The following is a 95,787-nucleotide window of genomic DNA, read 5'->3' as shown; positions in this document are numbered from 1 at the left end:
GGGGCGGCGTCCCCGGCCACGGCCGGGGACGCCGCCCCCTCTCGCGAGGCGTACCGGGAGCTGTACCAGACGCTCGCGCAGATGACCCAGGAGGAGCTGCGCGGCCGCACCGAATCGCTGGCGAGTTCGTACCTGGCGCAGGGCGTCACGTTCGACTTCGCGGGTGAGGAGCGGCCTTTCCCCCTGGATGCCGTGCCTCGGGTCATCGCGTACGACGAGTGGTCGCGCATCGAGGCCGGCGTGAAGCAGCGCGTCCGAGCGCTCGAGGCGTTCCTCGACGACGCGTACGGCAATCAGCACTGCGTGCGCGACGGCATCCTGCCCGCGGGTCTGATCTCGTCGTCGCAGTACTTCTATCGCCAGGCCGCCGGCATCCGCAGTGCCAACGGCGTGCGCATCCAGGTGTCGGGAATCGACCTCATCCGCGACGAGCACGGCGAGATGCGCGTGCTCGAAGACAATGTGCGCGTGCCCTCGGGCGTCTCGTACGTCATCTCGAACCGCCGCGTCATGGCGCAGACGCTGCCCGAGCTGTTCGTGTCGATGCGCGTGCGTCCCGTCGGCGATTACCCCAACAAGCTGCTCGCGGCGCTGCGCGCCTCGGCCCCGCCCGGGATCGACGATCCGAACATCGTCGTGCTGACGCCGGGCGTGTACAACTCGGCGTACTTCGAGCACACGCTGCTCGCGCGCCTCATGGGCGTCGAGCTCGTCGAGGGCCGCGACCTGCTGTGCATCGGCGGCAAGGTGTTCATGCGCACCACCCGCGGACCCCAGCGCGTCGACGTCATCTACCGCCGCGTCGACGACGACTTCCTCGACCCGCTGCAGTTCCGCGCCGACTCGATGCTCGGTGCGCCCGGGCTCATGCTCGCCGCGCGCCTGGGCAACGTCACGATCGCCAACGCGGTCGGCAACGGCGTCGCCGACGACAAGCTGCTCTACACGTACGTGCCCGACCTGATCCGGTACTACCTCGCCGAAGAGCCGATCCTGAAGAACGTCGACACCTGGCGCCTCGAAGACCCGGGCGCGCTCGAAGAGGTGCTGGACCGCCTGCCCGAGCTCGTGGTCAAGCCGGTCGACGGCTCCGGCGGAAAGGGCCTGGTCGTCGGCCCCGACGCCTCGCCCGCCGAGCTCGACGCGCTGCGCAAGCGTCTGAAGGCCGACCCGCGCGGCTGGATCGCCCAGCCGGTCGTCATGCTCTCGACCATCCCGACGCTCGTCGAGGACGGCATGCGCCCCCGTCACGCCGACCTGCGGCCCTTCGCGGTCAACGACGGCGACGACATCTGGGTGCTCCCCGGCGGTCTGACCCGCGTGGCGCTGCCCGAGGGGCAGCTCGTGGTCAACTCCAGCCAGGGCGGCGGGTCGAAGGACACCTGGGTCGTCGGCGGATCCGCGCCCTCTCACGTCGAGTACGGCCAGGGCAACGGCGTCTCGGGTCTGGTCGCCGACCAGGCGGCGGTGACCGAGGCCATCCCGATCATCTACGACGGGCAGCCCGCACCCGCCACCTCGCCGCGTGACCCTCGGCCGGGCACCGGCCCCTCGGGCAAGGAGCAGCAGGAGCAGCAGCAGCAGGACGCCACGGTGCAGCACGGACCGCAGGCCGAGCAGCAGCAGCAGGCGTCGCAGCAGGACGAAGGGGTGTCGGGATGCTGAGCCGGATCGCCGAGAGCCTGTTCTGGATCGGGCGGTACATCGAGCGCAGCGACGGCACCGCCCGCATCCTCGACGTGCACCTGCAGCTGCTGCTCGAGGACCCGTGGATCGACGAGGACACCGCCTGCCGGTCGCTGTTGAGCGTCATGGGTTCGGCCTGGCCCGAGAACGTCGACACGGTGCGCCGCGACGACGTCCTCGCGCGTCTGGCCGTCGACCGCATGAACCCGTCGAGCATCGCGTACTCGCTCACCGCGGCGCGCGAGAACGCCCGCCGCGCGCGCGAGATCGTCTCGACCGAGCTGTGGGAGATCCTCAACACCACGAATTCGCGAATGCCGCGGCGCCTGCAGACCGACAAGGTGCACGAGTTCTTCCAATGGGTGCGCGAGCGCGCGGCCCTCGCGATCGGGATCGTCGACTCCTCGACCAACCGCGACGAGGCCTGGCAGTTCTTCACCCTCGGCCGCAGCATCGAGCGCACCGACATGACCGCGCGTCTGCTCGCCACCCGCTCGCTGACCGAGGTGTCGGGGCCGTCGTGGACGACGATCCTGCGTTCGTGCGGCGCCTACGAGGCGTACCTGCGCACGTATCGCGGGATGCCGAGTGCTCGCAACGCCGCGGAGTTCCTGCTGCTGGACCGCCTGTTCCCGCGCTCGATCATCTACTCGATCCAGCGGGCCGAGGACTGCATGAGCGCGATCGACCCCCGGGCCGACCGCGTCGGCCACTCCAACACCGTGCTGCGTGCGCTCGGCCAGATCCGCAACGATCTCGAGTACCGCCCGGTCAGCGACATCCTCGCCGAGTTGCCCGAGCACATGCAGCGCGTGCAGACGGTCACGCGCGAGGCGTCGGAGGCGATCCGCTCGCGGTTCTTCCCGACGCAGGCCGAGCCGAGCTGGATCGGGGAGATCTCGTGAGCCCCCGACAGGTTCACGCACCCGCCGCCGAAAGGACGACGCGATGAAGCGACTGCGCATCGAACATCAGACCGGGTTCGTGTATCCGGGCGACGTGGTCGCGTCGTACAACGAGGCGCGCATGCTGCCGCACTCGACCGAGAGTCAGTTCGTGCTGAGCTCGTCGCTCGACATCGAGCCGTCGACGTCGGTGAACCAGTACGTCGACTACTTCGGCACCCGGGTGGCGGCTTTCGACGTGCTGTCGCCGCACTCGTCGCTGACGATCACGGCGCGCTCGCTCATCGAGGTGCGCCCGCGCCCCATCGAGCACGCCGACATCACGTGGGAGCAGCTCGCCGCCGAGGCGGGACGCTCGATCTCGACGGTCGAACAGCTGACGCAGACCCGCCGCACCGCGCCGCACGCCGAGGTGGCCGAGCTCGCACGCTCGATCGCCGCGCAGCACGACCGCCCCGGCCCCGCCGCGCACGCGATCGCCGAGGCGATCGGCGACGCGATCGAGTACATGCAGGGCGTGACGGGTGTGACCTCGACCGCCATCGACGCGTGGGAGGCCCGCAAGGGCGTCTGCCAGGACATCGCGCACATCGCGATCGGGGCGCTGCGCGAGGTCGGCATCCCCGCCCGTTACGTGTCGGGTTATCTGCACCCCAAACCGTCCGCCGAGGTCGGCGAGGCCGTGACGGGGGAGTCGCACGCGTGGGTGGAGTGGTTCGCCGGTGATTGGCAGGGCTTCGACCCGACCAACAACATCGAGATCGGCGACCGGCACGTGCTCGTCGGTCGCGGCCGCGACTATAACGACGTCCCGCCGTTGCGCGGCGTGTACGCCGGGCCCGGCAAGAGCAACCTGAAGGTCAAGGTGACGATCACGCGCGAGACGTGAGGCGCGGGCCGCCGACGGGCGGTGGTGAGCCGAGCGCGTCGGGGGTCGAGGGGGTTCCCGAGGCGTCGGGTGGGGCGTACGCTGTGGTCAGACCACATGAAAGCGAGATCCCCCATGGTTCAGCGTCAGCTGCCGAAGGTCGGTGAGCTCCTCGAGCTCATGCAGTTCAAGAAGCCCGAGCTCGACGCGCGCAAACGCCGCCTCGACGCCGCGCTCACGATCAACGACCTGCGGACGATCGCCAAGCGCCGCACGCCCAAGGCCGCGTTCGACTACACCGACGGCGCGGCCGAGGGCGAGCTGTCGCTCGACCGTGCGCGGCGGGCGTTCGAGGACGTCGAGTTCCACCCCGACATCCTGCGTCCCGCGGCCGACGTCGACACGTCGTGCCAGATCCTCGGCGGGCCGTCGGCGCTGCCGTTCGGTATCGCGCCCACCGGTTTCACGCGGCTGATGCAGACCGAGGGCGAGACCGCCGGGGCGTCCGCGGCGGCGGCCGCCGGTATCCCCTTCACCCTGTCGACGCTGGGTACCACCTCGATCGAGGGCGTCAAGGCGGCGAACCCGACCGGTCGCAACTGGTTCCAGCTGTACGTGATGAAGGACCGCTCGATCTCGTACGGTCTCGTGGAGCGCGCCGCTGCGGCCGGGTTCGACACCCTGCACTTCACCGTGGACACCCCCATCGCGGGTGCGCGTCTGCGCGACAAGCGCAACGGCTTCTCGATCCCCCCGCAGCTGACTGTCGGCACAATCGTCAACGCCATCCCGCGGCCGTGGTGGTGGATCGATTTCCTCACCACCCCCAAGCTGGAGTTCGCCTCGCTCAGCACCACCGGCGGGACGGTCGGCGAGCTGCTGAACGCCGCGATGGACCCCACGATCAGCTACGACGACCTCGACCTCATCCGCGGGATGTGGCCGGGCAGGATCGTCGTCAAGGGTGTGCAGAACGTTCAGGATGCCGCGCGCCTGGTCGACCGGGGTGTTGACGGCATCGTGCTCAGCAATCACGGCGGCCGCCAGCTCGACCGCGCCCCGATCCCCTTCCACCTGCTGCCGAAGGTCGTGCGCGAGGTCGGCAAGGATGCCACGGTGATGGTCGACACGGGCATCATGAACGGCGCCGACATCGTGGCATCCATCGCTTTGGGGGCGAAGTTCACCCTGATCGGCCGGGCCTACCTCTACGGCCTCATGGCGGGTGGGCGTCAGGGCGTGGACCGCACGATCGAGATCCTGCGCAGTGAGATCGAGCGCACGATGACCCTGCTGGGGGTGTCCTCGCTCGCCGAGCTCGAACCGCGCCACGTCACCCAGCTCACCCGGCTGGTTCCGGTGGGCGAGCAGGGCGCCGGAACGCGGGTCTGAGCGCCCGCGGTCCCGAGCACCGCACGCGGCGGCGGCTCAGCCGCACGAGGTGAAGCCGAGGAACGACGTCACGCGCGCCGACGTCGCGGAGTCCGCTGTCCAGGACTCGCCCATGCGGGCGCGCACGCTGACGTACGAGGCGCGCAGCAGGCCCGAGACGGCCGACGAGGGCACGCGGGCGCTGCGGGTCGTCGACGCGATGCCGCTCACCACCGTGCGCCCGTCGACGAGCATGTCGAAACGCACCGGGTCGGTGCCGTCGTACCTCCACGCGATCCAGACGCCGTCGAAGGGCGGCTCGAAGCACGATGTGACCGCGGGCGCGACGACCCGCGCGGCGGTGATCGACGCCGACGTCCCGGTGGGGCTCGACCACGCCGCCCACGCGGGCGTACTGCCGGCGGCGACGGCCACGACGGCGGCCACCGTCACGGTGAGGGCGCGTCGCCCGCGCGCGGTCGGGCGCTCCCTCCGATCCCGCTCGCGCAGGGCGCGACGGGTCGATGCGTCGCCGGCGGGTGCGTGGGCGCGGTCGCGCGCCGCCCGCCGGGTCGTGGGGGGCTGCGCCTCTCCGTGCGGCGGTGGGCCATCGGCATCCGGGTCCTCGTCGTCTCCGCGGCGCAGGGCGACGACCGCGCACGCGGCGAACACCGCGACGAAGAGCGCCAGGGGCACGACCGCGCCCGCGTGCAGCCACACCACCGGCAGGCCCACCCAGGGCACGCGCAGCATCCCCACGCCCTTCACGGCGTCGGGGTCGAGGGGGGAGCTGTCGGCCGAGGGGTTCGCGTCGCCCTTCGTGACGAGTCGACCGTCGGGGCGCAGCTCGGCGATGCGATGCAGGCGCAGGCGGTCGGCCCGGTCCGGATCATCGGCGAGCACGACCCGCCCCGGCACGAGATCCTCGTGCGGGACGGGCCGCGCCACCACGACGTCGCCCACCTCGATCGCCGGCGTCATCGACGCCGTCATCACCGTGGTCGGCGTCCATCCCAGGACGACGGGGGCCGCCGCCCAGAACAGCAACGCCAGGATCAACGCCACGACCGCGCGCGCCGTCGCCACCCCCGCGATCAGCAGGAAGCGACCGGAGCGCACGACTCAGCTGTTCTGTGCTTCCCAGACGAACGAGGTCGTCGCGGTCCCGCCCTGCGCGGTGTTGGGTGCGTCCTCGGCGAGCTTCCACGTGATGCGGAAGGTGCGCGACTCGGGCGCGGTCCCGGTCGGGCTCCAGGTCGCAGCGCCCGTGGCGAACGAGGAATGCGCCCCCGTGAAGCCCGACAGGCGACCGTCGAACACGGTGCTCTGCGCGGTGAACCCGGTGCAGGTCCCGTAGCCGCCGCCGGTGCCCTGCTCGACGGTCAGCGCGAGCTGGTCGGACAGGCCCGCGGTGGTGCGGGCGTCGGCGGCGTAGAGCCGCACGTCCGAGGCGAGCGAGCCGGTCGAGGTGACGGCGATGCAGGTGACGCCGCCGTCGCCGGGCTTGGCGTTGGGTACCGAGAACAGCGCGCGTCCCGCGTCGTCGTCCGTGAGCTGGACGCTACCCGCGGTCCACGAGTTGCCCTCGTTCGACGTGGTGCTCGAGAAGGCCGCGTACGAGCTCGTCGACACGATCAGGCCCGCCGCGACCACGGCCGCGGGCAGGGCGATCGCGGTGGCGATGCGCGAGGAACGGCGAGTGAATTTCGGCATGGTGAATCTCCCCAAAGATCAGTGCGAAATGGAACACTCGCACCGTAGGGAAAGCGGGCGCGCGGCGTGTGACACGCCCGAGGGTTGACATCGCGCGCGGGGCATGGCATCCATTCAGCGGAATGCATTACATCTCTTGCGAGCGCGCCGGTCGCTCCTCGCGTCGCCGCGCTCCGGCGCCCAGGGTGAGCGTCGACGCGAGCCCCAGCGTCAAGAACGCCGCGGCGGTGAACGCCGCCGCGCGCGTGCCGTCGCTGAACGCCGCGCGGGCATCGGTGGCGAGGTCCTGCGTCTGGGGCGAGGCGTCGAGGCCCGCGATCGCGGCCCCCGCGCTGTCGACCACCAGCGACACGACCTGGTCGCGCTGATCGGCCGGCACGCCGCGATCGTCGAGGGCGGATGCCAGCACCCCCGACGTCGTCGAGAACAGCACGGTCCCCAGCACCGCGACGCCCAACGCGGCTCCGAGTTGGCGCGAGGTCGACTGCGTGCCCGAGGCCTGTCCGCTCGCCGCGGGTGGCACGTCGGCCAGGACGACCCCCGTGAGTTGCGCGGTGGCCAGGCCCACGCCGACCCCGTAGACGAAGAGGAAGGGGATGAGCGGGCCCCACACGGCATCCGGTCCGATCGTGAACGCGACGCCCGCCACGCCGACGATCTCGGCGAGCAGGCCCCCGCGCACGATCCAGACCGGGGCGACCTTTCCGCTCAGGGCTCCCGCGATGCCGCTCGCGACGAACGATCCGATCGCGAGCGACAGCAGCAGCAGGCCGGTCTGCAGGGCGTCGAACCCGACCACGAACTGCAGCCACAGCGGCAGCGCGAGGATGATGCCGAACTCGCCGAGAGAGACCACCGCGGCGGCGATGTTGCCGTTGCGGAACGAGGTGATGCGGAACAGCCCGAACGCCAGCAGGGTCGAGCGCCCCGTGCGCTGGCGGTGCAGGCCCCACGCGACGAAGCCGATCAGGGCGACCAGGGCGACCGCGAAGGCGAGGGGAACGGGCGACAGCGCGAAGGGCCAGGTCCACTCGCCGACGGCGGGAGCGGTGGTCACGGTCCACCAGCCGTAGGTGCGCCCCTCGATCAGGCCGAACACGAGCGGGGCCATCGTCGCGACCGAGAGCAGTGCCCCGACGCCGTCGATGCGCTCGACCCGGTCGCTGCGCGACTCCGCGACCGTCAGCAGCACCCCGATCAGGATGATCACGCCGAGCGGGATGTTGATGCCGAACGCCCAGCGCCACGAGAACGCCGTCGTCAGCCAACCGCCGAGCAGCGGACCCACCGCCGCCATGCCGCCGATGGTCGATCCCCACACGGCGAAGGCGATGCCGCGCTCGCGACCGCGGAAGGTGGCGTTGATGATCGACAGCGTGGTCGGCAGGATCATCGATCCGCCCACGCCCTGGACGAGACGGGCGAGGATGAGCAGCCCGCCGGTGGGGGCCAGTGCGGCCGCGATCGAGGCGGCGGCGAAGACCACGACGCCCAGCAGCATGAGGCGTCGTCGGCCGAAGCGGTCGGCGAGGCTGCCGAACACCAGCAGCAGCGAGGCGAAGACGAGGGTGTAGGCCTCTTGGACCCACTGCACCTCGGTCGAGGAGATGCCGAGCTCCTCCACGATCGAGGGGACGGCGACGTTGACGATCGTCGAATCGACGATGATCAGCGACACGGCGATGCTGATGAAGACGAGGCCCGCCCAGCGGCGCCCGGCCAGTTTGTCGGTCATGTCGCTAGCTTATCTAGCGAGTTTCGATTCTGCGAGGGCTTGACCGCGAGGTTCAGAGGGCGCTGCCCCAGGCGCCGTCGGTCGTCCGCCCGGGCAGGACGAGGAAGGACGCGCTCGCCGTGACGGTCGCGTACGTCATGAGGTCGTCGACCTCGTCGAGGCGGTGCTGGGTGCGCACGAACGTCTCGAGCTCGCGCTGGAAGCAGACGAAGAGCAGGCCGTCGTCGGCATCCGTTCCCCCCGCCGTCGCATTGCTGTAGGCGTAGCCGCGCCGCAGCATGAGCGCGCTGTCGGTGAACGACGGATGGGCGGCGCGCGCGTGGGATCGGGCGGGGACGAGGTAGTCGCCCTCGGGCGTCTTGGCGCGCAGGTCGACCGCGTCGGTCGCGCCACCGCCCGAGAGGGGGACGCCGTCCGCCCGCCGCCGTCCGACGATCGCGTCCTGCCGCTCCGCGGACTCGCCGCGGAACCGTGCCACATCGAGGCGCAGCCGACGCACGACCGCGATGGTCCCCCCGGCGGCGGGGCCGTCCGTGATCCACACGTTCGCGTCGAGTTCCGCATCCGTGCGCGGCACCACGATCCCGTCGTGGTACCCCAGGGGGTTGCGCACGATCGTGCCCTCGCCGGCTCCGCGCACCCCGGTCTGCGACCAGCGTCGGACGGCGCCGGGGACCGCGTCGAGCAGCGCGGCGGCGATCGCGTGCAGGACGCCGGCGTCGCTGCCGCAGACCGAGAGCAGCAGATCGCCGCCCGACAGGCCGGGGTCCAGCGGCCCGTCCGAGGCGAACACGGGCAGCCCCGATGCGCCGGGCAGCTGCGGGTCGAGCATCGACACCCATCGCGGTCCGACGCCGACGGTGATGGTCAGGTCGCCGGGGCCGTCGGGAAGCACCGCCGCATCGGCGCCGTCGGTGAGCCGGTCGACGGCGGACCCGAGGGCGTCGAGGGCCCCGCGCACCTCGGGGGCCCCCATCGGCGACGGGACGTCGGCGACGACGACGACCGTGTTCTTCTGCGGGGTCGCCGGGCGTGCGATTCCCGCCTGATGGATGCCGCGGGCGACGACGCGGCCTTGCGGAGAGGGGGATGCCGCGGAGTCGGGGCTCGTCCGGGGGCGGGCGGAGGCCGCGGCCAGTGCGCCCCCGACGGCGCCGAGGCCCAGGCCGATGCCCCCGCCCCACAGCAGCCCCCGGCGCGTCACCCCGGGAGCGACGGCATCGGCGGAATCGGCCCCGCGCTCGGCGGTCATCCCGCCGCTCCCGTCGTCCGCGCGCCGCCGAGGTCGACGCCCGGGGCGTCGGCGAAGTCGATGTCGATCCACGACCCGCTGCCACCCAGGCGCACGGCGGCGCGGCGCATCACCCCCTGGTCGTCGAGCCAGAACCGCGTCGTCGCCGCCTCGGGGTCGACGGTCTGTCCCGCGGGGAGCGGGTTGTCCGACAGCGGACCGGCGAAGACCGTGACGGGTGCATCGTCCAGGGTCTCCTGACCGAGGGCGAGGGCGCCGCCCTGTCGGAGCAGCAGCGGGTTGTCGGGGCGATCGGAACCCAGCGAGGCGATCACCTGCAGGACGGTGTGCAGCCGGGAGTGCGTCGCCGACAGCGGCGAGCTCTGCCAGGAATCGCCCAGGGGCACGGCATCCGGGACCGGCAGCGGCGGGGGAGCGGCGGCGTCGGTCGCGACGGGCGCGTGTGCCGAGATCGCCGAGGCGTCCCACAGCAGCAGGGCGTTCGGGCGGTCGTCCGCCGACAGGGCGGCGTAGCCGGTGAGCGTGGCGTAGTCGAACCACCCCTCGAGGTGCAGCGTCGTCCCGCTGTCGTCGAGGTCGACCCGCACCGCGCGGGTGCCCGCGTCGAAGTTGCGGAACCGGGCAGCGGCGAGCAGCTCGGACTGCTCGGCGCTGACGGGCGTCGCCGTCGGCTCGACCACCGGGGCGGCGGGGGCGCACGCGGTGAGCAGTGCGAGCACCACGGCGAACCCGCCCGCCGCGACGAGCCGCCCGCGTGTCACGGGTCCGCGGGAGGCGAGCCGCCCGCGCGTCACGGCCGCGCCCGGTCGGCGAAGAGGTCGGCGGGAGGGACGGCGATCGCGGCCCGGTCGGGCAGGGCGACCGACGCGGGCAGCACCCGCGCGGGGGCGTCGACATGGCCGAGGTCGGGCTGTGCGGGAGGAGCGGCGACCTTGAGGAAGCTCATGCCGGGCGGCACGTCGAGGGCCGGCAGGGCGGCGCGGTCGGCGGCCGGCTGCACGCCGCCGGGACAGGTCGACAGCAGGTCGCTGGGCAGCGTCGACGGGGTACCGTCGCTCACGCAGTTGCCCGCGGCCTGGGCCCTCGCCATCGAGATGTTGGCGAGATCGACGCCGTTGCCCGACCAGACGGTGCCGGTGAAGACGTTCCCGATCGCGGCGAGGTCCTCGTTGCCGCTGAGCAGGACGCCCGCGCGGGGATTGTCCTGGATGCGGTTGTTCTCGATGGCGTTCTCGGTCCCGCCGCCGATGCCGATGCCGACGCCGAAGCCGCCGTCGGCCTGCGCGGGCGACTCGGCGCGGGCGTTGGCGCTGATCAGGTTGCCGGCCACGACGTTCGCGCGTTGCGGGGTGAACGCCTCCTGGTAGTTGGACAGCAGCGTCATCCCCACCCGGTTGCCGCTGAAGCGGTTGCCGACGACCCAGACGCTGTCGGAGGCGTTCGCGTTCTCGAATCCGACCGCGTTGTTCTCGGCGACGTTGCCGGTGACCAGGATGCCGCAGCCCTCGCACTGGCCCACGTAGATGCCGCTGTCGGCCGAGCCCGAGGCGTAGGAGTCGCGGATGACGCCGTCGTGGGCGTCGAAGGCGTACAGCCCGTAGAGGCCGTTGTCGTACGCGGTGACGTGGTCGATCGAGAAGCGGCGGACGGGTGGGAAGGCGGCCGGGTCGAGATGGGTGTAGCCGTCGACGCCGTGCGCGCTGGGTCCGTTCTCGTCGTGCAGCCCGGTGACGAGCACCCCGTAGAACGTCGCGCGGGTCACCGTGAGGTTCTCGATGCTGATGCCGTCGGCGATCGCGACCACGCCGTAAGAGCGGACTCCGCCGCCGTCGATCACGGTGGCGTTGCGATCGGTTCCGCGCAGGGTGATGTCGGGCCTGTCGATGAGCACCTGTTCGTCATAGGTCCCGGGCCCGACGAGGACGAGTCCCCCCTGAGCGACGCGCGAGACGGCCTCCCCGATCGTGGGCACGTCCTCGGGAACGCGCACGGTCTGCGGAGCCTCGGGGGTCGCCGCGGGCGCGCACGCCACCAGGGGAGCGGTGGCCGATGCGGCGACGAGCAGGATCGCGAGGGCGCGACGAAGACGGGTCGGGTTCGGCACGAGCCGGAGTTTAGTCCGCGCCGCGCGGGGGACTGTTTCGGGGGCGCCGAACCGCCCTCGACGGGGTGAAAAGCCGGGTGAAATGTCGGGTGACGACCTATGCGCGGGTATGCACTTCGCCATGCTGAACCCCGACGGGTCGTTCGCGCCCGCGCTCACCCGACGCCTCTGCTGATCCGAGACGGAGTCGCCCGCGTACGGACCGTCATTCACAGCCGCGGAGTCCGTTCGCGTCGCCGGAGCACCTCGTGCTCCCGAGCGAGCGCACGCGGCCCGGTTCCCAGGGGGAGAACACACAGCATGGATGCCACACGCCCGCAGGCGCGTCGCCTTTCGACGTCCACCCGTCCGCGCACCGCGCGCTGGCGCGCACCCCTCGCGATGCTCACCGCGGCGGCTCTCGCCCTCGGCGGCGCGGTCGCCGTCGTCGGCTCCGCAGCCCCCGCGAGCGCGGCCACCGGCCAGGTCAGCGGTACGGTCTTCCGCGACTTCAACGCCAACGGCGTCCGCGACACCGGCAACGGCGCGGGATCCGGCAAGGCGAACGACGTGGGGCTGGCCGGCGTGGCCGTCACCGTCACCGACGGCCACGGCGCCGTCCTCGCGCAGGGATCGACGTCGAGCCAGGGCACCTACGCCCTCGCGACCGGGGTCGCGGACGGCACCCCCGTGCGCGTGCAGTTCTCGGGATGGCCGAGCGGGTTCCAGCCCTCCGGCACCGGGGGCCAGAACGCCACCAACGGCACCAGCCTGCAGTTCGCGGCATCCGGAGCCTCCGGCGTCGACTTCGCCCTCAACAAGCCGGGCGACTACTCGCAGGACAACCCGCCGCTGCTGACGGCCGTGCAGCGCGCCGGCGACCCCGCCCGAGCGACCGACACGACCGAATGGTCGACCGGGCCCGCCGTCGCCGGCACGCCCTACAGCGCGAACGGCACGGGCACGCAGAACGGGTTCCCCGGGCGCGTGGCGCTGGCGACCTTCCACGAGGTCGGCGCGGTCAACGCGGTGGTGTTCCAGAAGTCCACGAACAGCGCCTGGGCGTTCGCCGTCTACAAGCGTCAGTCCGGACTCGGCCCCCAGGGCTTGGGCGGTCTGTACCGCATCTCGGACGTGGTCGATTCCACCGGAGCGCCCTCGGCGGCGGGCACGGTGACCGGCTTCGATGTGCGCACCCTCGGGGTCGACCTCGGCACCGTACCCACCAACTCCGCGCGCGGCCTGACCGGGCCGCAGGACGCGGCGCGCGACGCCGACGCCATGGCCAAGGCCGGCAAGGTCGGCTTCGGCGGCGCGGCCATCAGCCCGGACGGCTCGACCCTCTACTTCGTCAACCTCAACGACAAGCGCCTGTACGCCCTCGACGTCGCCGACCCCGCGAAGTCGCCCACCCTGAAGGGCTCGTGGTCGCTGGATCTCGGCGTCGGCCAGCGCCCCTGGGCGCTCACGATCGACGACGGCACCGTCTTCGTGGGCTACGCCGACACGGGCGAGACCGCGCAGGGCGCACAGCCCGGCACCTCCGCCGCGAGCGCCGGCCTGCACGCGGGCGTGCTCTCGGTCCCGCTGAGCGGCCTCGGCTCGGCGGCGTGGACCCGCGTGCTCGACGTGCCCCTGGGCTACACCAAGGGGCAGGTGGCCGACTGGGCGACCTCGACCAACAGCAACCGGTGGAACACCTGGACCGACACCTGGCGCTGGACCGGCGGCAGCGTCATCGCAGCGTCCACGTGGCAGATCTACCCCCAGGCGATCCTGAGCGGCATCTTCCGTGACGAGGACGGCTATCTGCACCTGTCGTTCGCCGATCGCACCGCGATCCAGGGCGGCAACCGCAACCTCTCGTCGGACACGGGCTCGCAGCTGTACGAGACGGGCTCGGGCGGCGACCTGCTGGTGGCCGCACCCCGCCAGGACGGCACCTACGCGCTCGAGAACGACGGTCGAGTCGGCACCCGGCAGACCCAGTTCGGCGCGAACGCCGAGGGCCCCGGCGGCCGCGAGTTCTACGCGGACTCCAACAACCTGGGCACGGGCGGGCACCACGAGAACTCCCTCGGCTCAGTGGTCGGTCAGCGCGGAACGCGCGAGATCGTCGACACCACCTTCGACCCCCTCGACCGCGTGCGCCTGAGCGGTCTGAACTGGTTCTCGATCGACAGCGGCCGCTCCGCGCGCGGCTACGAGCTGACCGCCGACGGCGGCTTCGGCGCCGACTCGGCCGGGACGTTCCAGAAGGGCGGCGGCCTTGGCGCCGTCGCGCTGCTCGCCAAGGCCGCACCCGTCGAGATCGGCAACCGCGTGTGGTTCGACGCCGATCAGAACGGCATCCAGGATGCCGACGAGCCCGCGATCCAGGGCGTCACGGTTCAGCTCTACGCCGCCGGCGGCACCACCCCCCTCGCGACGCAGACCACCGACGCCCGGGGCCTGTACTACTTCCGCTCCGACCGTGACGGCTTCGACCCCAACGGCTCGTACACGGTGACCTTCGTGCAGCCGACGCAGGGCTCGCTCGCCCTGCGCGGGGCGAACGCCTCGACGTTCGGCACGATCGACTGGTCGCAGGCGGCGTTCACCAAGGCCGGCGTCTCGAGCACGACCGGCTCGGTGGCCGATCCCCGCACCGGTTCGGCGGCGGTCGCCCTGCGCGGGCCCGGCATGAACGTGCACGATCTGGATGCCGGCTTCGTCGCGCAGCGAGCGATCGACGTGGGCAAGGTGGTCGACGCCGCGGGCGGTGCGGCCGCCGCGGGCCAGACCTTCACCATCGACGTCGCGGCGCGCACCTTCCGCGGCGACCCGATCACCCTCGCGCAGAGCACGTTCGAGCTCGCGGACGGTGCGCGCTCGCCCGAGATCACGGTGCCCGTGGGGGCCGCGGTACGCGTGAGCGAAAACGAGCCGTCGACCAAGTCGGTGGCCATCACCGACCCCTCGGGAGCGGCGCACACCGACTGGTACACCGTCACGGGGACCGGCAAGACGCTGGCGTTCCGCGTGTCGAACACGCTGTACAAGCCGGGTTCGATCGAGGTGTCCAAGGCCGTCACGGGCGCGTTCTCGCTGTCGTCCGCCGAGCTCGCGGACGCGGAGTTCACCGTGGCCTACGCCTACACGGGCGGGTCCGGCACGCTGACGCTGAACAAGGCGAACGGCTGGAAGAGCACCGCGGGCCCGCTCCCGTACGGCGCCGTGGTCACCCTGACCGAGACCGCGAAGACGGGTCAGTCGGCAGCGGTGGGCTTCGGCACTCCGACGTGGAGCACGGGTGCCCAGAACGACGGCTCGGCGAAGGTCACCGTCGGCGACGGCACCACCACCCGTGTGACCCTGACCAACCCGACGACGAAGCTCGTCGGCGGCTTCACCGTGAAGAAGGCCGTCACCGGCTCCGCCGCGGACCGCGTGCCCGGTGGCACCACCTTCACCGCCGAGTACTCGCTCGACGGGGGTTCCACCTGGACGGCTCTCACCCCGATCGCCGACGGCGAGACGGCGACCGGACCGACCGACATCGCGGCGGGGACGACCGTGCTCCTGCGCGAGGCCGCGCGTCCGACGCTGGCCGACGTCGCCTGGCAGACCCCGGTCTTCTCGGGCACGGGCGTGACCGCGAAGGGCGACGGTACGGCCGCGCTGGTCGTCGCCGACGGCGTCACCGCCGCCGTGGCGCTGCAGAACCCGACCGAACCCCGGAACGGTCAGTTCTCGATCACGAAGGACGTCACGGGTCCGGGCGAGACGCTCGTCGACACCGGGCGCGACTACAGCGTCAACTACTCCTCGGCGAAGGGCTCCGGCACGCTGACGGTGAAGAACGGCCAGACGACCTCGTCGCCCGCGCTTCCCACCGGGACCGTGGTCACCCTGACCGAGGTCGCCCCGACCGGCGGTCTGCCGGCGGGCGCGACCTGGGGCACCCCGGTGCTCCGTGTGAACGGTGCCGAGCAGGCCAACGGGACGACCATCACGATCGGCGACGCGACCGTCGTGGGCGTCACGGTCGAGAACCCGACCACCGTGACCCCGAGCGTCGACATCCGCAAGGGCGACGGCGCGGCCGACACGGCGACGATCGCCCATGAGGCGGACACCGTCGCCGAGGGGCAGACCTTCCGCCCCGGCGAGACGCGGGACGTCGTCATCCGCGTCACCAACACCGGCCCCGAGGCTCTGCGCGACGTCGTCGTGACCGACGAGACCCTGTCGGGTGCCGCGGTCACCGGCCTGGTGTGGACGGCGCCCGACGGCACGGTGCTCACGCCCGTGGCCGACGGCGCCACCACCTCGGCGCGCTGGGAGCAGACCTTCGGGTCCGGGACCGCGTCGTTCGCGCCCGGAGCCGTGATCGTCGGCCGCGCCACGCTCACCGTCGGCGCCGCGGGGGCCGCGGCCCACCAGGACCGCGCCACGGTCGCGGGCACGGGCGCCCTGTCGGGAACCCCCGTCACGGCCGAGAACGACTACAACGCCTTCGTCGGCGGCATCCAGGTGATCAAGTACGACGGGCAGAAGCCCGATCCGGCGATCGTCGACGCCGCGGGAGGGTGGGTGACCCCGGCCAAGCCGCTGCTGGATCCGGCCCAGGATGCCAACACCACCGCCACCGCGGTGAAGCTGCCGGTCGACTCCGCGCGTCCCGTGCGCTGGGTCGTCACCAACACCGGCGACACCTGGCTGACCGACGTCACGCTGACCGACACGACGCTGGCCGGCCCCGCGATCGGCGCGGACTGGACCGCCGACCTGTCCGGAGTGGGCGGACCGAAGGACTACTCGTTCGCGAAGAACGGACCGTGGACGGGCACGTTCGCCCCGGGCGCCTCGTTCTTCGCCACCGGAACGCTCGCCCTGCCGGCTGAGAGCAGCCACACCGACCGCGTCGACGTCGTCGGCACCGTCGTGGTGCCCGCGACGGACGACGACGGCGTTCCCACCGGTCGGCCCTCGGTCGTCGACGGTGCGCCCGTCGCCGCGAAGAAGGCGGACGGATCGCCCTACACGGTGGCCGACGACGATCCGTTCAACGCCGTCACCGGCGTCGGACCCCTCGTCGACATCCGCAAGGGCGACGGCGCGGGCGCGACGATCGCGCACGAGGCCGACACCGCCGCGTCGGCTGAGGCGTACCGGGGCGGCGAGACGCGGACGATCGTGTTCCGCGCCGCCAACACCGGAGACGAGCCCCTCGTCGACGTGACGCTCACCGACCTGACGGTCTCGGGGGGCGAGGCGAGCAACCTCGTCTGGACCCTGCCCGACGGCACGCCGCTCGCCGGCACGTGGAACGCGGACACGCGGACCTGGTCGGCGACCTGGGCGGGCCCGTGGGCTCCGGGAGCGGTCATCACCGGCTCGGCGCAGCTCACCCTCGGGGCGTCCTCGGCTCCGCACGTCGACCGCGCCACGGTCGATGCCCGCGGCGCGGCATCGGGCAAGCCCGTCACCGCGCGCAACGACTACCACGCCTTCACCGGCTCGACGCAGGTCATCAAGTACGACGGTCAGAAGGCCGACCCGGCCGTGAAGGACGCCGCGGGCGGGTGGATCACCCCCACCAAGCCCCTGGCGGATGCGGCCCAGGATGCCAACGACGCCGATCACGCGGTCGAGTACCCCGTGTCGACGGCCGAGAAGGTGCGCTGGGTGGTCACCAACACCGGCTCCACCTGGCTCACGAACCTGACGCTGACGGACACGACCCTGACCGGGCCCGCGATCGGCGATGACTGGACGGCTGATCTGTCGGCGTTCGGCGGCCCCCGGGCGTACTCGTTCGTGAAGAGCGGACCGTGGACCGGGGCCCTTCCCCCGGGCGCGTCGTTCTTCGCCGAGGGAACGCTGACCCTGCCCGCCGAGCAGCACCACACCGATCGGGTCGACCTCGTCGGCACCGTGGTGGTGCCCGCGGTCGCCGCCGACGGAGTGACGCCGACCGGCCAGCCGCTGCGCGACGACCAAGGATCCCTCGTGACGGCCACCGTGGCCGATCCCGCCGACCCGTCCGCGCGCGTGCCGTTCACCGTCGGCGACGACGACCCGTTCACCGCCCGCACCGGCGTCGGCCCCTACGTCGACATCGAGAAGGGCGACGGCACGGGCACGACCATCGCGCACGACGCCGACACGATGGGCGATGCCGCGCAGTACGCCGCGGGGGAGTCGCGCACGATCGTCTTCCGCATCGAGAACACCGGCGACGAAGACCTCGTCGACGTCGTGCTGCGCGATGCCACCCTGTCGGGAGCCTCGGTGCAGGCGCTCGTCTGGACCCTGCCCGACGGCAGCACGGTCGACGCGCAGCAGCACGACGGAGTCTGGACCGCTCGCTGGGACGCGACCTTCGAGGGCGGCGCGGTGTTCGCGCCCGGTCAGGTCGTCACCGGCGCGGCCACGCTGACGGTCGGCGCGGATGCCGTGCACACCGACCGTGCGTCGATCGATGCGCGCGGCGCAGCCTCCGGCATCCCGGTCGGCGACGACGACGAGTACAACGCCTTCACCTCGGGCATCCAGGTCATCAAGTACGACGGGGGCAAGAAGGACCCGGCCGTGAAGGACGCGTCCGGTCGGTGGATCACTCCCGTCAAGCCGCTCGTCGACGCGGTCCAGGATGCCGACACCCGCGACTCCGCGGTCACGTACACGGCCGACAAGGCCGGCGTCGTGCGCTGGGTGGTCACGAACACGGGATCGACGTGGCTGAGCGCGGTCGACCTGCGCGATCTGACCGACCGGGGACCCTCGGTGTCGTCGTGGACGGCGGACCTCAGCGCCTTCGGCGGCCCGGCGTCGTACGACTTCGTCGCGCAGGGCACCTGGCATGGGCTCATCCCGCCGGGAGCGTCGTTCTTCGCCCAGGGCACCCTGACCCTCGCCGCGGGCCAGACGCACGCGGACACCGTCACGGTCGAGGCGACCCCCGTGGTCCCCGCGGTCGACGCGGACGGTGTGCCGACCGGTGACCCCGCGATTGACGCCGGCGGGACGCCGGTGGCCGTGCGCGACGCGGCGGGAGCCGTGGTCCGCGTGTCCGACAGCGACCCGTTCTGGGCGCTGGTGCCGGTGCCGCTGGCGGTCACGGGCGTCACCGCCCCGCTGGTCCTCATGGGGGCGGGCGCCCTGCTGGCGCTGCTGGTCGGTATCGCCGTGCGGATGGTGCTCCGGCGGAGACGCGTTGAGCGAGAGGCGGTGCCGTTCCGCGTCGCGGAACGGCACCGCCGCCGACTCGGGTGCTCATGGGCGACTGCGCTATCTTGACGGCGATGCGTGATTCGTCCAGGGGGCCGGGCCAGGACCGGGGGCTGCGCTCCCTGTCCGAGCGCGTCGTCACCGGCGTCCTGCCGACCGACCCCCCGCCGTCGGTGCTCGACCTGGAGCTGCTGCTCTCGGTCGAGACGGGACCCACGCCGCGGCGGTGGGTCGAGGCGAGCGCGCGGACCCTCGAGGCGATCCTCATCGCCCGGTGCCACCTGGACGACGTCGAGAGTGCGCTGCAGCTGGTCGACACGCACTTCGCCGAGGGGCGGCTGCGCGTCCCCGGGTCGCTGCACCCGGCGACGCGGTCGACCCTGCTCGCGGCGGCGTCCGAGGTGTACTCGGCCGCCGGCCAGCCGCGGCGCGCGGGACTCTACGCCGCCTCGGCGGTCGCCCACGCCGCGACGGCGCCGACCCGGTACCGCGCGCACGCCGTGAGGGCACTGGCCTACGCGTTGAACGGCGAGTACGACGCCGCCGGACGGGCGATCGAGCGCTGTCACGAGCTGATGATTGAAGCGGGCTGGTCCCGCGTGTACCGCGACTACGCGCTCATTCTCGCCGAGGTCCTGTACGCGTCGGCGGTGCTGGACGCCCCCGCCCTCGCCCGGCTCTCAGAGGAGCTGCAGGCGACCGCCCCGGCCGACCCGTTCTGGCAGTACACCGCCCGCGCCGCCGACGCGATGCGCGCGCTCATCACCCGCGACTACATGAGCGGTCTGGCTCTGCTCACCACGCTGGTGGGAGGCGCGGACGCGCTCAAGAGCCACACGATGGTGCGCGGCTTCACCCTCGGGGTCCTCGCCGACACCCTGCTGGCGCGCGGCGAGGTGCGACGCGCGCTCGCAGTCATCGAGGGCGCGGAAACACCCCGGGAGCACGCCCTCTGCTACGGGATGCAGCGCGCGGCCGCCTACCTGGCGCTCGGCCGCGACCGCTCCGCCCTGAACGCCACGGACGAGTGCATCGCGACGGGGGCGGACCACTGCGTCCGGACGCTCGTGCCGGTGCTGGTGCGCCGGTCGATCGCGTTCCTGCGCCTGAGCAACCCGGCCGCCGCCTTCGCCTCGTTCGAAGAGGCCTTCGGTCTGCGGGTGGGGCTGGGGGAGTCCTTGGCGCCGTTCATCGCGCTGCCGTGCGAGCCGCTCGACCAGCTGCTCACGATGCTCGTGGAGCGCCGGCCCGACGTCGCCGATGCGGTGGCGGCGGTGCGCACGGGTCTGGCGGCCGTTCCCACCCGTGTCGTCGCGGCGACGCTGCCCGCCCTGTCGCCGCGCGAGGAGCGCCTCGCCCTGCGGCTGCGCGGATCGTCGAGCCTGCCGCAGATCGCCGCCGACCTCCAGGTGTCGCTGAACACCGTCAAGTCGCAGCTGCGCTCGATCTACGCGAAGCTGGAGGTCTCGGGCCGCGAGGATGCCGTCGCCGTCCTCGAATCGCAGGGCTTCTTCGTCTGAGGCCCGGTCGCGGCCGCTCAGGCCCCGTGCCGCGGGCGCGGGGTGGCGCGCGGTGAACGCTCGCCCGGCGGCAGGGGGATCGGGGTGGTCCCGGCGATCTCGTCGCTGAAATCCTCGGGTTCGGGCGCGATGGTCATGATGGGGCGCGTCTCGTCGACGGTCAGGCGGAACCGCTTCGTCTCGTGACGGTGCACCCGGCCCGACGCCAGCGTCCACGCGACGCCGATGCCGCACGCGATCAGCGCCACGACGGCGGCGAGGGCGATTGCGACACGGGGGCCGAATTGGGCCGCGACAGCGCCGACGATGGGGGCGCCCACCGGGGTGCCGCCCAGCAGGATCGCCATGTACAGCGCCAGCACGCGCCCGCGCAGCGCGGGGTCGGTCGTGGTCTGCACGTACCCGTTCGCCGTGGTGAGCGTCGTCACGACGCTGAAGCCGGTCAGCACGAGGGTCGCGGCGTACGCGGCGTAGCTGGGGGCGAAGACCGACAGGGTGGATGCCACGGCGAAACCGCCCGCGCCCAGGACGACCACGCGCATCCGGGCGCGCTCGCGCCGCGCGGCCAGCAGCGCACCGGCGAGCGAACCGATCGCGACGAACGAGCTCAGCAGGCCGAAGCCGTCGGCGCCGCGCCCGAACTCGAGGGCCATCGTCGAGGCGAAGATGGGGAAGTTCATGCCGAACGCGCCGAGCAGGAACACCATCGCGAAGATCACGACCAGGTCGGGGCGCCGGGCGACGTAGCGGAACCCGTCGGCCAGGCGGGCGGGCCCGCCGCGCTTGTGGTGCACGACCAGCTCGTGGGGGCGCATGAGCAGCAGGGCGCCGATCATCGCCGAGAAGGTGAGGGCGTTGACGAGGAACACCCACCCGGTGCCGACGGCCACGATCATCACCCCCGCGACGGCGGGGCCGATCAGGCGGGCGGTGTTGAAGGACGCGGCGTTCAGAGCGACGGCGTTCGAGGCGTTCTCCTGCGCGACGAGGTCGGAGACGAACGCCTGCCGCGCGGGGTTGTCGAACGCGGTGACCACGCCGAGCGCGAGCGCGAAGCCGAACATCAACGGCAACGTCATCGCGCCGGTCAGGATCAGGATGCCGAGCGTCACCGCGAGCAGCAGCAGGGCCGACTGGGTGCACATGATGAGCCGGCGCCGGTCGAAGCGGTCGGCGACCCAGCCCGTGACGCCCACGAGCAGCAGCGGGGGCGCGAACTGCAGGGCCATGGTCACGCCCATGGCGGCGGCGTCGTTGTCGGTGAGCTGCGTCAGGACCACCCAGTTCTGGGCGGTGGCCTGCATCCAGGCGCCGACGTTCGAGACGAGCGCTCCGACGAACCAGACGCGGTAGTTGAAGATCGACAGCGACCGGAACATCGAGGTGCTCATCTGTCGGCCACCTTCCTCATGATCACGGCGGCACGGGCCAGGGTGTCGCGCTCGTCGGGGGTGAGCTCGGCGAGGGCCTCCTCCACGAAGGCGTCACGGCGACGGACGGTCTCGTCCACGATCGTGCGCCCGAAGTCGGTGAGGTCGATCGTCACGCGCCGACGATCGACCTCGTCGGGGATGCGGGTGACGTACCCGGCATCCTCGAGGAGCGACACCGTGCGGTTCATCGACGGGGCGGTGACGCGTTCGCGGTCGGCCAGCTGGCCGAGCGTGTGCGCGCCGTGCACCGTGAGGGCCGCGAGGACGGCGAACTGCCCGTCGCTCATGGTGTCGACGGCCCGCTGCGCGCGAAGGCGGCGGGCCAGGCGGAACGTGGCCATGCGCAGCTCGGAAGCTGCGGCGCTGAGGTCATGACCCTGGTCGGGAAGGGGGGATTCGTCGACGCGATCGTTCATGTTCCTGATCGTGAGCCTAGCTCATTAGCCTTGCTAACGGAATAGTGCGGTCGCCCCCCGACGGCCGCGGCCGACCGCCTCCGCTTATGCTCGGCCCATGCCCCAGTTCGTCGACGCCTACGGCATCCCCATCGTCTACGACGTCTACGACGCGGCCGCCCCGCGCGCGGTCGTGCAACTGCTGCACGGGGTCGGCGAGCACGCGGGGCGCTACGGCGCCCTGATCGACGCCCTCGCCGCCGACGGGTACACCGTCTACGCCGACGACCACCGCGGCCACGGTCGCACCGGTCTCGCGCAGTGGGGTGGCGATCATCGCAAGCTCGGCCGCCTCGGACCCGGCGGCCTCGGCGCCGCGCGGGACGCGGTGTGGACCCTCACGCAGCGCATCCACGACGAGCACCCCGACCTTCCGCTGGTGCTGCTCGGGCACTCGTGGGGGTCGTTCCTCGCGCAGATGCTGCTGGATCGGCATCCGGATGCCTATGACGCGGTCGTGCTGAGCGGTTCCGCTCTGCGCTGGCCCGGGGCGCTGAACGCCGGCGATCTCAACGCGCCGTGGAAGCACCTGGGCGGGTCGGGCATGCAGTGGTTGTCGAGCGACGAGCAGGTCGGTCGCGATTTCGTCGCGGATCCGCTGACGACCTCGGAGCCGTTGATGAAGCTGTTCGGACCGATCGAGGCGGCCAAGCTGTTCGGCCGACCGCGCCGCGACCTCGGCCGCGACGTGCCGATGCTGCTCATGGTCGGCCGCGACGACACCGTCGGCGGCCCGCGCAGCGTGCACCTGCTCGCCGACGCCTACCGCTCGCGGTCGGGGCTGACCGACGTGACGACGCTGGTGTACCCGGGCGCCCGTCACGAGATCTTCGCCGAGCGGGCGCAGGCCGAGGTGCGCGCAGACCTGCTCGCCTGGCTGGACGCGCGGCTGCCGTCCCGGCGCTGAGGCGTCGCCGGGCGCCCCCACCCGCCCCCACCCCTCCCGCCCCGCCCCCGCCCCCGCCCGGGTCGGTCGCCGAGACTGCATCCGGCTGACAACTCGGCGACATCCTGCAACCGAGTCGTCGGTCGGATGCCGTCTCGCGCCGCCGCGGCGGTCTCGCCGCGCCCCACCCCGCCCGCCGCGCCCGCCCGCCGCGCCCGGCCCGCCGCCGTAGGCTGGACGCATGCACGGCGAGTACAAGGTCCCCGGCGGCAAGCTGGTCGTGGTCGACCTCGAGGAACGCGAGGGCCGCATCCACGGCTTCCACCTCGCGGGAGACTTCTTCCTCGAGCCCGACGACGCCCTCGACGACATCGACCAGGCCGTCAACGGGCTGCCGGTGGAGTCCGACGTCCCCACGATCGCCGCGGCGATCCGCACAGCACTGCCCGAGGGGGCGCAGCTGCTCGGCTTCACCCCGGAATCGGTCGCGACGGCGATCCGCCGCGCCCTGGTGGTCGCCCCCGGGTGGGCGGACTTCGAGTGGGAGGTCGTGCACGACGACCCCGTGTCGCCCCGCATGAACCTCGCCCTCGACGAGGTGCTCACCACCCGGGTGGGTGCCGGGCTGCGCAAGCCCACGCTGCGGCTGTGGGAGTGGAACGAGAGCGCCGTCGTCATCGGTTCGTTCCAGTCGCTCCGCAACGAGGTCGACCCCGAGGGGGCCGCGAAGCACGGCTTCGACGTCGTGCGCCGGATCTCGGGCGGCGGCGCGATGATGATGGCCGCCAACTCGATCGTCACCTACTCGCTCTACGTCCCCGCGTCGCTGGTCGCCGGGATGACGTTCGCCGACTCCTATGCCTTCCTCGACGACTGGGTGCTGCAGGCGCTGCGCTCGCTCGGCATCGACGCGGTCTACCAGCCGCTCAACGACATCGCCGGCCCCCACGGCAAGATCGGTGGGGCCGCGCAGAAGCGGCTCGCGAACGGCGGGGTGCTGCACCACGCGACCCTCAGCTACGACATGGACGGCCAGGTGCTCACCGAGGTGCTGCGCATCGGCCGCGAGAAGCTCAGCGACAAGGGGACCGTCTCTGCCGCCAAGCGCGTCGACCCGCTGCGCAGCCAGACCGGACTGCCGCGCGATCAGGTCATCGACCGCTTCATCCAGACGTTCACGACGCTCTACGGCGCGACCGAGGGGCACATCACCCCCGAGGAGTACGCCGAGGCCGAGGCCCTCGTCGCCTCGAAGTTCGCCACCGACGCGTGGCTGCAGCGGGTCCCGTGAGCGCGGCCGCCCCCGACGCCGTCCCCGCGCAGGGCGTCGTCGAGATCCACCACGCCGACAATCTGACGATCACCCCGGCGCTCGCCGACGGCTCGTTCTCGCTCGTGTACCTCGATCCGCCCTTCAACACGGGGCGCACGCGCTCCAAGGCGGTCGAGTCGGCGACGTGGACGCCTCCCGTGGAAGAAGAGGCGGATGCCGTCGCGCCCGAGCCCGTGGCATCCCCCGACGATCCGAACATGTTGACGTTCCCCGAGGACGAGCCGCCCCCGCCGCCGGTGGTGCAGCGCGGCTTCCACGGACGCGAGTACGCGCGGCTGCGCGGCGACCTGCGCACCTACGACGATCGCTTCGACGACTACTGGGGCTTCCTCGAGCCGCGGCTGATCGAAGCGTGGCGGCTGCTCGCCGACGACGGCACGCTGTACCTGCACCTGGACTATCGCGAGGTGCACTACGCCAAGGTGATGTGCGACGCCCTGTTCGGGCGCGACCACTTCCTCAACGAGCTGATCTGGGCCTATGACTACGGCGCGAAGACCAAGCGCCGTTGGCCCACCAAGCACGAGACGATCCTCGTCTACGTCAAGAACCCGGCCGCGTACTTCTTCGATTCGGATGCCGTCGACCGCGAGCCCTACATGGCCCCCGGCCTGGTGACGGCCGAGAAGGCCGCGCGCGGCAAGATGCCCACCGACGTGTGGTGGCACACCATCGTGCCGACGACCGGGCGCGAGAAGACGGGCTACCCGACGCAGAAGCCCGAGGGCGTGCTGCGTCGCATGGTGCAGGCGTCCAGCCGCCCCGGCGACCGGGTGCTCGACATGTTCGCCGGCAGCGGCACGCTGGGTGCCGTCGCCGCCCCGCTCGGCCGGCACGCGGTGCTGATCGACGACAACGCCGACGCGGTCGCGGTGATGCACAAGCGCCTCGAGGCCTTCGAGGCCTGAATCGAGGAGCCCGGCGCGGACTCCCCGGGAGGACCGGGGTTGCGCTCAGGCCCTCGACCGCACCAGCGCGGACACGAGAACTCGGATGTCGTCCTCGCTGTCCGCGTACGGCAGGACGGGACGCCCGTCCGCCGCGATCAGCACCCCCACGGGGCGATGGTCGCCGACGTCCAGGGCCGTCGCGAGTGCGCCGCCCAGATCGAGGGCGGCGGGCGTGCGCGGGCCGTCGTTCTCGCGGGCGGGGGCGTTCCAGTCGCGTCCGGCACCCACGGGGTAGACGATCCGGACGTCGAGCCAGGGCGCGAGCGCGTCGTGATGGTGGTCGAGTGCGTCGATCACCCGGAGGCACCGGTCGCAGTTCGCTTGCGCGAAGACCAGAAGCTGGCTCCGACCCCGCGCGGCCTCGGTGACCACGTCGACGACCACACCGTCTTCGCGGATCAGCGGCGGTCGCCACGACGCGACATCGGGCGATGGCATCCCGCCTCTCCGCCCTGCGCGCGCCATCGCGAATCCGCAGGTCGCCAGGGCCGCACTCACCGCCACGGCGAGGGCGGTGGGCAGGGGGTGCGAGGCCGCGATCGTCGGTGCTGACGGGGACGAGGTCGAGACGACCGCGCAGACGACCGCCAACAGCAGGGCCGCGACGCTCAGGACGGCGTTGCGGCGCACCAGCGCGGGGGACACTCGCGTAGTACTCCACCGGCCGAGGCACCCGCACTCGTCGGCCGAGCCGTGGCTGACGGCGCGGGCGGTGAGCGCAGTGAAACCCGCCAGCAGCAGGACGATCGCGGTCGCCGCTCCCACGCGCGTCTGACCGTCGGAAACGGCGAGTGCCACTGCCAGGGCCACCTCGACGACGGAGACGGCGGCCACCGCGAGTCGGGGAAGACGCCGGGGCAGGCGCAACGCGGATAGGACGTGGGGAGCGTCCTCGAGCGCGACCATTTTCGCGATCCCGCTGACCAGCAGCAGGGACGACGCGGGAACGATGAGGCAGAGGAGGAGAAGGCTCATGAGCGGCAGCCGTCGAGCACGGCAGATCCAGCATGGGCTGCGGTCGGGGGCCGTCGTGGCATCCGGGGGTGTAATTCATCTGCGTGCGGGGTCGTCCTCACCCGCGAACGGCGACGGATCGGGCGTCATCGGTATCGTCGGCCCCGGACGGGTGAGGACGCGCCTAGGGTGAGCCCCATGGAATTCGGCATCTTCGTCCCCCAGGGCTGGCGCTTCGACCTCGTCGGCATCGACCCCTCCGAGCACTGGCGGGTCATGAACTCCCTCGCCCAGAGCGCCGACGACGGCCCCTGGGCCTCGCTCTGGGTCTACGACCACTTCCACACCACTCCCGTGCCGAGCGCCGAGGCCACGCACGAGGCGTGGACCCTGATGGCGGCCTTCGCCGCCGCCACCGACCGGGTGCGCCTCGGCCAGATGTGCACGTGCATGGGGTACCGCAACCCGGCGTACCTCGCCAAGGTCGCCGCCACGGTCGACGCGATCTCGGGCGGACGCGCCGAGATGGGCATCGGCGGCGGCTGGTACGAGCACGAGTGGCGCGCGTACGGTTACGGCTTCCCACCCATCGCCGAGCGCCTCGGACGCCTGCGCGAGGGCGTCGAGATCATGCACCAGGCGTGGACCACGGGCGAGGCGACCCTGTCGGGGAAGTACTACGAGGTCGACGGCGCGATCGTCCAGCCGACGCCCCTGCAGGCCGGCGGCATCCCGCTCTGGATCGCCGGCGGAGGCGAGAAGGTCACGCTCAAGATCGCGGCGAAGTACGCCTCGTACACCAACTTCGGCGGATCGCTCGAGGAGTTCGACCACAAGTCCGAGGTGCTGCGCGGGCATTGCGAGGCCCTTGGTCGCGACGCGTCCGAGATCACCCGCTCGACGAACTTCAACACGATCGTGGCCGAGACCGAGGCCGAGGCATCCGACCGCCTGGCCGCCGTGGTGGCGCGCTTGCGTCCGCACGTGGGCGACGAGCGGGCGGATGCCATCGAGGTCGACTACCGCTCGTCCGACGGCTTCGGCACGCCCGAGCAGATCGTGGAGCGCCTGCGCGAGCGCGCCAACCACGGTCTGGGTTACGCGATCCAGTACTTCCCCGAGGCCGCGTACGACACCTCGGGCATCTCGCTGTTCGAGCGCGAGGTGATTCCGCACCTCTGAGCGGTGCGGTGGTGCGGTGCTCCGTGCCGCCTCCCGGCGCGCGCCGCCCTGCCGCCTGCCGCCCTAGCCCGCCGCATGCGCGCGTGGCGTCGCCGTAGCCCGCCGCCCTCGCTCCCCTCGATAAACGCTGTTCCTGCCGAAACACGCGGACGCATACCGTGTCTCGGCAGGAACGGCCTTTATCGCGGGGCCGCCCGGAGCTCCGCGCCGCCTCCCGACGCGCGCCGCCGCCGTCTCCCGCCGCGCGCCGCCGCCGTCTCCCGCCGCATGCGCGCGTGCCGCGGCCGTCTCTCGCCGCCCTCGCTCCCGGTGATAAACGCTGTTCCTGCCGAAACACGCGGACGCACCCCATGTCTCGGCAGAAACGGCGTTTATCGGGGCCCGGTCCGGGCCGGCCGGGGCGGGCGAGGCCCCGACCGCCCCGACCGCCCCGACCGGCCCGACCCCCCCCGGGGCGCCACGGCGTCACGCGTCGCGGCGCGCGCCCTCGGACGGGGTCACCGTGAAGACGTTGGGGCGGCGGAACCCGGATGCCGCGAACGCGGCCAGGACCGCCTCGGTCGCCGCTGGGACGAGCCCGGCGGGGATCAGCGCGATCGCCGCGCCGCCGAAGCCGCCGCCCGTCATGCGCGCACCCAGCGCGCCCGCGCCCAGCGCGGTCTCGACGGCGAGGTCGAGCTCGGGCACCGAGATCTCGAAATCGTCGCGCATCGACGCGTGCGATGCGACGAGCAGATCGCCGATCGCGGCGGGACCGTCGGCGTCGAGGGCCGCCACCGTGTCGAGCACCCGTTGGTTCTCGGTCACGACGTGACGCACGCGGCGGAAGGTCACGTCATCCAGGATCTCGGCGGCACGGGATAGGTCGTCGACCGTCAGGTCGCGCAGCGACGCGACGCCGAAGGCCGCCGCACCCCGCTCGCACGCCTCGCGGCGCTCGCGGTAGCCGCCGGTGGAGTGGGCGTGCTCGACGAGCGTGTCGACGACGAGGATCGCAAGTCCCGCCTCGGCGAAGCCCAGCGCGACGGGCCGGGTCTCGAGTGTGCGGCAGTCGAGGAAGGTCGCGGCGTCGGCGACCCCCAGCATGGACGCCATCTGGTCCATGATCCCGGTGGGGGCGCCGACGGCGTCGTTCTCGGCGATGCGGCCGACGCGGGCCAGGGCGACCTTGTCGAGGCCGGCGTTCCACACGTCGTTGAGAGCGGATGCCACGGCCCCCTCGATCGCGGCGGACGACGACAGTCCGGCGCCCACCGGCACCTCGGACGACACCGCGATGTCGACGCCGCGGGGTGTGGCATCCGGGGCCTCTCGGAGCAGCGCCCACGCCACACCCAGCGGGTAGCCCGCCCAGTCGAGGCCGCCGGCGGCGATGCGGGCGTCGAGCTCGGCGAGGGGAACTTCGACCGCGTCGTCGGCGAACGTCGACCGCACGCGGATCACGTCGTCGTCGCGCAGCGCGACGGCCGCGGCGGTGCGCTGCGCGATCGCGAACGGGAAGACGAAGCCCTCGTTGTAGTCGGTGTGCTCGCCGATGAGGTTGGCGCGGCCGGGAGCCGACCACACCCCCGCGGGGGTGGCGGCGAGAAGGGTGCGGGCGTCGTCGACGGCGGTCATGCCGTCACCTCCGGAACGGTGTCGAGGGCGGCGCGCAGGCGCTCGGCCTGCGACTCGGGGGTCACATCGCCGATCCAGGCGCCCATGGCGGCCTCGGACCCGGCGAGGTACTTCAACTTGTCGGCGGCGCGGCGCGGCGACGTGATCTGCAGGTTGAGGCGCACGGCATCCCGTCCCCGTCCGACCGGAGCCTGATGCCAGGCGGCGATGTAGGGGGTGGGGGTGTCGTACAGCGCGTCGATGCCGCGCAGCAGGCGCAGGTAGAAGGGTGCGAGCTCGTCGCGTTCGGCGTCGCTCGTCTCGGCCAGGTCGGCCACGTGGCGGTGGGGGAGTACGTGCACCTCGATGGGCCAGCGCGCGGCGAAGGGAACGAATGCCGTCCAGTGCTCGCCGCGCAGCACGACGCGCTCGCCGGCCTGCTCGAAGTCGAGGATGCGGGCGAACAGATCGTCGGAGGTGCGCGAGATCGTGTCGAGCAGGCGGTGCGTGCGGGGTGTGACGTAGGGGTAAGCGTAGATCTGTCCGTGCGGGTGGGGGAGCGTGACGCCGATCTCCTGCCCGCGGTTCTCGAAGGGGAACACCTGACGGATGCCGGGCAGGGCCGACAACGCCGCGGTCCGGTCGGCCCACGCCTCGATGACGGTGCGGGCGCGGGTGCGCGAGAGCGAGCCGAACGAGCCCTCGTGCGCGGGGCTGAAGCACACGACCTCGCACCGGCCGACCGAGGTGCGGGTGCGGCCGAGACCCAGGTGCTCGAGGTCGTCGGCGCCGCGCGGCGGGTCGACGGCGGCGGGGGCGTCGCCGGTCGCGTCGTCGAGGGCGGGACCGAACGAGGGGGACTTGTTCTCGAAGACGGCGACGTCGTAGAGCGAGGGGATCTCGGAGGGGTTCGTCGGCGTCTGCGGCGACAGCGGGTCGAGGTGTGCGGGCGGCAGAAAGGCACGGTTCTGGCGATTGGATGCCACGGTGATCCAGTCACCGGTCAGGACGTCCTGGCGCATGGTCGCCGTCATGGGCCGCGGGTCGAGGGTGCGCGCGTCGATCGCGCGCTCGGGTCCGAGCGTGGTGCCCGGATCGTCGAAATACATCAGTTCGCGGCCGTCGGCGAGACGGGTCGAGCGCTTGATGACGCCCGCGCCCAGCGGCGTGGCGGAGGGGGTGTCCGTGTTCACGATAACACGCTACAGAGCGTGCGTGATATCGTCAACATGCAGGGGGTGCGATGCGCGTATCGATGGCTGACGTGGCCGCGAGGGCCGGGGTCTCGGCGCAGACCGTGTCGCGCGTCGCGAACGCGAGTCCCCGGGTCGACCCGGCGACGCGCGTCCGCGTCGAGCAGGCCATGGCCGAACTCGGCTACCGCATGCACCGGGCCGCTCGCGCCCTGCGCACCGGGCAGACCTCGACCATCGGCCTGGTCGTGGCGACCCTCGCGTCCGTGGGCAACTCGCGCATGCTGCAGGCGATCTCCGAGGCGGCGGCGGCCCGCGACTACGCCCTGGCCGTCGTCACCGTGGGGGAGCGCGGCATCCACGAGGCCTTCGCGCGCCTGCGCGCCCAGGGCGTCGACGGCGCCGTCGTGCTCAATGAGGCCACCGACCTCGCGCGCGGCGTCGAACCGCCCGCGGACCTGCACATCGTGGTGGTCGACTCACCGCCCGACGACCGCTTCTCGATCGTCCAGACGGCCCACGCGGACGGCGCCCGCATCGCCACCGCGCATCTTCTCGCCGCCGGTCACGACACCGTGCACCACCTCGCCGGACCCGCCGGGTCGTTCGCCGCCGCCGAGCGCGAGCGTGGATGGCGCGAAGCGCTGGCCTCCGCTGGCGTCCACGTGCCCGAGCCGGCGCGGGGCGACTGGACCTCGGCATCCGGTCATTCCGCCGTGGCCCGGCTGGCCGCGGCCACCGCGATCTTCGTCGCGAACGACCAGATGGCCCTGGGCGCCCTGCGCGCCCTCGCCGACGCCGGCCGGCGCGTGCCCGACGACGTCGCGGTGGTCGGTTTCGACGACATCGTGGATGCCGCGGAGTTCCGCCCGCCGCTGACCACGATGCGTCAGGACTTCGACGCCCTCGGCCGTCAGGCGGTCGCGGCGCTGGTGGCCGCGATCGAGGGCGGGGAGCCCGTCGTCGAGACCGTCCCGGCGACGCTGGTCGTACGCGCGAGCAGCGCCGAGGCCTGACGCCCCCTCCCCCGCCCCCCGCGCCCCCCGCCCCCTCCGCCCCTCCCTCGCGCCCCGCGCCCTCGCCCGCCCCCGGGTGCGTTTGGGGCGTTATCGTGCGTTTGGGGCGGGGAGTACGCGCCCCAAACGGTAGAACCCGCCCCAAACCCGCCCGCCCGCCCGCCCGCCCGCCCGCCGGCCCGCGGCCGGCCCGCCAGCCCCCCGCCATCCGGGAACGGAGAACGCCCGCGGATGCCGGAGCATCCGCGGGCGCCTGTCACGGGGTGTGCGTTACTTCTTCACGGGGATGGACTGCGACTCCAGGGCGCCGATGGTGGCATCCTGGCCCTTCTGCAGTGCGTCGACCAGCGTGCCGTTCCCGCTGACCGCGGCCTTGAAGCCGTCCGAGACATCGGCGTAGGTCTTGGTCATGGTCGGGCCCCACACGAAGTCGGGGGTGACCTCGGTCGCTGCCTTGGCGAAGACGTCGTAGATCTTCTGGCCGCCGTAGAACTCCACGCCCTGCGCGAGCGAGGGGAGCTTCAGCCCCTCGGTCGTGGCGGGGTAGATGTTCGCCTCCTGGTTGAGGGCGGTCAGCGCCTCTTCCGAGGTGTTCAGCCAGAGCGCGAACTTCGTCGCCTCGTAGGGGTGCTCGCTGCCCTTGAGGACCGCGATGGACGATCCGCCCCAGTTGCCCGCGACCTTCTCGCCGGCCGCCCACTGCGGCAGGTCCGAGACGGCCCAGCCGCCCGCGGTGTCGGGAGCGCCGCTCGAGATCGAGTTGGCGCCCCAGACGGCCGAGTTCCACGTCCAGACCTGGCTGGAGTTGTAGGCGTTGTTCCACTCGTCGGTCCACGCCGGGTAGGTCGAGACGAGGTCCTGGTCGATCAGCGACTGCCAGTACTCGGCGACCTTCTCGGAGGCGGGGTCGGTCAGCGAGACCGTCCATCCGTCCGCGTCGTTGCCGAACCACTGTCCGCCGGCCTGCCACACGAAGCCCGCGAACTGGTTGATGTCGGACTGCGAGAAGTTGGTGATGTAGCCGCCGAGCGCGCGGATCTTCTTCGCGGCCTCGGTGTACTCGTCCCACGTGGTGGGGATCGCGATGCCGTTCTTCTCGAACAGGTCCTTGCGGTAGAACAGCGCCATCGGACCGATGTCCTGGGGGATGCCGTAGACCGCGCCGTCCTCGCCGAGGGCGACCTGGTTCCACGCCCACCCGACGAACTGGTCCTTGGCGGCGACGACGTCGGAGCAGCCGCCGATGTTCTCGAGCCCGTCCTGCACGAGGAAGTTCGGCAGTGCGTCGTACTCGATCTGACCGAGGTCGGGGGCGTTGCCGGCGGCGATCTGGTTGAAGAAGTTCTGGTACGTGCCGCTGTTGCCGTTCGGGCCGGTCTGCACCTTGACCTGGATGTCGGGGTTCTCCGAGTTCCACATCTCGACGACCTTCTCGATACCCGGGATCCACGAGGTGAACTCGAGGGTGACGGGACCGTCGGCGGGGGCGCAGTCGGCCGCCGAGGCGGCGTCGTCGCCGCTTCCGCCGCCGGCGCAGCCGGCCAGGAGCAGAGCCGACAGGGCGACGCCGGAGGTCGCCGCGAGGATTCTGTGCTTCATGCGAATGCCTTTCTCTGGTGACCCGGACGCGCCGTTTGCGTCCGGGGTGGGGGCGGCGGGAGCCGCCGAAGGGATCACTTCAGGGCACCGGTCCCGAGACCGTTGCGCCAGAAGCGCTGGAGGAGCAGGAAGATGACGATGAGGGGGATGACCGACAGCAGGGCGCCGATCAGGACGAGCCCGCGCAGCTCGGGGATCTGGTTGAGCTGGTTGTTCCAGCCGTAGAGCCCGAAGACGACGGGGAAGAGCTCTTCGCTGCGCAGCATGATCAGCGGCAGGAAGAAGTTGTTCCAGATCGCCACGAACTGGAACAGGAACATGGTCACCAGCGCCGGGCTCATCAGCCGCAGGCTCACGGTGAAGAAGGTGCGGATCTCGCCCGCGCCGTCCAGGCGGCTCGCCTCGAGCAGCTCGTCGGGCACCGACGACGCGGCGAAGATGCGCGCGAGGTACACGCCGAAGGGGCTGACCAGTGACGGAAGGAACACCGCCCAGAACGTGTTGGTGAGCTGCACCTGGCTGAAGATGAGGAACAGCGGCAGGGCGAGGGCCGTGGCCGGGACCAGAACGCCACCGAGCACGACGTCGAACACCAGCTCACGGCCCGGGAAGCGGTACTTCGCCAGCGCGTAACCCGCCATCGCCGCCAGCAGCGTCGCCACGGCGCCGCCGAGGCCCGCGTACAGCAGGGAGTTGCCGAGCCAGCGCAAGAAGATGCCGTCGCGGTAGGCGAACAGGTCGCCGATGTTCGAGAACAGGCGCATGTCGGCGAACCACAGCGGGTTCGTGGTCAGGATGTCGCCGGTGCTCTTGCTCGAGGCCACGAGCAGCCACCACAGCGGCAGCAGGAAGTACACCGTGAAGACGGCCATGACGAGCATCGCCGAGGTGCGCGAGACCAGCGGCTCGCGGACCGCACCGGAGCGGGGGCCGCGGGCGGGACGCGTGCCGCGCGCGGGGCGGAGGGTGGTGACGGCGCTCATGCGTTGCCCTTCTTCTGCATCCACTTCATGAAGCCGAACGACAGCACGAAGGTGGTCACGGCCAGCACCACGGAGAACGCCGCGGCGAGGTTCGCATTGGGGATGGATGCCGTGGCGTACACGGTCATGTTCGGGGTGAAGGTGCTGGTGACCGCCGAGCTGAACGAGCGGAACACCTGCGGTTCGGCCAGCAGCTGCAGCGTGCCGATGATCGAGAAGATCGCGGTCATGACGATCGCCGGACGCACGAGGGGGATCTTGATCGACCACGCGATGCGGAACTGTCCGGCGCCGTCGAGGCGGGCCGCCTCGTAGATCTCGCTGGGGATCGACAGCAGAGACGAGTAGATGATGAGCATGTTGTAGCCCACGTAGACCCAGGTGACGACGTTGGCGATCGACCACAGCACCAGGTCGGCGCCGAGGAAGTCGACGTTCTGCGTCAGGGCCGTGAACGGCGAGAGGTTGGGCGAGAAGAGCGAGCCCCACATGATCGCGGCGATGACACCGGGAACGGCGTAGGGCACGAAGAACGCCAGGCGGAAGAAGCGCTTGCCCTTGAGCAGCGGCGAATCCAGCAGCAGCGCGAAGACCAGGGCGAGGCCCAGCATGACCGGTACCTGCACCACGCCGAAGGCGAGCATGCGCAGCATCGACGACCAGAAGGCCTCGTTCTGGAACACCTGCGCGTACTGCGCGAAGCCGCCGAACACGAGCTCGGCCTTGCCGAAGGTGCCCTCGCGGCGGACGACGAGCAGCGACTGCACGACCGCGAACACGATGGGCAGCACGTAGAACAGCGCGAAGAGCACCGCGAAGGGGGCGAGCAGGATGACGATCGCGCTCTTGAACGGCACGCGCGGGCGCCGGGGCTTCGGCTCGCTCGCGCGCGCGGCCCGCGTCGGGGCCGGGACGGTGGTGGTCACAGGGTCTCCTCGATGATGCGGACGGCTCCGCCGGCGACGGCGACGACGCCCTCGACGGGCTCGCCGGTGATCGCGTCGCGGCCGTGCGCCGCGATCTCGACCGCCTCGGTGGTGTGGTTGACGACGAACGTGAACGCGCGCTCCGCGTCCGCGCGACGCACGACCTCGACGCCCGGGCGGGCGGGGATCGGACGGATGCCGGCGGCCTCGGCCGCGGTCGAGAGCAGGTCGCGGTACGCCTCGGCGGCGGGCAGCGTGGCGAGGTACCACGCGGTGCCGGCACCGACGCGGCGCCGGGTGCGGGCGGGCAGGCCCGCGGCGGGACCGTCGACGAAGCGGGCGTCCACCTCGGCGTCGACCGCGCGCAGGCGCTCCGACCAGATCGATCCGGTGGTGCCGTCGTCGAGCGCGACGGTCTGTGCGGGGCCGAGGGGCGCGAACTCCTCGGAGACGATGCCGAGCAGGTCGCGGAACGCCCCGGGGTAGCCGCCGAGGCGCACGCGGTCGCGCTCGTCGACGATGCCGCTGGCGAAGGTGATCACGGCCGTGCCGCCGGCCTCGACGAAGCGGGCGATGCGCTCGGCGTCGGCGTCGCGGACGAGGTGCAGGGCGGGGACGACGACCAGGCGGTAGGCGGACAGGTCGGCGCCGGCCGAGATGACGTCGGTGGATACGCCCGCCGCGGCGAGGGCGGCGTGGGCCGCGTGCACCTGGTCGAGGTAGCGGACGTCCTCGCTGGGGCGGCCCTCGTTCTCGAGCGCCCACCAGCTCTCCCAGTCGAACAGCACCGCGGCGTCCGAGACGACGGTCGAGCCCGCGACCGGCTGCAGGGCGCGCAGGGTTCGGCCGAGTTCGATGACGCTGCGCCACTGGGCGGTGTCGGTGCCGGCGTGCGGCAGCAGGGCGGAGTGGAACTTCTCCGCGCCCTGCGCCGAGGCCCGCCACTGGAAGAAGCAGATGCCGTCCGCACCGCGGGCGACGTGCGAGACGACGTTGCGCAGCAGCTCGCCCCGGCCCTTGGCGAGGTTGTGGGGCTGCCAGTTGACCGCACCGGTGGAGGTCTCCATCAGCAGCCAGGGCGTTCCCGCGGCGAGGCCGCGGGTGAGGTCGGCCGCGAAGCTCAGCTCGGCGAGCGGGTCGGGCAGGCGCCGGTCGAGGTAGTGGTCGTTGGCGATGACGTCCATCTCGCCGGCCCACGAGAAGTAGTCGAGGGCGCGGATGTGCGCGGTGACCATGAAGTTCGTCGTGACCGGTGCCGAGCTGCGCGCGCGGATCACGGCGGCCTCGGCGCGGTACAGCTCGAGCTGCTGGTCGGACGAGAAGCGCTGGAAGTCCAACAGTTGACCGGGGTTGCGCAGCGACAGGGCCGCCATCGGGGGCAGGATCTGGTCCCAAGCGCTGTAGCGCTGACTCCAGAACGAGGTGCCCCACGCGGCGTTGACGGCGGCGAGCGAGCCGTAGCGTGCCTCGAGCCACGCGCGGAACGCGACGGCGCTGGCGTCGCAGTAGCAGAGGGCGTTGTGGCATCCGAGTTCGTTCGAGACGTGCCACATGGCCAGGGCGGGGTGGTCGGCGTAGCGCTCGACGACGCGACGGCTGAGTTCGGCGGCGTACCCGCGGAAGATCGGCGAGCTGGGGCAGTAGGCCTGGCGTCCGCCGGGGAAGCGGCGCGTGCCGTCCTCGGTGACGGGGAGGATCTCGGGATGCCGTGCCGTCACCCACGGCGCGGGCGAGGCCGTCGCCGTGCCGAGGTTGACCCGGATGCCGTGCGCGTGGGCGAGGTCCATGACCTCGTCGAGTTCGTCGAAGGTCCAGACGCCGCGGTCGGGGTTGATCCACGACCACCCGAAGATGTTGACGGCGACCAGTCCCACGCCGGCCTCGCGCATGAGGCGCATGTCCTCGTCCCAGACGTCGCGGTCCCACTGCTCGGGGTTGTAGTCGCACCCGAACACCAGACCCTCGCGGGTCAGCGAAGACAGCGGAGCGTCCTCTCGGGTCCGAGGGGCCAGATGGTCGACGGCAAGCATCCGGGGGTCGCTCCTTCGCGGGTTCTGTGAACGTGCACACATCCGCGATGTCCGGAGCGGGATCGAAAATGTGTGAACGTGCACATACTGACACGGGGCGGCGCGGTCGTCAACTGCCGGCTTTCGCTAGGCTGACCCCATGACGCCTCCTCCGCCCGGGCGCCGGCGCAGCACCGTGCACGACGTGGCGAAGGCGGCCGGGGTCTCGCGAGGCACCGTGAGTCGCGTTCTGAACGGCGGATACGTCTCGGAGCACGCGCGAGAGGCCATCCAGACCGCGATCCGCGAGGTGGGCTACGTCCCCAACAACGCCGCGCGCACGCTCGTCCGCCAGCGCACGCAGGCGGTCGGCTTCATCGTCCACGAGCCCCACTCGCTGTTCCTCGAAGACCCCAACATCGGCGGCATCCTGCTGGGTGCCAACACCGCTCTGTCGCAGGCCGACTACCAGATGGTGTGTCTCGTGATCGACACCGATCGCGACACCGACCGCGTCGCGCGTTACCTCAGCGGCGGCTTCGTCGACGGCGCGGTCATCGTCTCGGCCCGTCAGCACGACCCCATCACCGATGTCGTGGAGCGCCTCGGCCTGCCCGTCGCCTACGTGGGCCACCCGCCGGGCATCAGCCGGCCCTGGGTCGGCATCGACAACCTCGGCGCCGCGCGGGCCATCACCGCGCGCGTGCGTTCCTCCGGGCGCCGGCGCATCGGCATGATCGCCGCCGCCCTCGATCGCGACTCGGGCAGCGACCGTCTCGCGGGGTTCCGCGAGGCTCTGGGGGATGACTTCGACGAGACGCTCGTCGAGTCCGTGCCGCTCTACGCCTTCGCCGACGGAGAGGCGGGCATGCGGCGCCTGCTCGAGCGCGCCCCCGACATCGACGCCGTCTTCGGAGCCTCGGATGCCGTGGCCGCCGGCGCCGTCCAAGCGCTGCGGGCCGCCGGTCGCCGGGTGCCCGACGACGTCGGGGTCGTGGGGTTCGACGACAGCGCGTGGGCGCGGCGCACCGACCCGCCGTTGACGACGGTCGATCAGCCGGCCGAGGGTCTGGGTGCCGCGGCCGCCGAGGCCGTGCTGGTGCAGCTGTCGGGTGGCGTCGCCGATGCCGGGGGCATCCTGCTCGACGCGCCGATCGTCTGGCGCGCGTCGGTCTAGCCCCGCCCTCGCGCGCTCCGTCGGCGTCGCGTCGCGCGGGCGTCGGTCGCGGTTCTGGCGTTCGGGGCGCCGTTCTGCGTTCGGGGCGCGAGATTTCCGCCCCGAGCGCAAGAACCCGCCCCGAACCGGGGGCACGGCGTCAGCGCGGCTCGTGCCATCCCCGTTCGAGGATGCGGAAGCCCGCCTCGATCGTGGCGGCGGCGTCGTCGTGCTCGAAGGCGAGCAGCTGCAGCTGCAGCACTGTTCGCGCGTACACCCGGGTCTCGGCATCCGGCTCGCTCTGCCCCGTCGTCTGGGCGATGGCCTCGGCCAGGGCGTCTTCGTGGCGCAGCCACATCCGCGACGCATAGTCGTGCAGGGCGGGGGTGTCCGCGATCAGCTGCATGAAGCGTCGCCTTTGCGCGCCCGCGGGATCGAAGGCGAGATCGAGGAGCTCGCGCCGGTAGAGGTCGCGCAGCGCGTCCGAGACCGAGGTGCCGGGGCCACGATCGCGCACGGCGGCGACGAGCATCTCGCGTTGGGCATCGTCCTCGTCGAAGACGAGGGCCTCTTTCTGAGGGAAGTGCGCGAAGACGGTCGTGGGCGACACGTCGGCGGCGTCGGCGATCTCTCGGATGCTGACCTCGTCGAATCCCCGCTCGATGAAGAGAAGGGTCGCGGCGTCCGAAATGGCCTTTCGCGTCGCGGCCTTCTTGCGCTCGCGGCGACCCACCTCTGCACTCATGGCAACAGTGTACCGGTCTCGCTCCGAAACTGTATTGACACCGAAACTGGTACGACTACAGTTACGGCATGACTTCACTTCAGCCCCCTCGCGAGCGCGGCCGTCGCGCCTGGACCATGCTCGTCGTCATCACGACGCTCACCACCGCCGGTATGACCGTCGTGCTGCCGGTGCTCCCCTTCGTGGTGCTGCGCTACGTGGCGAACCCCGCCGACCTGGCCGTGTGGGTCGGCATCCTCGAGACCATCAACGCGCTGTGCGCCTTCCTGGTCGCCCCGTTCCTCGGCCGCATCTCCGACCGCTTCGGTCGTCGGCCGGTGATCATCGTCGCCGGCTTCGGCGCCGCCCTCGGCTTCCTGCTCTTCGGTGTCGGGGGTGCGATCTGGGTGCTGCTGCTCGGCCGCATCGTGCAGGGCGTCACCGCCGGCGACCTTCCCGCCCTCTTCGCCTACCTCGCCGACATCACCCCGCCCGACAAGCGCGCTCGCCGCTTCGGGGTGCTCGGCGCGACCGCCGGAATCGGCACGATGGTCGGCCCCGCTCTCGGCGGCGCCCTCGCCGCGATCGACGTCGACCTGCCCGTGTTCGTGACGGCCGGGCTCGCCCTGACGGTCGCAATCCTCAGCATCTTCCTGCTGCCCGAGAGCCTCGACCCCGACAAGCGCATCGCCACCCTCGATCTGCGGGCGGTGCACCCGTTCGCGATGTTCCGCGGTGTCTTCCGTCGGCCGGAGCTGCGCGGATTGATGATCGGGCTGATCCTCGTCGGGCTGCCGTTCGGCTTCTTCGTCAACAACTTCAGCGTGCTCGCGCTGGACGCGATCTCGTGGAGCCCGACCGCGATCGGCCTGCTCACCGCGTGCGTCGGCATCATCGACATCGCGATCCAGGGCGTGCTGCTCGGCCTCCTGCTACCGCGCATCGGCGAGCGGGGCGTCGTCGTCAGCGGCATCGTCACCCAGGCGATCGGGCTCGTCGCCCTCGCCGGGGTCGCGTCGCTGTTCGCCCAGCCGTGGCTGTTCGTCGTCGGTGCGCTGACGCTCGCGGCGGGCCAGGGCGCGGCTCAGGCAACGATGGACGGTCTGCTCTCCAACGCCGTCGCCGACGACGAGCAGGGCTGGATCGCCGGGGCTGCGCAGTCCCTCAACGCCGCCGTCGGAACGGTCGCGCCGCTGGTCGCGGGCCTGCTCTACGCCCACGTCGCGCACGCGGCGCCCTATGTGCTGGGTGCCGCGCTCATGATCGCCGCCGCGGTGGTCATCGGCCGCACGCGCTTCACGAGCCCGTCACTCCGGTCGAAGGCCCCGGATGCCGCGGAGTCCGCCGTCTCGACGCCGTGAGGCCTTGCCGCGGGTCAGCGCAGGGCGATGCTCGCGGCGTCGCGGATGGTGCGAAGCGGCGAAGCTGCCACCCGCACGACGGTGAGGGCCACCCCGACGCACCCCGCGGCGATCCCGGCCCGGGTGCCCAGGGCTTCGCCGGCGAGGCCGCCGAGGCCCGCCCCGATCGCGACGACGCCGTAGGAGATCCACCGCACGGTCGCGTTCACTCGTCCGAGCAGGTGGTCGGGCGTCCGCAGTTGCCGCAGGGTGAGAGCCACCACGCTCGAGAGCGACGTGCCCGCGCCGTTGATCGCGAAGACACCCACCAGGGCGGCGACGATCACGGGCGGCGACCACGCGGCATCCACGAACGGGATGACGCCGAGAACGAGGCTCTCGGCTCCGGCGCAGGCGATGAGCACCGGTCCGACGCCGAACCGCCGCACGCTCGCGGGGGCGGCCGCGGCGCCGACCACGGCTCCCGCCGCGCCGAGACTGAAGACGAGACCGAGATGCCCCGCGGTCAGGCCTAGCTCGCGCACGGCGTGCACGAGCAGCAGCACGGTGATCCATTGAGCGAACAGGTTGTAGATCGCCGAGAAGCCCACGAGCGAGACCAGGAAGCGATCGTGTCGGACGAAACGCAGTCCCTCGCGCAGCTCGACGAGGGCGCCGCGGCGCTCGGGGAGGGGGCCGGGCTCGGAGGAACGGATGCCGAGGAGCGCCACGGCCGACACGGCATAGGTCACGGCCTGGGAGAGGAGGGCCCACGGGGCCGTCAGGGTCTGCACGAGCCACCCGCCCAGGCCCGGTCCCCCGACCTGGGCGGCGGAGGCGGTGGCCTGCAACCGCCCATTGGCTCGCTCGAGGTCGTCTCGCGCGGCGACCGTGGGGAGGAACGATTGGTACGCCACCTCGAACGCGACAGTGAAGGCCCCGATGACGAAGATGATTCCCAGCAGCACGGGGAGGGTCAGCGAACCGGCCACAGCCACGGCGACGAGAACGACGATGAGGGCCGCGCGCGCGATGTCGGCGGCGACGAGGACGGGCCGCCGTCGGCGCCGGTCGACCAGGACGCCCAGGGGGAGCGCGAGCAGCAGGAACGGCAGCCAGCGGGCGACCCCGACGAGCCCGGCCTCCGCGGCCGTCGCGTGCAGGACCACCACGGCCAGCAGGGGGACGGCGAGATCACCGACCTGGCTGCCGACAGCCGAGGTCGTCTGCGCCAGCCAGAACCGGTGAAAGTCTCGGCTCAGTCGTTTTCTAACGGGTGTATCCGTCTTCACCCGTTAAACGTCTCGTCTGGAAACGTAACGCGTCAAGACCGTCTCGCGCATTACGCTGTCGAGTATGGGCGCGACGACCTTTCCCCGCGTCGGGGGCCACCCGGCCTTCGACCTCGTCGACACGGTGCACTGGCGCCTCGACGACGCGCGCGCGATCGACACGCTGCCGGACGTCGAGGCGGTGCTCGAGTGGTGCGCCGAGATCGACCTGGTCGACTCCGACGCCCTCCGCGCTCTCGCGTCCGCCGCGCGCGAGACGGCGGCCCCGGAACACACCGCAATCCTCGCGCTCCGCGAAGCCGTCTACGAGGCCGTCTTCGAGGACTCTCCGGATGCCGTGGCCCTCATCGCCCGCGAGCACATCGACGCCCTCAGCCGTTCGCGCCTGCACCGTGACGGCGACCGGTGGCACTGGCATCCGCCCGCCGATCGAACCGGTCCGCGTGCGGCGATCGCCCTGCTCGCCCACGACCTGCTGACCTCGGATCTGCGCGCGGCGCGACAGTGCGGCGACGACGCGTGCGGCTGGGTGTACCTCGACACCTCTCCTCGGCGCAACCGCATCTGGTGCACCGCCGCGGGCTGCGGCAACCGCAACCGCGTCAAGCGCCACCACGCGCGAACGCGCGCCTGACGCCGAACCGCCGTCAGGCCCGGTCGCCCCACGGCATCGGGCGTTCGGGGTCACGCGAGCTGTCGTCGGGCAGGGGTGGGAGAGCCTCGCCGCCCGCGCGGATGCAGAGCCACCGCAGCTCGCCCTCCCCGTCCGGGGTCGCGCGCCACGTGCGCCAGACGTTCTGACCGACCCGCACGACGCTGCCGGGGCCGACGTCGATCACGTCGTCGTCGAGACCCATCTGGCCGCGCCCCTCGAGGAAGACGTACAGCTCCTCGACCCGGGTGTGCCGGTGCCAGTAGCCCGCCTCCTCTCCGGGGAGGAGCGCGTTCGCCGTCATCCCGATGAACTGCATGGTCAGCTCCTGGTCGACGACGCGTCGCCCGTCGCGGGAGCGGGCCGGGGCGAACCCGCCGAAGTGGTCGCGCCAGTCGTCCAGCCCACCGATCTCGGTGATCTCGTAGTCGCTCATCGGTTCTCGCTCTCGTTCGCGGGGTCTGTCCGCTGCCAGCCGTCTGCGGTGCGACGGTAGATCGTGCGCAGGTGCCGACGGTCGGGGGAGCCCTGCCAGAACTCGACGCGGTCGGGGACGAGTCGCCAGAGCACCCACGCGCCCGGCTCGATCCCGTCGCGGGCGGCGGCGGACCGGGCGGCGAGGTCGGCGGCGCTGTCTTCGGCGGACGCTTCGACCACCCGCCCGCGCACGCGCACGGCTCGCAGGACCGCGGGCCACCAGAAGTTCAGCGCCGCGGCGGGCTGTGCCGCGAGCTGCGCCCCCTTGGCGGAGGCGCGCGGGCCGGCGAAGGCCCACCCCTCCGGGCCGAGATCCTTGAGAATCAGCGTGCGCGCATCCGGGATGCCGTCGGCATCGACCGTCGCGAGGGTCGCGCCGTGCGCTTCGACGACGCCGGCGTCCAGGGCCTGCCGGATCCACCGCTCGAACAGCGCCTCCGGTGCGTCGGGGAGCGGCGCGGCATCCCGTTCGGGGGGAGTCCCCGTGAGCGAAGGGATCGACCGGAGCCACGCAGCCATCGTCATGCCCCCATCCTGCTCCTCCCGAGCCCGGACTCTCCCGTGCGAGGCGCCACGATCGGGCATTCCGGCGCTTCGGGAGCGACAGGAACCGGCGCCTCGCGCGCGGGCGTGGCCGCGCGGGCCCTGGGTCGGCCGCCGGGCGGGAGGGGCGCCACTAGAACAGGGGATGCCACGAGAACAGGCCGACCCGCGAGGGATCGGCCTGTTCTTGGCGCACGCGCCTGTTCCCGTGACGGGCTACTCCTCGAGCTGCCCCAACGACGGTTCGGCGACGAACCGCGCGACCGGCTCGACCGCGTGCTCCAGCTCGAGCACGACGATCTCGTTCGCACCGGCGCGGGTGGCGGGGCCGGGCACGTAGAGCGTGTTCTGCGGCACGTTGTTCCAGTACCGGCCAAGGAAGAAGCCGTTGACGAACGCGTAGCCCTTGCCCCACGAGCGCGTGTCGAGGAACAGGTCCGCGGGGGCGTCGAGGTCGAAGGACCCGCGCAGGAGAGCGCGACCGAACGCGCCGGTCCCGCTTCCCGTGGCGGCCTCGAGGGCGACGGGGGTCGCCGTCCATCCGGTCAGCGGCTCGCCGTTCAGCGTGACCGGACCGATGAGTCCCTTCGCCTCACCGAGACGGTCGGCGTAGTTCACCCGACCCTGGTCCTCGACCAGCACCGTCAGGCGCGCGCCCGCCGGGATGGTCAGAGCGCGCTCGTGCAGCGTCCGCGACAGGCGGCCGACGGGCGTGCCGTCGACGTGCACCCACGCCAGGTCGCGGATCTCGTCGAACACGAGGGCCGCGGGGCCGGTGAACGCGGGCAGCGCGACGTCGTAGCGCACGAGCGGGCCGAGGTGCGCGAGCTGCTCGAAGCTCGGCGGGTCGTCGGCCATCGCCGTCGGGGCGGCGCCCGGCATCCAATCCCCCTCGCCCGACAGGGCGACCTCGAGGACGGGGGCCTCGGGCCGGGGACCGGGAACGTCCGAGGGCACGGGCGCGTACTTGGCGATGACCTCGCGGAACGCGTGGAACTTCGCCGTCGGGTGGCCGGACTCGTCGATCGGGGCGTCGTAGTCGTACGAGGTGACGATGGGGTCGAAACGGCCCTTGTCGTTCGCGCCGTTCGTGGTGCCGAAGTTCGTCCCGCCGTGCACCATGTAGATGTTGACCGAGGCGCCGGCCGCGAGCAGCACATCCAGATCGTGGGCGGATGCCGCGGGGTCGGTCGTGTGGTGGATGCTGCCCCACCAGTCGAACCAGCCGTCCCAGAACTCGCTGCACATGAGCGGTCCCGTGGGCTGGTGCTGGCGGAGGGTCTCGAGGCGCTCGGCGGAGCGCGAGCCGAACGAGCCGGTCAGGTGCAGCTCGGGCAGGTTCCCCGCCTCGAGCATCCACGGCATCGGCTGGTCGACGGTGGTCAGCGGCACGGTGATGCCGGCGTCCTTCGTCACGCGCACGAGTTCGCGCAGGTAGTCCTTGTCCGAGCCGTAGGCGCCGTACTCGTTCTCGATCTGCACGAGCACGACGTTGCCGCCGCGGTCGATCTGACGGGGAGCGACGATCTCATACACGCGCCGCAGATACTCCGACACCGCCTCCACGAACCGCGGTTCGAAGCGACGGATGCCGATCCCCGGCGTCGAGGTCAGCCATACCGGCAGCCCGCCGTTGTGCCACTCCGCGCAGATGTACGGTCCCGGGCGCACGATCGCGTGCAGTCCCTCGGCGGCGATCAGGTCGAGGAAGCGGCCCAGGTCGTTCCAGCCCGTGGCATCCCACTCCCCGCGGACGGGCTCGTGCGCGTTCCACGCGACGTAGGTCTCGATGGTGTTCAGGCCCATCGCCTTGGCGGTGCGGATGCGGTCCGCCCAGTGCTCGGGGTGGATGCGGAAGTAGTGCAGCGTTCCCGAGATGACCTGGTGGGGTCGTCCGTCGAGCAGGAAGTCGGTCTCGCCGAGGGAGAAGGTCGTCACGATGTCTTTCGGTATCAGTCGGTCAGGCGCGCGGTCAGGCGCAGCCAGGCGAGGGCGGGAAGGGTGAAGCGCAGGATGCCGTCGGCTCCCGCCTCGACCGGCAGCGCGGTCGGGGCGACGGGTTCGGCGTCGGCGGAGTTGGTGGTGTGACGGTCGCCGCCGTCCGGAACCGTGACGACCACGGCCTCGACGTCGGTCACGCGCCCCAGATCGAGCTCGACGGCCGTGGACTGCTCGAGGTCGCGGTGAGCCAGGAACACCGCGACGGTGTCGCCGTCCACGGTGGCGACGGCGTCGACGGCATCCACCGTTCCGTGGCGGGCGGTGTCGATGCGGGCGCCGTCGACGCGGGGGAGGACGACGTGCCCGGTCGCCGCCTTCGCGGTGAGCGCGAAGGGGTGGAAGGTGCTCTGCCGCCACGCCGGACCGCCGTCGGGCTCGGTGCGGATGGGGGCGATGACGTTGACGAGCTGCGCGAGGTTGGCCATCGACACCCGGTCGGAGCGGCGGATGAGGGTGATCAGCAGGGAGCCAACGACGACGGCGTCCGTGACGGTGTAGTCGTCCTCGATCAGGCGCGGCGCGATCGGCCAGTCGCCGGTGAAGACGCGGGGCTTGTCGACCTCGTTCCAGCGGGTCTGGTTCCAGACGTTCCACTCGTCGACGCTGATGCCGATGAGACCCCCGTCGGGGGCGGTTGCGCCGGTGGCGTCGATGATGTCGACGACATCGCCGATGTAACGGTCCAGGGCGGCGCCGCTCGCGAGGAAGCTCGCCGGATCGGCGGGGTCCTCCTCGTAGTACGCGTGCACCGAGATGTGGTCGATCAGGCCCGCGGTGTGGCGCAGCACCGTGCGCTCCCACTCGCCGAAGGTGGGCATCTCGTGGTTGGAGCTGCCGGCGGCGACCAGCTCGACGTCGGGGTCGATGAAGCGCATCATGCGCGCGGTCTCGGCCGCGAGGCGGCCGTACTCGTCGGCGGTCTTGTGCCCGATCTGCCACGGGCCGTCCATCTCGTTGCCCAGGCACCACAGACGGATGCCGAAGGGCTCGTCGCGCCCGTTGTCGCGACGGCGCTCGCTCAGGGCGGTGCCCGAGGGGTGATTGGCGTACTCGAGCAGGTCGGCGGCCTCGGCGACGCCGCGCGTGCCGAGGTTGACCGCCTCCATAACCTCCAGGCCCGCGGCATCCGCCCATTCGGCGAACTCGTGCAGCCCCACCTGGTTGGTCTCGGTGCTGTGCCACGCGGCATCCAGTCTCACCGGACGCGCCTCGCGCGGTCCGACGCCGTCCTCCCACCGGTAGCCCGAGACGAAGTTGCCGCCGGGGTAGCGCACCACCGTCGCCCCCAGCTCGCGCACCAGCTCGAGCACGTCGGCGCGGAAGCCCGCCGCGTCCGCCGTACCGTGCCCGGGGGAATGGATGCCGTCGTACACGCAGCGGCCCATGTGCTCCACGAACGAGCCGAACAGGCGGCGCGGAACCGGGGCACCGGTCGCGGAGCGATCGACGACGATGCGGGTGGGGGAGGTCATTCGGGTGTCTCCTCGCGGGGAAGGGAAGGGGGCGGGTCGCAGACGAACAGATGCGACCCGCCCCCGCGCGGATTGTTACTTGTTGACCGAGAAGCCCTGGTCGTTGCCGTACTGGACGAGCTGGTCCTGCCAGGTCGTCAGACCGGTGTTGAGGTCGCTCTTCGATGCGTAGGACTGGCCGACCGTGTCGCTGAAGATGCTGTTGGCGAACACCTGGAACGGCAGGTAGCTCCAGCCCTCACGGACCTCGCTCGAGGCCTGCGTCAGCACCTCGTTGATCTTCTGGCCGCCGAAGTAGCTCGACTCCTGCTCGACGAAAGCGGGGTCGCTGAGCTGCGCGGTGGTGGAGGGGAAGCCGCCGGACTCCGCGAAGATCTTGAGGCTCTCCTCGTCGTTGTTCAGCCACTTGAGGAAGCCGGCCGCCAGAGCCGGGTTCTTGCTCTGCTTGACGACCGCCTGGCCGCCGCCGCCGTTCTCGGCGGTCACCGCCGTGCCGTCATAGGTGGGGATGGGGGCCACGGCCCACTTGCCCGAGCCGTCCTTGACCGACGACTCCAGCACGCCCGGCATCCAGGCGCCCGTGATCAGCGAGGCGATCGAGCCGTCGCCGAGCCCCTTGAACCACTCGTCGCTCCACGCCGGGGTGTCGGCGAGCAGGCCGCCCTCGACGAGGCGGTTCCAATTGTCGGCGAACTTCTTCGAGCCCTCGTCCTGCAGGTCGATCGTGACGTCGGTGCCCGAGGTCTTGAACGGGGTGCCGCCGGCCTGCCAGATCATGCTGGTCGCGAAGCCCGAGTCGCCGGTGTCGGCGGTGATGTACTTCGACGGGTCCGCCGCGTGCAGCTTCTGCGCTGCCGCGTAGTACTCGTCCCACGTCTTGGGGGCCGAGATGCCGGCCTGGTCGAAGACCTCTTTGTTGTAGAAGAGGGCCATGGGGCCCGAGTCCTGCGGAAGACCGTAGATCTTGCCGTCGAACTCGACCGAGCCCCACGGGCCCGAGCTGTAGTCGCCCGAGAGATCGCCGAAGCCGTACGACGACAGGTCGAGCAGCGAGTCCGAGAGTGCGAACTGGGGGAAGGCGTAGTACTCGATCTGCACCACGTCGGGGGCGCCGGAGCCCGCCTTGATGGCGTTCTGCAGCTTGGTGTACTCCTCGGTGTTGGTGCCAGCGTTGACGAGGTTCACCTTGACGTTCGGGTACTTCGCCTGGAAGGCGGCGACCTGCGCTTCGGCGGAGGGCGTCCACGACCAGTACGTGATCTCGCCGCCGGCCTCGAGCGCCTTCTCGATGTCGTCGGCCGAACCGGCCGCGCCGCCGCCGGCGTTGCCGCCCGAGCACGCGGTCAGTGCGCCCACCGTCAGGGCGGTGGCGGCGACGGCGAAGACGGTCCGCCGGACGGCGGAGCCCTTGCGCATGAATGTCATCGGATTCCTCTACTTCGTTGTTGTGGATGTGGTGCGGATGCTGCTGCGGCGACCCGCGGGCGGGTTGCTGCGGTGGGGGGTCAGGGGATCACTGCTTGACGCTGCCGGCGCTCAGGCCCGACTGCCAGAAGCGCTGCAGCACGAGGAACGCGGCGACGATCGGGATGATCGACAGCAGTGCTCCGGTGATCACGAGGTTGTAGATGGGCTGCGCGCCGACGCCGATGGCCTGCGCGTTCCACTGATTGAGGCCGACCGTGAGCGGGTACCACGCCGGGTCGCTCAGCATGATCAGCGGGAGGAAGTAGTTGTTCCACGTCGCCACGACCGCGAAGAGCAGCACGGTGACGATGCCGGGGGTGAGCAGCCGGATCGAGATGGTGAAGAACGTGCGGAACTCGCCCGCTCCGTCCATGCGGGCGGCCTCGAGCAGCTCGGTGGGGATCGCGTCCGAGGCGTAGACCCAGATCAGGTACAGCCCGAACGGGCTGATCAGAGAGGGGATGATGATCGCCCACGGGGTGTTCGTCAGGCCGAGCTGGCTGAACAGCAGGAACGTCGGCACCGCCAGGGCCGTGCCGGGGACGGCGATCGCGCCGAGAACCACGGCGAAGACGGCCTTGCGCCCGCGGAAGTTGTACTTGGCGAGACCGTATCCGGCGAGGGTGGCGAGCAGCGTCGCGCCGCCGGCGCCGACCACGACGTACAGCAGCGTGTTGCCGAGCCACCGGACGAAGATGCCGTCCCGGTAGGTCAGGGTCTGCGCGATGTTGTCGAAGAGCGCGAAGCTGTTGCCCGGGCCCAGGCCGAAGGTGGTGAACAGGTCGGGCTGGGTCTTCGTGGCGTTGATGACCAGCCACGCCAGGGGCACGAGCGTGTACAGCAGGTACAGGCCCATCACGATGCTGAGCACCAGCGACTTCTTGCTGCGGGTCGGCGACGTGCGCGCGAAGCGGGCGCGGCCGGTGCCTCGCGAGGTGGTCACGGCGACGGTGTCGGTGCGGGGTGCGGTCGCGGTGGTCATCGCGCCTCCTGACGTGAGCCGCGCAGCTGCACGACGTAGGCGATGACGGCGGTGATGACGCCCATGATGATGGCGATCGTGGCCGCGTAGTTGTACTGCTGGCCGGCGAACGAGAGGTTGTAGGCGTACATGTTCGGCGTGAAGAACGTCGAGATCGTGTTCGGGGCCAGCGGCTTGAGGATGTTGGGCTCGTTGAAGAGCTGGAAGCTGCCGATGATCGAGAAGATGGTCGCGATGACGATCGCGCCGCGCACCGCGGGGATCTTGATCGAGAAGATCGTGCGCCACGCGCCCGCTCCGTCGATGGATGCCGCTTCGTACAGCTCGGTGGGGATGGTCTTCAGCGACGAGTAGAAGATGAGCATGTTGTAGCCCACGAACTGCCAGGTCACGATGTTGCCGATCGACAGCAGCATCCACTCGGGGAGGAAGGGCTGGACGTAGGTACCGCCGAGCAGGTCGTTGAGGTTGCGCGTGAGGCCGAACTGGTCGCCGTAGATGTAGCCCCACATGAGCACCGCGACGACGGCGGGCACGGCGTAGGGCAGGAAGATCACGATGCGGTAGAAGCCGGCGGCGTGCAGCCGTGCGCTGTCGATCGCCAGGGCTGCGGCCAGGGCGAGCACCAGCATGATCGGCACCTGGACGACGAGGAAGGCCCCGACGCGACCGAAGCCGTCCCAGAACTTCGGGTCGGCGAACGCGGTGACGTAGTTGTCGAGACCCACGAAGGCGTTGCCGCCGATGAGCTGATCGCGGAACAGGCTCAGGTAGATCGAGTACGCCAGCGGCGCCAGGAACACGAGCGCGAAGATCAGCGCGAAGGGGGCGACGAACAGCCAGCCGCGGTCGTCGATTCGTGCGCGCCGCTTGCGCCGCGGAGTGCGCAGGGCGGGCGGGGGTGCCGCGGTGGTCGTCATCGTCCGGTGCCTCTTCATTGGTGCGCATCCCGGTCGGGTTGGCCGGGATGTTGACGTAAACATAACCCGACCGCGCTAGGGTGTCAACGTCAACATCCGAGGGGGCCGACATGAGCGAGACGACGACGACGTCGACCGCGATCCCGACGCGCGAACGCCGACGAGAGGTGTCGATGGCCGACGTGGCCGCGGCTGCCGGCGTGTCGGGACAGACCGTCTCGCGCGTCGCGAACGGACGCGCGAACGTCGACCCCGACACCCGCCAGCGCGTCCTGGACGCGATGGCCACGCTCGGCTACCGCCCCAACAGCGCCGCCCGCGCGCTGCGATCGGGCCGGTTCCGCAGCATCGGCGTCATCATGTTCTCGCTCAGCTCGTACGGCAACACGCGCACCCTCGACGCTCTGGCGTCGGTTGCCGCGGCATCCGGTTACTCGATCACCCTCATCACCGTGCAGTCGGCGTCGCAGTCCGACGTGTCGGGGGCGTTCCTGCGCCTGCGCGAGCACGCGGTCGACGGCATCGTGATCCTCATCGAGACGCACCGGCTGGGTGAGAACGAGCTATCGATCCCCTCGGGTCTTCCGGTCGTGGTCGTCGATTCGAGCGCTGATTACCCCTACGCCGTCGTCGACAACGACCAGGCGCAGGGGGCCCGGCTGGCGACCGAGCACCTGCTCGATCTGGGCCACGAGACGGTGTGGCACGTGTCGGGTCCGCCCGAGTCCTTCGCCGCCGAGCGTCGCCGCATCGCCTGGCGCGAGGCCCTCGAGGATCGGGGATGCCGCGTCCCCGACGTGCAGATCGGCGACTGGACGGCCGAGTCGGGCCACCGCATCGGCGCAGAGCTGGCGGTGCGGCCCGAGGTGACCGCGGTGTTCGCGGCGAACGACCAGATGGCGCTCGGCGTCATCCGCGCCCTGCACGAGGCGGGGCGGGCGGTTCCCGGCCAGGTGAGCGTCGTGGGCTTCGACGACATGCCCGAGGCGGCCAACTTCTGGCCGCCGCTGACCACCGTCCGCCAGCGCTTCCAACGCGTCGGCGAAGAGGCGATGAGCGCGTTGATCGCCGACATCGAGGGGCCGGGTGGCGAGCACGCCCGCACCCTCGTGCCGACGTCGCTCGTCGTCCGGGCGAGCTCCGGCCCGCGCTGAGCCGGGCCGCCGTCGCCCGACCCCGAGGCGGTCTCAGCGCTCGGCGACCGCGGAGCCGTGCCCGTGCGGTCGCCTTCCGCCCCGGGCGGGCTCGCGCCGCCCGGGCATTGCGGCGGCGGTCGGCTCTCCCGTAGGCTCGCTGTTGACGTCAACATGTTGACGTCAACACGCCCCCACCGAGGTCGCGCCGATGCGACCGGATCGGAATGACGATGACGTCGATTCGACTGCTGTCGATGACCTGCGCCGTGGCCCTGGCCGCCGGCGCGCTCGGAGCCGCGGCCGCCGTGGCACCCCCTCCGGCCCACGCGGCCGGGTCCGCGCCCGTGCGCATCACCCCCAATCCCGCCACCGCGTCCGAGAAGCCCTTCGAGGGGTGGGGCACGAGCCTCGTCTGGTTCGCTAACGCGACCGGCGGCTATCCCGCCGACGTCCGGCAGAAGCTCTACGACGCCGTGTTCGGCGACGACGGGCTCAACCTCAACATCGCCCGGTACAACATCGGTGGCGGCAACGCCACCGACGTTCCCTCGTACCTGCGCCCGGGTGGAGCGGTGCCGGGATTCTGGAACCCCGACCTCGCCGCGAGCGACGCGAACGGGCCGATCACCTCGACCTACGCCGATCGCGACCGCTACAAGGCGGCCTGGAATCCGGACGACCCCGCCTCGTACGACTTCGACGCCGATGCCGGTCAGCGCTGGTGGCTCGACGCGCTGAAGAACAAGGTCACCCACTGGGAGGCGTTCAGCAACTCGCCGCCGTACTTCCTCACGCAGAGCGGCTACGCCTCGGGAGGCATCAACAACGCCACCAGCGAGCAACTCGCCCCGGCCGACATGGACAAGTTCGCCGGCTACCTCGTCACCGTCGTCGATGAGCTCGAGAAGAAGCACGGCATCACCTTCGACACGATCGATCCGTTCAACGAGCCCAACACCAACTACTGGTCGACGCAGATCCCCGACGGCGCGACCTGGCCGACCGGTGGACGTCAAGAGGGCGCTCACATCGGACCGCAGGCGCAGGATGCCATGGTCAAAGCGCTCGCGGCGCGTCTGGCGCAGCCGAGCACTACGACCGACGCCGTCATCTCGGCGATGGACGAGACCAACCCCGGCATCTTCGCCACCAACTGGAACGCGTGGTCGGCGCAGTCCAAGGCGCTCGTGGACCAGCTGAACGTCCACACCTACGGCACCGACGGGCGTCCGGTGGTCCGTGACATCGCCAAGGCCGCGGACAAGCCGCTGTGGATGAGCGAGGTCGAGGGCAACTGGACCGCGCAGGACAAGGGCTTCGTCACGAACGACATCGACAACGGCATCGGCATGGCGCAGCACATCGTGGGCGACCTGCGCGAGCTCGAGCCGGACGCGTGGGTGTTCTGGCAGCCCGTCGAAGACCTCTACAACATGGAGAAGGTCGAGAAGCTGAACTGGGGCAGCGTCTTCATCGACTTCGACTGCAACGCCGAGGGCGAGTCCGAGCGACGGATCGCGGACGGCGAGGCCGACCCCTCGTGCAAGGTGCTGACCAACGAGAAGTTCAACACCGTGCGCAACTTCACCCACTTCATCACACCCGGGGCGCACCTGATGGCGACCGACGACGCGCAGTCCACCGCGGCGCTCGACGCCGACGGCACGGGCGCGACCATCGTCCACGTCAACGCCGAGGACGCGGACCGCACCGTCGAGATCGACCTGCGCGACTTCGGGGCGATCGCTCCCGGGGCGACGGTCACCCCGATCGTGACGACCCAGTCGACCGTCGAGGCGCCGTCCTCGAACGCGCTCGTGCGCGGAGAACCGGTCGCCGTGGACACGGCATCCCGCACCGCCACCCTCACCATCCCCGCGAAGTCGGTGGTGACCTTCCAGATCGACGGGGTCTCGGGTGTCTCCGCCGACGCCGCCGCCTTGCGCGACGGTCGGACCGTTCAGCTGACGGGACTGCAGAGCGGCCTCGCCCTCGACGCGTCGTCGACCCTGGCCGTCCGGGCCCCGGCCACGACGGCCGAGGCTGCGCGCGCGCAGTCCTGGACCGTGCGCACGATCGACGGTGAGGGCACCAACCGGCACCGCTTCACGCTGCAGAACGGCACGGGGAAGTTCCTCGCCTCACGGGGCGGCGGCACCGCGCTCGTCGACGCCGACCTGACCGCGGCGGCGGCCGACCCCTCCCTGCAGTGGATGGCATCCACCGTCGACGGCACGTACTACTCGGTCCTGAACGTCGCGGCCGAACGCGTGCTCGACGTCAACGGCGGCAGCTCCACGCCCGGGGCGGCGGTCGGTCTGTGGACGTCCAACGGCGGCGGCAATCAGCAGTGGCGCATCGCCGGAACGGCCGTCGTCGGCGCCAAGCCGGTCTCGGTCGCCACCGCTGTCGGCGTCACGCCGACGCTGCCCGAGACGGTCGCCCTGCGCTACGGCGGTTCGACGCCGCGCAGCGCCGCGGTGACGTGGCAGCTCGAGGGCGTGGACTTCTCGCGCCCCGGCACGGTCCAGGTACGCGGCACCGGCACCGACCTTTTCGGAGCGCCCTTCGAGGCGACCGCGACGGTTGAGGTCGGCGCGTTCACCGCGACGCGGCCGGCGTCGGTCACCGTCCCCGCCGGCAGCGCCCTCGGCACCGTGCAGAAGCAGGCGGATGCCGAGGTCCAGGCCGAACTGCGCCCCTCGGGCGCGGGGTACGGGGTGCCCGTCGTGTGGAGCTGGGACGGACTGAGTGACGCGTCGTTCGCGGCACCGGGGACCGTCGAGGTCGCCGGCGTGGCGACGGGGCCCAGCGGCGAGAAACTGCCGGCGCGCCTGACGGTCATCGTCACGGCCGCCTCGGAGCACAACGTCGCCCCGCAGAGCCAGCCGGCAGCGACGTTCACCGAGAGCGCGCAGTACGACGTCCGCAACACCATCAATGGCAGCATGACCGACAAGGGATGGTCGAACTGGCGTTCGGGCACCAAGAACGAGCAGGACACGCTGAGCTACCGTCTGGCCCAGCGCGAGACGCTCACGCACGTCGACGTGCAGTTCTACCGCGACGGAGCGACCCTCAGCTGGCCCACCTCGATCCGGGTGGACCACCGTCTCGCCGACGGCGAGTGGGTGCCGGGCGCGGCCACGCCGGTTCCCGATCCCGCGAGCGGTGCGCCGCGCGTGAGCGTGCCGCTCACGGGTGCGGCCGACGAGGTGCGCGTGGTCATGACCGCGCGCCCGCAGACGCACATGATCGTGTCCGAGGTCGAGATCTACGCGGCCGCCCCCGCCCCCGCCGGCATCGCCGATCTGGCGCGGCTGACGGTCGGCGACGAGCCCGTCGCGGGCTTCGACCCCGACACCCTCGCGTACACGGTCACCTCCACCGGGGCGGCCTGGCCGAGCCTGCACGCGCTCGCCGTGGACGAGGACGCACGCGTCGTCGTCACGCAGCCGGGCGCGACCGATCCGGCCGCACGTGCGGTCGGCGGCGTTGGCACGGTCGAGGTGACCGCCCCCGACGGGATGGCGCGCACGTACACGGTGACGGTGAACCGTGCCGTGGGCGTGGGCACTCCGGTCGTCACCGGAGAGCCGCGCGTGGGATCGACCGTGCGGGCCACGGCGACCACCGATCCCGCGGATGCCGTCCTGGCCTTCGCGTGGCTGCGCGACGGATCGCCGATCGACGGCGCCACGGCCGACGCCTACGCGCTGACCGCCGCGGACGCGGGTCGCGAGATCAGCGTCGCGGTGACGGCGACGGCATCCGGGTTCCAGGACGGTAAGAGCCGCTCGGGCGTGCTGGTCCCGGCCGCGGTGGTCGACCCGAGCACGGGTGGGTCGAACGGCGGCACTCCCGACACGGGCGGTTCCGGCGGCGTGACCCCCGGCACGGGCGCCCCGGGCGCGGGCGCCCCCGGCGCGGGGACCGGCACGGGAACGGGCGGTGGTACCGGGGCGGGCACTCCGGGCGCGACCGACGCGGCCGGAAAGGCCTCGGGTCGGCCTCTCGCGGCGACGGGTCTGAACGCCGAAGGCGTGACGGCCACGGCGATCACCGCCCTCGTGCTGCTGCTGGCCGGTGCGGGCGCGGTGGTGCTGCGCCGCCGCCGCTCGCGGGTCTGAACGTCAGAGGGCCGCGTCGGATCGTTCGAAGGCGACCGGCGCGGCCCCCGGCGTCGTCCTTCACCCGTTTGCACGTGCGTGCAAGCCCGTCTTTTCGCGACCCGGCGAGAGCACAATGGAACCCGTCCCAATAGACCCCACCGAGGAGACCCATGCACGTCAACGCCTACGCGGCGTCGTCCGCGACCTCACCCCTTGAGCCCACGACCATCGAGCGCCGTGAGGTCGGCCCGAAGGACGTCCTGATCGACATCGCCTACGCCGGCATCTGCCACTCCGACATCCACACCATCCGGGGCGAGTGGGGCCAGGTGCCCTACCCGCTGACCGTCGGCCACGAGATCGTCGGCACCGTCGCCGAAGTCGGCTCCGAGGTCACCAGCCACAAGGTCGGCGACCGCGTCGGCGTCGGCTGCATGGTCAACTCGTGCCGCGAGTGCGAGAACTGCCTCGCGGGCGAGGAGCAGTACTGCGAGAAGGGCAACATCGGCACGTACGGCGCCAAGGACGTCGACGGCACGATCACGCAGGGCGGCTACAGCGAGAAGATCGTCGTCGACGAGCACTTCGTGCTGCGCGTGCCCGAGTCGATCCCCTACGAGAAGGCCGCGCCGCTGCTGTGCGCCGGCATCACGACCTACTCGCCGCTGAACCACTGGAACGCCGGCCCCGGCAAGAAGGTCGCGGTCGTCGGCCTCGGCGGTCTCGGCCACATGGCCGTCAAGATCGCCCACGCCATGGGCGCCGAGGTCACCGTGCTCTCGCAGACGCTGAGCAAGAAGGACGACGGCCTGAAGATGGGCGCCGACCACTACTACGCGACGAAGGACGACGAGACCTTCGACAAGCTGAAGAAGCACTTCGACCTCATCATCAACACCGTCAGCGCGCCGCTCGACCTCAAGCAGTACCTGGGTCTGCTGGCGCTGAACGGCACAATGGTCAACGTCGGCGCCCCGCCGGAGCCGCTGCCCATCCAGGTCTTCACGCTGTTCACCAACCGTCGTTCCTTCGCGGGTTCGTCGATCGGCGGCATCCGCGAGACCCAGGAGATGCTCGACTTCTGCGCCGAGAACGGCATCGCGCCCGAGACCGAGCTCATCTCGGCCGACCAGATCAACGAGGCCTACGAGCGCGTGCTGAAGAGCGACGTGCGCTACCGCTTCGTCATCGACGCGAAGACCTTCGCCCCCGCCTGATCCCCGATCCGGCCCGGATGCCACGGCCCCGACGTTCTGCGGAGCGTCGGGGCCGCGGCATCCCCGCCCCCCCTCGCCGATAAACGCCCTCAGTGCTGAAACACGCGGCGTCACCGCGTGTTTCGCACGGATCGGCGTTTATCGGCGTGGCGGGCGGGACGGTCGGGCGCGCGCGCCGCGGGGTTCCTGCGCGGCGGAGGTCCGCTGCCCTCTCGCCGATAAACGCCCTCCGTGCTCACACACGCGGCGTTGCCGCATGTTTCGCACGGATCGGCGTTTATCGGCGAGCACCGACCCGCGCGCGCCCGCGCCGTCGCGACCCCGGGCCCCCGGCATCCCCGGCGCCCCCGGCGCCCCGCACCCCCGCGCCCCCCCCCGCACCCCCGCGCCCCGCGCACCCCCGCGCCCCCGCACTCCGCGCGCGCCGCGGGCGCACGCGAAAGCGGCGCCGCCCGCGAGGGGCGACGCCGCTGAGAAGACCGTACGTCAGGCCTGGCCGAGGGCGGCCGAAACGACGGCCCGCGCCTCTTCCTGCACCTCGCGCAGGTGGTCCTCGCCGCGCAGCGACTCCGCGTACAGCTTGTAGACGTCCTCGGTGCCCGAGGGTCGGGCGGCGAACCACGCCGACTCGGTCTGCACCTTGAGGCCGCCGATCGCGGCGCCGTTGCCCGGCGCGTGCGACAGCTTGGCCGTGATGGGCTCACCCGCCAGCTCGGTGGCCGAGACGGCATCCGGAGACAGCTTGGACAGGGCCGACTTCTGCGCGGGCGAGGCCGGGGCGTCGACCCGCTGGTACGCCGACGCGCCGAACTCCGCCTCGAGCTCGGCGTAGCGCTGCGAGGGCGTCTTGCCGGTGACGGCGAGGATCTCGGCGGCGAGCAGGCAGAGCAGGATGCCGTCCTTGTCGGTGGTCCAGACGGTGCCGTCCTTGCGCAGGAACGACGCTCCGGCGGACTCCTCGCCGCCGAAGGCGACGGATCCGTCGAGCAGGCCGGGGACGAACCACTTGAAGCCGACCGGCACCTCGAGGAGCGTCTTGCCGAGCGAGGCGGCGACGCGGTCGATGATCATCGACGACACGAGGGTCTTGCCCACGGCGGCATCCGTCGGCCATCCGTCGCGGTGCGAGAAGAGGTAGTCGATCGCGACGGCCAGGTAGTGGTTGGGGTTCATCAGACCCGCGTCGGGCGTGACGATGCCGTGGCGGTCCGCGTCGGCGTCGTTGCCCGTGAGGATGTCGTACTCGTCGCGCGCGGCGACGAGCGAGGCCATGGCCGAGGGGGACGAGGGATCCATGCGGATCTTCTCGTCCCAGTCGAGCGTCATGAACTTCCACGTCGGGTCGACCTCGGGGTTCACGACCGTGAGGTCGAGGCCGTAGACCTCGGCGATGAGCGCCCAATACTCGACCGATGCGCCACCCAGCGGGTCGGCGCCGATGCGCACGCCGGCGTTCTTGATCGCGTCCACGTCGATGATGGATGCCAGATCCCGCACGTACGCGTCGCGGAAGTCGTACTGGCCCAGGCTCTCGAGGTCGATGTCGGCGTGCGGGGTGCGCTGCACGCCCTCGAGCCCGGCGGCGATCAGCGCATTGGCGCGGTCGGCGATCCAGCCGGTCGCGTCGGTGTCGGCGGGGCCGCCGTGCGGGGGGTTGTACTTGAATCCGCCGTCGCGGGGCGGGTTGTGCGAGGGGGTCACGACGATGCCGTCCGAGCGGCCCGCGTCGTCGGCGGCACGGTCGCGGTTGTAGGTGAGGATCGCGTGGCTGAGCGCGGGGGTCGGCACCCACGAGTCGCGGGCGTCCACGCGCACGTCGACGCCGTTGGCGACGAGAACCTCGATCGCGCTGCGCTCAGCCGGCAGCGACAGACCGTGGGTGTCGCGGCCGAGGAAGAGGGGGCCGGTGATGCCCTGCGCGGCGCGGTAGTCCACGATCGCCTGGGTGGTCGCGAGGATGTGGTCCTCGTTGAAGCTGGTGCTCAGCGACGATCCACGGTGGCCGCTGGTGCCGAAGGCGACGCGCTGCTCGGGCACCGTGGCATCCGGTTTGCGGTCGTAGTAAGCGGCGATCAGTTCGTCGATGTCGATGAGATCGGATGCCTCGGCGGGCTGTCCTGCGCGACTGCTCATGCGCCCAGTCTGCCCGCTGTCCCCGACATGCGCACACGCCGTGACGCATTCTGGGCGAATCCGTCGTCGCGGACGGCTCCGCTGGGCCCGTGAGTAGGCCCCCGGGCGGGGAAGCGCTCAGCGCGGGCGGCCGCGTCCCGCGGCGATCAGGGCCTCGAGCGCGACCCGCAGCGCGGGCGAATCGGCCTGCGAGCGCCGGTGCACGGCGACGACGTCGCGGGTGGAGGCCGGTGCCGCGGTGGGGATCGCGACCAGGTCGTCGCCGAGGGCGGCGCGTCCGAGCCGCGGCACGAGCGCCACGACGGCCCCGGTGCGCGCGAGCTCGAGGTGGTTCTCGAACTCCATGGATTCGTAGACCACGCGGGGTGCATTGCGGATGCCGTCGAACAGTCGTCGCAGCCACTGCCGGCAGATGGTGGTCTCGAAGGTCGCGACCCAGGCCTCGTCGGCGAGGTCGGCGGGGTGCACGACCTCGCGGTCGGCGAGGCGGTGGTTCCGGTGGACGATGACGTCGGCGACGTCGGTGAACAGGGGCGTGACGACGAGGTTCTCGGGGATCGCGAGGGCCACTCCGCCCCACTGGTGTGCGATCCCGAGATCGCGCTGGCCGGAGGCCACGAGCGCGACCGTCTCCCACGGCTCGCTCTCGCGTACGAGGAGGCGCAGGTCGGGATGCGCGGCGGCGAGGTCGACCAGCAGGGGCGCCAGCATCCCCCGTACCACCGTCGAGAAGGCTGCGACCCGCAGGTCGCCGGCGACCGCACCGCGGGGCGAGCCGTCGGCCTGCAGGTCGGCGCGCAGCTTCTCGAGCTCGGCGAGGATCGGCGTCGAGCCCACGACGAGGTGCGTCCCGGCGTCGGTGAGGGCGACGCCACGGCCGACGCGCTCGAGGAGGGTCACGCCGGTCTCGCGTTCGAGGCGCTTGATCTGCTGCGACACGGCGGAGGGGGTGAAGCCCAGGGCCGAGGCGGCCGCCGACACGCTCCCCTCGCGGGCGACCGTGCGCAGCGATCGGACGGCATCCAGATCGATCATGCAGCGATGCTACCGTTTTTCGTGAAGAAACGGTCGCTGGTGCTTCACAACGGATGCCGCTGGACTGGGTCCGTGAGCAGACGCGACATGATGCTGGCCGCCGGGGTGGCCGCCGCCTGGGGCTTCAACTTCCTCGTCATCGAGTGGGGGATGGCCGGCATCCCGCCGCTGCTGTTCGTCGCGATCCGCTTCGCCGTCGTCGCGGTCTTCGTCGTGATCGTGCCGCGGCCCGTGGCGTCCTGGCGCACCGTCGTGGGAGTGGGGCTCTTCATGAGCCTGGGGCAGTTCGGACTGCTCTACACCGCGCTGGCGCTGGGGCTGCAGCCGGGGTTGGCGGCACTGCTGCTGCAGGCGCAGGCGGTGTTCACGGTCGTCATCGCCGCGGGCGTGCTGCGCGAGCGGCCCACCGCGGGGCAGAGCGTGGGCGTCGCGATCGGAGTGGCCGGCCTCGCGGTGGTCGCCGCCGGTCGCGGGGGGAACGCCCCCGCGCTGGCGGTGGTGCTCGCGCTCGCCGCGGCGCTGTCGTGGGCGGTGGGCAACGTCGTGTCCCGGCGGGCCGGCGTCGTCGCGGGCCCGGGGCCGCTGGGTGCGCTCTCGCTCACGGTCTGGTCGGCGCTCGTCGTCCCCGTCCCGGCGCTCGCCCTCGCGTTCGCCGTCGACGGTCCCGCCGCGATCGGCGCGGGGCTCGCCGCGTTCGGCTGGTCGGCCGTGCTGTCGACGGTGTACACGGCCGGACTGTGCACCCTCGCGGGGTACGCGATCTTCAACGGCCTGCTCGCCCGCAATCCCTCGGCGGCCGTAGTCCCGTGGGTGCTGCTCGCGCCCGTGGTGGCGATGATCGCCGCGGTTCTGCTGCTCGGCCAGATCCCGGCGCCGGCCGAGATCCTCGGGGGACTCCTGCTGGTGGGCGGCGTGCTGGTGACGACGATGGCGCCGCGCGCGCGGCGTCGTCCCGCGGTCGCGGAGGCCGAAGCGCACACCCCGGTCTAGGCTGGTCGCCGTGCTGCCCGACACAGAGACCGTGCCCGCCCGTCGTACCTACAGCTACCTGGGCCCGGCCGGGACGTTCACCGAGGCGGCCCTCGCGCAGGTGCCCGAGGCGCGCGACCAGATCTGGCGCCCGGTGCGCAATGTCGGCGAAGCGCTGGCCGACGTCGTCGAGGGACGATCGGATGCCGCGATGATCGCGATCGAGAACTCCGTCGACGGCGGGGTCTCGACGGCGCAGGATGCCCTGGCGACCGTGCCGGGACTGCGCATCGTGGGCGAATACCTCGTCCCCGTGAACTTCGTGCTCGTCGGGCGGCCCGGAGCCACCCTCGACGACGTCTCGCTCGTCGCCGCGCACCCGGTCGCCTACGGACAGTGCCTGGGCTGGCTGAGCAAGAACCTGCCCGCCCACGCGCACCTGCCGGCCGAGAGCAACGTCGCGAGCGCGCTCGGAGTGCTGGACGGCACGAGCGCCGCCGACGCGGCGGTCGCCGCCCCCGGGATCGTCGCGCACCACGACCTGAGCGTGCTGGCCGAGAACATCGGCGACAACCCCAACGCCGTGACGCGCTTCGTGCTGGTCAGCCGCACGGTCGCGCCGGCGCCCCCGACCGGAGCAGACAAGACCTCGCTCATCGTCGAGCTGCCCGAGGACCACCCGGGCGCCCTGCTGGAGCTGCTCGAGCAGTTCGCCACCCGGGGCATCAACCTGAGCCTGTTGGCATCCCGCCCCATCGGCGACGCCCTCGGGCGCTACCGCTTCGTGATCGACGCCGACGGACACGTGCACGACGAGCGCATGGCCGACGCGCTCCTGGGCCTTCGGCGCTTCAGCCCGAAGGTCATCTTCCTCGGCTCCTACGCGCGCGCGGACCGCGCGATCGTCCGGTACCCGCAGCGCTACAGCGACGACGTGTTCGTCGAGGCACGCGACTGGCTGCGGGGTCTGCTGAGCGGCGAGCCCGAGGCCTGACCCTCGGACGCCGCGGCGACCGTGGGCGGGCACCCGCACCCGCCCACCCCTCTCAGGCCGCGACGGCCGCCTGCTCTGCGATCAGCTCGAGCGTCTGAATGCGTCCGTCCGCTCCCTCGCCGTCGTAGGCGCCCGCCACCGGCGACACCATGATCTCGTCGACGCCGTGCTGCGCGGCGAAAGCGGCGAGCTGACCCTGCACGTCCGGGCCCGTCCCGACGAACCACTTCTGCCGCGTGGACGCCATGATCGACTCGGCCATCGCGTCGAACGGGTCGGCCTGGGCCTGCTCGATCGTCTCGAGCGGCACGAGGGGACGGTTGGTGCGAAGGCGCGCCATCATGCGCAGCTGCGGAAGGGCTCGCTCCTCGGCCTCTTCGGCGGTGGGGGCGGCGACGACGTTGGCGGTCACGAAGGTGCGGGGACCCTCGCCGCTCTCGTTGGCGACGAACTGGTCGCGGTAGAGGTGCAGCGCGCGGTCGAGGCCTTCACCGGCGAAGTGGTTGGCGAAGACGTAGGGCAGACCGAAGCTCGCGGCGAGCTGCGCGGAGTAGTCGCTCGACCCGAGCAGCCACACCTGCGGCATCCCGGATGCCGACGGCGTCGCCTTCACCTGGTACTCGGTGCCCGAGGTGAAACGGACGGTCGCGCCCTCGGGCGAGGTCAGCGCCATGATGTCGGTGACGTGGTCGGGGAACCGCGAGACGTCGCTGGTCGTGCCGGAGCGATTGAGCAGTTGCGTGATGACCGGGTCGCTGCCGGGGGCGCGGCCGATGCCCAGGTCGATGCGACCGGGGGCCAGGGCCTCGAGGGCGGCGAACTGCTCGGCGACGATCAACGGCGAGTGGTTGGGCAGCATGACCCCGCCCGACCCCACGCGGATGCGGCTCGTGCGCGCCGCGGCGGCGGCGATGAGGACCGGGGGAGTGGTGGACGCCACCGAGGGCATGTTGTGGTGCTCGGCGAACCAGTAGCGGCGGTAACCGAGGCGGTCGGCGCGCTCGACCAGGTCGAGGGCCGCGCTCACCGCCTGGGCGCTGGTCTGCCCGTGTCGCACGGGCACGAGGTCGAGAACGGAGAGGGAGGGGATCGCGTCGTTCACCAGGTCTGCAACCGCCGCGGCCCCGCGCGTATTCCTTCGGGCGGGGAGCGCAACCCCCGTGACCGGGAGGCGGCGGGGTTCTTATCGTGCCGCGCATGAACGGATTGGGGACCGAAGCACGCACGATGATGGCCGTGGACGATGCGACGTTCGCCCTCGCGCCCGGGCAGGACGTCGCCGACCTCGAGCGCCGCATCGAGACGGCGGTCCACGACGGTGGGCGGTTCGAGCGATTCACGGTGACCGGCGGTCGCGAGGTGCGGGTCCTCTTCAGTGCGCACACGCGCGTCGTGCTGTGGGGCGAGGATGCGACGACCGACCAGGGTCCGGACGTCGAACCCGACTCCGCGGCCGGCGTCTGGTACGACGGCTGAGGGCGCGGCATCCATCCCCAGGTTCCTCTCAGGAAAACCGCGTGACGAATCGGTGCCGGCCCGCGTCTCATCTATGACATCGCGGGACACACGGTCCCGGTACGACGGAAGGAAGCGCACATGGCTGAGAACACCATCACCACCGGCACCCCCACCACGAAGGACGGCGGCTCGACCGTCATCGTCGACGCCGTCGTCGCCAAGGTCGCCGGCATCGCCGCGGCCGAGGTTCCCGGCGTGCACGCCCTCGGCGGCGGCGCGGCCCGCGTCATCGGCAACATCCGCCAGGCCGTGGGCTCGAAGGACTACGCCCAGGGCGTGAGCGTCGAGGTCGGCGAGACCGAGGTCGCCGCCGACATCGCCATCCAGGTCGACTACCCCGAGCAGCTCCAGCGCGTGGCCGGCAACGTCCGCAAGGCCGTTCACGAGGCGATCACCGACCTCGTGGGCATGAAGGTCGCCGAGATCAACGTGACCGTGGTCGACGTCTTCATCCCGGGCGACGACGACGAGGACACCGCCGACGAGGCGCGCGTCAACTGACATCCGTCGACAGGGGCGTCACCGCGAGGTGGCGCCCCTTTCGCGTGCCCGCGAGCTCAGCCCCCGTGACGGACGTGCGAGTACGCGTCGAGGGCGCGCTTGCGCGTCTCTCCCAGATCGACCATCGGCTCCGGCGGGTTGTCACCGAGGTGCTCCGGTGCCCACTCCCTCACGTACGCGTCGCGCGGATCGAACTTCTTGCGCTGCGTCTCAGGGTTGAACACGCGGAAGTAGGGTGCGGCATCCGCTCCCGATCCGGCGACCCACTGCCAGTTGAACGGATTGCTCGCCGCGTCCGCGTCGACCAGGCAGTCCCAGAACCACTGCTCGCCGTGGCGCCAGTCGATCAGCAGGTTCTTGATGAGGAAGGATGCCGTGACCATGCGCACCCGGTTGTGCATGACGCCGGTCTTCCAGAGCTGACGCATCCCGGCATCCACGACGGCGACGCCGGTCTCGCCCCGCTGCCATTTCTCGAGGTGGGAGCGGTTCAGCGTCGGCCAGGGGAAGGCGTCGTACTCGCGACGCCAGTTCTTCGTCGCGATGTCCGGGGCGTGGAACGTCACGTGCCAGGCGAACTCGCGCCAGACGATCTCGGACAGGAATCCCGCCGCGCTCTTCGCGTGCGTCCCCGAACCCTTGTGCTCCAGCGTCTCGTGCCACACCTGGTACGGACTCAGCTCGCCCCAGCGCAGGCGGGGCGACAGGTTCGACGTCGCACCACCGGCGAACTCGTCGCGGGAGGTCGAGTAGTCACCGAGGTCGTCGTCGAGGAACTCCCTCATGCGCGCCTTCGCGGCGGGCTCTCCGGGCTCCCACGTCTCGCGCAGGCCGCCGGCCCAGTCGGGTTCCGTGGGCAGCAGGCCCCACGACGACAGGTCGTCGGAGTCGATGGATGCCGACAGCCCCGGCACCTTGCGCGCCTCGGGCAGCGGCGGTCGCGGCGCGGGCAGCTTCTGCACGGCGCGCGAGAACGGGCTGTAGACGCCGTAGGGCTTGTCGCTCTGCGTGCGAACGGTCCAGGGCTCGTACAGCAGGTTCGCCGCGAACGAGGCCACGGTCAGCCCGTCGGCGCGCAGCTTCTCTTTGATCGTGGCGTCGATCTCGCGCTCGACCCCGCCGTACCGGCGGTTCCAGAAGACCGCGCCCGCGCCGATCTCATCGGCGACGGCGGGGACGACCTCGGACGCCTTCCCGCGTCGCAGGACGAGCGACGAACCGCGCTCGGCGAGGCGCTCGCCGAGCGAGCCGAGTGAGCCGTCGAGCCACCACCGGGCGGCTCCGCCGATCTGACGGACGCCGTCGGACTCCTCGTCGAGCACGTAGAGCGCGACGATGGGTTCGTCGCGGTCGAGCGCGGCGCGCAGGGCCGGATGGTCGGTCAGGCGGAGGTCGTCACGGAACCACACGATCGAGGGCGAAGCCATTCCCCGACGCTATCCACCGCGGCATCCCGTCCTCCGGGCTTGACACCCGCCCCGGCCGGCGCCGCCGCGCCCGGCGCCGCCGCGCCCGCGCATCCGAGGCCAGACCGCACCCCTATTGCGAAACCGTGCCCGTTCGTCGACCAGTGCCTACGGTCTGGACGAGGGCGCACGGTCTCGCGGCGCCGTCCGACGTCCGCCGTCCGCCGTCCGGCCCCCGACGCCGAACGTCAGATGGACGAGGTGTCGTGACCTTTCGGCAGCGCCACGATCAGACCGCCCGCGATGATGCTGGTGTAGATGCGGGTCGCCTCTCCGAACTCGTCGCCGTCGAGCTCGATCGGCTGCGCCGGCGAGGTGGCGAGCTCGATGCCCGTGCCCCGCAGGTACCGCACCGACGAGTCCTTGCGGCGCTCGAGCACGCGACGACCGGCGCGGAACTTGCGCAGCACCGAGTTGTCCCACACGATGCTCCGCCACACGCCGAGCCAGCCCAGCACTCCGGTCGGCTGCAGGACGGCCACGTCGAGGCGACCGTCGGCGATCGAGGCGTCGGGGATCAGGGCGACACCGCCCTGCAGGGCACCGCAGTTCGCGAAGAGCACGCTCTGCACCTTCGCGGAGTGCAGGCGGTGACCGTTCAACTGGTACATCACGCGGAACGGCTTCGCGTTGACGAGGGAGCGGGCGGCGCCGTCGACGTACGCGACCCAGCCGACCTGCTTCTTGAGGTCGTCGCGGGTGTTCTGGATCATTGCCGCGTCCAGCCCCATGCCGGCCATGACCGAGAAGCCGTGCTCCTCGATCTCGCCGTCGGCGCGGCGGATGCGGGCGAGTCCCGTGTCGATCGAGTGGACGTCGCCCTCGAAGGTCGCGCGGATCATCGTGTCGGTGTCGTCGAGGGGCAGGTAGAGGTTGCGCGCGAGCAGGTTGCCCGTGCCGCTGGGCAGGATCGTGAGCGGAACACCCGTGGAGGTCAGGGCCTCGGCGACCGCGCGGACGGTGCCGTCGCCGCCGGCCACGAGCACGGCATCCACTTTCTCGTCCAGCGCGGCGCGGGTGGCGTCGTCGCCCAGATCGTCGACGGTCGTCTCGTAGAAGAGGGGCTCGGCCCAGCCGGCGTCCTTCGACAGCTCGGCGACGCGGCCGCGCAGCTCCTCGGGTTCGACCTTGGTGGGGTTGTAGACGAGGGCCGCGCGCTTGTTCTGCGCGGGTTCGGCGTCCATCGGCTTCTCGCCGCCCTCGGCGTCGACGCGCTGCGCCTTGCCGGGGAGCTCCTCGGACGAATCCGGGTCGACGTCCTCGGGCTGATGGATGACGTCGTCGGGCTCAGCGGCGTCCTTGGGGTGGGGGACGTCCTTACGCGGGCGGTCGCCCGCATCGTCGCCGAGGCGCGCGGCGTGGAAGTCGTCGTGCGATCCGTCAGCCGCGGCGGCGTCCGCCTTCACCTCAGCGGGGGCATCGGCGGGGACGGTTTCGGGGGACTCCGCGTCGTCACGCGGCTCGTCAGGGGCGGCCATGGCATCCACCATAGGACCGCGTCCCGCGCGCCGACCGGTCTGCGACGAGGGGTTGACGGCGAGCATCGCAGCTGCCGGGGTCCGGATGTTCGGGATGCCGGCATCCACCTTCTCGGTCGGCTCGACGGCGCGCGCGTCGAGGCCGCGCCGATCCACGGCCCCGCGGCACGGACCGGGCCACGGCGGCGGACACGCGCCGACCCGACCATAGGATGGACGCGTGATCGACCTGACTCTGCTGCGTGAAGATCCCGAGCTCGTGAAGCGCTCCCAGATCGCCCGCGGGGAGTCGCCGGATTCGGTGGACGAGGCCCTCGCCGCCGACCGCGACCGCCGCGCCGCCATCACCGCCTTCGAAGAGCTCCGCGCGTCGCAGAACGCGCACGGCAAGCGCGTCGCCCAGGCGCCCAAGGACGAGAAGGCCGCGCTGGTCGCCGAGGCCAAGCAGCTCAGCGAGCAGGTCAAGGCCGCCCAGCACGCGGTGGCCGAGGCCGAGGCCGCCGCCGACGCGGCGCTGTCGAAGATCGAGAACATCGTGCTCGAGGGCGTTCCGGCCGGCGGCGAGGCGGACTTCGTCACGCTCCGCACGCACGGCGAGATCCCGACCTACGACTTCACCCCGCGCGACCACCTCGAGATCGGCGAGCTGCTCGGCGCGATCGACATGGAACGCGGCACGAAGGTGTCGGGCAGCCGCTTCTACTTCCTCACCGGGATCGGCGCGCGGCTCGAGCTCGCGCTCATGACCCTCGCCCTCGACCGGGCCCTGCAGGCCGGGTTCACCCCGATGATCCCGCCGACGCTCGTGCGCCCCGAGGTCATGCGGGGCACCGGATTCCTCGGCCAGCACGCCGACGAGGTCTACCACCTCGACAAAGAGGACCTGTACCTCGTGGGCACCAGCGAGGTCCCCCTCGCCGGCTACCACATGGACGAGATCCTCGACCTGGAGCGCGGCGCGAAGCGCTACGCCGGGTGGTCGACCTGCTACCGCAGCGAGGCCGGCTCGTACGGCAAGGACACCCGCGGCATCATCCGCGTGCACCAGTTCAACAAGCTCGAGATGTTCGTCTACACCGATCCCGCGGATGCCGAGGCCGAGCACGATCGTCTCGTCGCCATGCAAGAGGGCATGCTGCAGGACCTCGGCCTGGCGTACCGGGTCATCGACGTCGCCGCCGGCGACCTCGGTTCGAGCGCGGCGCGCAAGTTCGACATCGAGGCGTGGGTCCCCACGCAGGACTCCTACCGCGAGTTGACCAGCACCTCGAACTGCACGACCTACCAGGCGCGCCGTCTCGAGACGCGGTTCCGCCCGGCGGACGGCGGCAAGACGCAGCCGGTCGCGACGCTGAACGGCACCCTCGCCACGACGCGCTGGATCGTGGCCTTGCTCGAGACGCACCAGCGCGCCGACGGGTCGGTGACGGTGCCCGAGGTGCTGCGTCCGTACCTCGGCGGGCTCGAGGTCATGGAGCCCATCGCGTGACCCGCGAGGCCGCCCTTCCCGAAACCGGTGACGTCGAGAGCGCGCCGAAGCAGGAGGCGGCCGACGTCGTCGCCTCGCTGGCCGACGACGCCCCCGTGGGGCGCATGCTCATCGCGCTCGACATCGACGGCACGGTGCTGCTCGAGGACGACACCCTGAGCCCCGGCGTCGTCGAGGCGGTGGCCGGCGCGCAGGCGGCGGGTCACGAGGTGATGCTCGCCACCGGCCGCAGCTGGGACAGCACCCACCCGATCATGGACCGGCTCGGCATCCGTCCCGAATACGCGGTGTGCTCGAACGGGGCCATCGTGATGCGGCGTCGGGGCGACGACGGCGAATACGTGCGCGCCCACGTCGAGACGTTCGACCCGACCGAGGTGCTGACGCTGCTCGGCGAGCACCTGCCGGATGCGCACTTCCTGGTCGAGCTGCCCGACGGCAAGAGGCTGTTCACCGACTACCTCGACGACTGGAACCTCGAGCAGGCCGACCGGGTCACGTTCGCCGAGCTGTCGGCGCAGCCCGTCTGCCGCGTCGTCGTGGTCGCGCCCGAGCAGACCGACAGGGACTTCCTCGAGCTCGTCGAGCGCATCGGTCTGACGCAGGTCTCGTACGCGATCGGCTGGACGGCGTGGCTCGACATCGCGCCGAAGGGCGTCGACAAGTCCACCGCGCTCGAGCTCGTGCGCGGCTGGCTGGGCATCTCGCCCGACCGGGTGCTGGTCATGGGTGACGGTCGCAACGACATCGAGATGATGCAGTGGGCCGTCCGCAACGGCGGTCGCGCGATCGCGATGCACCAGGGTCCGCCCGAGGTGCACGCGGCAGCGGGCGAGGTGGGTCTCTCGGTCACCGAGGGCGGCGTCGCCGCGGTGCTCCGCGCCCTCTGATCAGACGGTCCAGGCTCCGCGCATCGCCCGACGCAGCGTCCGTCGGTCCGCCCGATCCAGGGCGCCCCGCGCCCTCTGCTCCGCGGCCCGTGCGGCGTCCGCGAACACCTCGCGCTGGTGGGGAGCGGATGCCGCGAGCGACGCGAGGCACTTCTGCAGGCGCACCTGCACCTCGACGTCCGCCGCTCCGTCGCGCGCGAGGGGGCGGAACGCGTCGTCGACCAGGTCGACCAGCCGCGGGGCCGGCACGTACACCCTCTCGTGGGCGACGTCGGCATCGGGGCGCAGGGCGAGCGCGCGCGAGAAGACGCGCTGCAGAGCGGCGATCACCTCGATCGCGGTGCCGGGGTCGTTCGTCGCCGCCGACAGCGCCCGGCTGCCGATCTCGGTCAGGGCGATGACGCCGAAGCGCGGGTCCTGCTCGTAGGTGCGGTGGTGCTCGATGCGGAACGCCCGCCGCACCGCCGCCCGCACGTCGTCGTCGCCCGAGCCGTCGATGAACGCCAGGGGGACGCGTGCGTCGGCAATACGCCCGGGGGTGGCCCGCACGTGCACCTCGACGTCGTGCTGCCGGGCGAGGCGGTCGAGTCCGGCGACGTCGACGTGCGTGACGTAGCCGACCTCGTCGGCGTGTACGGCGACCGCGCCGCGGGGAACTTCGACGGCGGCGTGCGCCTGCAGGGTCGGGTGCGTCGCGTGCGTCTCGAGCGAGACGGTGGCGGCTTTCTCGACCCGGTCGATGACGTCGGCCATGCGTCCGAAGGTCGACAGGTGCGAGATCCAGCGCAGCAGGGTGACGACGACGATCGCGATGATGACGAGCGTCGCGACGAACAGGATCGTGCGCCCCTGGCTCTCGTAGTACCCAGTCGACAGGGCGACGATGCCGACGAGCGAGAAGGCGAACGCGCCGACGAAGGTCGACACGGCGTTCTGCGACGTCGGGTCGGCGATCAGCAGGGGCGTGGACCGCGGGGTGGCGGTCGTCGTCGCCGACGAGAAGGCCGTGACCATCGCCGTCACCGAGAACGTGCTGACGGTGAGCATGGCGGTGGCGATGATCTGCAGCAGCTCGTCGACGGCGCCGTCGGCCAGACCGAACCGGAACGAGAACGGCAGCAGCGGGCCGACGAACCGCGCCGCGAGGGCGACCACGATGGCGATCAGGGTGAACAGCGCGGCGCGCACCCACACCTGACTGCCCAGACGGAGGAAGAGGGATGCCAAGGGGCTGCGCGCGATCGTGGCCATGTCTCGACGCTATCCGCCGGCGACGATCTCGCCCGGGGCCTGGACGAGGGCGCCCGACACCCTGGGTAGACTCGGGGCGTCCGGGAGGGTTGTCCGAGCGGCCGATGGACCTGGTCTTGAAAACCAGTGGGCAGCAATGTCCCGTGGGTTCGAATCCCACACCCTCCGCCGATGGGCGTCAGCCGAACCCCGCCCGAACGAGAGTTCGGGCGGGGTTTTCGTCTGTGGACGGACTGCGCGCCGCCTCGATACGTCGTCGGCGTCGGCGAGTGACGGCAGCGTCGATCACTCGTGGGCGGGCTTCCGAGAGAGCCGGAGCAGGCGGGCGACTCCATCGGCTTCTCTCGCTGATGCGCCAGAGTGCCGCGAACGGGTGACGCTAGAATTATGTACATGACGACGCTTTCTCTCGCGGACGCTCGCGCCAACCTGTCCAAGCTCATCGACTCCGCCGTGACGACGCACGAGCGATTCGATGTCACCCGCAACGGCGACCGAGTGGCCGTGCTGCTGAGCGCCGATGACTACGACTCTCTCCTCGAGACCGTGGACGTGCTGAGCAGACCCGACGAGGTCGAAGCGCTCCGTGAAGGGCTTGCCGACCTCGAGTCGTCGCAGGTCTCGAGCGTCGACGACGTCCGCGCCGCGATGATCGCTCGTGGGCGCCTGTCCTCGTGACGGACGGTTACGAGGTCGTCTTCACGAGGGCGGCTCGACGCGCCCTCGAGTCCGAGCTTCCCGAGAAAGTGGCTGCGGCCGCCTTCGAGTTCATCGTGGGCGCGCTCGCGCAGAGCCCGTACCGGGTGGGTAAACCCCTCCGGGAACCCCTGGCGCCGCTGTTCTCGGCGCGGCGGGGAGAGTACCGAGTTCTGTACCGGATCGTCGAACGCAGACTCGTGATCGAGATCGTGTCCATCAGCCATCGGCGTGACGCCTACCGTCGCTGAATCGCTACCGAAGCGATCGTCCACACGGGGGTCACGCCGGGTGAAACGCCCGATCTTCACAGCATTCACAGCACGGGATCCCTAGTATGGCTCCGACCTCGGGCCTCGCCGCACGGGTCGACGCGTCGCCGGGCCGGCGGCATCCGTCACGGAAGGACCCGAGTGAGAAAGAACATCACCCCGCGCCGTCAACGCACGGTCGCACGTCACGGGCGGTTGACTTCGCCCGGGCCCGTCGCTCAACTGATGCGCGGCGTCGCGATCCTCCTGGCGGTCGTGCTGGTCTCGGGCGGGACCGTCCTGGCCTACGCCGCCGCCGACCTGACGCGCAGCTTCACCGCCGACGCCGTCGAGCTCAAGGGTCAGCCCGCCGTCCCGCCCGACCTGGGCGAGCTCAAGGGCGGGGTGAACATGCTGCTCGTGGGTACCGATGAGTGCGAACCCGACTTCGCCCAGTACTTCGGCGACCGGTGCTCGGGTCCCGACTCCGAGGGCAACCTCAACGACGTCAACATGCTCGTGCACATCTCCGACGCTCCGCGTCGGGTCACGGTCATCTCGTTCCCGCGCGACCTGATGGCTCCGATCCCCTCGTGCACGGATGCCGACGGCGTCGAGCACTCCGCGATGCGCAAGCAGCAGATCAACAGCGCCTTCATGTACGGCGGGCTCTCGTGCGTCGTCCAGACGGTGTCCGAGCTGAGCGGTCTCGAGATCCCGTTCGCCGCCAAGGTGAGCTTCGGCGGCGTCATCAACATCACCGACGCGATCGGCGGCGTCGACGTGTGCATCGCGAACGGCATCAAAGACCCCTACACCGGCATCGACTGGCCGGCCGGGACCCGCCAGGTGAAGGGACTCGACGCCCTGCAGTTCCTCCGCACCCGTCACGGCGTCGGCGACGGCGGCGACCTCGGCCGCATCTCCAACCAGCAGCAGTACATGTCGCGCCTGGCGAACAAGCTCAAGAGCCAAGAGGTGCTGTCGAACCCCGCAACGCTCTACAAGCTCGCGTCGACCGCTCTGCGCAACGTCGACCCGTCGACGTCGCTGACCAACCCGCTGACGCTCGTGCAGATCGCCTCCGCGGTCAAGGACGTCCCCTTCAGCGAGATCGTCTTCATCCAGTACCCGACCTACACCGACCCCGACAACCCCAACCGCGTCGTCCCCGACACCGAGGACGCCGACACGCTGTGGGCCGCGCTCGCCGCCAACCAGCCGCTCGAACTGTCGGGCAAGCTCAGTGACGGCGACGGCGTGGTCGTCGACGAGAGCGCCACTCCGGCGCCGTCCGAATCGCCCGCGCCGGTCGAGACGGCCGCCCCGTCGCCGACCGAGTCCGCGCAGGCCACCCCGGCCCCCACCTCGGGCGCCGTGGTCCTGCCCGACGGCATCGCCGGTCAGACCGCCGCCCAGGCCACCTGCTCGAACGGCAACGTCCGCTGACACGATCCGCCCGGCGTCCGATCTCGGTTTCGGATGCCGGGCGGCATCCGGTTAGTATGGACCGGTGTGCTCGCGCGAACAGCGTGATCACCTGGAGACGTCGCATAGTCAGGCCTAGTGCACCACCCTGCTAAGGTGGAGTCCCCGTAAGGGGACCGAGGGTTCAAATCCCTCCGTCTCCGCCGAAAAAGCCCCGGTTCGCCGGGGCTTTTCGCGTCCCGCACGGCGCCTCACCCGCCCTCCGCCGCTCCGCTCACTGGCGCCGGGTCTCCCTCTCCGGGCTTCGTCGAGACAGCATCTCCGCGATGACCCGGTGACATCCTGCAACCGAGGTGTCAGCAGGATGCCGTCTCGCGCGGGACGGGTCGGGCTAGTGCTTGTGCAGGACGGCCCACGCGATGAGGCTGTCCAGGCGCCGGATGTCCGCACCCTTGGTGACCTTGATCTTGATGTGTCCCACCTTGGTCCACAGCTCGATCTCGGCATCCCGATCGAGCAGGCCACCGGCGTTCTCAGAAGACCACATCTCGATCGCCGAGTACGGCAGGGAGTAGATCTCGACCTTCCGCCCCGTCAGCCCCTGGGCATCCCGGACGATCAGGCGCTTGGTCGTGAACGTCGCAGAGTCGCGAAACGTCTGGAACGACGCGACGGCCTGCTCGCCCTCGACCAGGAGCGTGCGCACGTCATCCGGTGTCGCGATCTCGCGCTGCAACGTCCACGACAGAATCTGGCTGGTCTCGACCATGAGAGTCCTCACTGTTCCGCGTGCCCCCACGACACGTCAGCCACACCTTACTGAACGGTCGCGCGCTCGGAGGTCGTGGTCGTGGCATCCCCTCCGAAGAGGTCGTCGAGCTGCCCGGCGAGGACGTTGCCGTCGAGAACGCCCATCACGATCCTCCGAACCTCTCGGTGCGCACGCGCGCCGGATTGTGGCCGTCCGCCAGCAACCACTGCGAGACGGCCTCGACGAACGGGGTGGGGCCGCAGACGTAGACGCGCGGAGCACGCTCGGGCGGAAGGGTGAGAGCGCGCAGGCGCTCCGGAGTCAGTCGCCCCACGGGGGCGGGGGAGTCGCGCGGCGCCGCTCGGGTGTAGACGACGTCGAGATCGATCGAGGTCGCGAGCGCGGGCAGCTCCTCGGCGAAGAACACGTCGTCCGGGGACCGCACCGAGTACAGCAGGCGGAACTCCGTCGCGTCCGCCGCCTCGACGTGCGCGGATGCCATCGCGAACAGCGGGACCACCCCGGAGCCGCCCGCGATCAACTGGACGGGCGAGGGATCGTCCGACGGCGTCCACACGAAGAACGCCCCCAGCGGACCGTGCACCTCGAGGCGGTCTCCGCCGCGCAGCTCGTGGACGAGGAAGGGCGACACCTCGCCGTCGGGCACCTCGTCCACCGCGAGCACGATCCGCGTGCCCTCGCCCGACGAGGCGACCGAGTACGACCGGCTCGCCTGATAGCCGTCCGGCGCGGTCAGTCGCACGTCCAGGTGCGCCCCCGCGTCGTTGCCGGGCCAGGTGGGCACGTCCAACTCGATCCGGCGGGCGGTGGTCGTCTCGGGTCGCGTTCCGACGACGGTCGCTGCGTGCCAGGATGCCGTCCGGCGGCTCACCCGTATCGTTCCTCGCGCCACGGGTCGCCGTGCAGGTGGTAGCCGTTCTGCTCCCAGAAGCCGGGCTTGTCGGCGGGCATGGTGACCAGGCCCTGCACCCACTTCGCGCTCTTCCAGAAGTACAGGTGCGGCACGAGCAGTCGGGCGGGTCCACCGTGCTCGGGGGTGAGCGGAGCGCCGTCGGCCTCGAAGGCGATCCAGCTCCTGCCACCGAGCAGGTCGTCCAGAGCGAGGTTCGTGGTGTACCCGCCGAAGGAGTGCACCATCGCGTACCGGTGGTCGGTCTCGACCTCGGCGAACAGCCGGTCCAGCGACACCCCGCGCCACGGCATGTCGAACCGGGTCCAGTGGGTGACGCAGTGGATGTCGACGGTGATGTCGTCCACGCCCAGGGCCTCGAGGTCGGCGCGGCTCCACTGGTGCACGCCGTTCTCGGTGCCGATGACGAATTCCCAGCTGTCCGCGGCGACGGCCGGAGTCGGGCCCGCCGAGAGCACCGGCCAGTCACTCACCGACGTCTGGCCGGGCGGCAGCCTCGGGTCGCGCTCGCGGCGGCGGCCCGAGAACCCGCGGGTGATGAACGACATGGCATCCCCTTCACTCGATCACAGCGCTGGCTTCACCCTAGCGACGGTCGGTCCCGCCTCGACAGGGAGGGATGCCGCGACCCGCGCGCGATGCCCTCTCGGCGTCGACGTGCGCCCGATAGTCTCGAGTGCGCGGCCCGCACGTGACCGCACCCTCGTCCCCGGGAGAAGAACGCATGTCGGTCGGTCTGCTCGCCGTCGTCGATGACATCCTCAGCGCCGCCATGCGCGCCAGCGCCAAGACGGCCGGCGTCGTGATCGACGACGCGGCCGTGACGCCCCAGTACGTGCAGGGGCTGACGCCCGCGCGCGAGCTCCCCGTGGTGTGGAAGATCGCGCTCGGCAGCATCATCAACAAGTACGTGATCATCATCCCGATCGCGCTGCTGCTGACCGCCTTCGCCCCGTGGGTCCTGCCGTTCCTGCTCATCATCGGCGGTGGGTTCCTGTGCTTCGAGGGCGCCGAGAAGGTGCTCGAGTGGTTCGGCGTGCATCACGAGGCGCACGACGAGGACGCCCCGCGCGACGAGAAGAAGCTGGTCTTCGGTGCGGTGCGCACAGACCTCATCCTCAGCACCGAGATCATGCTGATCGCTCTGACGAGCCTGGATCCCGGCTTCGGGATCTGGATGACGCTGGGCGCGCTGCTCGTCATCGGTCTGGCCATGACGGTCGTCGTCTACGGCGCCGTCGCCCTGCTGGTCAAGATCGACGACATCGGTCTGCGCTTCATGAAGAGCGAGTCGCGCGGCGTGCGCCGGTTCGGGGCCCGGGTCGTGGCATCCATGCCAACCGTGTTCCGCATCATCAGCATCGTCGGTACCGTCGCGATGCTGTGGGTGGGGGGTCACCTCGTGCTGCAGAACCTCGCCGAGACGTTCTGGCACGGTCCCTACGACGTGGTCCACCTGGTCACGCACGCGATCGAGGCGGCGGGTCCCGTCGTCGTGTGGATCGTCGAGACGGCGATGTCGGCGGTCTTCGGCCTCGTGCTCGGACTGATCATCGTCGCGGTCGTCACGGGGATCCAGCGCCTGGTGCGGCGAGGAGCCCCCGCCGCCCACTGATCGCGAGCGGGCGCCGCGGCCCGTCAGTCGAGGCGCGAGTGCTCGCCCAGGCGGTGCCAGGAGCGGTTGTGGTAGACCAGGGCGGACCCCGGCTCGCCGGGTTCGAGGTCGCGCTCGACGTCGACCTGAAGCGCCTGCGCGGCGATGACGGTGGAGCCGCCGGCATCCATCCGGCTGACGATCTTGCAACGCAGCCAGGCTCGCACACCGTGATAGACCGGCTCGCCGGTCGCCAGGCGCGACCACGTCGAGGTGTCGGCGAAGCGGTCCAGGCCGCTGGTGGCACCCGCGCGTGCGAGACCGATGTCTTCGGCGTCGAGCAGGTGCACCACGATGGTGTCGGCCGCGATGATCGTGGGCGTCGCCGACGACAGGGCCGAGACCGAGAAGATCAGCAGCGGCGGGTCGGCACTGACCGACGAGACCGACGAGGCCGTGAGGGCGACGGGGCCGTGCTCGCCGTAGGCGGTGATCACGGCGATGCCGCCCGGGTGGCCCCGGAAAGCGCGCTTGAAGTCGTCCGCCGAGACCGAGGTGCCGATGGCGGGCGTGCTCTCGGGGGTGTTGTGGGGGAGCGAGGTCATGCCTTCGACGCTAGCCGCTCGTCACGGTCGCGGCGCCGACGAGGAAACATCGCGACATGCGGGCCGGTCGCGAGGGACCGGACCCGCATGTCGCGAGCTGTAACATACCGTCGGCGATCATCGCCCAAATGATCTGCACGTGGCGGTCGGCGTTGACGTCGGACATCTCGTCGTCGTAGTTGAGTCCGTAGGGCCAGATGTGCGAGCCGCCGCAGTTGAGCACGGCCCCGGCGCCGTCGAATTCGGCGAGCTTGGCCTTCGCGTTCGGTCCCGTCCACTGTCCGTTCTGGCACATCGCGTACCAGGCGTCGGCGGTGCCGTTGCCGACGGTGTGCGAGATCTCGTGCAGCGCGGTGCGCTCCTGCATGAAGCCGCGGTTCTCGCCGAAGCGGATGGTGCCGTCGATGCTCGCCTCGGCGGTGGGTACGCCCGGCACGTAGTAGACGTTCAGGTGCCGGTCGAAGTCGCTGAATTCGTTGTATCGCGCGACGGCGGCGTCCATCGCGGCGCGGATCCGCGCGTAGGCGTCGGCCTGGTCGGCGGTGGGGGATGCCTCTTCGTACAGCGTGTACGTGAGGCGCCCGGCTGCTTCGGCGGGGGCGGCGTTCACCACCACCGGGGTCAGCGCCGCGGCCAGAGCGAAGGCTCCGGCCAGGACGAGGCGGCGGAGCGAGCGGGTGCGGGATCGGGGGATGTCCGTCATCGGTTTCTCCTTCGGGAAGAGCGACGGCGTCGTCGCTGCTCGGAAACGTAGGGCGGCTCTTGCCAAAACGGCAGGGCAGGGCCATATTTCTCATACAGTTCTCATTTTTGTGAGGCTTCACATCACCCTCCTCGCGCCTCGTCGTGACCATTCCGTTGCCAAGTCCTCCTTGACAGGACTCGCCGTGTGAGCGCTAACATTCATCAACGGCTCACCCGAGAGCTGCATCACATGACCCGGCACAGTGGCCGGCGAAACGAGGAGGTTTCACCATGAAGGCGAAGAAGATCATCGCGGGAGTCGCGCTCCTGGGCGCTCTGGCCCTGACTGCGACCGGTTGCGCGGGCGGCGGCGGTGCCGCGGCGGGTGGCAACGGCGGTGGCGACGGCGTCATCACGGTCGGTTTCGCTCAGACCGGCTCCGAGAGCGGCTGGCGCAGCGCCAACACCGAGTCCATGAAAGAGGCGTTCAGCGAGGCCAACGGCTTCAACCTCGTCTTCAACGCGGCCGACAACAAGCCCGAGGCGCAGATCGCCGCGGTGCGCAGCTTCATCAACCAGGGTGTGGACGCCATCGTGCTCGCCCCCATCGTCACCGACGGTTGGGACGACGTGCTGCAGGAGGCGAAGGACGCCAACATGCCGGTCATCCTCGAAGACCGCACGGTCTCGGCCTCGAAGGACCTCTACGCCAGCTGGATCGGCCTGGACTTCAAGAAGGAGGGCGAGACCGCGGGCAAGTGGGTCGCCGACAACTTCGGCTCCGCGCCCACCAACCTGGTCGTCCTCGAGGGCACGACCGGTTCGTCGGCCGCGACCGACCGCGCGTCGGGCTTCGACTCCGCGATCGCCGGCACCGACATCAAGGTGCTCGACTCGCAGACCGGTAACTTCACCCGCGCCGACGGCAAGACCGTCATGGAGGGCTTCCTGCAGAAGTACGGCTCGCAGATCAACGTGCTCTTCGCGCACAACGACGACATGGGCCTCGGTGCCCTCGAGGCCATCAAGGCCGCGGGTCTCAAGCCCGGCACCGACATCAAGATCGTCACGATCGACGCGGTCAAGGACGGCATGACCGCCCTGGCGAACGGCGAGTTCAACTACATCGTCGAGTGCAACCCGCTGCTGGGTGAGAAGACGGCTGAGGTCGTCAAGAAGGTCGTCGCCGGCGAGTCCGTCGACAAGAGCTACATCGTCGAGGACCAGGCCTTCGACCAGGAGCAGGCCAAGAAGGTCCTGGACAGCCGCCCCTACTGATCCAGACCCCCCCCGCTGACGGCGTTCCCCGACGCCCGACGCAACCTCCCCCGGTGTGCGGGGCCGGACTCCCCGACCGGCCCCGCACACCCCATGACTCTTCAGAAAGCGGTCGGACATGACTTCCGAACGTGCTGCCGTCGTCGCCATGCGCGGCATCAGCATCCAGTTCCCCGGTGTGAAGGCGCTCGACGGCGTCGACTTCACGCTCTACGCCGGCGAGGTCCACTCCCTCATGGGAGAGAACGGCGCCGGAAAGTCCACCCTCATCAAGGCCCTGACGGGTGTCTACGGCATCGACGAGGGGACGATCCGCGTCGACGGGCAGGAGCGGCAGTTCCGCTCCACCGCCGACGCTCAGGCCGCGGGAATCGCGACGGTCTACCAAGAGGTCAACCTCTGTCAGAACCTCACGGTCGGCGAGAACGTCATGCTCGGCAACGAGATCCGCCGCGCTGGCATGCTGGACTGGAAGGCCACGCACGCCGCCGCCGCGAAGTACCTCGCCGAATTGGGCGTCCATATCGACACGCGTTCGATCCTCGCCAGCCATTCGATCGCCGTCCAGCAGCTCGTCGCCATCAGCCGCGCCATGGTCGTCGACACCAAGGTCCTGGTGCTGGACGAGCCCACCTCGAGCCTCGACCGCGGTGAGGTCGAGCAGTTGTTCGGCGTCATCCGCGATCTGCGCGATCGCGGTGTCGCGATCCTCTTCGTCTCGCACTTCCTCGACCAGATCTACGAGATCTCGGACCGACTCACCGTGCTGCGCAACGGCACCCTCGTGGGGGAGTACCCCGTCGAGGAGCTCGGCCGCGAACAGCTCGTCGCCAAGATGATCGGGCGTGAGCTGGGCGAACTGGATGCCATCTCGGCCAGCGCCGAGCGAGCCATCGACCGCTCCGGCACCCCCGTGCTGCACGCGGTCTCGCTCGCCCGCAAGAACGCCCTCGAACCGGTCGACCTCGACGTCTATCCCGGCGAGGTGGTCGGGCTCGCGGGTCTGCTCGGCTCGGGCCGCACCGAACTCGCTCGTCTCATCGCCGGCGCGGACCGCGCCGATGACGGTCGCCTCGAGGTCAGCGGTACCGGCGCACGCCTGGGCTCTCCGCGTCACGCCCTCGACCGCGGCGTCGCGTTCTCGTCCGAGGACCGTCGCGCCGAGGGCATCGTCGGCGACCTGACCGTCGCCGAGAACATCATCCTCGGCGTGCAGGCTCGTCGCGGCGCCCTGCGCCGCATCAGCGCGGCCGAGAAGGCGGCGATCGTCGACGAGTACATCACCGCGCTGGGCGTACGCCCGGCCAATCCGAACGCGCTCATCCGCAACCTCTCCGGTGGCAACCAGCAGAAGGTCCTGCTCGCGCGGTGGCTCGCCACCGCCCCGGAGCTGCTGATCCTCGACGAGCCGACCCGCGGCATCGACGTCGGCGCCAAGGCCGACATCCAGCGCAAGGTGGCCGAGCTCGCCGAGAAGGGACTGGCGGTCATCTTCATCTCCTCGGAGCTCGAAGAGGTGCTGCGTCTCGCTCAGCGTGTCGCCGTTCTGCGCGACCGTCGTAAGATCGGCGAGCTGGCCACCCGTGACGTCGACCTCGACGGGCTGGTCGCCTACATCGCCGAAGGCCAGTCCGAGGCGGTCACCGCCGCAGGACCGCACCCCACGCCCGAGACACTGTCGTCCGATCGGGAGAAGATCGCATGAAGAAATTCCTCAGCCACCGCCTCGTCTGGCCGATCGCGGCCCTCGTGGCGCTGATCGCCGTCAACACGATCTCGCGCCCGTCGTTCCTCAGCATCACGATGCAGAACGGACAGTTCTACGGGTCGCTGATCGACATCCTCCGCAACAGCGCTCCGCTGATGCTGGTCGCCCTCGGTATGACCCTGGTCATCGCGACGCGCGGCATCGACCTGTCGGTCGGCGCCATCATGGCGGTGTCCGGTGCGGTCGCCCTCACCGTCATCGAGGCCTCGCCGGATCCCGGCAACCTCGGCGTGGTCTTCACCGCCATCGCCGCGGCCGTCGGGGTGGCTCTGCTGCTCGGCGTCTGGAACGGCTTCCTCGTGTCGGTGCTCGGCATCCAGCCGATCATCGCCACACTCGTGCTGATGCTCGCCGGCCGCGGCGTCGCCCTGCTGATCACGGGCGGCTTCATCACGACCATCAACAGCGACCCGTACAAGTTCATCGCCGGTGGCTACGTCTTCGGTCTGCCGTTCGCCTTCTTCGTCGCGATCGCCGCCGTGATCATCGTCGGTGTACTCGAGCGTCGCACGGCCCTCGGCATGCTCACCGAGGCCGTCGGCATCAACCCCGAGGCGAGCCGACTGGCCGGTGTCCGCTCCCGCGGCATCATCTGGGGCGCGTACATCGCGAGCGGAATCCTCGCCGGTATCGCCGGCATCCTCTACAGCTCGAACATCATGGCTGCCGACGCGAACGCCGCCGGTCTCTACATCGAACTGGATGCCATCCTCGCGGTCGTCCTCGGGGGTACCTCGCTGGCGGGCGGCAAGTTCAGCCTGGCGGGCACCGTCGTGGGCGTGTTCACGATCCAGACGCTCAAGAGCACCATCACCTTCCTGGGTGTCCCGCCCGCCGTCAGCCCGGTGTTCATGGCCGCGGCCGTGCTCATCGTCGTGCTCCTGCAGTCGCCCCGCTTCCGCGCCTTCTTCCAGACGGCCGGTCGCAACGCGCTGCGTCCCCTCACCCGACGTCCCGACGCAAAGGTGCTGTCCTGATGGTCACTCTCACTGAAGACCGACGCGTCGCGTCGTCCCCCGCGGGCTCGTACCGCCGTTTCCTCAGCCGCCACATCTCGTGGGTCCCGGTGTTCGCCGCCGTCGTCATCCTCGTGCTGATGATCGCGGGCTCGATGTGGTACTTCCCCAACTTCCAGCTGAACCGCATCCTGTCGTCCATCCTGCTCGACAACGCGTACCTGCTCGTCCTGGCCGTGGGCATGACCTTCGTCATCCTCACCGGGGGCATCGACCTGTCGGTGGGGGCGGTCATGGCCTTCACCGGCATCCTCTGCGCCAAGATGCTGGGCGACGGCGTGCCGGTCGCGGTCGCGATCCCCGCGATGGTGCTCATCGGCGCCGCGATCGGCCTGCTCATCGGCGTGCTCGTGCAGTTCTTCGACGTGCAACCGTTCATCGCGTCCCTCGTGGGCATGTTCCTGGCCCGCGGCCTCGCCTTCGTGGTCAGCCTCGAGTCCATCAAGGTCGAGAACGACGGCCTGCTGTGGCTGCAGTCGACGCGCTTCTCGTTCGCAGGGTGGTACATCACCCCGACCGGCATCATCGCCCTGCTGACGGTCGCGCTCGCCGCGTTCGTGCTGCGCTACACGCGCTTCGGCCGCACCGTCTACGCTGTCGGCGGCAACGAGCAGTCGGCTCGTCTGATGGGTCTTCCGGTGGTGCGAGCGAAGCTGGCGGTGTACGTCATCAGCGGTATCTGCGCCGGTCTCGCGGGGATCGTCCTGACGGCGTACTCCGGCGCCGGTTACCCGCTGAACGGCGTGGGCACCGAGCTCGACACCATCGCCGCGGTCGTCATCGGCGGCACGCTGCTGACGGGCGGCAGCGGGTTCGTGGTGGGCTCCATGATCGGTGTCTTCGTCTACGGCCTCATCCGCACGATCATCTCGTTCTCGGGTGCCGAGCAGTCGTGGACCCGCATCACGGTCGGTGCGCTGCTGCTGCTCTTCGTGGTCGTCCAGCGGGTGATCGTCTCGCGCTCCGCCCTCAGTCGCTGACCCGCTCGCGCCGCGGCGGCCGAGAACACGCCCCGCGGTGTTAGCGCTCTCGCGTCGCGCGAGGCATGATGTACCTCATGCCCGCCACCGTCGCCCCGCCCCTCCTCGAGGTGCGCGGGGCGTCGGTGCGTTTCGGCGTCGAGTCCGCCCTGTCGGGCGTCGACTTCCTGCTCCGCGCCGGCGAGGTGCATTCGCTCATGGGCGAGAACGGCGCCGGCAAGTCCACGCTCATCAAGGCCATCACCGGCGCACTGCGGCTGGATTCCGGCGACATCCTGGTCGACGGGGTGCGCTGCCGTTTCTCCTCCCCCGCCGAGGCGCAGGCCGCCGGTATCTCCACGGTCTACCAAGAGATCGACCTGCTGCCCAACCTCACGGTCGCCGAGAACATCTGGCTGGGTCGTGAGCCCCGCCGCTGGGGGATCATCGATCACGCCGCGATGCGCGAGCACGCCGCAGCGGCCCTCTCCGCGCTCGGCGTCGAGATCGACCCGGCCTCGGTGCTGTCGTCGCACCCCCTCGCGATCCAGCAGCTCGTCGCGATCGCGCGGGCCGTGTCGGTCGACGTCAAGGTCCTGGTGCTCGACGAGCCGACCTCGAGCCTCGACGCCGATGAGGTCGCCGAGCTCTTCCGCGTCATCCGCGAGCTCAAAGAGACCGGTATCGCGGTGGTCTTCGTCTCGCACTTCCTCGACCAGGTCTACGAGATCTGCGATCGGGTCACGGTTCTGCGCGGCGGTCGCCTCGTGGGCGAGTACGCCACGCGCGAGCTGCTGCGTATCGACCTCGTCGAGAAGATGTTGGGCGCCGCTGCGGCGTCGCTCGCGCCGATCGGGCAGCGCGTGCTCGACGACGACGGCAGCCCCTCGGTGATCAGCGCCCGCGGGATCGCCTCGGGCCCTCGGTTGAGGGAGGCCGACATCGACCTCGGCGAGGGCGAGGTCATCGGGGTGGCGGGCCTTCTCGGGTCCGGCCGCAGCGAGCTGGCGCGCGCGCTCACCGGCGTCGACCGCCCGACGACGGGTGACGTGACCATCGACGGCCAGCCCGTCCGCCTCACCTCGCCGCGTGACGCGATCGCGCAGCGCATCGCCTATTCGTCCGAGAACCGTCGCACCGAGGGCGTCATCGGCGACCTGAGTGTTCTCGACAACATCAGCCTCGCACTGCAGGCGCAGCGCGGCATCTTCCACCGTCTGAGCACCGCCCGCCGCCGCGAGCTCGCGCACAGCTGGGTCGAGGCGCTGCACATCCGACCCACCGACATCGACCGACCGGTGTCGACGCTGTCGGGCGGCAACCAGCAGAAGGTGCTGCTCGCGCGACTGCTGGCCCTGTCCCCGCGGGTGATCGTGCTCGACGAGCCGACGCGCGGGATCGATGTCGGCGCCAAGGCCGAGATCCAGCGTCTGGTGGGCGAGCTGTCCGACAACGGACTCTCGATCATCTACATCTCGGCGGAGCTCGACGAGGTGCTGCGCGTCGCGCACCTGGTCGCGGTCATGCGCGACGGCGTCGTCGCGCAGATCGTGCCCGCCGTCGACCTGACACCTGACGCCCTCCTGGCTCTCGTGGCCAAGCCCGAGAGTCCGGAGGCGGGCGCCGATGACTGACGACAAACCCGCACGTACCGCCAACATCTTCGACGTCGCACGACTCGCCGGGGTGTCCCACCAGACGGTGTCGCGCGTGCTCAACAACATGCCGAACGTGCGCCCGGCGACCCGCGCCCGCGTCGAGCAGGCGATCGCCCAGCTGCGTTACAGCCCGTCCCCGGCGGCGCGCGCTCTGGTCACGCGACGCACCCGCACCATCGGCCTCGTCCAGCCGGGGTCGGTCGACTACGGCCCGTCGTCGATCGCGATGAACTTCAACTTCGCCGCCCGCGCCGCCCGGTACAACGTCGACGCGATCAGCTCCCCCGAGAACGAGGTCGCCGCGGTTCGCTCCGCGATCGACGGTCTTCTCAAGCAGCGAGTGGATGCCATCGTCCTCATCGTCGTGGACACCGAAGTGCTCGCGGCGGTCCAGGCCCTCGAGCTCGACATTCCGCTCGTCGCCGTCGCGACCACCAGCCGCCCGCACCCGCGCCTGGTGGCGATCGACCAGTATCGTGCCGCGCGCAGCGCCGTGCGGCACCTGCGCGAAGCGGGCTACGGCCCCATCCGCCACATCGCCGGACCGGCGCGCAACCCCGACGCCGTCGAACGTCTGCGGGGCTGGAGGGACGAGCTCGCGGCATCCCGGAGCGAAGCCATGGGCGTGGTCCACGGCGACTGGTCGGCCGCGAGCGGTTACCGGATCGCAGGCGAGGCCGACATCGCACCGGGGGAGGGCATCTTCGTCGCGAACGACCACATGGCCATCGGCGTGCTGTCGGCGCTTCGCGAGCGCGGGGTGCGGGTTCCCGAGGACGTCGGCGTGGTCGGCATCGACGATGTGCCCGAGGCGGCGTTCCTCTATCCGTCGTTGACGACCGTCCGCCAGGACTTCGCCGCCCTTGGCGAGATCCTCATGCAGAAGGTGCTCCTCGCGGTCGAAGAACCGGACACGGTGAGCGAGAGCACGCCCCTTCCGACGCGCCTGATCGTGCGCGACTCCGCGCCCATCGAGCGACCCGTCACGCGTTCCTCGCGCTGACGCGCGGCGCGGCGCGGCCGTCATAGTGGGCGGCCGCCCCGGCTGCCGGTGGTCGCGCCATGCGCCGGTCGTCACCGTTCCGTCACGACGGCCCTGTTGTGACGGTGAGTGTGAGCGCTAACATAGCGGGGACCGTCGACGTCGATGGTTCTGCGAAGACGCAATCACGAGAGGACCCCGCCCCCGTGCCATTCACTCCCTCCGCGGCGCCCCCACGCCGCACGCCCCTGTGGGCGCTGACCGTCCCGGTCGTCGCCGCCCTGGTGGCCGCACCCCTCACCGTCCCGCTCGGGGCCGGCGCCGCCGAGACCGACCCGCAGCTCGTGCTCTCGTATCCCCTGGACGAGACGAGTGGAACGGTCGCGCACGACGCGTCCGGCCACGACAAGAACGCGACCCTGGTCGGCGGCCCCACTCTCGCGGGCGCCGACGGCGTGCGCCTCGATGGCGTCGACGATTACGTCAAGCTCCCCGACGATGTTCTCCAGGGGCTCACCTCGGTCACCGTCAGCGCCGACGTCATCGTGCGCGCGGAGCAGGCCGGCAACTATTTCCTGTGGGGTCTCGGCAACACGACCGGCAACGTCGGCGACGGGTACCTGTTCTCGACGGGGAACCCGGCTCGTGCCGGCATCGCGCTGGGCAACTGGACCACCGAGCAGGAGACGCGCAGCGGAGCCGATCTCGAGCGCGGTGTGTGGAAGACCGTCACCTACACTCTGGACGCCCCGACGCAGACCGCACGCCTGTACGTGGACGGTCGGCAGGTCGCCGAGAACCGCGCCGTCACATCGACGCCCGGAGCGATCGGCGGAGGCAAGACGGCGAGCAACTACCTCGGTCGCTCGAACTACGGTCTCGACAACCTTCTGGCCGGCAGCATCCGCGACTTCCGCCTGTACGACGGTGCCCTGAGCGCCACGCAGGTGCAGGGCCTGGTGAAGACCCCCGAGGACGGTGCCGCGGTCGCGAGCGCCCTCTCGGCCCTCACCGTCACGAACATCGACGACGTGCGCGGCAACCTCACGCTGCCGAAGAGCTCCCAGGGGCTCCCGGTCACGTGGACCTCGGCGAACGGCGACGTGATCGCGGCCGACGGTACCGTGACGCGGCGCGACGCCGACACGACGGTCGAGCTGACGGCATCCATCACCAAGAACGCCACCACGCAGAAGCGCACGTTCTCTGCCGCGGTTCGCAAGGCCGCCGACATCGGACCGTTCGAGGGCTACACCTTCGCCTACTTCACCGGGAACTCCGTCGCGGGCGAGAACATCTACTTTGCGGCGAGCAACGGCAACAACGCCCTGTCGTGGACGGAGCTCAACGGCGGACAGCCCACGCTCACGTCGACGTTCGGCGAGAAGGGCCTGCGCGACCCGTTCCTCATCCGCTCTCCCGAGGGCGACACGTTCTACCTGATCGCCACCGACCTCTCGATCGGTCGCAACGGCGACTGGGGTCGCGCGCAGCGGCAGGGCTCGAAGTACCTCGAAGTCTGGGAGTCCCACGACCTCGTCACCTGGAGCGCGCAGCGCCACGTGAAGGTCTCGCCGGACACGGCCGGGAACACCTGGGCGCCCGAGGCGTACTACGACGAGACCCTCGGCGAGTACGTCGTGTTCTGGGCCTCGCAGCTCTACCCCGAGAACGACCCGAACCACACCACGAACAGCTACAACCGCATGCTGTACGCGACCACGCGCGACTTCGTGACGTTCAGCGACACGAAGATCTGGCAGGACGGGATGTCGCGCATCGACTCCACCGTCATCAAGGCCGACGGCGTCTACCAGCGCTTCACCAAGGACGAGGGCGCCGGCACCACCGGGTGCAGCGACATCATCCAGGAGAGTTCGCCCGTGCTGACGGCGCCGCTGGACCAGTGGAAGAGCGTCACCTCGTGCATCGGCCGCAACGCCGGTACGGGAGCGGTCGAGGGTCCCAGCATCTTCAAGGCCAACCCGGGCGACGTCAACGGCGACAAGTACTACCTCTTCGTCGACGAGTACGGCGGACGCGGATACATCCCGCTGGCCACCACCGACATCGCCGACCCGAACTGGCAGGTGCCGGCCACCTACCGTCTGCCCGCCAGCCCGCGTCACGGAACGGTCATGCCGGTGACGGCAGCCGAGCTCGCCGCGCTGCGCGCCAACCTGCCGCAGCCGCTGCAGGCCAACGCGAACGGGGAGATCCTGCACTACGACTTCACCGATGCGCCCGGCGCGGTTCTTCACGACCGCTCGGGAGCGGGACGTGACGCGCAGGTGCAGGGCGGAGCGACGTTCGCCGGTGGCGCGCTGACCTTCGATGGGACCGACGACTACGTCGATCTGCCGGACAACGTCCTGGTGGGCATGAACGACTTCACCGTCGAGACCGAGCTGCGCATCGACCCCGCCCAGCGGAACCCCTACTTCCTCTACGGGTTCGGCAACACCGGGGGCAACGGCGAGGGCAACGGCTACCTGTTCTCGACGGGTGACGGTCAGTACCGGGGCGCCCTGACCACGGGCAACTGGACGGGCGAGCAGAACGCCACGGCCGGAGCGGCTCTGCCGCGCGGCCAGTGGGTCCACCTCACCTACACCCTGAAGGGCAGCACGGCCCGCCTGTACCTCGACGGCCAGCAGGTCGCCGAGAACACCAACGTGACCGTGCGTCCCGGCGACATCGGCGGGGGTTCGACCCTGGCGAACTACCTGGGCAGGTCGGTGTACAACGCCGACAACCTCTTCCGCGGTCAGATGCGCGACTTCGCGCTCTTCAACCGCGCGCTGAGCCCGCAGGAAGTCGTCGAGCAGTCGGGGAACCCCGAGATCCTGGGCGACATCAGCCTGCAGGACCCCTCGGCGCTCAAGGTCGCTCCCCTCGTCGACACCGCCAACCGCACCGTGACGTTCCCCGTCAAGCCGGGTACCGACCTGACGACGCTGCGTCCGACATTCGCAACGGCCACGGGCACGACGGCCACCCCGGCATCCGGCACCGTCCGCAACCTGAGCACGCCCATGACGGTCACGCTCAAGACGGACGGCAAGGCGGACGTGGTGTGGACGCTCAAGGCGGTCGAGATGAAGAGCCCGGTGCTGCCGGGGCTGTACGCCGACCCGAACATCGCGGTGTTCGGTGACACGTACTACATCTACGCCACGACCGACGGCACCCCGGGCTGGGGCGGCAACACCTTCTACGTCTGGAAGTCGAAGAACCTCGTCGACTGGACGCGGTCGGACAAGCCGTTCCTCACCCTCGACGGCGCCAACGGCAACGTTGCGTGGGCGACCGGCAACGCGTGGGCGCCGACCATCACCGAGAAGGGCGGGAAGTACTACTTCTACTTCAGCGGTCACGAACCGAACGCGAACCGCAAGATGATCGGTGTCGCCGTGGCCGACAGCCCCGAGGGGCCGTTCACTGCGGAAGCGCAGCCGATGATCACCAACGGCGAGAGCGTCAACAGCGGTCAGGCGATCGACCCGGCGGCCTTCAAGGACCCCCAGACGGGCAAGTACTACCTGTTCTGGGGCAACGGCAGCCCCGTCTACGGTGAGCTCGCGGACGACATGAAGAGCATCAAGGCGGGCACGATCAAGCGGATCGATGGTCTGCCCGAATTCCGCGAGGGGCTCTTCATGAACTACCGCGACGGTCTGTATCACCTGACGTACTCGATCGACGACACCGGTTCGCCCGACTACCGCGTCGGATACGCCACGTCCACGAGCGTCAACGGACCGTGGACCTTCCACGGCCTGCTCCTGCAGAAGGACCCGTCACAGGGCATCCTCGGCACGGCGCACAGCTCGATCATCAACGTGCCCGGCACGGACGAGTGGTACATCGCCTACCACCGCTTCGCGATCCCCGGCGGCAACGGCACCAACCGCGAGACGACGATCGACCGCGTCACCATCGGCGCCGACGGACTGTTCCAGCCCGTGACGCCGACGCTGACGAGTGTCGCCCCGCGCGAGGTGCCCGCGACGCCTCAGCCGACGGCCAGCCCCACGGCCAGCCCGACCGCGAGCCCGACCGCGAGCCCGACGGCGAATCCGACGGCCAGCCCGACCGTGAGCCCGACGGCCAGCCCGACCGCGAGCCCGACGGCCAGTCCGACGGCGAACCCGACCGTGAGCCCGACGGCGAATCCGACCGTGAGCCCGACGGCCAGCCCGACGGCGAACCCGACCGCGTCGGCGTCGCCCTCGGCCGCGTCGACGGGCCCGGTCGTCGCGGCCTCGACCTCGACGGTCGAGCGCGGTGGGACGGTCATCGTCACCGTCACCGGTCTGCAGGCCGGCGAGCAGATCCGGGCGGAGCTGCGAAGCGACCCGATCCGCATCGCGGGGATCCCGGCCGCCGACGCCAACGGACGCGTGACGTTCTCGGTGCAGATCCCGGGCAACCTGCCCGCGGGTGCGCACTCGATCGTCGTATTCCGCGCCGACGCCACCGAGCTCCCGCACCTCGGGATCACGGTCGTCGCCAAGGGCCAGCTGGCCGCCACCGGCGCGCAGGCGCCGCTGGGTGCCGGCCTGCTCGCGGCGTCGCTGCTGGTCGCCGGCGGAGCCCTGTGGGCGATGCGCCGCCCGCGCCGCGCCGCGGCCTGATCCGCCGACAAGATGCCGGCGTCGCACCCTTCCGGGGGTGCGGCGCCGGCATCGTCGCTCTGCGGGGCAGACGTGCGGGCGAAGCGGAGCTGACCAGAAGATGAGGAACGGGGTGAAGAAGGTGCACCCGCCCGCGGCGACGGAGGCGGACATCCGACGCGGGCGGACGGAGAATGCAAGGCCTGCCGACCTCACCCCGAAAGGGTGGACGCCCGCCCGTCGAACCGCTGAGGAGGACGGTGAGAAAGTTCAGGGTCAGCGGGTTCTCCCGAGGACACGACCGCACCCGGCTCAGGAGACCCCGTGACCCTCATCATCCCCGCTCCCGCCCGTATCGCGCGGGTCATTGTCGCCGTCGGTCTGATCGCGGCTGTCGTCGTCGGCGGTCCCGTCCTCCCGAGTTCGGCGGCGCCATCCGACAAGACCGTCGTCTACGCCGAAGATCCGTCCGTCATCGCCAATCCCGCCCGCGGCTGGTACCACCACACCGAGACGCATTCCTACCCCGACGGCTCGGGGTGGACGCCCCTCGACCGGGGCGAACTGACGGCGCTGCGCGCCCGGGGGGTCACCCAGATCCTGCGGGTCGTCTACCTCGAGCGCTACGTCGGCGCCGATCTCGATCCCGTCGTACTCGCCGCCCTCGACGCGGATTTCGCCGTCGCGCGCGCGGCGGGCGTCACTGTCATTCTTCGCTTCGCCTACGCACAGGGCGGGGGCGCACCCCCCGTCCCGCCCTACGGCGACGCACCCGTCGAGCGCGTGCTCGCGCACATCTCCCAGCTCACTCCTCTGCTGCGCGCCAATACCGACGTCATCGCGGCGCTGCAGCAGGGGTTCATCGGGCTATGGGGTGAGGGGTACTACACGGATCACTTCGTCGCCGACCCGGCGGACCCCTCGGTGGTGACGGACGTGGACTGGGCGAAGCGCACGCAAGTGGTCGAGGCGCTTCTCGCGGCCCTTCCCGCGAACCGGGCGGTACAGGTGCGTACGATGCTGGCGAAGCAGCGGGCGCTCAACAGACCCAGCGGAACGGCCGGTGCGCTCTCCGCGGCCGAGGCCTGGGGTGGCTCGAACGCGGCGCGTATCGGTCATCACAACGACTGCTTCCTGGCATCGCCCGACGACTTCGGAACCTTCCAGTCCGACCCGTTGACACTCGACCAGGATTACCTCGCTCAAGAGACGAAGTACCTGCCGATGGGCGGAGAGACCTGCGCCGTGAACGCACCGCGATCCTCATGGCCATCGGCCGCGGCTGAATTGCAGCGGTACCACTTCAGCTTCCTCAACGAGGACTACAACCGAGATGTCCTCCAGTCCTGGGGACAGGACGGCATCGACGCGGTGTCGCGGCGACTCGGCTATCGTCTCGTGCTCGAGAGTTCGCGGGTGGTGGACGGCCCGGCAGCGATGGTGTCGATAACGCTTCGCAACGACGGGTGGGCGGCGCCGTACAATCCGCGTCCCGTCCGAATCGTTCTGAGCGGACCCCAGCGCGAGATCACCGTCCCGGTCCCCGTCGATGCGCGCACCTGGGCCGCCGGGCAGAGGGTGACCCTGGACGTTCCGCTCGGCACGGTCCCTCCCGGCGACTATCGCGTTTCGCTCGCCCTCCCCGCCGCGGAGCCATCGGTCGCCGCTGACTCCCGCTTCGCCATCCGTCTGGCGAATCTGGGGACATGGGATGCTTCCACCGGACGTAACGACCTGGGACAGGTGGTGCGGGTCGGGGCGGCCACCCCGGCGCCCTCCGCGCCGGGCGGTCCGAGCGTGTCACCCGCTCCCACCGGCCCGGCCGAAGGTGCGGTCGCCCTCCCGACGTCGACGCCGTCGACGAGTCGTCCTGGATCGCCCGTCGACCGCCTGCCCGAGACCGGGGCCGCGTCGACCGTGCTCGGCGCCACCCTCGCCGTCCTCCTTCTCGCGGCCGGCGCCGCGTTCGCGGTGATCGGGCGCAGACGGGGCCGCCGGACGCCGTCCTAGCGGGCACGCCGACGAGAACGGGGGTCCGGATGCCGTGGCATCCGGACCCCCGTCCATCGTCGCTTCCGACTCAGCCGAGCAGCGGCACCGCCCCCACGAGCACGCCGACCGCCAGCATGACCAGCGACACGACCGTCGCGCGCCACAGGACCTTCTTGTGGTGGTCGCCGAGGTTGACCCCGGCGAGCGACACGAGAAGCAGGATCGCCGGCACCAGCGGGCTCTGCAGGTGCACGGGCTGACCGGTGATCGAGGCGCGGGCCATCTCGACCGGTGCGATGCCGTAGTTCGCCGCGCTCTCGGCCAGCACCGGGAGGATGCCGAAGTAGAACGCGTCGTTCGACATGAAGAACGTGAACGGGATCGAGAGCACGCCCGTGATGACCGCGAGGAACGGACCCATCGACGAGGGGATCACCTGCGTGATCCAGTCGGCCATCGCGGAGACCATGCCGGTGCCGTTCAGCACCCCGACCAGGACGCCGGCGGCGAGCACCATCGACACCACGCCCACGATGCTCGGAGCGTGCGCCACGATCTCGTCGGCCTGCGAGCGCAGCTTGGGGAAGTTCACGATGAGGGCGAGGGCGGCCCCGACCATGAACACGAACGCCAGCGGGAACAGGTCCATGACCAGCAGCACCATGACCGCGACGGTCAGGGCGAGGTTGAACCAGATGAGCTTCGGGCGCAGCGTCGCGCGGTTGGGGTCGAGCATGGTGTCGGCCATCGCCGTGTCGGCGGCCTCGACCAACTGCGGGGCGGCGACGGCGCCCTGGCCGCCGCGGACGGTGACCACGTTGCCGGTGCGCAGCGACGCGAGGGCGCCGGGCTTGTGCTCCGCGCCGCGGAAGATCTTGGGCGCGCCCAGGCGTCCGAAGCCGCCGGGGCCGTCGATCTTGGCGGTGTCGATCGAACCGGCGAGACGCTTGCGCTCGGACAGGCCGAGGAACCACGCGAAGGCGAGTGCGACGACCAGGCCGGCCAGCAGCGAGGGGATCATCGGAACGAAGACGTCGGTGGGCTGCAGGCCCAGGGCGGTCGCGGCGCGAACGGTCGGTCCGCCCCACGGGACGATGTTCAGCGTGCCGTTCATCAGACCCGCGACGCAGGTCAGGACGACCGGGCTCATGCCCAGGCGCAGGTACAGCGGCAGCATCGCCGAGGTGGTGATGATGAAGGTCGTGGATCCGTCGCCGTCGAGCGACACGGCTCCCGCGAGGATCGCCGTACCGAGCACGATCTTGGCCGGGTCGTCGCCCAGGAAGCGCGTGATCACGCGGATGAGCGGATCGAAGAGTCCGACGTCGATCATGATGCCGAAGTACATGATCGCGAACAGCAGCAGGGCGGCCGTGGGGGCCATCTTGCCGATCGCGTCGATCACCATGTCGCCCAGGCCGAAGCCGGCGCCGGCGATGAGGCCGAAGATCGTCGGCACGACGATCAGGGCGACCATGGGGGTCATGCGGCGGGTCATGATCAGCGCCATGAACGACAGGACCATGAGGAAGCCGAGGGCGACGAGCACGCCGTCGGCGGGCGTATAAGCCACCGCGTACTCGACCGCTTCGGCCGAGAGGATCAGGGGGGTCATCGCGACTCCTTCGTCGGGGATGCCGGCACGGGACGCGCCGTCGATGCGGTGACACTACGCAGGCCGGGGTGGACCGCGCGCGCTTGCTCGCATTGAGGGGCGTTATGCGCGTACCGTGTGTTCTGCGCATTTCGCGCACGCGTTCGCGGGCTTCGCCCCGCACGTCGACGATGCCGAGCCCCGGAGGTGCGCGTGCGTTTCGCCACGAGGATGCTCGTCGTCCAGGTCGCCACGCAGCTCGTGGTCGTCGCCGTGTGCACGGCGGTCTTCGCCTGGCTGGGGGTGCAGCAGCTGAAAGCCGAGGCCGATTCGTCCGCGCTGAACATCGCCCGCTCCGTCGCCGAGGCCCCCGACGTCCGCCAGCTCGTGACCGCGTACTCCGCCGATCCGGGTACCCCCGCGGCCTCCGACCTGCGCGGGGGAGCACTGCAGCAGTACGCCGCCGACGTGACCAACCGCACACAGGGTCTGTTCGTGGTGATCACCGACGACCACGGCATCCGTCTCGCCCACCCCGATCCGGACCGCCTCGGGCAGGTCGTGAGCACGAGCTTCGCCGACGCGTTGGCCGGTCGCGAGGTCGTCACGTGGGAGACCGGCACGCTGGGGGAGTCGGCGCGCGCCAAGGTGCCGATCTCCCCGCCGGACGGGGGTGCGCCGGTGGGCGAGGTGAGCGTCGGTTTCGAGCGGGCGAGCGTCTTCGACGACCTCCCCGCGCTCGTCGGCGGCATCACGGTCGCCGTCGCGCTCGCCGTGGCGATCGGCGCGGTCGTCGCCCTGCTGATGCGTCGCCGCCTCGAGCGCCTGACCCTGGGGGTGCAGCCCGAAGAGCTCGTCGCCCTCGTGCAGACGCAGACCGCCGTGCTCGAGGGGGCCGACGAGGGAGTCCTCGCGTGCGACGACGCCGGGATCGTGCGCGTGTGCACCACCGCAGCAGAGCGTTTGCTGGGGATCACGGATGCCGTGGGCCGCCCGGTCGATGCGTTGGGCTTGCCCCCGGCGGTCGCCGCCGCCCTGTCGCGGGTGGGCTCCTCGGCGGGCCTGCCGCTGGGCGACCGGGTCGTCTTCGTCGATGTGCGCCCGGTCCGCCGCGGTGCGCGGACCCTGGGTCGGGTGGCCGTGCTGCGCGACCGCACCGACGTCATGGCACTGTCGGGGCGCCTCGACAGCGTGCGCGCGATGGGTGACGCGCTGCGCGTGCAGCGGCACGAGAACGCCAACCGTCTGCACGCCGCCGTGGGGCTGCTCGACGCCGGGCGCGTCGACGAGGCGCGCGCCTTCCTCGCCGATCTCGTGGACCGTGGGTCCGTCGACTGGGCCGTGCCCGGCATCGAGCTCGTCGACGACGCGATGCTGCAGTCGTTCCTGGGGGCCAAGGCGCTGTCGGCCCGCGAGCGCGGGGTGGTCCTGCGCATCGCCGACGACACGTTCTCGCGCACCCCGATCGACGAGGTCGAGGACGTCGTCGCCGTGCTCGGGAATCTGATCGACAACGCGGTCACCGCCGCGGCATCCGCGCCGCCGCCCCGCGCCGTGGAGGTCAGCGTGCTCGACGATGCCGACGCGGTCGTCGTGACCGTGTCCGACTCGGGCGGGGGCATCGACGACGTCGATGCGATCTTCGCGCCGCGAGAGCGCGGCGACGACGTCGACGCCGTGCACGGCCTGGGTATCGGCCTGCCGCTCTCGCGGGAGTTCGCGCGACGCCGCGGCGGCGAGGTGTGGGTCGTCGATCCGGGCGGGGCGGGGCACGGCGCGGTCGTGGCCGCGCGGTTGCCGGGCGTGCGACGCCGGGTGGACGAGACGGTTCGAGAGGGGGAGGGCGCGTGAGCGGCATCCGGGTCCTGGTGGTCGACGACGATTTCCGTGTCGCGGGACTTCACCGCGACGCGGTCGCGGCGCGGGCGGGGTTCGTCGCCCTGGAGCCCGCGCGCACGATCGGTGAAGCGCGTGCCGCGGTCGCCGCGCACGCACCCGACCTCGTGCTGGCCGACGTCTACCTGCCCGACGGGGACGGGATCGAGTTCGTGCGCTCCCTCGACGCGGACGCCTTCGTGCTGTCGGCGGCGACGGATGCCGCGACCGTGCGCCGCGCGTTCTCGGCCGGAGCCCTCGCCTACCTGGTGAAGCCGTTCGACACCCGCGTGCTCGCGGAGCGACTGGACCGCTTCGCGCGCTATCGCAACCTGCTCGCCGCGGGGCGGCCCCTGTCGCAGGACGACGTGGACCGCGCGGCATCCGTCATGCGCGGAGAGCGCGAGGGACCCTCGTTGGCGCGGTCGACGACGGAGCAGAGCGTGCTCGCCGCCCTCGGGACGGACGAGGCCTCGGCGGCCGAGGTGGCCGAACGCATCGGCGTCTCGCGCGCCACCGCGCAGCGTCACCTGACCACTCTTGCCGAGCGGGGCGTCGTGCAGGTGGGCCTGCGCTACGGCAGCACGGGACGGCCCGAGCACCGCTTCCGCGCGGGCGGCTGACGTCGCGGCTCAGGGGCCGGAGCGCGCGGAGCCGTCGAGCCCGTCGACATCGACCGGGGCTCACCGGCTCAGGCCTCGAACACCGCCCACCCGCGCGGCCCGAGCTCGACGCGCCCGTCGACCAGGTTCCCGTCGCCCGCGACGCGCTCGCGGGCGTCGGCGGCCGGAAGCGTCACCGGGTCGTCGCCGATGTTCAGGGCGACCACCACGGCGTCGTCGCCGATGGCGGTGCGCAGGGCGATCGCGGTGTTCGCGACCTCGATCACGTCGGTGTGGGCACGCCACAGCCACGCCTTGCGGCGGCGCAGGGCGATCAGCGCGCGGTGCGCCTCGAGGATCGCCTCGTCGACGTCGTCGACCTGGGCGGGGGATGCCGGGAACTCCGGCCGCACCGCGCGCTGATCGCCC

General features: G+C 71.1%; 74 protein-coding genes and 2 tRNA genes. 39 read left to right on the top strand and 37 right to left on the bottom strand.

The window, feature by feature from the left end; genetic code table 11:
* The 4 genes from DC432_RS05705 to DC432_RS05690 all read left to right on the top strand — a co-directional run.
* On the top strand, window positions 1-1,665 hold a 1,665-nt coding region (locus tag DC432_RS05705; protein WP_133177890.1), incomplete at its 5' end, for a circularly permuted type 2 ATP-grasp protein.
* On the top strand, window positions 1,659-2,591 hold the full coding sequence (locus DC432_RS05700; protein WP_108320594.1) for an alpha-E domain-containing protein: 933 nt from the start codon (window positions 1,659-1,661) through the stop codon (window positions 2,589-2,591). The genes DC432_RS05705 and DC432_RS05700, both read left to right, overlap by 7 nt.
* Window positions 2,592-2,634: 43 nt before the next feature.
* Window positions 2,635-3,480: a transglutaminase family protein gene (locus DC432_RS05695; protein WP_108320593.1), complete on the top strand. Its 846-nt coding sequence runs from the start codon at window positions 2,635-2,637 to the stop codon at window positions 3,478-3,480.
* Between the two features lie 114 nt (window positions 3,481-3,594).
* On the top strand, window positions 3,595-4,851 hold the full coding sequence (locus DC432_RS05690; protein ID WP_116537041.1) for an alpha-hydroxy acid oxidase: 1,257 nt from the start codon (window positions 3,595-3,597) through the stop codon (window positions 4,849-4,851).
* Window positions 4,852-4,887: 36 nt separating this feature from the next.
* Here the strand turns inward: DC432_RS05690 and DC432_RS05685 are convergent, their stop codons facing one another.
* From DC432_RS05685 to DC432_RS05660, 6 genes are all read right to left on the bottom strand, one after another.
* Window positions 4,888-5,949, bottom strand: coding sequence for a S24/S26 family peptidase (locus tag DC432_RS05685; protein WP_116537040.1), 1,062 nt, complete (start codon window positions 5,947-5,949; stop codon window positions 4,888-4,890).
* Window positions 5,950-5,952: 3 nt separating this feature from the next.
* The gene (locus DC432_RS05680; RefSeq protein ID WP_108320590.1) at window positions 5,953-6,543 is read right to left on the bottom strand and encodes a hypothetical protein; all 591 of its coding nucleotides are present in this window, start codon (window positions 6,541-6,543) and stop codon (window positions 5,953-5,955) included.
* A gap of 127 nt (window positions 6,544-6,670) precedes the next feature.
* On the bottom strand, window positions 6,671-8,278 hold the full coding sequence (locus DC432_RS05675) for a DHA2 family efflux MFS transporter permease subunit (RefSeq protein ID WP_207770760.1): 1,608 nt from the start codon (window positions 8,276-8,278) through the stop codon (window positions 6,671-6,673).
* A 52-nt stretch (window positions 8,279-8,330) separates the two neighbouring features.
* On the bottom strand, window positions 8,331-9,530 hold the full coding sequence (locus tag DC432_RS05670) for a Dyp-type peroxidase (RefSeq protein WP_116537039.1): 1,200 nt from the start codon (window positions 9,528-9,530) through the stop codon (window positions 8,331-8,333).
* Window positions 9,527-10,291 carry a hypothetical protein gene (locus DC432_RS05665; protein WP_133177889.1) on the bottom strand — a complete coding sequence of 255 codons (765 nt, stop codon included), beginning with the start codon at window positions 10,289-10,291 and terminating at the stop codon, window positions 9,527-9,529. The genes DC432_RS05670 and DC432_RS05665 overlap by 4 nt, the downstream gene beginning before the upstream one ends.
* Window positions 10,292-10,320: 29 nt before the next feature.
* Window positions 10,321-11,634: a right-handed parallel beta-helix repeat-containing protein gene (locus DC432_RS05660; protein ID WP_207770759.1), complete on the bottom strand. Its 1,314-nt coding sequence runs from the start codon at window positions 11,632-11,634 to the stop codon at window positions 10,321-10,323.
* Window positions 11,635-11,934: 300 nt separating this feature from the next.
* Between DC432_RS05660 and DC432_RS05655 the strand changes: the two genes are divergently transcribed.
* Both DC432_RS05655 and DC432_RS05650 read left to right on the top strand, forming a co-directional pair.
* On the top strand, window positions 11,935-18,897 hold the full coding sequence (locus DC432_RS05655) for an SdrD B-like domain-containing protein (protein WP_116537037.1): 6,963 nt from the start codon (window positions 11,935-11,937) through the stop codon (window positions 18,895-18,897).
* Window positions 18,898-18,902: 5 nt separating this feature from the next.
* Window positions 18,903-20,348, top strand: a complete 1,446-nt coding sequence (locus DC432_RS05650; RefSeq protein ID WP_165801191.1) for a response regulator transcription factor — start codon at window positions 18,903-18,905, stop codon at window positions 20,346-20,348.
* Window positions 20,349-20,365: 17 nt separating this feature from the next.
* Here the strand turns inward: DC432_RS05650 and DC432_RS05645 are convergent, their stop codons facing one another.
* Together DC432_RS05645 and DC432_RS05640 are read right to left on the bottom strand one after the other, a co-directional pair.
* A complete protein-coding gene (locus DC432_RS05645; RefSeq protein WP_116537035.1) occupies window positions 20,366-21,739 on the bottom strand; it encodes an MFS transporter in 1,374 nt (457 codons plus the stop codon).
* Entirely contained in the window at window positions 21,736-22,197 is a 462-nt protein-coding gene (locus DC432_RS05640; protein ID WP_108317802.1) for a MarR family winged helix-turn-helix transcriptional regulator, read from the bottom strand. Before DC432_RS05640 ends, DC432_RS05645 begins: the two co-directional genes overlap by 4 nt.
* A 97-nt stretch (window positions 22,198-22,294) precedes the next feature.
* On the opposite strand from DC432_RS05640, the gene DC432_RS05635 reads away from it, so the two are divergent.
* From DC432_RS05635 to DC432_RS05625, 3 genes are all read left to right on the top strand, one after another.
* Window positions 22,295-23,143 carry an alpha/beta fold hydrolase gene (locus DC432_RS05635; protein ID WP_116537034.1) on the top strand — a complete coding sequence of 283 codons (849 nt, stop codon included), beginning with the start codon at window positions 22,295-22,297 and terminating at the stop codon, window positions 23,141-23,143.
* Between the two features lie 220 nt (window positions 23,144-23,363).
* Entirely contained in the window at window positions 23,364-24,413 is a 1,050-nt protein-coding gene (locus DC432_RS05630; RefSeq protein ID WP_116537033.1) for a lipoate--protein ligase family protein, read from the top strand.
* Entirely contained in the window at window positions 24,410-25,363 is a 954-nt protein-coding gene (locus tag DC432_RS05625; RefSeq protein WP_243393045.1) for a site-specific DNA-methyltransferase, read from the top strand. The genes DC432_RS05630 and DC432_RS05625 overlap by 4 nt, the downstream gene beginning before the upstream one ends.
* A 45-nt stretch (window positions 25,364-25,408) precedes the next feature.
* Here DC432_RS05625 and DC432_RS05620 read toward each other — a convergent pair whose 3' ends face one another.
* Entirely contained in the window at window positions 25,409-26,380 is a 972-nt protein-coding gene (locus DC432_RS05620) for a MauE/DoxX family redox-associated membrane protein (RefSeq protein ID WP_116537032.1), read from the bottom strand.
* Between the two features lie 177 nt (window positions 26,381-26,557).
* On the opposite strand from DC432_RS05620, the gene DC432_RS05615 reads away from it, so the two are divergent.
* Window positions 26,558-27,541 (top strand): LLM class F420-dependent oxidoreductase, encoded by a 984-nt coding sequence (locus DC432_RS05615; protein WP_116537031.1) that lies wholly within the window; start codon window positions 26,558-26,560, stop codon window positions 27,539-27,541.
* 465 nt (window positions 27,542-28,006) lie between these two features.
* On the opposite strand, the gene galK is transcribed toward DC432_RS05615, so the two are convergent.
* The gene (gene galK / locus DC432_RS05610; RefSeq protein WP_116537030.1) at window positions 28,007-29,158 is read right to left on the bottom strand and encodes a galactokinase; all 1,152 of its coding nucleotides are present in this window, start codon (window positions 29,156-29,158) and stop codon (window positions 28,007-28,009) included.
* Window positions 29,155-30,246, bottom strand: coding sequence for a galactose-1-phosphate uridylyltransferase (gene galT, locus DC432_RS05605; protein ID WP_243393046.1), 1,092 nt, complete (start codon window positions 30,244-30,246; stop codon window positions 29,155-29,157). The genes galK and galT overlap by 4 nt, the downstream gene beginning before the upstream one ends.
* Window positions 30,247-30,392: 146 nt before the next feature.
* On the opposite strand from galT, the gene DC432_RS05600 reads away from it, so the two are divergent.
* Window positions 30,393-31,346: a LacI family DNA-binding transcriptional regulator gene (locus DC432_RS05600; protein ID WP_165801190.1), complete on the top strand. Its 954-nt coding sequence runs from the start codon at window positions 30,393-30,395 to the stop codon at window positions 31,344-31,346.
* 270 nt (window positions 31,347-31,616) lie between these two features.
* Here the strand turns inward: DC432_RS05600 and DC432_RS05590 are convergent, their stop codons facing one another.
* The 4 genes from DC432_RS05590 to DC432_RS05575 form a co-directional block, all read right to left on the bottom strand.
* Entirely contained in the window at window positions 31,617-32,945 is a 1,329-nt protein-coding gene (locus DC432_RS05590) for an ABC transporter substrate-binding protein (RefSeq protein WP_116537027.1), read from the bottom strand.
* 74 nt (window positions 32,946-33,019) lie between these two features.
* Window positions 33,020-33,928, bottom strand: a complete 909-nt coding sequence (locus DC432_RS05585) for a carbohydrate ABC transporter permease (RefSeq protein ID WP_116537026.1) — start codon at window positions 33,926-33,928, stop codon at window positions 33,020-33,022.
* A complete protein-coding gene (locus DC432_RS05580) occupies window positions 33,925-34,854 on the bottom strand; it encodes a carbohydrate ABC transporter permease (RefSeq protein ID WP_116537025.1) in 930 nt (309 codons plus the stop codon). Before DC432_RS05580 ends, DC432_RS05585 begins: the two co-directional genes overlap by 4 nt.
* A complete protein-coding gene (locus tag DC432_RS05575) occupies window positions 34,851-36,884 on the bottom strand; it encodes a beta-galactosidase (RefSeq protein ID WP_116537024.1) in 2,034 nt (677 codons plus the stop codon). Before DC432_RS05575 ends, DC432_RS05580 begins: the two co-directional genes overlap by 4 nt.
* Before the next feature lie 139 nt (window positions 36,885-37,023).
* On the opposite strand from DC432_RS05575, the gene DC432_RS05570 reads away from it, so the two are divergent.
* Entirely contained in the window at window positions 37,024-38,040 is a 1,017-nt protein-coding gene (locus DC432_RS05570) for a LacI family DNA-binding transcriptional regulator (RefSeq protein ID WP_116537023.1), read from the top strand.
* A 139-nt stretch (window positions 38,041-38,179) separates the two neighbouring features.
* Here the strand turns inward: DC432_RS05570 and DC432_RS05565 are convergent, their stop codons facing one another.
* Window positions 38,180-38,764 carry a TetR/AcrR family transcriptional regulator gene (locus tag DC432_RS05565; protein WP_108317097.1) on the bottom strand — a complete coding sequence of 195 codons (585 nt, stop codon included), beginning with the start codon at window positions 38,762-38,764 and terminating at the stop codon, window positions 38,180-38,182.
* A 68-nt stretch (window positions 38,765-38,832) separates the two neighbouring features.
* Here DC432_RS05565 and DC432_RS05560 point away from each other — a divergent pair, with 68 nt between their 5' ends.
* Window positions 38,833-40,104 (top strand): MFS transporter, encoded by a 1,272-nt coding sequence (locus tag DC432_RS05560; protein WP_243393044.1) that lies wholly within the window; start codon window positions 38,833-38,835, stop codon window positions 40,102-40,104.
* A 14-nt stretch (window positions 40,105-40,118) separates the two neighbouring features.
* On the opposite strand, the gene DC432_RS05555 is transcribed toward DC432_RS05560, so the two are convergent.
* Window positions 40,119-41,375 (bottom strand): MFS transporter, encoded by a 1,257-nt coding sequence (locus tag DC432_RS05555; protein ID WP_116537021.1) that lies wholly within the window; start codon window positions 41,373-41,375, stop codon window positions 40,119-40,121.
* 64 nt (window positions 41,376-41,439) lie between these two features.
* Between DC432_RS05555 and DC432_RS05550 the strand changes: the two genes are divergently transcribed.
* Window positions 41,440-42,009 carry a CGNR zinc finger domain-containing protein gene (locus DC432_RS05550; RefSeq protein WP_116537020.1) on the top strand — a complete coding sequence of 190 codons (570 nt, stop codon included), beginning with the start codon at window positions 41,440-41,442 and terminating at the stop codon, window positions 42,007-42,009.
* A 13-nt stretch (window positions 42,010-42,022) separates the two neighbouring features.
* Here the strand turns inward: DC432_RS05550 and DC432_RS05545 are convergent, their stop codons facing one another.
* From DC432_RS05545 to DC432_RS05515, 7 genes are all read right to left on the bottom strand, one after another.
* Window positions 42,023-42,463 carry a cupin domain-containing protein gene (locus DC432_RS05545; protein ID WP_108317093.1) on the bottom strand — a complete coding sequence of 147 codons (441 nt, stop codon included), beginning with the start codon at window positions 42,461-42,463 and terminating at the stop codon, window positions 42,023-42,025.
* Window positions 42,460-43,029: a pyridoxamine 5'-phosphate oxidase family protein gene (locus DC432_RS05540; RefSeq protein WP_116537019.1), complete on the bottom strand. Its 570-nt coding sequence runs from the start codon at window positions 43,027-43,029 to the stop codon at window positions 42,460-42,462. The genes DC432_RS05545 and DC432_RS05540 overlap by 4 nt, the downstream gene beginning before the upstream one ends.
* A 234-nt stretch (window positions 43,030-43,263) precedes the next feature.
* Window positions 43,264-44,985 carry a glycoside hydrolase family 35 protein gene (locus DC432_RS05535; RefSeq protein WP_116537018.1) on the bottom strand — a complete coding sequence of 574 codons (1,722 nt, stop codon included), beginning with the start codon at window positions 44,983-44,985 and terminating at the stop codon, window positions 43,264-43,266.
* A 14-nt stretch (window positions 44,986-44,999) separates the two neighbouring features.
* Window positions 45,000-46,520, bottom strand: a complete 1,521-nt coding sequence (locus DC432_RS05530) for an alpha-N-arabinofuranosidase (RefSeq protein ID WP_116537017.1) — start codon at window positions 46,518-46,520, stop codon at window positions 45,000-45,002.
* Between the two features lie 75 nt (window positions 46,521-46,595).
* The gene (locus tag DC432_RS05525; protein ID WP_116537016.1) at window positions 46,596-47,945 is read right to left on the bottom strand and encodes an ABC transporter substrate-binding protein; all 1,350 of its coding nucleotides are present in this window, start codon (window positions 47,943-47,945) and stop codon (window positions 46,596-46,598) included.
* An 88-nt stretch (window positions 47,946-48,033) separates the two neighbouring features.
* Window positions 48,034-48,843: a carbohydrate ABC transporter permease gene (locus DC432_RS05520; RefSeq protein ID WP_108318357.1), complete on the bottom strand. Its 810-nt coding sequence runs from the start codon at window positions 48,841-48,843 to the stop codon at window positions 48,034-48,036.
* A 122-nt stretch (window positions 48,844-48,965) separates the two neighbouring features.
* Window positions 48,966-49,889 carry a carbohydrate ABC transporter permease gene (locus tag DC432_RS05515; protein ID WP_116537015.1) on the bottom strand — a complete coding sequence of 308 codons (924 nt, stop codon included), beginning with the start codon at window positions 49,887-49,889 and terminating at the stop codon, window positions 48,966-48,968.
* 110 nt (window positions 49,890-49,999) lie between these two features.
* On the opposite strand from DC432_RS05515, the gene DC432_RS05510 reads away from it, so the two are divergent.
* The 3 genes from DC432_RS05510 (at window position 50,000) to DC432_RS05500 (ending at window position 56,354) form a co-directional block, all read left to right on the top strand.
* Window positions 50,000-51,043 (top strand): LacI family DNA-binding transcriptional regulator, encoded by a 1,044-nt coding sequence (locus DC432_RS05510; RefSeq protein ID WP_165801189.1) that lies wholly within the window; start codon window positions 50,000-50,002, stop codon window positions 51,041-51,043.
* Between the two features lie 212 nt (window positions 51,044-51,255).
* Window positions 51,256-55,155, top strand: a complete 3,900-nt coding sequence (locus DC432_RS05505; RefSeq protein ID WP_207770758.1) for a glycoside hydrolase — start codon at window positions 51,256-51,258, stop codon at window positions 55,153-55,155.
* Window positions 55,156-55,307: 152 nt separating this feature from the next.
* Window positions 55,308-56,354, top strand: coding sequence for an NAD(P)-dependent alcohol dehydrogenase (locus DC432_RS05500; RefSeq protein ID WP_108320543.1), 1,047 nt, complete (start codon window positions 55,308-55,310; stop codon window positions 56,352-56,354).
* A gap of 486 nt (window positions 56,355-56,840) precedes the next feature.
* Here DC432_RS05500 and pgm read toward each other — a convergent pair whose 3' ends face one another.
* Window positions 56,841-58,487, bottom strand: a complete 1,647-nt coding sequence (pgm, locus tag DC432_RS05495; protein ID WP_108319786.1) for a phosphoglucomutase (alpha-D-glucose-1,6-bisphosphate-dependent) — start codon at window positions 58,485-58,487, stop codon at window positions 56,841-56,843.
* 117 nt (window positions 58,488-58,604) lie between these two features.
* Window positions 58,605-59,522, bottom strand: a complete 918-nt coding sequence (locus DC432_RS05490; RefSeq protein WP_116537014.1) for a LysR family transcriptional regulator — start codon at window positions 59,520-59,522, stop codon at window positions 58,605-58,607.
* Window positions 59,523-59,594: 72 nt separating this feature from the next.
* Between DC432_RS05490 and DC432_RS05485 the strand changes: the two genes are divergently transcribed.
* Together DC432_RS05485 and pheA are read left to right on the top strand one after the other, a co-directional pair.
* Window positions 59,595-60,512, top strand: coding sequence for an EamA family transporter (locus tag DC432_RS05485; RefSeq protein WP_116537013.1), 918 nt, complete (start codon window positions 59,595-59,597; stop codon window positions 60,510-60,512).
* Window positions 60,513-60,522: 10 nt separating this feature from the next.
* On the top strand, window positions 60,523-61,485 hold the full coding sequence (gene pheA / locus DC432_RS05480; RefSeq protein ID WP_108319780.1) for a prephenate dehydratase: 963 nt from the start codon (window positions 60,523-60,525) through the stop codon (window positions 61,483-61,485).
* A gap of 52 nt (window positions 61,486-61,537) precedes the next feature.
* On the opposite strand, the gene DC432_RS05475 is transcribed toward pheA, so the two are convergent.
* Window positions 61,538-62,587, bottom strand: coding sequence for an LLM class flavin-dependent oxidoreductase (locus DC432_RS05475; RefSeq protein WP_116537012.1), 1,050 nt, complete (start codon window positions 62,585-62,587; stop codon window positions 61,538-61,540).
* A 95-nt stretch (window positions 62,588-62,682) separates the two neighbouring features.
* Here DC432_RS05475 and DC432_RS05470 point away from each other — a divergent pair, with 95 nt between their 5' ends.
* Both DC432_RS05470 and DC432_RS05465 read left to right on the top strand, forming a co-directional pair.
* Window positions 62,683-62,961 carry a hypothetical protein gene (locus tag DC432_RS05470; RefSeq protein WP_133177888.1) on the top strand — a complete coding sequence of 93 codons (279 nt, stop codon included), beginning with the start codon at window positions 62,683-62,685 and terminating at the stop codon, window positions 62,959-62,961.
* A gap of 120 nt (window positions 62,962-63,081) precedes the next feature.
* Entirely contained in the window at window positions 63,082-63,504 is a 423-nt protein-coding gene (locus tag DC432_RS05465; RefSeq protein WP_116537010.1) for an Asp23/Gls24 family envelope stress response protein, read from the top strand.
* A gap of 56 nt (window positions 63,505-63,560) precedes the next feature.
* Here the strand turns inward: DC432_RS05465 and DC432_RS05460 are convergent, their stop codons facing one another.
* Window positions 63,561-64,931 (bottom strand): cryptochrome/photolyase family protein, encoded by a 1,371-nt coding sequence (locus DC432_RS05460; RefSeq protein WP_116537009.1) that lies wholly within the window; start codon window positions 64,929-64,931, stop codon window positions 63,561-63,563.
* A gap of 227 nt (window positions 64,932-65,158) precedes the next feature.
* Entirely contained in the window at window positions 65,159-66,604 is a 1,446-nt protein-coding gene (locus DC432_RS05455) for a diacylglycerol kinase family protein (RefSeq protein ID WP_243393043.1), read from the bottom strand.
* A gap of 64 nt (window positions 66,605-66,668) precedes the next feature.
* Here DC432_RS05455 and serS point away from each other — a divergent pair, with 64 nt between their 5' ends.
* Both serS and DC432_RS05445 read left to right on the top strand, forming a co-directional pair.
* Window positions 66,669-67,937 (top strand): serine--tRNA ligase, encoded by a 1,269-nt coding sequence (serS, locus tag DC432_RS05450; RefSeq protein ID WP_116537008.1) that lies wholly within the window; start codon window positions 66,669-66,671, stop codon window positions 67,935-67,937.
* Window positions 67,934-68,827: an HAD family hydrolase gene (locus DC432_RS05445; RefSeq protein WP_116537007.1), complete on the top strand. Its 894-nt coding sequence runs from the start codon at window positions 67,934-67,936 to the stop codon at window positions 68,825-68,827. The genes serS and DC432_RS05445 overlap by 4 nt, the downstream gene beginning before the upstream one ends.
* Here DC432_RS05445 and DC432_RS05440 read toward each other — a convergent pair whose 3' ends face one another.
* Window positions 68,828-70,078, bottom strand: a complete 1,251-nt coding sequence (locus tag DC432_RS05440; protein WP_116537006.1) for a DUF2254 domain-containing protein — start codon at window positions 70,076-70,078, stop codon at window positions 68,828-68,830.
* 83 nt (window positions 70,079-70,161) lie between these two features.
* On the opposite strand from DC432_RS05440, the gene DC432_RS05435 reads away from it, so the two are divergent.
* From DC432_RS05435 to DC432_RS05415, 5 genes are all read left to right on the top strand, one after another.
* Window positions 70,162-70,246 (top strand) — tRNA-Ser (locus DC432_RS05435).
* A 225-nt stretch (window positions 70,247-70,471) separates the two neighbouring features.
* Window positions 70,472-70,756, top strand: a complete 285-nt coding sequence (locus tag DC432_RS05430) for a type II toxin-antitoxin system Phd/YefM family antitoxin (RefSeq protein WP_207770757.1) — start codon at window positions 70,472-70,474, stop codon at window positions 70,754-70,756.
* On the top strand, window positions 70,753-71,025 hold the full coding sequence (locus DC432_RS05425; RefSeq protein WP_116537004.1) for a type II toxin-antitoxin system RelE family toxin: 273 nt from the start codon (window positions 70,753-70,755) through the stop codon (window positions 71,023-71,025). Before DC432_RS05430 ends, DC432_RS05425 begins: the two co-directional genes overlap by 4 nt.
* 246 nt (window positions 71,026-71,271) lie before the next feature.
* A complete protein-coding gene (locus tag DC432_RS05420) occupies window positions 71,272-72,474 on the top strand; it encodes an LCP family protein (protein ID WP_243393042.1) in 1,203 nt (400 codons plus the stop codon).
* A gap of 93 nt (window positions 72,475-72,567) precedes the next feature.
* Window positions 72,568-72,656, top strand: a tRNA-Ser gene (locus DC432_RS05415).
* Between the two features lie 188 nt (window positions 72,657-72,844).
* Here DC432_RS05415 and DC432_RS05410 read toward each other — a convergent pair.
* From DC432_RS05410 to DC432_RS05400, 3 genes are all read right to left on the bottom strand, one after another.
* Window positions 72,845-73,222 carry a PH domain-containing protein gene (locus DC432_RS05410; protein ID WP_116537002.1) on the bottom strand — a complete coding sequence of 126 codons (378 nt, stop codon included), beginning with the start codon at window positions 73,220-73,222 and terminating at the stop codon, window positions 72,845-72,847.
* 145 nt (window positions 73,223-73,367) lie between these two features.
* Window positions 73,368-74,096 carry an FAD-binding oxidoreductase gene (locus tag DC432_RS05405; protein ID WP_116537001.1) on the bottom strand — a complete coding sequence of 243 codons (729 nt, stop codon included), beginning with the start codon at window positions 74,094-74,096 and terminating at the stop codon, window positions 73,368-73,370.
* Complete coding sequence (locus tag DC432_RS05400; RefSeq protein WP_116537000.1) at window positions 74,093-74,683, bottom strand: molybdopterin-dependent oxidoreductase; 591 nt, start codon at window positions 74,681-74,683, stop codon at window positions 74,093-74,095. Before DC432_RS05400 ends, DC432_RS05405 begins: the two co-directional genes overlap by 4 nt.
* A gap of 176 nt (window positions 74,684-74,859) precedes the next feature.
* Between DC432_RS05400 and DC432_RS05395 the strand changes: the two genes are divergently transcribed.
* On the top strand, window positions 74,860-75,750 hold the full coding sequence (locus tag DC432_RS05395; RefSeq protein ID WP_116536999.1) for a DUF808 domain-containing protein: 891 nt from the start codon (window positions 74,860-74,862) through the stop codon (window positions 75,748-75,750).
* A gap of 23 nt (window positions 75,751-75,773) precedes the next feature.
* Here the strand turns inward: DC432_RS05395 and DC432_RS05390 are convergent, their stop codons facing one another.
* Window positions 75,774-76,334 (bottom strand): flavin reductase family protein, encoded by a 561-nt coding sequence (locus DC432_RS05390; RefSeq protein ID WP_116536998.1) that lies wholly within the window; start codon window positions 76,332-76,334, stop codon window positions 75,774-75,776.
* Between the two features lie 10 nt (window positions 76,335-76,344).
* Window positions 76,345-77,037 (bottom strand): hypothetical protein, encoded by a 693-nt coding sequence (locus DC432_RS05385; RefSeq protein WP_207770756.1) that lies wholly within the window; start codon window positions 77,035-77,037, stop codon window positions 76,345-76,347.
* Between the two features lie 272 nt (window positions 77,038-77,309).
* Here DC432_RS05385 and DC432_RS05380 point away from each other — a divergent pair, with 272 nt between their 5' ends.
* The 8 genes from DC432_RS05380 to DC432_RS05340 all read left to right on the top strand — a co-directional run bounded on the left by DC432_RS05380 (window position 77,310) and on the right by DC432_RS05340 (window position 91,305).
* Window positions 77,310-78,296 carry an ABC transporter substrate-binding protein gene (locus tag DC432_RS05380; protein ID WP_116536997.1) on the top strand — a complete coding sequence of 329 codons (987 nt, stop codon included), beginning with the start codon at window positions 77,310-77,312 and terminating at the stop codon, window positions 78,294-78,296.
* Window positions 78,297-78,414: 118 nt separating this feature from the next.
* Complete coding sequence (locus tag DC432_RS05375) at window positions 78,415-80,001, top strand: sugar ABC transporter ATP-binding protein (protein WP_243393041.1); 1,587 nt, start codon at window positions 78,415-78,417, stop codon at window positions 79,999-80,001.
* Entirely contained in the window at window positions 79,998-81,041 is a 1,044-nt protein-coding gene (locus DC432_RS05370) for an ABC transporter permease (RefSeq protein WP_116536996.1), read from the top strand. Before DC432_RS05375 ends, DC432_RS05370 begins: the two co-directional genes overlap by 4 nt.
* Window positions 81,041-82,060, top strand: a complete 1,020-nt coding sequence (locus DC432_RS05365; RefSeq protein WP_108317924.1) for an ABC transporter permease subunit — start codon at window positions 81,041-81,043, stop codon at window positions 82,058-82,060. Before DC432_RS05370 ends, DC432_RS05365 begins: the two co-directional genes overlap by 1 nt.
* A 77-nt stretch (window positions 82,061-82,137) precedes the next feature.
* Window positions 82,138-83,673, top strand: a complete 1,536-nt coding sequence (locus DC432_RS05360; protein WP_243393040.1) for a sugar ABC transporter ATP-binding protein — start codon at window positions 82,138-82,140, stop codon at window positions 83,671-83,673.
* Complete coding sequence (locus DC432_RS05355; RefSeq protein WP_116536995.1) at window positions 83,666-84,700, top strand: LacI family DNA-binding transcriptional regulator; 1,035 nt, start codon at window positions 83,666-83,668, stop codon at window positions 84,698-84,700. Before DC432_RS05360 ends, DC432_RS05355 begins: the two co-directional genes overlap by 8 nt.
* Window positions 84,701-84,885: 185 nt before the next feature.
* Window positions 84,886-89,316, top strand: a complete 4,431-nt coding sequence (locus DC432_RS05350) for a family 43 glycosylhydrolase (protein WP_279304103.1) — start codon at window positions 84,886-84,888, stop codon at window positions 89,314-89,316.
* Window positions 89,317-89,619: 303 nt separating this feature from the next.
* Entirely contained in the window at window positions 89,620-91,305 is a 1,686-nt protein-coding gene (locus DC432_RS05340) for a DUF4832 domain-containing protein (RefSeq protein ID WP_116536994.1), read from the top strand.
* 70 nt (window positions 91,306-91,375) lie between these two features.
* On the opposite strand, the gene DC432_RS05335 is transcribed toward DC432_RS05340, so the two are convergent.
* The gene (locus tag DC432_RS05335) at window positions 91,376-92,902 is read right to left on the bottom strand and encodes a CitMHS family transporter (RefSeq protein ID WP_116536993.1); all 1,527 of its coding nucleotides are present in this window, start codon (window positions 92,900-92,902) and stop codon (window positions 91,376-91,378) included.
* Between the two features lie 192 nt (window positions 92,903-93,094).
* Here DC432_RS05335 and DC432_RS05330 point away from each other — a divergent pair, with 192 nt between their 5' ends.
* A complete protein-coding gene (locus DC432_RS05330; RefSeq protein ID WP_347707118.1) occupies window positions 93,095-94,732 on the top strand; it encodes a sensor histidine kinase in 1,638 nt (545 codons plus the stop codon).
* A complete protein-coding gene (locus DC432_RS05325) occupies window positions 94,729-95,379 on the top strand; it encodes a response regulator (protein WP_116536992.1) in 651 nt (216 codons plus the stop codon). Before DC432_RS05330 ends, DC432_RS05325 begins: the two co-directional genes overlap by 4 nt.
* A 68-nt stretch (window positions 95,380-95,447) precedes the next feature.
* Here the strand turns inward: DC432_RS05325 and DC432_RS05320 are convergent.
* Window positions 95,448-95,787, bottom strand: a 340-nt coding sequence (locus DC432_RS05320) for a DUF3459 domain-containing protein (RefSeq protein ID WP_116536991.1), incomplete at its 5' end; no start/stop codon positions are given.

It is taken from the genome of Microbacterium testaceum, assembly GCF_003075375.1.
Lineage (GTDB): Bacteria > Actinomycetota > Actinomycetes > Actinomycetales > Microbacteriaceae > Microbacterium > Microbacterium testaceum_E.
The sequence above is the reverse complement of the archived record's forward strand: the minus strand, read 5'-3'. Positions and strand labels throughout refer to the sequence as shown.

Coding starts and splice junctions, on each gene's coding strand:
- DC432_RS05530 (WP_116537017.1), bottom strand. CDS start 46,520: ATGACCTCCCCCACCCGCATCGTCGTCGATCGCTCCGCGACCGGTGCC.
- DC432_RS05590 (WP_116537027.1), bottom strand. CDS start 32,945: ATGAAGCACAGAATCCTCGCGGCGACCTCCGGCGTCGCCCTGTCGGCT.
- DC432_RS05505 (WP_207770758.1), top strand. CDS start 51,256: ATGACGTCGATTCGACTGCTGTCGATGACCTGCGCCGTGGCCCTGGCC.
- DC432_RS05560 (WP_243393044.1), top strand. CDS start 38,833: ATGACTTCACTTCAGCCCCCTCGCGAGCGCGGCCGTCGCGCCTGGACC.
- DC432_RS05680 (WP_108320590.1), bottom strand. CDS start 6,543: ATGCCGAAATTCACTCGCCGTTCCTCGCGCATCGCCACCGCGATCGCC.
- DC432_RS05365 (WP_108317924.1), top strand. CDS start 81,041: ATGGTCACTCTCACTGAAGACCGACGCGTCGCGTCGTCCCCCGCGGGC.
- DC432_RS05635 (WP_116537034.1), top strand. CDS start 22,295: ATGCCCCAGTTCGTCGACGCCTACGGCATCCCCATCGTCTACGACGTC.
- DC432_RS05385 (WP_207770756.1), bottom strand. CDS start 77,037: ATGACGGACATCCCCCGATCCCGCACCCGCTCGCTCCGCCGCCTCGTC.
- DC432_RS05570 (WP_116537023.1), top strand. CDS start 37,024: ATGACGCCTCCTCCGCCCGGGCGCCGGCGCAGCACCGTGCACGACGTG.
- DC432_RS05670 (WP_116537039.1), bottom strand. CDS start 9,530: ATGACCGCCGAGCGCGGGGCCGATTCCGCCGATGCCGTCGCTCCCGGG.
- DC432_RS05620 (WP_116537032.1), bottom strand. CDS start 26,380: ATGAGCCTTCTCCTCCTCTGCCTCATCGTTCCCGCGTCGTCCCTGCTG.
- DC432_RS05565 (WP_108317097.1), bottom strand. CDS start 38,764: ATGAGTGCAGAGGTGGGTCGCCGCGAGCGCAAGAAGGCCGCGACGCGA.
- DC432_RS05690 (WP_116537041.1), top strand. CDS start 3,595: ATGGTTCAGCGTCAGCTGCCGAAGGTCGGTGAGCTCCTCGAGCTCATG.
- DC432_RS05655 (WP_116537037.1), top strand. CDS start 11,935: ATGGATGCCACACGCCCGCAGGCGCGTCGCCTTTCGACGTCCACCCGT.
- DC432_RS05390 (WP_116536998.1), bottom strand. CDS start 76,334: ATGACCTCGCTCCCCCACAACACCCCCGAGAGCACGCCCGCCATCGGC.
- DC432_RS05575 (WP_116537024.1), bottom strand. CDS start 36,884: ATGCTTGCCGTCGACCATCTGGCCCCTCGGACCCGAGAGGACGCTCCG.
- DC432_RS05370 (WP_116536996.1), top strand. CDS start 79,998: ATGAAGAAATTCCTCAGCCACCGCCTCGTCTGGCCGATCGCGGCCCTC.
- DC432_RS05640 (WP_108317802.1), bottom strand. CDS start 22,197: ATGAACGATCGCGTCGACGAATCCCCCCTTCCCGACCAGGGTCATGAC.
- DC432_RS05380 (WP_116536997.1), top strand. CDS start 77,310: ATGAAGGCGAAGAAGATCATCGCGGGAGTCGCGCTCCTGGGCGCTCTG.
- DC432_RS05615 (WP_116537031.1), top strand. CDS start 26,558: ATGGAATTCGGCATCTTCGTCCCCCAGGGCTGGCGCTTCGACCTCGTC.
- DC432_RS05520 (WP_108318357.1), bottom strand. CDS start 48,843: ATGGGCCTGTACCTGCTGTACACGCTCGTGCCCCTGGCGTGGCTGGTC.
- galK (WP_116537030.1), bottom strand. CDS start 29,158: ATGACCGCCGTCGACGACGCCCGCACCCTTCTCGCCGCCACCCCCGCG.
- DC432_RS05525 (WP_116537016.1), bottom strand. CDS start 47,945: ATGACATTCATGCGCAAGGGCTCCGCCGTCCGGCGGACCGTCTTCGCC.
- DC432_RS05360 (WP_243393040.1), top strand. CDS start 82,138: ATGCCCGCCACCGTCGCCCCGCCCCTCCTCGAGGTGCGCGGGGCGTCG.
- DC432_RS05700 (WP_108320594.1), top strand. CDS start 1,659: ATGCTGAGCCGGATCGCCGAGAGCCTGTTCTGGATCGGGCGGTACATC.
- DC432_RS05500 (WP_108320543.1), top strand. CDS start 55,308: ATGCACGTCAACGCCTACGCGGCGTCGTCCGCGACCTCACCCCTTGAG.
- DC432_RS05585 (WP_116537026.1), bottom strand. CDS start 33,928: ATGAGCGCCGTCACCACCCTCCGCCCCGCGCGCGGCACGCGTCCCGCC.
- DC432_RS05695 (WP_108320593.1), top strand. CDS start 2,635: ATGAAGCGACTGCGCATCGAACATCAGACCGGGTTCGTGTATCCGGGC.
- DC432_RS05515 (WP_116537015.1), bottom strand. CDS start 49,889: ATGACGACCACCGCGGCACCCCCGCCCGCCCTGCGCACTCCGCGGCGC.
- pgm (WP_108319786.1), bottom strand. CDS start 58,487: ATGAGCAGTCGCGCAGGACAGCCCGCCGAGGCATCCGATCTCATCGAC.
- DC432_RS05510 (WP_165801189.1), top strand. CDS start 50,000: ATGAGCGAGACGACGACGACGTCGACCGCGATCCCGACGCGCGAACGC.
- galT (WP_243393046.1), bottom strand. CDS start 30,246: ATGTATTTCGACGATCCGGGCACCACGCTCGGACCCGAGCGCGCGATC.
- DC432_RS05645 (WP_116537035.1), bottom strand. CDS start 21,739: ATGAGCACCTCGATGTTCCGGTCGCTGTCGATCTTCAACTACCGCGTC.
- DC432_RS05540 (WP_116537019.1), bottom strand. CDS start 43,029: ATGACGATGGCTGCGTGGCTCCGGTCGATCCCTTCGCTCACGGGGACT.
- DC432_RS05420 (WP_243393042.1), top strand. CDS start 71,272: ATGCGCGGCGTCGCGATCCTCCTGGCGGTCGTGCTGGTCTCGGGCGGG.
- DC432_RS05650 (WP_165801191.1), top strand. CDS start 18,903: ATGCGTGATTCGTCCAGGGGGCCGGGCCAGGACCGGGGGCTGCGCTCC.
- DC432_RS05440 (WP_116537006.1), bottom strand. CDS start 70,078: ATGGCCACGATCGCGCGCAGCCCCTTGGCATCCCTCTTCCTCCGTCTG.
- DC432_RS05675 (WP_207770760.1), bottom strand. CDS start 8,278: ATGACCGACAAACTGGCCGGGCGCCGCTGGGCGGGCCTCGTCTTCATC.
- DC432_RS05430 (WP_207770757.1), top strand. CDS start 70,472: ATGACGACGCTTTCTCTCGCGGACGCTCGCGCCAACCTGTCCAAGCTC.
- DC432_RS05465 (WP_116537010.1), top strand. CDS start 63,082: ATGGCTGAGAACACCATCACCACCGGCACCCCCACCACGAAGGACGGC.
- DC432_RS05410 (WP_116537002.1), bottom strand. CDS start 73,222: ATGGTCGAGACCAGCCAGATTCTGTCGTGGACGTTGCAGCGCGAGATC.
- DC432_RS05490 (WP_116537014.1), bottom strand. CDS start 59,522: ATGATCGATCTGGATGCCGTCCGATCGCTGCGCACGGTCGCCCGCGAG.
- DC432_RS05460 (WP_116537009.1), bottom strand. CDS start 64,931: ATGGCTTCGCCCTCGATCGTGTGGTTCCGTGACGACCTCCGCCTGACC.
- DC432_RS05630 (WP_116537033.1), top strand. CDS start 23,364: ATGCACGGCGAGTACAAGGTCCCCGGCGGCAAGCTGGTCGTGGTCGAC.
- DC432_RS05375 (WP_243393041.1), top strand. CDS start 78,415: ATGACTTCCGAACGTGCTGCCGTCGTCGCCATGCGCGGCATCAGCATC.
- DC432_RS05550 (WP_116537020.1), top strand. CDS start 41,440: ATGGGCGCGACGACCTTTCCCCGCGTCGGGGGCCACCCGGCCTTCGAC.
- DC432_RS05400 (WP_116537000.1), bottom strand. CDS start 74,683: ATGTCGTTCATCACCCGCGGGTTCTCGGGCCGCCGCCGCGAGCGCGAC.
- DC432_RS05395 (WP_116536999.1), top strand. CDS start 74,860: ATGTCGGTCGGTCTGCTCGCCGTCGTCGATGACATCCTCAGCGCCGCC.
- DC432_RS05545 (WP_108317093.1), bottom strand. CDS start 42,463: ATGAGCGACTACGAGATCACCGAGATCGGTGGGCTGGACGACTGGCGC.
- DC432_RS05355 (WP_116536995.1), top strand. CDS start 83,666: ATGACTGACGACAAACCCGCACGTACCGCCAACATCTTCGACGTCGCA.
- DC432_RS05600 (WP_165801190.1), top strand. CDS start 30,393: ATGGCTGACGTGGCCGCGAGGGCCGGGGTCTCGGCGCAGACCGTGTCG.
- DC432_RS05335 (WP_116536993.1), bottom strand. CDS start 92,902: ATGACCCCCCTGATCCTCTCGGCCGAAGCGGTCGAGTACGCGGTGGCT.
- DC432_RS05470 (WP_133177888.1), top strand. CDS start 62,683: ATGAACGGATTGGGGACCGAAGCACGCACGATGATGGCCGTGGACGAT.